General features: G+C 65.9%; 109 protein-coding genes and 4 pseudogenes (1 of these 113 running past the window's edge). 62 read left to right on the top strand and 51 right to left on the bottom strand.

What is annotated here, in order from left to right; genetic code table 11:
* The 6 genes and pseudogenes from AC1DIO_RS18000 to ubiA all read left to right on the top strand — a co-directional run.
* Window positions 1–426: the 3' portion of a MerR family transcriptional regulator gene (locus AC1DIO_RS18000; protein WP_476853780.1), read on the top strand. Its footprint begins 381 nt before the window's first position; only the last 426 of its 807 coding nucleotides appear in the window; its start codon lies off the left edge, out of view; the stop codon is at window positions 424–426.
* Window positions 427–437: 11 nt separating this feature from the next.
* Entirely contained in the window at window positions 438–1,367 is a 930-nt protein-coding gene (locus AC1DIO_RS17995; protein ID WP_441506744.1) for a hypothetical protein, read from the top strand.
* Window positions 1,368–1,557: 190 nt separating this feature from the next.
* Window positions 1,558–2,058: a sugar O-acetyltransferase gene (locus AC1DIO_RS17990; RefSeq protein WP_441491179.1), complete on the top strand. Its 501-nt coding sequence runs from the start codon at window positions 1,558–1,560 to the stop codon at window positions 2,056–2,058.
* A gap of 183 nt (window positions 2,059–2,241) precedes the next feature.
* Window positions 2,242–2,736 (top strand): hypothetical protein, encoded by a 495-nt coding sequence (locus AC1DIO_RS17985; RefSeq protein WP_476853779.1) that lies wholly within the window; start codon window positions 2,242–2,244, stop codon window positions 2,734–2,736.
* Window positions 2,737–2,847: 111 nt separating this feature from the next.
* A complete protein-coding gene (locus AC1DIO_RS17980; protein WP_441491364.1) occupies window positions 2,848–3,639 on the top strand; it encodes an endonuclease/exonuclease/phosphatase family protein in 792 nt (263 codons plus the stop codon).
* A gap of 182 nt (window positions 3,640–3,821) precedes the next feature.
* A pseudogene (gene ubiA / locus AC1DIO_RS17975) lies at window positions 3,822–4,735 on the top strand (4-hydroxybenzoate octaprenyltransferase).
* A gap of 153 nt (window positions 4,736–4,888) precedes the next feature.
* On the opposite strand, the gene AC1DIO_RS17970 reads toward ubiA, so the two are convergent.
* The 5 genes from AC1DIO_RS17970 to AC1DIO_RS17950 all read right to left on the bottom strand — a co-directional run bounded on the left by AC1DIO_RS17970 (window position 4,889) and on the right by AC1DIO_RS17950 (window position 9,879).
* Entirely contained in the window at window positions 4,889–5,605 is a 717-nt protein-coding gene (locus AC1DIO_RS17970) for an amino acid ABC transporter ATP-binding protein (protein ID WP_441506741.1), read from the bottom strand.
* A gap of 240 nt (window positions 5,606–5,845) precedes the next feature.
* Window positions 5,846–7,057, bottom strand: a complete 1,212-nt coding sequence (locus tag AC1DIO_RS17965) for an ABC transporter substrate-binding protein (RefSeq protein WP_441491175.1) — start codon at window positions 7,055–7,057, stop codon at window positions 5,846–5,848.
* A gap of 26 nt (window positions 7,058–7,083) precedes the next feature.
* Window positions 7,084–8,124, bottom strand: a complete 1,041-nt coding sequence (locus AC1DIO_RS17960) for an SMP-30/gluconolactonase/LRE family protein (RefSeq protein ID WP_441506740.1) — start codon at window positions 8,122–8,124, stop codon at window positions 7,084–7,086.
* Between the two features lie 8 nt (window positions 8,125–8,132).
* On the bottom strand, window positions 8,133–9,059 hold the full coding sequence (gene kce / locus AC1DIO_RS17955; protein WP_441491173.1) for a 3,5-dioxohexanoate:acetyl-CoA acetone transferase: 927 nt from the start codon (window positions 9,057–9,059) through the stop codon (window positions 8,133–8,135).
* A gap of 49 nt (window positions 9,060–9,108) precedes the next feature.
* Window positions 9,109–9,879: a cyclase family protein gene (locus AC1DIO_RS17950; RefSeq protein WP_476853778.1), complete on the bottom strand. Its 771-nt coding sequence runs from the start codon at window positions 9,877–9,879 to the stop codon at window positions 9,109–9,111.
* 103 nt (window positions 9,880–9,982) lie between these two features.
* Here AC1DIO_RS17950 and AC1DIO_RS17945 point away from each other — a divergent pair, with 103 nt between their 5' ends.
* Together AC1DIO_RS17945 and AC1DIO_RS17940 are read left to right on the top strand one after the other, a co-directional pair.
* A complete protein-coding gene (locus AC1DIO_RS17945; protein WP_441506739.1) occupies window positions 9,983–10,690 on the top strand; it encodes a TetR family transcriptional regulator in 708 nt (235 codons plus the stop codon).
* An 80-nt stretch (window positions 10,691–10,770) separates the two neighbouring features.
* Window positions 10,771–11,181, top strand: coding sequence for a YunG family protein (locus AC1DIO_RS17940; RefSeq protein WP_441506738.1), 411 nt, complete (start codon window positions 10,771–10,773; stop codon window positions 11,179–11,181).
* Window positions 11,182–11,362: 181 nt separating this feature from the next.
* Here the strand turns inward: AC1DIO_RS17940 and AC1DIO_RS17935 are convergent, their stop codons facing one another.
* Window positions 11,363–11,812, bottom strand: a complete 450-nt coding sequence (locus AC1DIO_RS17935; protein WP_441491170.1) for a hypothetical protein — start codon at window positions 11,810–11,812, stop codon at window positions 11,363–11,365.
* A 189-nt stretch (window positions 11,813–12,001) separates the two neighbouring features.
* On the opposite strand from AC1DIO_RS17935, the gene AC1DIO_RS17930 reads away from it, so the two are divergent.
* A complete protein-coding gene (locus AC1DIO_RS17930) occupies window positions 12,002–13,171 on the top strand; it encodes a cystathionine beta-lyase (protein ID WP_476853777.1) in 1,170 nt (389 codons plus the stop codon).
* A 173-nt stretch (window positions 13,172–13,344) separates the two neighbouring features.
* A complete protein-coding gene (gene msrA / locus AC1DIO_RS17925) occupies window positions 13,345–13,860 on the top strand; it encodes a peptide-methionine (S)-S-oxide reductase MsrA (protein ID WP_476853776.1) in 516 nt (171 codons plus the stop codon).
* 345 nt (window positions 13,861–14,205) lie between these two features.
* On the opposite strand, the gene AC1DIO_RS17920 is transcribed toward msrA, so the two are convergent.
* From AC1DIO_RS17920 to AC1DIO_RS17910, 3 genes are all read right to left on the bottom strand, one after another.
* Window positions 14,206–15,051 (bottom strand): class I SAM-dependent methyltransferase, encoded by an 846-nt coding sequence (locus tag AC1DIO_RS17920; protein ID WP_441491167.1) that lies wholly within the window; start codon window positions 15,049–15,051, stop codon window positions 14,206–14,208.
* A gap of 127 nt (window positions 15,052–15,178) precedes the next feature.
* The gene (locus tag AC1DIO_RS17915) at window positions 15,179–16,678 is read right to left on the bottom strand and encodes a pyridoxal phosphate-dependent decarboxylase family protein (protein WP_476853775.1); all 1,500 of its coding nucleotides are present in this window, start codon (window positions 16,676–16,678) and stop codon (window positions 15,179–15,181) included.
* Window positions 16,679–16,694: 16 nt separating this feature from the next.
* Window positions 16,695–17,783 carry a PLP-dependent cysteine synthase family protein gene (locus AC1DIO_RS17910; RefSeq protein WP_441491165.1) on the bottom strand — a complete coding sequence of 363 codons (1,089 nt, stop codon included), beginning with the start codon at window positions 17,781–17,783 and terminating at the stop codon, window positions 16,695–16,697.
* A gap of 131 nt (window positions 17,784–17,914) precedes the next feature.
* Between AC1DIO_RS17910 and AC1DIO_RS17905 the strand changes: the two genes are divergently transcribed.
* Window positions 17,915–19,915, top strand: coding sequence for a transcriptional regulator (locus AC1DIO_RS17905; RefSeq protein ID WP_476853774.1), 2,001 nt, complete (start codon window positions 17,915–17,917; stop codon window positions 19,913–19,915).
* 25 nt (window positions 19,916–19,940) lie between these two features.
* On the opposite strand, the gene AC1DIO_RS17900 is transcribed toward AC1DIO_RS17905, so the two are convergent.
* Window positions 19,941–20,699 (bottom strand): sulfite exporter TauE/SafE family protein, encoded by a 759-nt coding sequence (locus AC1DIO_RS17900; protein ID WP_441491163.1) that lies wholly within the window; start codon window positions 20,697–20,699, stop codon window positions 19,941–19,943.
* 70 nt (window positions 20,700–20,769) lie between these two features.
* A complete protein-coding gene (locus AC1DIO_RS17895; protein WP_441506733.1) occupies window positions 20,770–21,039 on the bottom strand; it encodes a DUF1127 domain-containing protein in 270 nt (89 codons plus the stop codon).
* Window positions 21,040–21,220: 181 nt separating this feature from the next.
* Here AC1DIO_RS17895 and AC1DIO_RS17890 point away from each other — a divergent pair, with 181 nt between their 5' ends.
* Window positions 21,221–22,564: an aminotransferase-like domain-containing protein gene (locus AC1DIO_RS17890; RefSeq protein ID WP_441506732.1), complete on the top strand. Its 1,344-nt coding sequence runs from the start codon at window positions 21,221–21,223 to the stop codon at window positions 22,562–22,564.
* 88 nt (window positions 22,565–22,652) lie between these two features.
* On the opposite strand, the gene AC1DIO_RS17885 is transcribed toward AC1DIO_RS17890, so the two are convergent.
* Window positions 22,653–23,300 carry a TetR/AcrR family transcriptional regulator gene (locus AC1DIO_RS17885; RefSeq protein WP_441506731.1) on the bottom strand — a complete coding sequence of 216 codons (648 nt, stop codon included), beginning with the start codon at window positions 23,298–23,300 and terminating at the stop codon, window positions 22,653–22,655.
* A gap of 112 nt (window positions 23,301–23,412) precedes the next feature.
* Between AC1DIO_RS17885 and AC1DIO_RS17880 the strand changes: the two genes are divergently transcribed.
* Window positions 23,413–24,597: an HlyD family secretion protein gene (locus AC1DIO_RS17880; RefSeq protein ID WP_476853773.1), complete on the top strand. Its 1,185-nt coding sequence runs from the start codon at window positions 23,413–23,415 to the stop codon at window positions 24,595–24,597.
* Window positions 24,598–24,683: 86 nt separating this feature from the next.
* Window positions 24,684–26,282 carry an MDR family MFS transporter gene (locus AC1DIO_RS17875; protein ID WP_476853772.1) on the top strand — a complete coding sequence of 533 codons (1,599 nt, stop codon included), beginning with the start codon at window positions 24,684–24,686 and terminating at the stop codon, window positions 26,280–26,282.
* 85 nt (window positions 26,283–26,367) lie between these two features.
* Here AC1DIO_RS17875 and AC1DIO_RS17870 read toward each other — a convergent pair whose 3' ends face one another.
* The 6 genes from AC1DIO_RS17870 to AC1DIO_RS17845 form a co-directional block, all read right to left on the bottom strand.
* Entirely contained in the window at window positions 26,368–27,444 is a 1,077-nt protein-coding gene (locus AC1DIO_RS17870) for an ABC transporter ATP-binding protein (RefSeq protein WP_476853771.1), read from the bottom strand.
* Between the two features lie 78 nt (window positions 27,445–27,522).
* Complete coding sequence (locus tag AC1DIO_RS17865) at window positions 27,523–28,599, bottom strand: Gfo/Idh/MocA family protein (RefSeq protein ID WP_476776164.1); 1,077 nt, start codon at window positions 28,597–28,599, stop codon at window positions 27,523–27,525.
* Window positions 28,599–29,639 carry a Gfo/Idh/MocA family protein gene (locus AC1DIO_RS17860; RefSeq protein WP_441491155.1) on the bottom strand — a complete coding sequence of 347 codons (1,041 nt, stop codon included), beginning with the start codon at window positions 29,637–29,639 and terminating at the stop codon, window positions 28,599–28,601. The genes AC1DIO_RS17865 and AC1DIO_RS17860 overlap by 1 nt, the downstream gene beginning before the upstream one ends.
* A gap of 11 nt (window positions 29,640–29,650) precedes the next feature.
* Window positions 29,651–30,529, bottom strand: coding sequence for a carbohydrate ABC transporter permease (locus tag AC1DIO_RS17855; RefSeq protein ID WP_476853770.1), 879 nt, complete (start codon window positions 30,527–30,529; stop codon window positions 29,651–29,653).
* Window positions 30,522–31,370: a carbohydrate ABC transporter permease gene (locus tag AC1DIO_RS17850; protein WP_244523698.1), complete on the bottom strand. Its 849-nt coding sequence runs from the start codon at window positions 31,368–31,370 to the stop codon at window positions 30,522–30,524. The genes AC1DIO_RS17855 and AC1DIO_RS17850 overlap by 8 nt, the downstream gene beginning before the upstream one ends.
* A gap of 100 nt (window positions 31,371–31,470) precedes the next feature.
* Entirely contained in the window at window positions 31,471–32,757 is a 1,287-nt protein-coding gene (locus tag AC1DIO_RS17845; RefSeq protein WP_441506727.1) for an ABC transporter substrate-binding protein, read from the bottom strand.
* Between the two features lie 415 nt (window positions 32,758–33,172).
* Between AC1DIO_RS17845 and AC1DIO_RS17840 the strand changes: the two genes are divergently transcribed.
* Together AC1DIO_RS17840 and AC1DIO_RS17835 are read left to right on the top strand one after the other, a co-directional pair.
* Window positions 33,173–33,913 (top strand): GntR family transcriptional regulator, encoded by a 741-nt coding sequence (locus AC1DIO_RS17840; protein ID WP_441506726.1) that lies wholly within the window; start codon window positions 33,173–33,175, stop codon window positions 33,911–33,913.
* A gap of 86 nt (window positions 33,914–33,999) precedes the next feature.
* Window positions 34,000–35,268: a Gfo/Idh/MocA family protein gene (locus AC1DIO_RS17835; RefSeq protein WP_441506725.1), complete on the top strand. Its 1,269-nt coding sequence runs from the start codon at window positions 34,000–34,002 to the stop codon at window positions 35,266–35,268.
* A 91-nt stretch (window positions 35,269–35,359) separates the two neighbouring features.
* Here AC1DIO_RS17835 and dhaK read toward each other — a convergent pair whose 3' ends face one another.
* The 12 genes from dhaK to AC1DIO_RS17775 form a co-directional block, all read right to left on the bottom strand.
* The gene (gene dhaK, locus AC1DIO_RS17830; RefSeq protein ID WP_476853769.1) at window positions 35,360–36,346 is read right to left on the bottom strand and encodes a dihydroxyacetone kinase subunit DhaK; all 987 of its coding nucleotides are present in this window, start codon (window positions 36,344–36,346) and stop codon (window positions 35,360–35,362) included.
* Window positions 36,343–36,801, bottom strand: coding sequence for a hypothetical protein (locus AC1DIO_RS17825; RefSeq protein ID WP_476853768.1), 459 nt, complete (start codon window positions 36,799–36,801; stop codon window positions 36,343–36,345). Before AC1DIO_RS17825 ends, dhaK begins: the two co-directional genes overlap by 4 nt.
* Complete coding sequence (locus tag AC1DIO_RS17820) at window positions 36,798–38,402, bottom strand: phosphoenolpyruvate--protein phosphotransferase (protein ID WP_476853767.1); 1,605 nt, start codon at window positions 38,400–38,402, stop codon at window positions 36,798–36,800. The genes AC1DIO_RS17825 and AC1DIO_RS17820 overlap by 4 nt, the downstream gene beginning before the upstream one ends.
* A gap of 6 nt (window positions 38,403–38,408) precedes the next feature.
* On the bottom strand, window positions 38,409–38,687 hold the full coding sequence (locus tag AC1DIO_RS17815; protein WP_441491362.1) for an HPr family phosphocarrier protein: 279 nt from the start codon (window positions 38,685–38,687) through the stop codon (window positions 38,409–38,411).
* A gap of 53 nt (window positions 38,688–38,740) precedes the next feature.
* Window positions 38,741–39,139, bottom strand: a complete 399-nt coding sequence (gene dhaM, locus AC1DIO_RS17810; RefSeq protein WP_441491147.1) for a dihydroxyacetone kinase phosphoryl donor subunit DhaM — start codon at window positions 39,137–39,139, stop codon at window positions 38,741–38,743.
* Window positions 39,140–39,143: 4 nt separating this feature from the next.
* Window positions 39,144–39,746, bottom strand: a complete 603-nt coding sequence (gene dhaL, locus AC1DIO_RS17805; protein WP_441491146.1) for a dihydroxyacetone kinase subunit DhaL — start codon at window positions 39,744–39,746, stop codon at window positions 39,144–39,146.
* A gap of 3 nt (window positions 39,747–39,749) precedes the next feature.
* Window positions 39,750–40,763 (bottom strand): ABC transporter ATP-binding protein, encoded by a 1,014-nt coding sequence (locus AC1DIO_RS17800; RefSeq protein ID WP_476853766.1) that lies wholly within the window; start codon window positions 40,761–40,763, stop codon window positions 39,750–39,752.
* The gene (locus tag AC1DIO_RS17795) at window positions 40,756–41,877 is read right to left on the bottom strand and encodes an ABC transporter ATP-binding protein (RefSeq protein ID WP_441491144.1); all 1,122 of its coding nucleotides are present in this window, start codon (window positions 41,875–41,877) and stop codon (window positions 40,756–40,758) included. Before AC1DIO_RS17795 ends, AC1DIO_RS17800 begins: the two co-directional genes overlap by 8 nt.
* 3 nt (window positions 41,878–41,880) lie before the next feature.
* Entirely contained in the window at window positions 41,881–42,105 is a 225-nt protein-coding gene (locus AC1DIO_RS17790) for a hypothetical protein (protein ID WP_441491143.1), read from the bottom strand.
* Between the two features lie 8 nt (window positions 42,106–42,113).
* Window positions 42,114–43,082, bottom strand: a complete 969-nt coding sequence (locus tag AC1DIO_RS17785) for a carbohydrate ABC transporter permease (RefSeq protein ID WP_441491142.1) — start codon at window positions 43,080–43,082, stop codon at window positions 42,114–42,116.
* Window positions 43,079–43,999: a carbohydrate ABC transporter permease gene (locus AC1DIO_RS17780; RefSeq protein ID WP_441491361.1), complete on the bottom strand. Its 921-nt coding sequence runs from the start codon at window positions 43,997–43,999 to the stop codon at window positions 43,079–43,081. Before AC1DIO_RS17780 ends, AC1DIO_RS17785 begins: the two co-directional genes overlap by 4 nt.
* A 136-nt stretch (window positions 44,000–44,135) precedes the next feature.
* Complete coding sequence (locus AC1DIO_RS17775) at window positions 44,136–45,443, bottom strand: ABC transporter substrate-binding protein (RefSeq protein ID WP_476853817.1); 1,308 nt, start codon at window positions 45,441–45,443, stop codon at window positions 44,136–44,138.
* Window positions 45,444–45,747: 304 nt separating this feature from the next.
* Between AC1DIO_RS17775 and AC1DIO_RS17770 the strand changes: the two are divergent.
* Window positions 45,748–45,987 (top strand): annotated as a pseudogene (locus AC1DIO_RS17770) (EmrB/QacA family drug resistance transporter); the annotation flags it as partial.
* Between the two features lie 45 nt (window positions 45,988–46,032).
* Here the strand turns inward: AC1DIO_RS17770 and AC1DIO_RS17765 are convergent.
* Window positions 46,033–47,802, bottom strand: a complete 1,770-nt coding sequence (locus tag AC1DIO_RS17765) for a hybrid sensor histidine kinase/response regulator (RefSeq protein WP_441506721.1) — start codon at window positions 47,800–47,802, stop codon at window positions 46,033–46,035.
* Between the two features lie 96 nt (window positions 47,803–47,898).
* Between AC1DIO_RS17765 and AC1DIO_RS17760 the strand changes: the two genes are divergently transcribed.
* From AC1DIO_RS17760 to AC1DIO_RS17720, 9 genes and pseudogenes are all read left to right on the top strand, one after another.
* On the top strand, window positions 47,899–48,600 hold the full coding sequence (locus AC1DIO_RS17760) for a response regulator (RefSeq protein WP_441506720.1): 702 nt from the start codon (window positions 47,899–47,901) through the stop codon (window positions 48,598–48,600).
* Window positions 48,601–49,198: 598 nt separating this feature from the next.
* Window positions 49,199–50,557, top strand: a pseudogene (locus tag AC1DIO_RS17755) (autotransporter-associated beta strand repeat-containing protein); the annotation flags it as partial.
* Window positions 50,558–50,817: 260 nt separating this feature from the next.
* Window positions 50,818–52,221 carry an autotransporter outer membrane beta-barrel domain-containing protein gene (locus AC1DIO_RS17750; protein WP_441506719.1) on the top strand — a complete coding sequence of 468 codons (1,404 nt, stop codon included), beginning with the start codon at window positions 50,818–50,820 and terminating at the stop codon, window positions 52,219–52,221.
* A gap of 221 nt (window positions 52,222–52,442) precedes the next feature.
* The gene (locus AC1DIO_RS17745; RefSeq protein ID WP_441506718.1) at window positions 52,443–52,841 is read left to right on the top strand and encodes a DUF1236 domain-containing protein; all 399 of its coding nucleotides are present in this window, start codon (window positions 52,443–52,445) and stop codon (window positions 52,839–52,841) included.
* A 198-nt stretch (window positions 52,842–53,039) separates the two neighbouring features.
* A complete protein-coding gene (locus AC1DIO_RS17740; RefSeq protein ID WP_476853765.1) occupies window positions 53,040–53,393 on the top strand; it encodes a response regulator in 354 nt (117 codons plus the stop codon).
* Between the two features lie 256 nt (window positions 53,394–53,649).
* A complete protein-coding gene (locus AC1DIO_RS17735) occupies window positions 53,650–57,084 on the top strand; it encodes a response regulator (RefSeq protein WP_441506716.1) in 3,435 nt (1,144 codons plus the stop codon).
* On the top strand, window positions 57,081–57,920 hold the full coding sequence (locus AC1DIO_RS17730) for a CheR family methyltransferase (RefSeq protein WP_476853764.1): 840 nt from the start codon (window positions 57,081–57,083) through the stop codon (window positions 57,918–57,920). Before AC1DIO_RS17735 ends, AC1DIO_RS17730 begins: the two co-directional genes overlap by 4 nt.
* Window positions 57,917–58,483 (top strand): chemotaxis protein CheB, encoded by a 567-nt coding sequence (locus AC1DIO_RS17725; protein ID WP_441506714.1) that lies wholly within the window; start codon window positions 57,917–57,919, stop codon window positions 58,481–58,483. The genes AC1DIO_RS17730 and AC1DIO_RS17725 overlap by 4 nt, the downstream gene beginning before the upstream one ends.
* Before the next feature lie 8 nt (window positions 58,484–58,491).
* Window positions 58,492–59,610, top strand: coding sequence for a response regulator (locus tag AC1DIO_RS17720; protein WP_441506713.1), 1,119 nt, complete (start codon window positions 58,492–58,494; stop codon window positions 59,608–59,610).
* Between the two features lie 47 nt (window positions 59,611–59,657).
* Here AC1DIO_RS17720 and AC1DIO_RS17715 read toward each other — a convergent pair whose 3' ends face one another.
* Window positions 59,658–59,993, bottom strand: coding sequence for a GIY-YIG nuclease family protein (locus tag AC1DIO_RS17715; protein WP_441506712.1), 336 nt, complete (start codon window positions 59,991–59,993; stop codon window positions 59,658–59,660).
* A gap of 126 nt (window positions 59,994–60,119) precedes the next feature.
* Between AC1DIO_RS17715 and AC1DIO_RS17710 the strand changes: the two are divergent.
* Window positions 60,120–60,781, top strand: a pseudogene (locus AC1DIO_RS17710) (DUF2239 family protein).
* A gap of 72 nt (window positions 60,782–60,853) precedes the next feature.
* Window positions 60,854–61,471, top strand: a complete 618-nt coding sequence (locus tag AC1DIO_RS17705) for an NUDIX domain-containing protein (protein WP_476853763.1) — start codon at window positions 60,854–60,856, stop codon at window positions 61,469–61,471.
* 88 nt (window positions 61,472–61,559) lie between these two features.
* Here the strand turns inward: AC1DIO_RS17705 and AC1DIO_RS17700 are convergent, their stop codons facing one another.
* From AC1DIO_RS17700 to AC1DIO_RS17670, 7 genes are all read right to left on the bottom strand, one after another.
* A complete protein-coding gene (locus AC1DIO_RS17700) occupies window positions 61,560–62,240 on the bottom strand; it encodes an antibiotic biosynthesis monooxygenase family protein (RefSeq protein ID WP_441506710.1) in 681 nt (226 codons plus the stop codon).
* Between the two features lie 43 nt (window positions 62,241–62,283).
* Complete coding sequence (locus tag AC1DIO_RS17695) at window positions 62,284–62,676, bottom strand: RidA family protein (protein ID WP_441506709.1); 393 nt, start codon at window positions 62,674–62,676, stop codon at window positions 62,284–62,286.
* A gap of 188 nt (window positions 62,677–62,864) precedes the next feature.
* On the bottom strand, window positions 62,865–63,050 hold the full coding sequence (locus tag AC1DIO_RS17690; RefSeq protein ID WP_162767949.1) for a hypothetical protein: 186 nt from the start codon (window positions 63,048–63,050) through the stop codon (window positions 62,865–62,867).
* 273 nt (window positions 63,051–63,323) lie between these two features.
* A complete protein-coding gene (locus AC1DIO_RS17685; RefSeq protein ID WP_476853762.1) occupies window positions 63,324–64,076 on the bottom strand; it encodes a siderophore-interacting protein in 753 nt (250 codons plus the stop codon).
* Window positions 64,077–64,298: 222 nt separating this feature from the next.
* Entirely contained in the window at window positions 64,299–64,955 is a 657-nt protein-coding gene (locus tag AC1DIO_RS17680) for a hypothetical protein (RefSeq protein ID WP_441506707.1), read from the bottom strand.
* A gap of 35 nt (window positions 64,956–64,990) precedes the next feature.
* Complete coding sequence (locus tag AC1DIO_RS17675) at window positions 64,991–65,461, bottom strand: chromate resistance protein ChrB domain-containing protein (protein WP_476853761.1); 471 nt, start codon at window positions 65,459–65,461, stop codon at window positions 64,991–64,993.
* A complete protein-coding gene (locus AC1DIO_RS17670) occupies window positions 65,458–66,429 on the bottom strand; it encodes a Fe-Mn family superoxide dismutase (RefSeq protein WP_441506705.1) in 972 nt (323 codons plus the stop codon). The genes AC1DIO_RS17675 and AC1DIO_RS17670 overlap by 4 nt, the downstream gene beginning before the upstream one ends.
* Window positions 66,430–66,702: 273 nt before the next feature.
* Between AC1DIO_RS17670 and AC1DIO_RS17665 the strand changes: the two genes are divergently transcribed.
* From AC1DIO_RS17665 to AC1DIO_RS17650, 4 genes are all read left to right on the top strand, one after another.
* Window positions 66,703–67,800, top strand: a complete 1,098-nt coding sequence (locus tag AC1DIO_RS17665; RefSeq protein WP_441506704.1) for a Cj0069 family protein — start codon at window positions 66,703–66,705, stop codon at window positions 67,798–67,800.
* The gene (locus AC1DIO_RS17660) at window positions 67,797–68,780 is read left to right on the top strand and encodes a chromate resistance protein ChrB domain-containing protein (protein WP_441506703.1); all 984 of its coding nucleotides are present in this window, start codon (window positions 67,797–67,799) and stop codon (window positions 68,778–68,780) included. Before AC1DIO_RS17665 ends, AC1DIO_RS17660 begins: the two co-directional genes overlap by 4 nt.
* Before the next feature lie 16 nt (window positions 68,781–68,796).
* Window positions 68,797–70,212 carry a chromate efflux transporter gene (gene chrA, locus AC1DIO_RS17655; RefSeq protein ID WP_476853760.1) on the top strand — a complete coding sequence of 472 codons (1,416 nt, stop codon included), beginning with the start codon at window positions 68,797–68,799 and terminating at the stop codon, window positions 70,210–70,212.
* Between the two features lie 101 nt (window positions 70,213–70,313).
* Entirely contained in the window at window positions 70,314–70,688 is a 375-nt protein-coding gene (locus AC1DIO_RS17650) for a hypothetical protein (RefSeq protein ID WP_441506701.1), read from the top strand.
* A gap of 35 nt (window positions 70,689–70,723) precedes the next feature.
* Here the strand turns inward: AC1DIO_RS17650 and AC1DIO_RS17645 are convergent, their stop codons facing one another.
* Both AC1DIO_RS17645 and AC1DIO_RS17640 read right to left on the bottom strand, forming a co-directional pair.
* A complete protein-coding gene (locus tag AC1DIO_RS17645) occupies window positions 70,724–71,656 on the bottom strand; it encodes a MurR/RpiR family transcriptional regulator (protein WP_441506700.1) in 933 nt (310 codons plus the stop codon).
* Window positions 71,653–72,411, bottom strand: coding sequence for an HAD-IIA family hydrolase (locus AC1DIO_RS17640; RefSeq protein WP_441506699.1), 759 nt, complete (start codon window positions 72,409–72,411; stop codon window positions 71,653–71,655). Before AC1DIO_RS17640 ends, AC1DIO_RS17645 begins: the two co-directional genes overlap by 4 nt.
* A gap of 192 nt (window positions 72,412–72,603) precedes the next feature.
* On the opposite strand from AC1DIO_RS17640, the gene AC1DIO_RS17635 reads away from it, so the two are divergent.
* From AC1DIO_RS17635 to AC1DIO_RS17540, 20 genes are all read left to right on the top strand, one after another.
* Window positions 72,604–73,527: an ABC transporter permease gene (locus AC1DIO_RS17635; protein WP_441506698.1), complete on the top strand. Its 924-nt coding sequence runs from the start codon at window positions 72,604–72,606 to the stop codon at window positions 73,525–73,527.
* Between the two features lie 6 nt (window positions 73,528–73,533).
* Window positions 73,534–74,436 carry an ABC transporter permease gene (locus AC1DIO_RS17630; protein ID WP_441506697.1) on the top strand — a complete coding sequence of 301 codons (903 nt, stop codon included), beginning with the start codon at window positions 73,534–73,536 and terminating at the stop codon, window positions 74,434–74,436.
* A gap of 59 nt (window positions 74,437–74,495) precedes the next feature.
* A complete protein-coding gene (locus AC1DIO_RS17625) occupies window positions 74,496–76,064 on the top strand; it encodes an ABC transporter substrate-binding protein (protein ID WP_441506696.1) in 1,569 nt (522 codons plus the stop codon).
* A gap of 72 nt (window positions 76,065–76,136) precedes the next feature.
* Window positions 76,137–77,030 carry a metallophosphoesterase family protein gene (locus AC1DIO_RS17620; RefSeq protein ID WP_476853759.1) on the top strand — a complete coding sequence of 298 codons (894 nt, stop codon included), beginning with the start codon at window positions 76,137–76,139 and terminating at the stop codon, window positions 77,028–77,030.
* Between the two features lie 76 nt (window positions 77,031–77,106).
* Window positions 77,107–77,745, top strand: a complete 639-nt coding sequence (locus AC1DIO_RS17615; protein WP_441506694.1) for a class I SAM-dependent methyltransferase — start codon at window positions 77,107–77,109, stop codon at window positions 77,743–77,745.
* Between the two features lie 381 nt (window positions 77,746–78,126).
* Complete coding sequence (locus tag AC1DIO_RS17610) at window positions 78,127–79,647, top strand: ABC transporter substrate-binding protein (protein WP_476853758.1); 1,521 nt, start codon at window positions 78,127–78,129, stop codon at window positions 79,645–79,647.
* On the top strand, window positions 79,644–80,561 hold the full coding sequence (locus AC1DIO_RS17605; RefSeq protein ID WP_441506692.1) for an ABC transporter permease: 918 nt from the start codon (window positions 79,644–79,646) through the stop codon (window positions 80,559–80,561). Before AC1DIO_RS17610 ends, AC1DIO_RS17605 begins: the two co-directional genes overlap by 4 nt.
* A gap of 19 nt (window positions 80,562–80,580) precedes the next feature.
* Window positions 80,581–81,462, top strand: coding sequence for an ABC transporter permease (locus AC1DIO_RS17600; protein WP_476853757.1), 882 nt, complete (start codon window positions 80,581–80,583; stop codon window positions 81,460–81,462).
* A gap of 35 nt (window positions 81,463–81,497) precedes the next feature.
* Entirely contained in the window at window positions 81,498–82,832 is a 1,335-nt protein-coding gene (locus AC1DIO_RS17595; RefSeq protein WP_441506690.1) for an LLM class flavin-dependent oxidoreductase, read from the top strand.
* A 203-nt stretch (window positions 82,833–83,035) separates the two neighbouring features.
* Window positions 83,036–83,677 (top strand): GNAT family N-acetyltransferase, encoded by a 642-nt coding sequence (locus AC1DIO_RS17590; RefSeq protein WP_441506689.1) that lies wholly within the window; start codon window positions 83,036–83,038, stop codon window positions 83,675–83,677.
* Between the two features lie 146 nt (window positions 83,678–83,823).
* Window positions 83,824–84,840 (top strand): PLP-dependent cysteine synthase family protein, encoded by a 1,017-nt coding sequence (locus AC1DIO_RS17585; protein WP_441491108.1) that lies wholly within the window; start codon window positions 83,824–83,826, stop codon window positions 84,838–84,840.
* Between the two features lie 411 nt (window positions 84,841–85,251).
* Window positions 85,252–85,929, top strand: coding sequence for an OsmC family protein (locus AC1DIO_RS17580; RefSeq protein ID WP_476853756.1), 678 nt, complete (start codon window positions 85,252–85,254; stop codon window positions 85,927–85,929).
* 53 nt (window positions 85,930–85,982) lie between these two features.
* On the top strand, window positions 85,983–87,005 hold the full coding sequence (locus AC1DIO_RS17575; protein WP_441506688.1) for an ABC transporter substrate-binding protein: 1,023 nt from the start codon (window positions 85,983–85,985) through the stop codon (window positions 87,003–87,005).
* Window positions 86,992–88,011, top strand: coding sequence for an ABC transporter permease (locus AC1DIO_RS17570; protein WP_476853755.1), 1,020 nt, complete (start codon window positions 86,992–86,994; stop codon window positions 88,009–88,011). Before AC1DIO_RS17575 ends, AC1DIO_RS17570 begins: the two co-directional genes overlap by 14 nt.
* Window positions 88,005–88,811 (top strand): ABC transporter ATP-binding protein, encoded by an 807-nt coding sequence (locus AC1DIO_RS17565; protein ID WP_441506686.1) that lies wholly within the window; start codon window positions 88,005–88,007, stop codon window positions 88,809–88,811. Before AC1DIO_RS17570 ends, AC1DIO_RS17565 begins: the two co-directional genes overlap by 7 nt.
* Window positions 88,812–88,852: 41 nt before the next feature.
* Window positions 88,853–89,221: a copper homeostasis periplasmic binding protein CopC gene (copC, locus tag AC1DIO_RS17560; protein ID WP_441506685.1), complete on the top strand. Its 369-nt coding sequence runs from the start codon at window positions 88,853–88,855 to the stop codon at window positions 89,219–89,221.
* Window position 89,222: 1 nt separating this feature from the next.
* Window positions 89,223–90,983: a CopD family protein gene (locus tag AC1DIO_RS17555; protein ID WP_441506684.1), complete on the top strand. Its 1,761-nt coding sequence runs from the start codon at window positions 89,223–89,225 to the stop codon at window positions 90,981–90,983.
* A 202-nt stretch (window positions 90,984–91,185) separates the two neighbouring features.
* The gene (locus tag AC1DIO_RS17550; protein WP_441491101.1) at window positions 91,186–91,380 is read left to right on the top strand and encodes a hypothetical protein; all 195 of its coding nucleotides are present in this window, start codon (window positions 91,186–91,188) and stop codon (window positions 91,378–91,380) included.
* Window positions 91,380–91,616, top strand: coding sequence for a hypothetical protein (locus AC1DIO_RS17545; RefSeq protein WP_476853754.1), 237 nt, complete (start codon window positions 91,380–91,382; stop codon window positions 91,614–91,616). Before AC1DIO_RS17550 ends, AC1DIO_RS17545 begins: the two co-directional genes overlap by 1 nt.
* A gap of 334 nt (window positions 91,617–91,950) precedes the next feature.
* Window positions 91,951–92,154: a cold-shock protein gene (locus AC1DIO_RS17540; RefSeq protein ID WP_069881900.1), complete on the top strand. Its 204-nt coding sequence runs from the start codon at window positions 91,951–91,953 to the stop codon at window positions 92,152–92,154.
* A 348-nt stretch (window positions 92,155–92,502) separates the two neighbouring features.
* On the opposite strand, the gene AC1DIO_RS17535 is transcribed toward AC1DIO_RS17540, so the two are convergent.
* A complete protein-coding gene (locus tag AC1DIO_RS17535) occupies window positions 92,503–93,021 on the bottom strand; it encodes a Crp/Fnr family transcriptional regulator (RefSeq protein WP_476824763.1) in 519 nt (172 codons plus the stop codon).
* A gap of 132 nt (window positions 93,022–93,153) precedes the next feature.
* Between AC1DIO_RS17535 and AC1DIO_RS17530 the strand changes: the two genes are divergently transcribed.
* The 4 genes from AC1DIO_RS17530 to AC1DIO_RS17515 all read left to right on the top strand — a co-directional run bounded on the left by AC1DIO_RS17530 (window position 93,154) and on the right by AC1DIO_RS17515 (window position 96,079).
* Complete coding sequence (locus AC1DIO_RS17530) at window positions 93,154–93,888, top strand: SDR family oxidoreductase (RefSeq protein WP_441491098.1); 735 nt, start codon at window positions 93,154–93,156, stop codon at window positions 93,886–93,888.
* The gene (locus AC1DIO_RS17525; protein ID WP_476776933.1) at window positions 93,885–94,538 is read left to right on the top strand and encodes a TVP38/TMEM64 family protein; all 654 of its coding nucleotides are present in this window, start codon (window positions 93,885–93,887) and stop codon (window positions 94,536–94,538) included. The genes AC1DIO_RS17530 and AC1DIO_RS17525 overlap by 4 nt, the downstream gene beginning before the upstream one ends.
* Window positions 94,539–94,635: 97 nt before the next feature.
* Entirely contained in the window at window positions 94,636–95,019 is a 384-nt protein-coding gene (locus AC1DIO_RS17520; RefSeq protein WP_476853753.1) for a nuclear transport factor 2 family protein, read from the top strand.
* Window positions 95,020–95,260: 241 nt separating this feature from the next.
* On the top strand, window positions 95,261–96,079 hold the full coding sequence (locus tag AC1DIO_RS17515; RefSeq protein ID WP_476853752.1) for an MBL fold metallo-hydrolase: 819 nt from the start codon (window positions 95,261–95,263) through the stop codon (window positions 96,077–96,079).
* Window positions 96,080–96,103: 24 nt separating this feature from the next.
* Here the strand turns inward: AC1DIO_RS17515 and AC1DIO_RS17510 are convergent, their stop codons facing one another.
* The 8 genes from AC1DIO_RS17510 to AC1DIO_RS17475 form a co-directional block, all read right to left on the bottom strand.
* Window positions 96,104–98,626, bottom strand: coding sequence for a rhomboid family intramembrane serine protease (locus AC1DIO_RS17510; RefSeq protein WP_476853751.1), 2,523 nt, complete (start codon window positions 98,624–98,626; stop codon window positions 96,104–96,106).
* A 155-nt stretch (window positions 98,627–98,781) separates the two neighbouring features.
* Window positions 98,782–99,597 (bottom strand): ABC transporter permease, encoded by an 816-nt coding sequence (locus tag AC1DIO_RS17505; RefSeq protein WP_441491091.1) that lies wholly within the window; start codon window positions 99,595–99,597, stop codon window positions 98,782–98,784.
* A gap of 1 nt (window position 99,598) precedes the next feature.
* Window positions 99,599–100,513 carry an ABC transporter permease gene (locus tag AC1DIO_RS17500; protein ID WP_476824761.1) on the bottom strand — a complete coding sequence of 305 codons (915 nt, stop codon included), beginning with the start codon at window positions 100,511–100,513 and terminating at the stop codon, window positions 99,599–99,601.
* Entirely contained in the window at window positions 100,510–101,658 is a 1,149-nt protein-coding gene (locus tag AC1DIO_RS17495) for an ABC transporter ATP-binding protein (RefSeq protein WP_441506677.1), read from the bottom strand. The genes AC1DIO_RS17500 and AC1DIO_RS17495 overlap by 4 nt, the downstream gene beginning before the upstream one ends.
* A complete protein-coding gene (locus AC1DIO_RS17490) occupies window positions 101,655–102,710 on the bottom strand; it encodes an ABC transporter substrate-binding protein (protein ID WP_476776927.1) in 1,056 nt (351 codons plus the stop codon). Before AC1DIO_RS17490 ends, AC1DIO_RS17495 begins: the two co-directional genes overlap by 4 nt.
* Window positions 102,711–102,878: 168 nt before the next feature.
* Complete coding sequence (locus AC1DIO_RS17485; protein ID WP_476853750.1) at window positions 102,879–104,177, bottom strand: NAD(P)/FAD-dependent oxidoreductase; 1,299 nt, start codon at window positions 104,175–104,177, stop codon at window positions 102,879–102,881.
* Window positions 104,178–104,201: 24 nt separating this feature from the next.
* Window positions 104,202–105,695 carry an aldehyde dehydrogenase family protein gene (locus AC1DIO_RS17480; RefSeq protein WP_476853749.1) on the bottom strand — a complete coding sequence of 498 codons (1,494 nt, stop codon included), beginning with the start codon at window positions 105,693–105,695 and terminating at the stop codon, window positions 104,202–104,204.
* On the bottom strand, window positions 105,692–106,798 hold the full coding sequence (locus AC1DIO_RS17475; RefSeq protein WP_476776926.1) for a mandelate racemase/muconate lactonizing enzyme family protein: 1,107 nt from the start codon (window positions 106,796–106,798) through the stop codon (window positions 105,692–105,694). The genes AC1DIO_RS17480 and AC1DIO_RS17475 overlap by 4 nt, the downstream gene beginning before the upstream one ends.
* A 166-nt stretch (window positions 106,799–106,964) precedes the next feature.
* On the opposite strand from AC1DIO_RS17475, the gene pdxR reads away from it, so the two are divergent.
* Complete coding sequence (gene pdxR, locus AC1DIO_RS17470; protein ID WP_476853748.1) at window positions 106,965–108,449, top strand: MocR-like pyridoxine biosynthesis transcription factor PdxR; 1,485 nt, start codon at window positions 106,965–106,967, stop codon at window positions 108,447–108,449.
* Between the two features lie 191 nt (window positions 108,450–108,640).
* The gene (locus AC1DIO_RS17465; RefSeq protein ID WP_441506671.1) at window positions 108,641–110,251 is read left to right on the top strand and encodes a GMC family oxidoreductase; all 1,611 of its coding nucleotides are present in this window, start codon (window positions 108,641–108,643) and stop codon (window positions 110,249–110,251) included.
* 165 nt (window positions 110,252–110,416) lie between these two features.
* Here AC1DIO_RS17465 and AC1DIO_RS17460 read toward each other — a convergent pair whose 3' ends face one another.
* Window positions 110,417–110,647 (bottom strand): twin-arginine translocation signal domain-containing protein, encoded by a 231-nt coding sequence (locus AC1DIO_RS17460; RefSeq protein ID WP_441491082.1) that lies wholly within the window; start codon window positions 110,645–110,647, stop codon window positions 110,417–110,419.
* Window positions 110,648–111,137: 490 nt separating this feature from the next.
* Here AC1DIO_RS17460 and AC1DIO_RS17455 point away from each other — a divergent pair, with 490 nt between their 5' ends.
* From AC1DIO_RS17455 to AC1DIO_RS17440, 4 genes are all read left to right on the top strand, one after another.
* A complete protein-coding gene (locus AC1DIO_RS17455; RefSeq protein ID WP_476770537.1) occupies window positions 111,138–111,872 on the top strand; it encodes an outer membrane protein in 735 nt (244 codons plus the stop codon).
* Window positions 111,873–112,214: 342 nt separating this feature from the next.
* Window positions 112,215–112,640, top strand: a complete 426-nt coding sequence (locus tag AC1DIO_RS17450) for a hypothetical protein (protein ID WP_476826872.1) — start codon at window positions 112,215–112,217, stop codon at window positions 112,638–112,640.
* A gap of 16 nt (window positions 112,641–112,656) precedes the next feature.
* On the top strand, window positions 112,657–113,235 hold the full coding sequence (locus AC1DIO_RS17445; protein ID WP_476776646.1) for an OmpA family protein: 579 nt from the start codon (window positions 112,657–112,659) through the stop codon (window positions 113,233–113,235).
* Between the two features lie 66 nt (window positions 113,236–113,301).
* Window positions 113,302–114,329 (top strand): DUF3300 domain-containing protein (locus AC1DIO_RS17440; protein ID WP_476853747.1); only part of this gene is annotated, 1,028 nt, incomplete at its 3' end.

The following is a 114,329-nucleotide window of genomic DNA, read 5'->3' as shown; positions in this document are numbered from 1 at the left end:
AGCAAGGTCGTGTCCCGCCAGCGCCACGTCGGCGTCGAGGCCCTCGACGATTTCGTCGCCAGCGCCGAGGCCGATATCCGCGCCCATCTGCGGGGCTCGGGCCTGCCGGGCGACGGGCCGATGAGCGTGCATTGCCACAGCCTCGTCAGCCGCGACAGCGAAGGTCTGGTCGAGGTCGCCATCGCCTATGAGGGCAGCCTGGAACCTGCCGGCGACCTGCGCCTATGGCTGCAGCCGGCGCGGCGCGAGGCCTATCTGCCGGTGCCCAGGGCTTATGAAGATTTCCCGCTCGTCCTGCGCGTCTATGACGCGATCGAGGCGTGGCTCGACGCACGAAGCGATCTGAGCTGCAGCGACAGCCCCTGCGAAACCTATCCCGGAACCGGCGGCGCACGTTTCGATGTCGCCTATCCGATCACCCTGTAAGCGAGCCCGCCATGACGCATTTTTCCTATACGGGCTCCGGCCCCTATTGCTACGCCAATTCCTTCGCGATGATGTTCGGGGCCGACGCGCCCTCCACCGCGGTGATCGAGATCGCCATCGGCAGTCCGTTCGGCATGCAGTTGATCGGCGGCACGCTGCCATTCTTCGATCCCTATGGCTGGGACCCGGAGAAGGGCTTTGAGGACGCGCTTTCGTCGCTCGGCTGGACATCGACGGTCACGCAGGGCGGCGAGGCCGAGGAGGCCCTCGCCCGGCTCAAGGCGGCGCTGGCTGGCGGACCGGTCTGGATCGGCCCGGTCGAGATGGGGCATCTGCGGCACCAGCCGGGCATGCGTGGACCGATCGAGGCCGACCACTACGTCGTCGTCCTTGAAGCGGATAATGAGCGCGTGGTGATGCATGATCCGCAAGGCTATCCCTATGCCACCCTGCCGGTCGCCGATTTCATGGCCGCCTGGAGCGCCAGCACGCTGATCTATGGCGCGCCCTACACCATGCGAACCGCCTTCAGGCGCGTCGCAGAGGTCAGCGAGGTGGAGACGATCCGTGCGTCCGTCCCGGCGGCGATCCGCTGGCTGTCGATGGACGGCGATCTCGGCATGCCGGCCGGAAGCCTCGGCAATGGCGAAGCAGCCGAAGCCCTGGCGGCACGGATCGAGGCGCGATGCGACGAGGCGCTGCGCGGCCATATGGTCCATTTCGCGGTCAGGGTCGGCGCCCGCCGCGCGGTCGATGCCGCAGCCTGCCTGGCGCGCGCCGGCTATGCCGAGGCCGCGCGGATTGCCGACAGGCAGGCGCGCCTGATCGGCGCGATGCAATATCCGCTGGTTGTCGGCAACGACGCCGTTGCGGCGACCGCCCTTCGTGACCTGGCGCCCACCTACGACATGCTGCGGACGGCCTTGGAAAACCAAAGCTGAATGCCTGCCTGGGAGTGGACGCGCCTGGACGTTTGGACGCTTATCCCGGCGATTTGCAGCTACCCTCAGCGAATCCCGGCGGCGCTGTCATGCACCGGGACCTCGCTTGACCGCGCCCGGAGGACAATACCGAATGGCGAATGATGATCGCACCAGGTTCATTCCCAGGAGAACGCCGGAATCGGCGGCGATGTCGGCAAACGTCAAGCGGGCGATGACGATCACCGCCACCCTCAACCGTTTGACCTATAACGATGCCGATGAAGTCCGGGCCTTGTTCAGCGATCTCATCGGCAAGAGGGTCGACGACAGTTTCGTGTTGATACCGCCGTTCTATACGGAAAATGGGGTCAATATCCGTGTCGGGCGCAATGTCTTCGTCAATCAGAACTGCACCTTCTATGATCTCGGCGGGCTCGATATTGCCGACGACGTGCTGATCGGGCCGAATGTGAGCATCATCACGACCGGCCGCCCCCTTGAGCCGTCCCAACGGCGCGCCCGCGTCACCGCAAAGCCCATCGCGATCGGGAGAAATGTCTGGATCGCAGCCGGTGCGACCATCATCGGTGGCGTGACGATCGGAGAGAATTCGGTCGTCGCGGCGGCTTCGGTCGTCACCAGGGACGTTCCTTCGAACACCCTTGTCGGTGGCAATCCGGCGCGGGTCATTCGTTCGATCGCCGACTGAAGAACCGCCCGTATAATGGGCAGTCAAATGCTCCTTCGCCTGCGATCCCCTGGCGAATGCCGGGCCGGTTAAAGTTTACGCGGCACGGCCGGTCCATCGGCATTGCGTCAGCGCCATTGGTGGCGCAGAGGAAACGAGCGGGCTGCAGGTCACATGTGTCACCTGGCTCTTGAGAACTCTCGCATGTCTATCGCCCGTCTCTGCCTTGCGGCTTTCGCCGCCGCGCTTCTGTGCGTCGTGCCTGCCGCCGCCAAGAATTTCGCGGTTCCCGACAAGAACCCGGCCATTACGCTGACCGTTCCKAACAACTGGAAGACGCAGGAGATCGAGTTCGGCTACTCCGCGCGCCCGCAGGACGAGGCGATCTTCTTCTMGGTCGAGTTCGCGCATGCCCGCGAGATCGACAAGATGATGGCCACGAACGAATCCTGGATGAAGGAAAACAAGATCAAGCAGGTGAAGCCGATCCAGGCAGAAGTCCCGATCAACGGGATTTCCTCGACCGTCTTCCAGTTCCGCACCACTGACGCGAACGGCCCGACGACAGTCGATTTCATCCTGATGCCGGCCGGCAGCGGCCGGATGATCATGATCACCGTCTGGGGCAATGACGAAGAGCGCGAGACGCACGCCAAGGCGCTCGACGATATCTTCGGCAGCATCAAGTCGATCAACTGAGAAGACCCGGCGCGTATCGGACCTTCCGATACGCGTCTCTCCGCAACGGCCGCACGACGGACGGTGCAGCACGTGTCGGCAATTGCCGCGCAGCGCGACAAGGCGCTAGTCATTGTCCGGGATTTCCGCGTGATCCGCGCTCTCTCCGCATCGGACGCCTATCTCCGCAGCGCTCTACCCGACATCCTCTGCCTGCAGGAAGTCGTGCATACGCCTTCGTCGTCAAAGGACTGGCTGACCTACCGCGACGGCGATCATGTTCTTCCCCAGCGTGCAAACTTTTTCCGCGATATTGGCGCGGCTCTGCCCGACCATACCGCGATGTTCTTCCCGGCGGCGCAGGGCGTTCTCTGGGACGACGGCAAACCCGTGCCCTCGCAATGGGGCCTGGCGACATTCGTGCGATCTGCCTATCCGATCATCGGGCAGGCACAAGGCTTCGTGCACAGGGCGTTCTCCTGGGATGGCTACGGAGACCATCCCAGGTCGCGCAATGCTCATGTCATCCGACTTTTCGATTTCGAACGGGGGTGGCCGATCACCATCGCGCATATGCACGGGCTTCGCGACCTCGCGGGCAAGCAGGACACACAAGAGCGCCTGGAGCAGGCGACGCGCTTCGCGCGCTTGATCGCGAATGTCGCGCCGCCCGGGGAGCGCCTGGTCGTCTGCGGCGATTTCAATGTCGAACCTGGCAGCCGGACGTTCGACATCCTGGCCGAGATCGGCCTGCACGACCTCGTCACGGCGACCGGATGCACCGACACCCGAACCTCGCACTACAAGAAGGCGGGTCGCTACGCCGACTATATGCTCGTGCGCAGCAGCATCGACGTGATCGAATTCACGGTGGTCGAGCATCCCGAGGTCTCGGACCATCGACCGCTTCTTCTCACGATATGACAGACGCCGCCGGAAATCCGCGACATGCTGCGGGAGCGCTTGTCGGAAGCGGATGGCGCGCCGCGTCGCCCCCATTGCCGGCTTCGATCCTTGGCGCACAAATTCCATTCTGCGATGGTGCTGGAATCGCGGACAAGACTGTCGCGTTCATCGGAAGTTCGCGACAGGACATAGATCTGGCCATGACAACTGCAAGCCGCCCGGACTTGAGCGACATCCATCAGGGCGATTGGGTCGATCGCCGGCTTCCGGCCCATGGCGGCCCTATACGCGGCTGGCGCGGCTCGATCGCCCCGTGGGCATATGGCTCACGCTGTTCCCCTGTTGGGCCGCCCTGATTCAGGCCTCCGATGGCGTTCCCGACCTCGGGCTCCTGGCCATCTTCTCTCTCGGTGCGTTGCTGATGCGAAGCGCCGGCTCCACCATCAACGATATCGCCGATCGGAACTTTGACGGCCATGTCGAGCGAACCCGCTTCAGGCCGTTGGCAAGCGGGCAGATCGGCACGCGACAAGCTTTCGTCTTTCTGGGCGTGCAGCTTGCGCTGGCGGCTGCGCTGCTGCTTGTCCTCGCCCCATACACAGCTCTGGTCGCGCTGTGCGTACTCCCACTCGTGTTCATCTACCCGCTTTGCAAGCGTTTCACCCATTGGCCGCAGGCCGTCCTGGGCGCGGCCTTCAATTGGGGGATGCTCATGGCATGGGCCGAGGTCGCGGGGCATATCCCGCCCGGCGCGGTGCTGATGTGGGCCGGGGCCATCGCCTGGCAGATCGGCTACGATACCGTCTATGCCTATGTCGACGTGAAGGATGATAGCCGCCTCGGCCTGAAATCGACGGCGATCCTGTTCGGGCGGCACGGCAAGGCGTGGATTGGGCTGTTCTATGCCCTGACGCTTTCAGCCTGGTCGCTCGGCGGTTGGCTGCTGGGCATGTCGCCGCCTTACGCCATCGGCATGCTGCTGATCGCCGCGCATCTGGCCTGGCAGACCTGGCGGATAGACCTTGCCCGCCCGGACGTGAATTTTGGCTTGTTCCTGGCGAACATCCTGACCGGGGCGCTGCTGGCAGCTGCAGCCTTGCTGGGGACGATGTGAGGCCAGGCGCGGTCTGTCGTGAAACTCGCTCGCTAAAGCCCGCGGTTCCCGACTGACGTGCATCCTCATGCCCCTCGATCTCCGCCCTCGCCAGCAGCTGCCCCCCTTAAGCGGACGTTCGACCCGCTTAATTTGCTCCTGCCGGCGGTGAGCTCAATGCAATAGGACAGCGCTTTGAAACGTCTCCAGCTCCGGCGTGCGAGGCCGGGCGAGCGTCGCGGCCGCGGGACCTTCCTCCCAGATCAGGCCCTGGTGCATGAACGCCACGCGGTTGGCGACCTTGCAGGCAAAGCCGATGTCGTGGGTCACCAGCATGATGGTCATGCCGTCGCGCACCATCTCCTCCAGCAGTTTCGGCACCTCGCCGACCAGCTCCGGATCGTCGAACAGGATGAGTTGCGGCGACATCGCCAGCGAACGCGCGATGGCCAGACATTGCTGCTGACCGCCGGAGAGCTGATCGGGATAGACGTCGATCTTCTCGGCCAGTCCCACCTTTCGCAGCACGGTTTCAGCCAGGTGCCGTGCCTCGGCCAGCGGCACCCCCTTCACCACATTGGGCGCGAGCGTGATGTTCTCCTCGGCGCTGAGATGCGGGAAGAGATTGAAGCTCTGGAACACGATGCCGACATGCTGGCGCAGCTTGCGCAGATCCGTGCCGGGATCGTTGACCACGGTGCCGTTGAAGGAGATGGTGCCGCCCTGGATAGGCTCCAGCCCGTTCACGCAGCGCAGCAAGGTGCTCTTGCCCGAGCCCGAGCGGCCGATGACGGCGACGATCTCCCCCTTCGCGACGGTGAGCGACACGCCATTCAAGACCGTGTGCTGGCCGTAGCGCTTGACCACGTCATTCAGATCAAGGAGCGACATGCAGCCTCCGCTCGAGCCGCCGGCTCCATTGCGTCAGGTCGAAGCAATGCGCGAAGTCAATGATAGTGATCATGACATAGATGGGGATGAGCCGGAAGGTGGTACAGGCGCCACCTCCAGTGTCTCCGAACACCCCGTCCCGGTCTCCACGAAACCGGCGGCGCGCGCGGGGCGGCGTCGCTGCTGGCCTGGAGGCCAGGGCGATGACGTCCCCAACCCCAGACCATCGGCGACGCCTMTCTATTTCTTGAGAGCCGGGCAGGCGCCGTCTGCGAGCGAGCGGAAGGCCTGGTCTCCGGGGATGGTCGCGACGAGGTTGTAGAAGTCCCAGTCGCCCTTCGACTCTTCCGGCTTCTTCACCTGGAAGACGTAGAAGTCATGGACCATGCGTCCGTCCTCGCGCAGCTTCGCGCTGCGCACGACATCGTCCTCGATCGGGATCTCGCGCATCTTGGCGATGACGGTCTTGGCGTCGTCGGATTTCGCGGCTGCGACCGCCTTGAGATAATGCCGGACCGCCGAATAGATTCCGGCATGGATGGCCGAGGGAACGGTGCCGTTCTTCGCCTTGAAGCGCTCGGAGAAGGCGCGCGTCCGATCATCCAGGTTCCAGTAGAAGCCTTCCGTCAGCACGGTGCCCTGCGCGCCCTGGAGGCCGACGCTCTTCACATCCATCACGGTCATGAAGAAGGCGACCAGCTTCTGGGCGCCCTGGCCGACGCCAAAGTCCCGAGCCGTCTTGATCCCGGCGATCGTGTCGCCACCGGCATTGGCCAGCGCGATGATGTCGGCGCCCGAGCCTTGCGCGGTCAGGAGCTGCGACGATAATTCGGTTGCGGGAAAGGCATGCCGGACCGAGCCGAGATAGTTCCCGCCCTTGGCCGTCACCAGGGTCTTGGTATCGGCTTCGAGCTGGTGTCCCAGCGCATAATTCGCCGTCACCAGATACCATTTCGAGCCGGGCTTCGTCAGCGCATTCGCGACCCCGGAGACCTGGACATAGGTGTCCCACATCCATTGCACGATATGATCGGGCTGGCAGGCGTCACCGGTCAGCCGCGCCGTGCCGCCCGGAAACAGGCCGACCCGGTTCTTCTCCTTCAGCAGCGGCGGCAAGGCGAGCTGGAGCGAGGCGTTCGACATGTCGGCGAGGACATCGACCTTCTGCTGGTCGATCCATTCGCGCGCGATCACGGAGGCGACATCGGCCTTGTTCTGATGATCGGCCGAGACGGTTTCGATCGTCATGCCGGCGCATTCGGCCGCAAGGCAATCATCGATCGCCATCCGGGTCGCCAGCACCGATCCCTTGCCGGTGATGTCGGAATAGACGCCGGACATGTCGGTGAGGACGCCGATCTTGACGACTCCGTCGGAGACCTCCGCCTTGGCCGCGAGACCCGGCCACCCGAGCGCCAGCGCGACCGTCGCTGCTACGAACTTGATCCGCATTCCAAATCCTCCCAATCCGTCGACCGTCAGGCGGGTCGATCGTTCCCGTGCCAATGAGCCAGCGGCAATCCGGCAACAGGTGACCGGAATGTCGGAATGCGCGTGCCCCTCAGGCTGCCGATATAGGCGGTGCGCAGATCGGGACCGCCAAAGGTGATGCTGGCGAACCAGGGGGCGATGCTGCCGCCACAGGCGAGCATCAGCTCGGGCGTCGCCTCGTCGCGGGCGAAGGCCGCCATCAGCGCCCTGCCCGCCGCGCTGCCGCGATCATCGTCGAGCAGGATGCGCAGGTCGCCGTCGGGCGTGATCGCAAAAATGCGGTCGGTCATGACATGGGTGCCCCAGAGATTGCCGTGGGCGTCGAAGGCGATGCCGTCGATGAAGGCGCCATGATCGCTGGGGCCGAATGTCTCTCGCTGCGAAAGGCTGCCATCCCCGCCGACACGCAGCCGCGTCACGCGGCGGCCGCAGGTCTCGACGACATAGAGCCACTCCTCGGCGGCATCGAGCCTGATCTCGTTGGTGAAATGGAAGCCGTCGGCGACGACGCGCAGGCGCCCGCCATCATAGAGCGCGACATAGCCGTCCCGGATCGCGGGGCTCATCGCCTTCATCCAGTTCTTCGTCCGGGTCGAGATCGTCAACCAGATCCGGTCCCGGCTGTCGCGCAGCACGAAATTGACCTTGCCGATCGGCTCGCCGTCGATGTTGTCGATCAGGACGCGCGTCTGCCCGTCCCGGGTCATGATCTCGAGCCGGTCGGTCCCGAAATTCGAGATCAGGATGTCGCCATTGCGGGCAAAGGCCAGCCCGTTCGGCAAGGTGCCGGCGACGAAGCGGTCCTCGTCGTTTCCGGCCTCGGCAAAGCCGCGGCTCGCCTGCTGCACGATCAGCCGCTGGCGCCCGTTCGGGACGATGCGCACGACACCGCCGCGCGCATCGGCTGACCAGAGCGTGCCGTCCGGCTCGGCCAGGATGCATTCCGGGCGCTGCAGGCACTCGCCGACATAGCTGATCGCCGCTGGATCGACCGTGAAGCCGTCGATCGGATTGGGTGTCCCCGCCATGGCGCGCCTCAGAAGTTCACCTGGTCGCCGCCCTTCAGCCCGAGCGTGGCGCGTGCTTCCGCCGGCGTCGCGATCTCCATTCCGAGTTCCTCGACAATGCGCCGGATCTTGGCGACCTGCTCGGCATTGCTGCGGGCGAGCTGCCCGCGGCCGATGAACAGGCTGTCCTCGAGGCCGACGCGGACATTGCCGCCCATCATCGCAGCCTGCGTGCAGAACGGCATCTGGTGGCGGCCCGCGGCCAGGACGGACCACTGATAGTCCTTGCCGAACAGCTTGTCGGCCGTGCGCTTCATGAACATCAGATTGTCCATGTCGGCGCCGATGCCGCCGAGAATCCCAAAGATCAGCTGCAGGAAGACCGGAGGCTTGAACCAGCCCTGATCGAGGCAATGGGCGAGGTTGTAGAGATGGCCCACATCGTAGCATTCATGCTCGAACTTGGTGCCGTGCCCCTCGCCGAGCAGCTTATAGATCCGCTCGATATCGGCAAAGGTGTTGCGGAAGATGAAATCCTTCGTGCCGGAGAGATAGGGCTCTTCCCAGCCATGCTTCCAGTTGCTGTAGCGCTTGGCGAGCGGATGCAGCGCGAAGTTCATCGAGCCCATGTTGAGCGAGCACATCTCGGGCGCGGCCTGAAGCGGCGCGGCAAGACGCTCCTCGACGGTCATGTTGAGACCGCCGCCCGTGGTGATGTTGATCACCGCATCGGTCGCCTGCTTGATCCGCGGCAGGAACTCCATGAACACGGCCGGATTGGGCGTCGGCCGCCCATCCCTGGGATCGCGCGCATGCAGATGCAGGATGGCGGCGCCGGCCTCCGCCGCCTCGATCGCCTGCTGGGCGATCTCGCCCGGCGTGATCGGCAGGTGCTCGGACATGGTCGGCGTATGAATGCCGCCCGTGACCGCACAGGTGATGATGACCTTGCCCATATGCCCCTCCCCGGGATCGGCCGTTGTGTTTCGACCTATGCCTGCGATGTCATGCGTTCAGAATGGCGACAGCCCGGGTCCAGCCGGCCGAGCCGCCCTTCACCTTCACCGGCAGGCAGGAGATGGTGAACCCCGTCGGCGGCAGCGCTTCCAGATTGTGCAGCTTCTCGATCTGGCAATAGCCCGCCTCCCGGCCGGCCTTGTGGCCTTCCCAGATCAGCGAGGCGTCCCCGGTCTCGGCGAAGCGGCGCGCGGTATGGCTGAACGGGGCATCCCAGCTCCAGCCATCGGTGCCGACGACGCGGATGCCCTGCCGGACGAGATGCAGCGTGGCCGCCCGCCCAAAACCGCAGCCGGAATGGATATAGTCGGACTCGCCATAGCGCTGGCCGGCGCGGGTGTTGGCGACGACGATCTCGAAGGGCTGCAGGCGATGGCCGATGCGCCGGAGCTCGGCGTCGATTTCGTCGGGTGTCACGACATGCCCGTCCGGCATATCGCGGAAATCGAGCTTCACGCMCGGCCTGATGAACCAGTCGAGCGGCAATTCATCGATCGTCGCGGCACGCACGCCGCCATCCATCGTGGGATGATAATGCCAGGGGGCATCGACATGGGTGCCGTTATGGGTCGAGATATTGACCTGCTCGACCGCCCAGCCCTGGCCGTCCGGAAGCTGTTCGGGGCGCAGACCCGGAAAGGCAGCGGCGATTTCCGTCGCCGTCTCACCGTGATGGCGGTAGTCGATCCTGACCTTCTGGAAGGGCGGATCGGCCGGGACGTCGTTTTCCAGGGGAATGGACAGATCGATCAGGTTCATCGCCGCCAGCCGCATGCCGGGCTTGCCGGCGTCGGGAATGGGATAGGATATCTTGGACGATCGTACAAGATCATCGACGAGGAGTGCTGATGGAGGGGGCGGCATGACCGGACCGGTCGAGGCAAAACGTTCGCGGAAGGCCGAGGCGGCGCAAGATCGGCGGCTCGCGATCCTCAGCGCGGCCGAGGCCCTGTTCGCCGAACGTGGCTATTCCGGCGTTTCGGTCCGCGACATCGCGGGCGCGGCCAAGGTGCCGCTTGCCCTTGTCGGCTATCACTTTGGGCGCAAGGAGGACCTGTTCTCCGCGGTCTTCGCGCATCGCAGCGGCTACGTCACCGAGCGCATCGACAGGATTGCCGCGGTCGATATCTCCGGCACCAATCCCCATGCGGTCGAGGATCTGGTCCGGGCCTGGGCCGAGCCGGTCATTCGCCTGCGGGAAGCCGGCGCAGACGCATTCTCGCTGCTCGTGGCCCGCACCGCCTGGGATCCGGGACCGGAGGCGAGCGCGATCATCGAACGCGTCTACGACCGCCTGGCCCATAGTCTGATCGATGCGATGATGCAGGCCCTGCCCGGCCGATCACGGGAGACGATGGTCTGGGGCTATGAATATGCGCTCGGAGCGCTCCTGATGCATGTCGCCGACCGCCGGGTCGAACGGCTCTCCGAGGGCCGTGCGCAATCGGGCGATCCGCGCATGTGCGATTTCTTCGTCCACATGATCGCGGCCCTGTTCCGCGCGCTTCCCGTTGCGAGTGACGAAGCCGCGTTGCGCGAGGGTAAGGCGCCATCGGGACTGAGAGCGTGACTGGTCGCGTGCGACGCAAGATCCATCGGAGCGAGCTTGAACCTCAGCAGGATCCGATGCCGGAACCCATGGGAGTCGCCATGCCGAACCAGACCAAGCTCCAGGACCGAATGTTGCGCCTTCGCGAGGCTTTGGAGGCGTCCTGGGACGGACGAACCTCGTACAAGGCGGCTGTGAAGCCCGGCAATCCCGCCCTTGGTCAGTGTTACCCAACCTCACGGGTCGTGCAGCACTATTACCCGCAAACGGAAATCATCAAGGGAATGGTGTGGACGGGCGAAAGTGACGAAACCCATTTCTGGAACGGCCTGCCGGTCGGCGAGGATTGGTATCACATTGACCTCAGCTGGCAGCAATTCCCGCCGGGATCGATGATCAGGGAGTTCGCGGTGCTCGACCGCGAGAACCTTGGAGACACGGAAGCAACGCTCCAACGCTGCGCGCTGTTGCTGAGCCGGGTCGAAGACTATCTTAAAACATCAGCCCGCTGACCGGCGCATGGCGCAGACACAAGGGGGAATGTCCGGGCGAGCCAGTCGGACGCGTCGTGAGCAGCCGAGATCAGATGGATTCCTGATCCCTCTTCTTTTGGACGGAAACTGCCTCCCTTGCTACGCAAGGGTCGGACCGGATGCGAGATCCGGTCCGGTGAACTGGTTGCCGGATGGTCTTCTACTGCTTGAAGCCGATCAGCACGCCATCTGCGCCGAGCGAAAGCTGAAGCCCTTGCCGGCGCGTCGCCAATCGCAGGGTCACGCCCTTGTCGTTGCGCAGATAGACATTGCCGCCGCCCTGCCTGCCAACCGCCCAGCCTTCCTTCAGCTGGACATAAGCGCCGGCGAAATCAGACACTTTGCGCAGCCCGTAGACCGTCCCGGTTGCGACCGTGCGCGATGCGCCGATGGAGCCGATGCCAAGGCCGCCGACCGAGATCGGATAGGAGCGGCCCTGAAAGCGCAAGGTGCCGCCGCCCGCCTCGCCCGAGGCGATGAAACCGGCGGAAACCTGCTCGATGCGAACAGTGCCGGTCGAAGGCCCGAGCGGCGGCGACTGCGCCAAGGCGGGTGATGCCAGCATCAGAAGGGCCGCGAAAGAAACGGCTGTCTGCCTCATCGTCGTCATCGTCTACTCCTCGCGCTCGCTTGGTGGCGCAGAGGTTTAACGCGCGAAGGGCGATTTCGATCCCGATGCAGCGATAAGTTGTGTCGGAGCCCCCTAGCGATCGCCCCGTCCCCTTTGACAGCGGCGGGGAGCGGCCTCCACCCTTGCTGGTTCAGGGGGCTGTCGGCCCCGGCGATTCGGTGAGACGCAATGACCGACGAACACCCCACCCGGCATTGGCGGACCAGGCTCGTGCACCCCCGGGTCGCCGCATCGCAGGATTTTCGCGCCCTCGTCCCCGCCATTCATCGCGGCTCGACCGTGCTGTTCGAGCGCGTCGCCGAGGCTCGCGACGACTGGCGGGGCGAAGGCTACTCCTACGGCCTCTACGGTACGCCGACGACGCGGGAACTCGCGCTGCGCATCGCCGACCTCGAAGGCGCGCGCGCGGGCTTCGTCGTGCCGGGCGGCCAGGCGGCGATCGCGCTGATCTATCTCGCCTTCTGCCGTGCGGGCGATCACGCCCTCCTGCCCGAGACCGCCTATGGGCCCAACCGCGAACTCGCCGATGAGCTGCTGGCCGGGCTCTGCATCACGGTCGAGACCTATGATCCGCTGATCGGCTCCGGCATCGCTGCGCTGATCCGGCGAAACACGCGGCTGATCTGGTGCGAGAGCCCCGGCACGATCACCATGGAGGTGCAGGACGTGCCGGCCATCGTCGCCACAGCGCATGCGGCGGGCGTACCTGTCGCGCTCGACAACACCTATGCGGCGGGCGTGTTGTTCGATGCCTTCGCGCATGGGGTCGATGTCAGCATGCAGGCGCTGACCAAATATGTCGGCGGCCATAGCGACATCCTGCTCGGCACCGTCTCGGTCGGGACGGCGGAGGCGCAGGAGCGGATCGGCGCGACACACCGCCTGCTCGGCATGGCGGTGTCGCCGGACGATTGCGCGCTTGCCCTGCGCGGGCTGGAGACGCTGGCTGTTCGCCTCGACCGCCTGGAAAAGACGACGCTGGAGGTCGCCCACTGGCTCAAGGCGCGCCCCGAGGTCGCGCTCGTGCTCCACCCGGCCCTGCCGGACTGTCCGGGGCACGAGATCTGGCGGCGCGATTTCACCGGCTCGGCGAGCGTGTTCTCGGTGGTGTTCGAGCCGGGCTGGGATACGCAGCGCGTCACAGATTTCGTCGAGGCGCTGCGCCTGTTCCGGCTGGGCTTCAGCTGGGGCGGCACGCATAGCCTGGCGATGGCCTACCCGCCGTTGCCGCGGACGCAGCGCGGCTATGATGGCCGGATCGTCCGGCTGAATGTCGGCCTGGAGGAGCCCGCCGACCTCATCGCCGACCTGGAGCAGGCCCTGAAGCAGGTCGCGTAGCGTGACGTGAATTTGTCTTACCTGGACGCGCACGGCCATCCACACGGCCTCCGTGCACGTCATCTCTGGCGACAAAGCCATGGCGATCCCCCTCTGGCGATCGCCCCTCTTGGCGATTACTTGCCAGACGAGGCACTGTTTCGCACGCGATCGGCTGAAGAAGGAGAAGAGCAATGACTGGCGCAACTGAACGGGCCGTGCTGGCCGGTGGCTGCTTTTGGGGCATGCAGGATCTGATCCGGCGTCGCCCGGGCGTCATCTCCACACKGGTCGGCTATTCCGGCGGCGACGTGCCGAATGCGACCTATCGCAATCATGGCACCCACGCCGAGGCGATCGAGATCGTCTTCGACCCGGAGAAGACGAGTTTCAGGGATATGCTCGAATTCTTCTTCCAGATTCACGACCCGACCACGAAGAACCGGCAGGGCAACGACATCGGCCTGAGCTATCGCTCGATGATCCTCTACGGGTCCGAAGAGCAAAGGAAAGTGGCGGAGGAGACGATCGCCGATGTCGATGCCTCGGGCCTGTGGCCGGGAAAAGTCGTCACCGAACTGGTGCCGGTCTCCGACTTCTGGGAGGCCGAGCCGGAACACCAGGATTATCTCGAGCGCCAGCCCGGGGGGTACACCTGCCATTTCGCCCGCCCGGACTGGAAGCTGCCGCGCCGCAGCCACGCCGCCTGACGATCGCAGGCAGGGGCATGGAGAAGGGCTCGGCGCGACGAGCCCTTCGGCGGGTTGGCGGATCAGTTCCAGAGCCTGGCACTGCCTGAGGCCGTGTCGATGACCATGCCGGGGCCGAGTGCAGGACCAGGCCGTCGGCTTTGGCCGGCCGCAGAGACGCCTTCGCGCCCGGCCTGATCACGATCCCTCTCCTCGGCAGCCCGGGAATGGCGTTCGCTTCGGGCCCGTTCCCGGCGTCCTGGTCCTGGTCGGGACGATAGCGACGGTCCGCACGCGCCCCGGCGCAGACCCGCCCCAATGACAGCCACGCGCCGATGCCTTGGTCGTGAACGCACGCGCCGGGTCCTAGCGCGAGCCGACGATCACCCTTGCAGTCGACATCAGGCCCAGTTTGCCGTCCCGGATGGACTGGCGCGCCAGGTCGAGGACTTCGCTGCGGATCCGCTCCGCCGTCTCAGCATCGGCCTTGGCGAGCCCGGCAACGACCGGGGCGGCGATGTCGTTCATGAACTGCCAGTATTGCTCCGGCGTCTCGTGAACCATCTCGGCCGACACCTCCTCTTCGGTGATGTCGTGCAAGCCCGCTGCGGCAAAGGCGGAACGCATCAGGCCCTCCGGCGCGCAGCGAAACAGGCCTGGCGAACCCGGTGGCGGCGGCGGCATCTCAACATGGCGCGCAATCGTGCCCATGATGGTCGTTGCCCAGGGATTCTTCTCCGGGGCGCCCCACACGGCGGCGCAAATGCGAGCGTTCGGCTTTGCCACGCGTGCGAACTCGCGCACTGCCGCATCGATGTCGGGGAAGAACATGAAGCCAAAGCGGCAGAGTACGGCGTCGAAGCTCGCATCGTCGAAGGGCAATGCACCGGCATCGCACGGTCTGGTGTCGAAATTCCGCAGGCCGCGACGCGCAGCGTTCTCTGCCGCCACCGCCAGCATGGCTTGCGAGAGGTCGGTCACGGTCACGCGACCACGCGGGACCAACGCCGCCGCCGTGAGCCCCGGCTCGCCGGTGCCGGCAGCCACATCCAGGACATGGGAATCGTCATGGAGATCGGCCTGTCTGATCATCGCCGCACCGAAGGGAGCAAGCCAACTCAGGACCAGGCGATCCCATGTCTTCCAGCCGGCGGAAAAACGATCCCAGGTGTCGCGCTGCTGGTCGCGGATCTGATCGAGGTTCGTGGACATGCACGTTTTCCTTCCGTGATGCACTTCCGACCCGAAAACTGAGACCAGCATGGACCGACTGCGGCAGGTTTCAACCCGTTTCGCCGTGCAACGGTGCTCGCGGGGGCGAGACGTTGACCTCAGCGCCTCAGGCTGCCTGCTCTGCCATGCCCGTTCGAAGGGCCAGCACGGCGGTGACKAGCTGGTCCAGATCCTCCAGCCTCGTCCTGTGATTGCAGATCGCCACGCGCAGGCAGTGCCGCCCCCGGAGCGTCGTGTCGGACAGGGCAGCAATGCCGGTCTCCTGGAGGCGAAGCATGATCTCGACATTGATCTGCTTGACGCGCTCCTCGTCACGGCCCTCCGGAGCGACACGAAAGCAGACGATATTGATCTCCGGCTGGGCAACCAGCTCCAGGGCCGGCTGCGACCGGATCAACTCGGCGAGATAGGCGGCCTGCGCGAGGTTCTGGTCGATCAGGCGGCCGAATTTCGCAACGCCGTGCTCCATCAGCGCCATCCAGACCTTGAGGGCGCTGAAACCGCGCGTCGTCTGCAGCCCGTATTCGTATAGCCAGTCCCCAGACGCGATGCCCCGCGCAGTGGTCTGCAGATATTCCGGGGAGACGGCAAAGCTGTTCCTGTGGCTTGCCCGGTCACGGATCAGGGCGCAGCCGACCTCGAACGGAGCGTGGAGCCATTTGTGCGGATCGAGCGCCACGGAATCGGCGCGCTCGATGCCCCTCACCCGCCAGGCGTTCTTCGGTGCGATCGTCAGCAGGGCGCCGATGCAGCCGTCGACATGGAACCAGATGTTTTCATCGGCCGCGATGTCGGCGAGCGCCGCCAGATCGTCGACAGCCCCGGAATTGACGGTGCCGGCCGTGCCGATGATGCAGGCGGGATGAAAGCCCTCGGCCCGGTCCTGCGCGATCGCGGCCTGCAGCGCATCCAGGTTGATCCGGCAGCTGGGGCCGGTCGGAATCCGGCGTAAGGCCTTGTTGCCGAGCCCCAGCGCCTCGACGGCCTTGCGGTGGCAGGAATGGACCTGATCGGAGGCATAATAGCGCAACGGCAGATCCAGCGCGGCGACCCCGTGCTCGCGCAGATCGATCCCCGCCGCCGTGTTGYGCGCGACGGTCAGCCCGATCAGGTTCGCCACCGAGCCGCCGCTGACAAGAGTGCCGCTGGCCGAAGACGGCAGGCCGACCATATCGCGCAGCCAGCCGACGACCTGCTGGTCGAGCCGGGCAGCGGCATGGCTCCCGCCGCCCAGATTCGAGCCCTGAACGGCGGCGATGAAGTCGCCGAGCGCACCGGAGAAATTGCCCGCCCCCATGAACCACGACCAGAAGCGGGGATGGATATTGCCCATCGGATAGGCCAGCACGCTGGCGTGCACCAGGCCGTAGACCTGCTCGATCGGCATGGGCTGATCGGGCACGGGGGCGCGGAACAGCGCCTCGACATCCCCCGGCATCGGCCGCCAGACCGGCCGTTCGCGCAGATCCCTGAGATGGCGGACCGCGTCGTCGACGACGCGATGCGACAGTTCGGCAACCGCGTCCCAATCCTGCGGATCGAGCGTTTCCTCCCCGCCATATCCGTCGGGATCCGTCTGCATCGATGGGAACACGCGCGCGTCCATGGCTGTCTCCTCAGCGCTATTCGGCCGCGATCTGGAAACCGGGCGTCGATTGCGACAATGCCAGCTCCTCCGCATCCATCCCGGGCTGGATCGCGTCGAACATCGGGGTCGAGAGGTAGCGCTCGCCGGTGTCGGGCAGCATGCACAGGATGACGGAGCCCGCCGGCGCCGTAGCAGCGACCTCCCGGGCGACGCCAAAACTCGCTCCCCCCGAGATCCCGGTGAAGATCCCTTCCTTCTGCGCCAGCAGCCGGGCCCACTCGATCGCCTGCGGTCCGGCAATCGGAACCACGTCGTCATAGTAATGCTCGTCGATCGCCTCCTGCAGCACGTCGGGGATGAAATCCGGCGTCCAGCCTTGGATCGGATGCGGCTCGAAGGCGGGATGGCTGACCGATGGCGCGCCTCCCGCACCACGCTGCTGGCTCTGGCCGCTGCCGATCAGCTGCGCATTCGCCGGCTCGCTCAGTATGATCTTCGTCTCCGGACGCTCCCGCCTGAGCACGCGCGAGACGCCGACCACCGTACCGCCGGTGCCATAGCCGGTGACGAAATAGTCGAGGCGCGAGCCGGCGAAATCGCCGACGATCTCGCGGCCCGTGGTGGCCTCGTGGATGGCGGCATTGGCCTTGGTCTCGAACTGCCGGGCAAGGAACCAGCCATTCTTCTCGGCCAGTTCGACGGCCTTCAGATACATGCCGAACCCCTTTTGCGCCCGCGGCGTCAGCACGACCTTCGCGCCGAGCATCCGCATCAGCAGCCGACGTTCGACCGAAAAACTATCCGCCATGGTGACGACGAGCGGATAGCCCTTCTGCGCACAGACCATGGCGAGGCCGATGCCGGTATTGCCGCTGGTCGCCTCGACGACCGTCTGCCCGGGCCGCAAGGCGCCGCTGCGCTCGGCCTCCTCGATGACGGCCACCGCCAGCCTGTCCTTGACCGAGGCGGCCGGATTGAAGAATTCGGCCTTCACATAGATCGTGGCGTGATCGACGCCGAGATTGTTGATGCGGATGGCCGGGGTGTCGCCAATCGTGTCGAGCACGGTTTCGAACAGGCGGCCCCGACCTTGCGTCGTCCTCGAAATGTCCATCGAAGGCATGGTTTCCCTCCTTCATGACTGACTTCCGGCGGTGGCCATCCCGGCCGCCGCAGCTTCCGGCTGTGCGGATAGTCAGGGGATGCTAGGATGGCGGTGGGGTACTCCGCGTGGGAGCCACCGTTGGAGTGCGCATGGAATCGCAGGGTTCCGATGCCGATTTTTCAAGGCCCGGGCTCGAGCTCCGGCTCCTCGGTCCGCTGAAGCTCCTGCGCGCCGGTGCGGCCGAGACGCTTCCGCCCTCGCGCAAGGTGCGGGCGCTGCTTGCCTATCTCGCGCTGGCTTCGCGTCCGGTTCCCCGCGAGCGCCTCTGCAGCCTGTTATGGCAGGTCCCCGACGATCCGCGCGGCGAGCTGAGATGGTGCCTCAGCAAGCTGCGAGCGCTGCTCGACGACCCMGCTCATCGTCGCGTCTTAGCCTGCGATGACGGCATCGCGCTCGATCTCGCGGGCTGCGATGTCGATGTCCTGCGCCTGCTTGCGGCTGCCGAAGCCGGCTTCGGGCGGCTTGGCGACACGGAGCTGCAGTCGCTCACTGCCGCGGCGGAGCAAGAATTCCTGGAAGGCACCGAGCTCGCCCAGAGCATCGAGTTCGAACACTGGGTGGCGAGCCGCCGGAGCGAGTTCCGCTCGTTCGAAATCGCATTGGTGGCCGAGACGGCGCGCAGGGCAGCGAGGGGAACGCCAGCAGGCTGGGCCGCGGCCCGCAGATGGATCGAGCTTTCGCCGTTCGATATCGGCGCGCACGCCCGGTTCCTGGCCGAACTCTACGATCGGCGCCTGATCGACGACTGCACCCGGCACCTCGAGAGGACCGCCAGGAGTTTCGCGGCCGACGGCATCGATTTCGCCCCCATCGCAGCCGCCTGGAGGGAGTTGAGGACGACGCCCGCGTCCGCCGCCGCCGCCGAGGCCGCCGGCCATGAGACGACAGAGCCTTCGGCGCAGCACCGGATTTCCGTTGCGATCATGCCGCTTCAGGAAGTGAGCCCGGACGGCATCGGCCCCAGCGATCTCGGCAACGCTCTGACACATGACGTGATCAGTCGCCTGGCGCGTCTGCGTGGGCTCTTCGTCATCGCGCGCGGCTCGGTCTTCGCGATTGCGCCGGAGCAGCTGGGATATCGCGAGATCGGCGAGCGGCTGGGCGTCCGCTATGTCGTCACCGGGCTGCTGGAGCGGCACGAGAGCGCCACCACCGCCGTCATCGAAGTCGTCGAGGCGGCGAGTGCGCATATCGTCTGGACGGACCGGTTCGAGGCCTCTTCGCTCGATCGGCTCGCCGTGCTCGACGAGATCGGCAACGGCATCGTTTCGGCGATCGCTTCCGAAATCGAGACCGCGGAGCGCAATCGCGCGATCCTGAGACCTCCGGAGTCGCTCGACGCGTGGGAAGCCTATCATCGCGGGCTCTGGCACATGTACCGCTTCACCGCCGCGGAAAATGAGCAGGCCGCGGCGTTCTTCCGCCGCTCGGCGCAGCTCGACCCGACCTTTTCGCGCGCCCAGGCCGGCCTGTCCTTCACGCATTGGCAAAGGGCCTTCCAGCGCTGGGGCGAACGGAATGACGAAGTCCGACGGGCCATCGAAACCGCCGAACAGAGCCTGTTGATCGACGAGCAGAATCCCGCCGCCCATTGGTCGATGGGACGAGCCATGTGGCTCGTCGGCGATCAAGCCGAAGCCATCGGCGCGCTGGAACGGTCCGTGGCGCTCAGCCCGAATTTCGCGCTCGGGCATTACGCTCTCGCCTTCGTCCACTGCCAGGCGGGGGATCCCGAGACCGCGATCGCGGCGTCCGACCACTCCCGTCTGCTGAGCCCGCATGATCCCTTGCTGTTTGGCATTCTGGGCACGCGTGCGATGGCGCTGGTCAGGCTGGGCGCCTTCGCGGAGGCGGCGCATTGGGGCGTGAAGGCGGCCGCGCGCCCCAATGCGCATGTGCACATCCTGGCCATCGCCGCGCATTGCCTCGCGCTTGCCGGCCGTATCGAGGAGGCGCGCACCCACGTCGCACGCATCCATGCCCTCAACCCGGGTTACCGGCTCGACGATTTCCTGACTACGTTCAGGTTCGAAGCGGATACCCAGATGCGCTACCGCAAGGCTGCGGCAGCCATCGGCCTGGCCCCGTGAAAGCGCGAGGTGCAGACAGTCGCGCTCAGCCCCAAAATCCGGAAATGCCGTCCCACAGCAATTTCAGCGCCGTCACGACAAGAAGCGCGTAGCAGGCGCGATAGATCTGGCGCTGGTCGAGCGCGCCGTGCAGCCGCCAGCCCAGCCCGACGCCCATGGGAATGGCGAGCAGGCAAAGCGCCATCAAGGTCCAGACATGGGCGCTCGGCTTCACCAGCAGCAGCCACGGCACCAGCTTGGTCGCGTTGCCGACCGTGAAGAACAGGCTCGTGGTGCCCGCATAGATCTCCTTGCCGAGGCCGAGCGGCAGCAGATACATCGCCAGCGGCGGCCCGCCGGAATGGGCGACCATGGTCGTGACACCCGAGGCGAGACCAGCCGTGATCGCCTTCGGCGTCGAACGCGGCCGGATCGTCACCTCAGCGCCTCCGACAAGCCAGAGGCCGACGAAGATCAGGGTGATCACCCCCATCGCGAGCGTGACAGTCCGGTGGTCGAGAGAGCGGAACAGCAGAAAGCCCGCCCCGATGCCGATCACGAGCCCCGGCAGKAGCAGCACGAGATCCGGCTTCGACCAGGTCGAGGGCTTGAAGTAGCGCAGCGCATAGAGATCCATCGCGATGAACAGGGGCGCGAGCAGCCCGCCGGCAGTGACCGGGTCCATCACGAGGGACAACAGCGGAATGCCGATGATGGCGAAGCCGCCGCCAAAAGCTCCCCGCATGAAGCCAATCAGAAAGACGCCGGCAAAGGCGACCAGGATCGTGGCCCAGGTCAGGTCCATGTGGCGGCCTCCATGGAGGACGCGTGCCGGTCTCCGCCTGCGCAAGGGCCCATCGCGGCCGAGGAGGCCATCATCCCCTCCTCGCTCCACCGGAAGGGCTGACGAGGCCGCGGACCGCGCCTTCGATCTCGCTCCGCGCCAGGCCGATATCCCGCAATGCCGCGTCATCACATTCGCGAAGCCATGCAATCGCGTCGCGGCGGACGAAATAGCCCGCGATCCAGCGGTAACAGGCGCCGAGCAGCCGGAACGGTGCGCCGGGCGTCCCTGCGACCGCAGGCCGGGCGAAGGTTGCAGGAATGGGCGTCACGGAAGGTGAGATTGAAGGAATTGCAGACATGTCCTGTCTCCCAATGCTCGATCCGGGCAAGGCGACACCACAGCCGCAAGCGCTCGCCGAGCGGGCCACCTGCTGCTTTGAGTCCCGAAGACGTCGCGGCTCCCGGTTCAATCACGTTGATGCGGACAAAATGATCCGACATAATGCTCCGAGCAATCGAAACATTGACCTCGGTGCAATAATGTCGAAATCCGATTATCTGAAGCTCGCCGACGCGATCGCCGCGGAGATCGCCGACGGCACGCTCAAGCCGGGCGACCGCCTGCCGCCGCAGCGCAGCTTCGCCTATGACCGCGCGATCGCCGTCTCGACGGCGAGCCGCGTCTATGCCGAGCTGTTGCGCCGCGGCCTCGTCGTCGGCGAAGTCGGCAGGGGCACCTTCATCTCAGGCGATGCCAGGCGTGGCGTGGCGGCGCCAGGCGAGCCGCATGGCAGCCGGATCGACCTCGAGTTCAATTACCCGATCCTTCCCGACCAGACCGTGATGATCGCCAAGAGCCTGGGCGGCCTGGACAATCCTGCCGCGCTGGATGCCGCGTTGCGACAGGCGACCAGCATCGGGACGCCGGCCGTGAGAGGCGTCGCGGCCGCGTATCTGTCGCAGGGCGCATGGTCCCCCTCGCCCGAACAGCTCGTGTTCACCGGCAATGGCCGCCAGAGCCTTGCCGCAGCGCTCGCTGCGGTCGTTCCAGCGGGCGGTCGCTGCGGCGTGGAGGCCTTGACCTACCCTTTCATCAAGAGCATCGCCGCCCGGCTCGGGATTTCGCTGGTGCCGCTGGCGATGGACGAAGACGGCCTGCGGCCCGACGCGGTGCAAAGGGCGCATCGCGAGGCTCAGCTCTCGGCCATCTATGTTCAGCCAGCGGTCCAGAATCCGCTGGGCGTGACGATGAATGCGGCGCGCAGAGCCGATCTCCTGCGCGTTGTCGAGGAACTCGCGCTTCCGGTMATCGAGGACAATGTCTACGGCTTCCTCGACGATCAGCCACCGCTTGCCGCGTTGGCGCCCGCGTCCTGCATCGTCATCGACAGCCTCTCCAAGAAGGTCGCGCCCGGCCTGACGCTTGGCTTCATCGCGTCGCCCCCGCGCCTGCGGGAAAGCGTGGCGGCCTCGGTGCGCGCGGGCGGCTGGACCGCCTCGGGATTTGCGTTTGCGGCGGCGCAGCGGATGCTGGGCGACGGCACCGTTGCCGCGCTTGCGAGACTGAAGCGCCTMGACGCGCGGGCGCGCCAGAGATTGGCGGCCGACCGTCTCTCCGGCTTCGACATCCGGACCAACGGAAAATGCTATCATCTCTGGCTGACCTTGCCGGCGCATTGGCGCTCGCAGGCCTTCGTCGCGGCGGCAGCCAGGCGCGACATCGCGTTGACGCCGTCCTCGACCTTCGCCGTCAGCCCCGGCCATGCGCCCAACGCCGTCAGGCTGGCGCTGGCCTCCCCGACGATGGATCAGCTCGATACCGGCCTGCGCACACTGGCCGCGATGCTGAATGGCGGGGAGGACGACTTCGACTCGACGGAATGAGCGACGCGCGGCCGCTCATACGCACTCCGTGTCCAGGGACCGGCGGGCAGGCCCGGCCAAGCCCCCCTCTCCGTCAGATCTCGGCGCCTCACATCCTGCAGCCGTTATAGAACACCTCGGCGCATTGCCGGGCGCGAAGTGCGATCTCGTCGCGATGCGGTGCGGCGCGCTGCCCCATCATCGCGGTGCGCTGCGGCTCCATGATCATCATGCCGCGCAGCATGCCCGACGCGATATGGACATCGTCGATGCGAAGCGTGCCCTTGTCCTTCTGCTGCGTCAGCCAGGCCTCGATGACGCCGTTCACCGGCACGATCGCCAGTTGGTAGAACGCGCGCGCGACCTCGGGGAAGCGCCCGCATTCGCCGATGACGAGCCGGTTGATGGCGATCGTCTCGGCGCTCAGCGTCAGCACGCCGAAGGCGAACAGGATGCGTTCCAGCGCCTCGCGCGGGTCGAGCTCCTCGCCGACCTCGTCGTCCAGATCGAGCAGGAAGCGGCTGATGCGAAGACGGATCGTCGCCTCGAAGAGCCCGGCCTTGGTCGGCACGAGCTTGTAGAGCGTCTTGGTCGAGACGCCGGCCCGGTCGGCCACCGCCTTGATATTCGTGCCGGCATAGCCGTTCGACTGGAACTCACGGTCCGCAGCCTCGACGATCAGGCGCATCGTCTCGTCGTCGGGCCGGGTCTGTGGCCGTCCGCGGCAGCGTTTCACTGTTTCGTGAATTTGTACCATGACGGTTTTCCAAATTATCGTTGACACAGGAAAGATAGATACTATTTTAGAAAACATCAAGTTTCCATATTGCAGGAACGGCTGATCGCCCAGCCCTGCAGGAGATGAAGCGATGAGCACCCATCAGGATCGGATTTCCGCCGAACGCGCCATCCCCGCCAACGAGGCAGTGCCGGGGATCGTCGCGGAGAAGCTGGCCGAAGCGGCTGCCTCCCCCGCAGCCCCCGTTCAGCCGAAGCGCAGGCTGCGCCAGGCGGCGCTTGCTGGCGTCGCGCTGGCCGCACTGCTTGGCGCCGGTTTCTGGGGCCATGATTACTGGACAACCGGCCGTTTCGAGGTCTCGACCGACGACGCCTATGTCAAGGCGGACAGCACCACGATCGCCCCCAAGATCTCGGGCTATATCGGAGCGGTGCTGGTGCGCGACAACGAGCCGGTGAAGGCCGGCCAGGTCCTCGCCCGGATCGACGACCGCGACCTCCGCGTCGCGCTGGACCAGGCCAAGGCCGAGGTCGCGGCTGCCCACGCCGCCGTCGCCAGCAAGCAGGCCCAGCTCGACGCCCAGCAATCGCTGATCGACACCGCCCGGGCGACCGTCGAGGTCGACAAGGCCAACCAGACCTTCGCCGAGCAGGACAATGACCGCTACACGAACCTGGCCAGGACCGGCTACGGCTCGGTGCAGAACGCGCAGGCCGCCGTTGCCAAGATCGCGGCTGCCCGCGCCGCAACCGACCGCGACACGGCAGCGCTCGCCGCAGCGCAGAAGCAGGTAGACCTGATCAAGGCCGATCTCGCCCAGGCACGGGCGACCGTCGCGCGTGACGAGGCCGTGCAGCGCCAGGCCGAACTCAACCTGTCCTATGCCGAGATCACCGCCCCGGTCGACGGCGTCGTCGGCAACCGCACGCTGCGCATCGGCCAGTACGTGCAGGCCGGCACGCAGCTCATGGCGGTCGTGCCGCTCGCCGGCACCTATATCGTCGCGAACTTCAAGGAGACGCAGCTCACCGGGGTGAAGCCCGGCCAGGCGGTCGAGGTCGAGGTCGACATGTTCCCGGGCGTCAAGGTCGAGGGCCATGTCGACAGCATCGCGCCGGCCAGCGGCCAGGAATTCGCCCTGCTGCCCCCGGACAACGCGACCGGCAACTTCACCAAGGTCGTCCAGCGCGTTCCGGTTAAGATCGTGCTCGACGCCGGCCATGGCCTGGCGGGTGATCTGCGCTCGGGCATGTCGGTCGTGCCGACGATCAACACCAAGGTCTCGAACGCCGATGTCGTGGCAGACGCGCGCTAGCCGATCCTGAGCATGTCGCAAGGCCGCGCCCCGGTCTTGCGGAGCATGCTTCCGGGACGCGCGCCTGGCTTGCAAGGAGCTGGGTMATGCCGAACCAAACGCYGACTGCCGCCCTCCCCCCGCAGGCTCTTCCCGCGCAGGACAAGGCCAGCCTCTCCACCTGGATCGCGATCATCGCCGGCGCGATCGGCGCCTTCATGGCGATCCTCAACATACAGATCACCAATGCCTCGCTGCTCGACATCGAGGGCGGCATCGGGACCGGCGTCGACAACGGCGCCTGGATCTCGACCTCCTATCTGATCGGCGAGATCATCGTCATCCCGCTGACGAGCTTTCTCAGCCGGGTGTTCTCGTTCAAGCGCTACATGATCTGGAGCACGGTCGCCTTCGCGCTGTTCTCCATGGCCTGCGCCTTCGCCACCACACTTGGCCAGATGATCGCGCTGCGCGGACTGCAGGGTTTTGCCGGCGGCGTCCTGATCCCCATGGCCTTCACCATGGTGGTGACGCGCCTGCCGAAGTCGCAGCAGCCGATGGGCCTGGCGATGTTCGCGCTGGCCGTGACCTTCGCGCCCGCCATCGGCCCGACCATCGGCGGCTACCTGACCGAGAATTACGGCTGGCAGACCATCTTCTTCATCAACACCATCCCGAGCATCGCGATGGTGTTCGCCCTCGCCTTCACGCTGGAAAACCAGCCCATGCAGCTCGGGCTATTGCGCGAAGGCGACTGGGCGGGCATCGCCACGATGGCGATCGGCCTGTCGGCGCTGCAGACCCTGCTCGAGGAAGGCAACAAGGAGGACTGGTTCCAGTCGAGTTTCATCATCCGCCTCACCGCGATCGCGGTCGTGTTCCTGGCGGCCTTCATCTGGATCGAGCTCCGGGTGAAGAAGCCCCTCGTCGACCTCTCCTTGCTGAAGAACCGCAATTTCACCGTCGGCACGATCGCCAATGTCCTCGTCGGCTTCGGCCTGTTCGGCTCGGTCTATGTGCTGCCGCAATATCTCGGCCAGGTGCAGGGCTATAATGCCGAGCAGATCGGCAAGGTGCTGGCCTGGACCGGCCTGCCGCAGCTCCTGCTGATCCCGCTCGTCCCGATGCTGATGAAGCGTTTCGACGTGCGCTACATCACCTTCGTCGGCATCTCGCTGTTTGCGGCCTCCTGCTTCATGAACATCCACATGTCGCTCGACTATTCCGGCGACCAGCTGTTCTGGCCCAATGTCGTGCGCGCCGTCGGCCAGTCCATGGTGATCACGCCGCTGACGGCGATCGCGATGATGAGCATCCAGCCGAAGGACGCCGCCAATGCGTCGGGCTTGTTCAACATGCTGCGCAATCTCGGTGGCGCGGTCGGCACCGCGGTGCTCGGCACGATCATCACCAAACGCGAGCAGTTCCACTCCAACATTATCGGCCAGGCGGTCACGCCCTTCCGCGAGGAGGTCCGCACCCGCCTCGACCAGATGACGAACTACTTCATGGCGCATGGCATCTCCGACCATGCGGCGGCGCAGCAGCAGGCGATCATCGCGCTCGGCAAGACGGTCAAGCGCCAGGCCCTGGTGCTCGGCTTCAGCGACACCTTCGCCGTCATCGGCATCATCCTGGTCCTCGCCGCGATCGTGGTCCTGTTCGCCAGGAAGGGCCAAGGCGGCGGTGCAGCGGCCGCGCATTGAAACGCCCTGCCCCGAAGCAGTGGATGCCGACGCCCATCTCCCTCTCGTCCTCGGCGCGTGTGAAGCTCGGGCTCGGCCGCCTCGCTCAGCTGCGCAGTGCCATGCCCTGGCTGTCGAAGACGTGGCAGATCGACGGGTCGATGCGCAGCGGCACGTTCTCGCCGTGCCGGACCCGCAATTGCCCGGCGGCCGAGATCGTCAGATTCTCGCCTCCCGCCGTGGTGGCGTAAAGCACGGTCCCGCCGCCGAGATGCTCGACGAGCTGGACCTTGACCTCTCCGAGCACTTCGCCCGCCTCGCCGCCGACCGCGATATGCTCGGGGCGGACGCCGAAGGTCAGCGGCTCGTCCTGGCGCACGGCCAAAGCCGCATCGAGGGAGACATTGCGGCCGGCGACCTCGATCATGTTGGCCGCAGCGCTGGCGCGCGCCGCCAGGAAGTTCATCTTCGGCGAGCCGATGAAACCGGCGACGAACTGGTTGGCCGGCCGGTTATAGAGTTCGAGCGGCGCGCCGGCCTGCATCACGATGCCGTCGCGCAGCACCACGATCTTGTCGGCCATGGTCATGGCCTCGACCTGGTCATGGGTGACGTAGATCATCGTGTTGCCGAGGTCCTGGTGCAGCTTGGCGATCTCGACACGCATCTGCACGCGCAGCTCGGCGTCGAGATTGGAAAGCGGCTCGTCGAACAGGAAGATCTTGGGCTCGCGCACGATCGCCCGGCCGATGGCGACGCGCTGGCGCTGGCCGCCGGACAGGGCGCGGGGACGGCGCTGCAGATAGCTCTCGATCTTCAGGATCCTGGCGACACGCTGCACGCGCTCGTCGATCTCGGCCTTCCTGTAGCCGGCCGTCTCCAGGCCAAAGGCCAGGTTCTTGTAGACGGTCATGTGCGGGTAGAGCGCATAGGACTGGAACACCATGGAGATGCCGCGCTGCGAGGCCGGGACATCGTTCATGCGCTCACCGTCGATCAGGAGGTCGCCGCCGGTGATCTTCTCCAGCCCGGCGATCATCCGCAGCAAGGTCGACTTGCCGCATCCCGAGGGACCGACGAAGACGACGAACTCGCCCGGATCGATCGCAAGGTCGATGCCGTGGATGACCTCGACTGCGCCGTAGCGCTTCACCACCTTGTTGAGCTTGATGCTCGTCGCCATCTCGTCCTCCCCATCTTGCCGATCGCCCCGCCGTTCCGGCCGTGTGACAGCGATCGGTCCTGGTGTTCTTGTCCCGGTTCAGTGCCCGTTCGGGCGCCAGCTCGTGTATTTCGGGTGATCCGGCCCGATCGGCAGTGAGACATCCGCGCCGGTCTGCGCCGACTGGTAGAAGGCCGTCGCCAGTTCCAGCGCCCGGCGCGCATCGGCGATCGTCACCGGAACCGGCGCCCGCCCGTTCAAGGCCTCGTGGAACGCATCCATCTGGCCGAGGAAGCGCCGTCCGACCGGCTGGTAGTCGGCCAGCAGCCCCTCGATCCGGGCCGCCACGGCGTCATTCGCCGGCAGGACCGTCCAGGGATCGTCGCCGGGCGAATAGCAGCCGCCGCCGCTCTCGAAGGTCACGTTCTCGAAGCAGAGCCGGAAGCGGCTGATCTCGTTTTGCGCGCCCAGCGTCGCGCTGGCCGCGACCAGGGCGCCGCTCTGCATCTCCAGCGAGGCGGCGACGCAATCCTCGACCTCGATCGCGTTGACCCGCGTCACGGCGCGGGCGAACAGCTTCGCCACCGGCCCCATAAGATAGGTCAGCATGTCGTGGATATGGATGGCGTGGGTCATCAGCACGCCGCCGAGCTCGGTCTCCCATTTACCGCGCCATGGCACGTCGTAATAGGCGGCCGTGCGCTTCCAATGGGTCTCGACCGTGCCGAGATAGGGTGTGCCGGCGATGCCGGAATCGATGATGCGCTTGGCCTTCTGCACCCCGTCGCCATAGCGGTACTGGAAGACCGGCATCAGGATGCGCCCGCTCTGCGCCTCCGCCGTAAGCAGGCGGTCGGCGTCGAAGAGCGAACCGACCAGCGGCTTTTCGCAGACGACATGCTTGCCGGCGGCGAGCGCCCTCGTAACGAGCTCGAGATGGGTCGCCGGCGGGGTCGCGATATCGATGACGTCGATATCGTCGCGGCCGAGCAGCTCGTCGAAATGCTGCGTACGGCTTTCGACTGAGAACTCGTCGGCGACCTTGTCGAGCCGCTCCTGATTGAGGTCGCAGACCGCGGCAAGGCGCCAGCGCTCGGGCCGTGGCGCATAGCCTTCGAGGATATGCGAGCGGCCGATATTGCAGCCGACCACCGCGACGGATTTCACTTCACTCATCAGGCAGCCTCTTGGGACGATGCGCTCGGCAGCCTGCCGGTCTCGGCAAGGTGCTGAGCCTTGAGGGCGATCTCCATCGCCTTGAAGCAGCGCGCCTGCGGCATCGCCGTCTCGGTCCGGTCCAAGACGTCGGCTACGAGCTGGCGGCCATAGGGCAGCTCCACAGCCGAGCAGTCGATATGCTGCATGCCGCTGCGGTCGACGAGGAAAAGATGGTCCTTGCCCGGACGGCCGGCGATGTCGACATACTTGCGCAGCTCGATCGTGCCCTGCGTGCCGATGATGGTCAGCCTGCCATCGCCCCAGGTCGGCAGCCCGTCGGGCGTGAACCAGTCGACGCGGATATAGCCGGTGACGCCATTTTGCGTGCGCAGGTGCATGTCGCCGACATCCTGCAGGCCAGGCCGGTCGGCATTGGCGCGGTTGCCGACCGAGGCGGAGAGGATCTCGGCGTCGTCGGCTGCGGCGAAGAACAGGAACTGCTCGCATTGATGCGAGGCGATGTCGGTCAGGATGCCGCCATAGCGCTCGCGCTCGAAGAACCAGCCCGGGCGCTCGGGCTTGCGCAGCCGGTGCGGGCCCATGCCGATCAGGTTGACGACCTCGCCGATCGCGCCTGCCGCCACCAGCTCGCCGGCCCTCACCGTCGCCGCCACCTCGAAATGCTCAGAATACATGATCGAGACGATCCGCCTGGTCTCGGCCTGCACCGCCTTGACCTCATGCAGCTGGGCCAGACTGGTCACCCCCGGCTTGTCCAGCATCACGTCCTTGCCGTGGCGCATCGCGGTGATCGCGATCGCGGCGCGGTCGGCGGGAACAGCAGCGCTCACGACCAGGTCGATCGCCCGGTCCTCATAGAGCCGGGCCGCCTCAGTGACACGCGGGATCTCCGGGTACCTGGCCATGAACGCGGCCGCGAGATCGTCCTCGGCCGCGTAGAAGCCGGCGCAGGTGGCACCGGTGCGCCGGAGCGCGCCGATCTGACCATGGATGTGGTCGTGGTTGATGCCGATCACGGCGAAGTTCAGCACTCTCATCGCAGGCATCCTCAGCGCTTCATGCCGGTGGTGGCGATGCCTTCGATCAGCAACCGCTGGAAGAACAGGAAGATCAGGAAGATCGGGATCAGCGACAGCACCGACATCGCAAACAGCGCTCCCCAGTCCGAGGTGCCGCTCGTGTCGATCAGCGAGCGCAGGCCGATCTGCACGGTGTAGCTGTGAATGTCGCCGAGATAGATCAGCGGCCCGAAGAAATCCTCCCAGGTCCAGATGAAGGAGAAGATCGCGGCGGTTGCCAGAACCGGCAGCGAGAGCGGCAGCACGATCTTCCAGTAGATCCGCCAGGCGCTGCAGCCATCCATCATCGCCGCCTCGTCAAGTTCACGCGGCAGGCCACGGAAGAACTGGACCATCAGAAAGATGAAGAAGGCGTCGACCGCGAAATATTTCGGAACGACCAGAGGCAGCCAGGTGTTCACCCAGTCCATCTTCAGGAAGAGGACATATTGCGGGATCAGGGTCACGTGATAGGGCAGCATCAGCGTGCCCAGCATCAACGCGAACCAGAAGTTCTTGCCGAAGAACTCGAGCCGCGAGAAGGCAAAGGCCGTGACCGAGGCGGCCATGACGTTGCCGATCGTCGCCAGCACCGAAATGGCCAGCGAGTTCAGGAAAAACGTGCCGAAGCTGACCTGCAGGCCGAACCAGCCGGTCTTGTAGGCCTGCAGCGTCACCTGCGACGGGATCAGCGAGGTCTGCCCGCCGAACATGTMGTCGGCCGGACGCACCGAGCCCGATACCATCCAGAGCAGCGGATAGAGCATCAGGAACGAGACGCCGATCAGCAGCGAGTGGATCAGCACGGATTGGAGGATGGACCGCTCCGGCGTATCGCCGGGCGGGGCGGCATGCGCGGCGTCATTCATCATAGTGCACCCAGTAGCGCGCCGACAGGAACGAGAAGGTCGTGAAGACGGCGATGATCAGCACCAGCACCCAGGCGAGCGCCGAGGCATAGCCCATGCGGAAGAAGCCGAAGGCCTCCTGATAGAGGTAGAGCGTGTAGAACAGCGTCGAGTTGATCGGCCCACCCGTGCCGGCCGAGATGATGAATGACGGCGTGAAGGCCTTGAACGCGTCGATCGTCTGGATGACGAAGTTGAAGAAGATCACCGGCGTCAGCAGCGGCAAGGTGATCCTGAAGAACTGCCGCGCCTTCGAGGCGCCGTCCATATTCGCCGCCTCGTACATGTCCTGCGGAATCTGGCGCAGGCCGGCGAGGAAGATGATCATCGGCGAGCCGAACTGCCAGACCGAGAGCACGACCAGCGTGTAGAGCGAGTAGTTCGGGTTGGAGATCCAGCTCGGACCGTCGATGCCGAAGACCGAGAGCACCGAGTTCACCAGGCCGTCGGCAGCGAAAAGCTGGCGCCAGAGCACCGCGATCGCGACCGAACCGCCCAGCAGCGACGGCAGATAGAACACCGCGCGGTAGAATGGCAGGCCCTTGATGCCGCGGTTGAATGCCATGGCCAGCGCCAGAGCGAAGATCAGCTTCAGCGGCACGGAAAGGATGACATAGATGAAGGTCACCTTCATCGCCGCCGCGAATTTCGCGTCCCCCGTGGCCATGCGGACATAGTTGTCCATGCCGACGAATTTGGGCGACTGCAGCAGGTCGTAGTCGGTGAAGGACAAGTAGAGCGAGGCCAGCGCCGGGCCGAGGGTCAGGCCGAGGAAGCCGATCAGCCAGGGCGCGAGGAACATGTAGCCCGCGCCGTTGCCGGCGAAAAAGAAGCGGCTGAGACGCCCGGGCTTCGCCGGGCGCCTTTCTACCGCGTCACCTGCGGTAAAGGACACCATCGCGTCACCCGCGCTTGAGGATCGATGCGGCCTCGGTGACGAACTTCTTGCCGCCCTCTTCCGGTGAGACACCGAAGGCGACTTCCTGGCTGACCCGCTCCAGGACGAAGGCGACTTCGCCGGCACCCTTGGGTGGAGATGGCGGCAGCTTGGCCGTGTAGGGGCCGAGCTTGCCGATATAATCGACGACCTTCTTGCTGACCTCGTCCAGGTCCGGTCCGAGGAGTTCGCGCATTCCGGAGGATGCCGGCACGCCGCGCTCGACGCCCAGGATCTTTGCGCCGCCCGCCTCCGCCACGGTGAAGTTCGCCAGTTTGACCGCGATCTCGGGGTTCTTCGAATCCGAGGCGATCGACCACATCTGCGACGGCTTCAGATACTGCCCCGGCTTGCCGCCCGCCGTGACCGGGAAGGCGGTGATGTCGAGCTTGGCCTTGTTGAGCTGCTGGAGGCCGACGAATTGGTTGGAATGCGGGAACGCGGTCGCGGCATAGCCGAGCGTCAGGGTCGAGGTGTCGAGCGTCGACTTGTCGAGGGCCTGGACATCCGGCGGTACGCAGCCGCCCGATTTGCGCAGTTCGGCCCAGAGCTTGAACCAGTTGCCCGCGTCCTTTTCGTCGAAGGCGAGCTTTCCATCCTCGCCATAGAGCGCCTTGCCGTTCTGCACGAGCCAGAGCTCGAAGCCCGGCTCATGGCCGCTGGCATCCATGGTGGCGTAGAATTTCTTGCGCTTGTTGCCCTTTGCGAAGGCCGCGCATTTGCTGACGAACTCGTCCCAGCTGTTGCCGAACGCCAGTGGCGCGACGCCAGCCGCCTCCCAGGCAGCCGGATCGAACACGGCGCAGGACGAGTTCACGCCGAGATTGATGCCGAAGAGCTTGCCGTCGACACTGCAGGATTCGAGATTGGCCTTGCCGAAATCCTCGATCTTCAGCGCGTTGCCCATGTACTGGTCCAGCGGCACGATCGCGCCGCGGCGGGCGTATTCGAACATGTACCGGTAGTCCATCTGGAGCAGATCCGGCGCATTGCGCCCGGCGACCCGTGTGGCGAGGCGCGGCCAGTAATCGCTCCAGCCGGCGAACTCGGTCTTGGCTTCGATGCCGGCATTCGCCTTCTTGTAGGCATCGACGGCCCGGTTGGTACGGTCGGCACGCTCCTGCGAGCCCCACCAGAACACCCTGATGTCCTTTTGCTGCGCAGCTGCGGGCTTGAGGCCCAGCAGCGAAGCAGCAGCGATACCGGCGCCGGCGCCAAGCAACCCTCGACGGCTAACAGAATAGGCGCTCATCGACTTTCTCCCTCGATTGGTGCGTTTCCAGATTTTGTTTTTGTTTGAACTTATTGTTCTTGGCGCGCCGGTGCGCGCGGAAGTCTTCGGACGTCAAACCTACTTCGGGCGTCAAAGATACTTCAGGCATCAAAGCGTCTGCAGTCGTCGGAGCTGGTGTCAGGCGGCGAGCTGTATCCGCCCATGCTTGCACGAGCGCGGCCCCGATCCCAGCCCGCAAGTGCAGCGAACCCTGCCCCGTCATGCCCAACAGACGGATGAGCGCGGACGGGCATGCGCTTCGAGCGGTAGCGAGCTGGTTTTGTGGCGTTCCAACCAAGCGCCTTCCTTTGAGCCTTGATAAACTGATACACTAAGATACTAGTATGTCAAAACCGCCTTGAGCGGTGCTGCACAGGCCGAACAGGCGAGAGCGATGGAACGCCAGGGCGAGCATGAAACGGCGGAGGGGCCCGTCCCGCGGGGGCGGTCGGCGAAGTCCGGCCTTCGTCCGCCGCAGCGACGCGTCACCACGGCGACGGTGATCTACGACGAGCTCTACGAGGCCATCGTCAACATGCACCTGGCCCCCGGGACCCCCCTGCAGGAGAAGGCGCTGACCCAGCAATTCGGGGTCAGCAAGACGCCGGTGCGCGAGGCGCTGATCCGCCTCTCGGAGGACGGACTCGTCGACATCTTCCCGCAATCGGGCACCTTCGTCTCGCATGTGCCGCTCAGCGCAATCCCCGAGGCGCAGGTCATCCGGCTGGCCCTTGAAGACACGGCGATCAAGCGCACGGCCGAGATCGCGACCGTCGCCGACATCGCCCAGCTCGACGCCAAGCTGGCGAACCAGCGGATGCTGGCCGAGATCGGCGACATGGACGCCTTCCACGCGGCGGACGAAGCCTTCCACGAGGCGATCGCGCTGATCGCCGGCTATCCCAGCATCTGGAAGCTGCTGCGCCAGGTGAAGGTCCAGATCAACCGGGCGCGCCGGCTGACCCTGCCGGTCCCCGGCCGCATGCACCAGGTCATCGGCGAGCACGAGGTCATCCGCGACGCCATCGCGCGGCATGACGTCGAGGCCGCGCGGGAGGCCATGCAGACCCATCTCAACGTGGTCATCCCCGACCTGGCCCGGCTGCGCGTCGCCCATCCCGACTATTTCGTCTGACGGCCGGTCATTGCAGCCGGCGATCAAGCCCGGCGCGGTGATCCGGAGGGTTTCAAAAAACAAGAGACTGACGAGGAAATGCAGACATGACGGATGCGGCGATGACCTTGAGTGACGAACGCCATCGCGTGGCCCTGGTCGGCACCGGCCACCGCGGCGCCGGCATGTGGGGGCGCGAGCTCCTCGCCGGCTGGCGCGATTGCACCGAGTTCGTCGCGATCTGCGATATCAACGAACGACGCGCCAGCCATGCCCGCCAGGAGATCGGCACCAATGCGCCGATCTATACCGATGTCGACACGATGCTCGCCGTGGCAAAGCCCGAGATCGTCATCGTCTGCAGCCGCGACGACACCCATGACGACATCATCATCAAGGCGCTGGAGGCCGGTTGCCGGGTCATCACGGAAAAGCCGATGACCACGACGCCGGAGAAATGCCGCCGCATCCTCGAGGCCGAGATCCGCACCGGACGGCAGATCGACGTGACCTTCAACTATCGCTTCGCGCCGACTGCCGCCCGGATCAAGCAGCTGCTGCTCGAGAACGCCATCGGCACCGTCACCTCGGTCGATTTCCACTGGTATCTCGATACCAAGCACGGCGCCGACTACTTCCGGCGCTGGCACGCCTATGAGAAGAATTCCGGCAGCCTGTTCGTGCACAAGTCGACCCATCATTTCGACCTGCTGAACTGGTACCTGGACTCGACGGCGCTCGAGGTTTCCGCCTTCGGCACGCAGCGCCATTACGGCCGCAATGGCCCGTTCCGCGGCGAGCGCTGCCAGACTTGCGCGCATGCTGGCGCATGCGACTTCTATCTCGACATCCGCAAGGACCCCTGGCTGACGGCGCTCTATGACGAGCCCGCCGAGGTCGATGGCTATTTCCGCGATGGCTGCGTCTATCGCGAGGATATCGACATCCCCGACACGATGACGGCGATGCTGCGCTACGAGAACGGCGTGATCGCCTCCTACTCGCTCAACACCTTCATGCCGATCGAGGGGCACCACCTCGCCTTCAACGGCACCAAGGGCCGCATCGAGATCCGCCAGTACGAGCGCCAGGCCTTCGAGGTGCCCGACCACGACGAGATCATGCTGATGCGGAATTTCGGCAAGGCCGAGCGCATCCGCGTGCCGCATGCCAGCGGCGGCCATTTCGGTGGCGACGACCGCCTGCGCGACATGCTGTTGCGCCCCGGCCTCAAGGACCCGCTCGGGCAGCGCGCCGGGGCACTGGCCGGCGCCATGTCGATGCTGTGCGGCGCGGCCGCGATGGCCAGCGTCAAGCAGGGCCGGCCGATCACGCTCAAGGAACTGGGCGGATTGCCGGACGGCATCCAGATCTGATCCGCGCGAGGTTGGGCAGACTGCCGGGCCGTGCGCCGCAACCGGACATCGGGCCTCCCAGCGATGGCCGGCATGCGGAGCGGTGMGGCGCCTACCCCCAGCGGAGCGCGGCCGTATGGACGGGCGCGTCCCAGAGCTGGATCAGGCTGTCGTCCAACGCCGTCACCGTCAGCGAACAGCCCGCCATGTCCAATGAGGTGACGTAAGAGCCTACCAACCCGCGCGCGATCGAGAGACCCCGCCCCGCCATGACGCGCCTTGCAGCATTGGCCATCAGATAGAGCTCCATGGCAGGAGTCCCGCCGAAGCCGTTGACGAGCAGCAGGCAGGGCGTGCCGCTCTTCAGGGAGAGATCGTCGAGGATCGCGCCCATCATCTCGTCGGCAATGGCATCCGCGGTTGCCAGCTTCACGCGCCGCCGGCCCGGTTCGCCGTGGATGCCGACGCCCATCTCCATCTCGTCCTCGGCGAGTGTGAAGGTCGGCTTGCCGGCTGCGGGCACGGTGCAGGAGGTCAGCGCCACGCCCATCGAGCGGGTGCGCCGGTTGACCTCGTCGCCGAGCGACTTCAGCGCGTTCAGATCACGGCCCTGCTCGGCGGCCGCGCCGACCATCTTCTCGACGATCAGCGTGCCGGCGACGCCACGCCGGCCGGTGGAATAGGTCGAGGCCGGGACCGCAACGTCGTCATCGGTGATGACCGTCGCAACCGGGGTCTCGGCCATCTCGGCGGCCATCTCGAAATTCATCACGTCGCCTTCATAGTTCTTGACGATGAAGAKCGAGCCCGCCGAGGTGGCGACGGCGTTGACGGCCGCAAGCATCTGGTCTGGCGTCGGAGAGGTGAAGACCTGGCCCGGGCAGGCGGCATCGAGCATGCCGGTGCCGACGAAGCCGGCATGCAGGGGTTCATGGCCCGAGCCCCCGCCCGAGATCAGCGCGACCTTGCCCGGCATCAGTGCCTTGCGCMGAACGAACTTCTCCTCTTCGCCAAGCATGAGGATATCGCCGTGGATGGCGGCAAGTCCCTGGAGGCTCTCCGACAGGATGCTGTCGACCGCGTTGATCAGCTTCTTCATGGGCTCTCCCCCCGCATCTCGGCTTCGTCGTCATCGGCCCCGAYCGGAATCAGCGAGACCAGGCCGCGCGCGACCCCCAGCACGATATGGTCGGCCCGGGCATTCAGGTCGGCGCTGCCGAAATCCGGCAATTCGACCACGAGCCGGCGCATCGGCCGGGCGGTGTCGACCACCTCGAGACGCCCGGGATGGGCGGCCCGGTAAGCATTCAGGAAGGCCTCGCGTTCCGGGGGCGCGAAATGGCAGACATGGAAGATCGTCTCCAGATGCTGGACCGGCACGGGCGTGACATAGGCCGGGTTGACGATCTGCGAGATGAAGCTGCGGTTCTTGCCGAGGGCTTCCGCCAGTCGCTGCCGTGTGCCGGAAGGACGGTTCTCGATGACCGCGCGCAGGATCGCCTTGTACTCGGCCAAGGGCGAAGGCACGCTGGCAAGGGTTTCCAAGCCTGTCATGCGTCCGCCCCTGGCTGCGAGAGATCGACCGCGCGGATCGCTTCCTTTGCCAGCGCCAGCTGCCCGGGAGAGACCGATACAGCCCGGACGCCGGCCCGCAGCAAGGCGGCGATGGCGCGCGGATCGCCTCCCGCGTCGCCGCAGAGGCTGACCTCCCGACCCTGCTCCACACCATGGCGCGCGACATGCGCGATCATCGCGAGCACGCCGGGATGCAGAACATCGGCATAGGCCGCGACCTMCGCCCCATCGCGCGCGGCAGCAGTCGCGTATTGCGTCAGATCGTTCGAGCCGATCGAGAAAAACGCGGCGTCGAAGCTCGCGACCGCCACGGCGGCCGCGGGAATCTCGACCATGATGCCGAGTGCGGGCGCGCCATGCGGCACGCCGTCGGCCGCAAGTTCCGAGAGAACGCCGTCCAGCAGCCCCCTCGCCTCCTCCAGTTCCCGCGCTGCCGTCACCATGGGCAGCATGATCTTGAGCGGGCCGAGGCTCGCCGCCCGGGCCAATGCGCGCAACTGGACGCGAAAAATTCCGGGATGGCGCAGCGACAGCCTGATGCCGCGCAGGCCGAGAAAGGGATTGGTCTCGCCATCGAGCGTGTAGCCGGCGATGGGCTTGTCGCCGCCGGCATCGAGCGTGCGGATCGTCACCGGCCGGCCGGCCGCCCAGTGCAGCAACCCGGCATAGGCCTCGAACTGGCGCGCCTCATCCTGCAACGCCTGCTCGACCAGAAACTCCGTGCGGGTCAGGCCGATGCCGTCGCAGGCGTCGGCCGGGAAGCCGGCGACATCGGCCATCCCCGCGACATTGACCATCACGGTAATCGGGGTCCCGTCGCGGGTCAGCGCAGGCTCGCGCTTGCGGGTTTCCGCCTGGGTCCGCACTTGGCCGAGTTCGTCTGCCCGCTGCCGCGCCGCGTCGATGCTCGCACGCGACGGTCCGGTCAGGACGAGGCCCGCCATGCCGTCGACGACGACCGTGCCGGAGACCGCCTCCCAGTCGGAGCCGATGCCGACCACCATCGGCACGCCACGCCCGCGCGCCAGCATGGCGACATGGCTGGTCGGGCTGCCGGCCCCGAGCACGATGCCGCCACCTTGCGACCAATCGATGCCGAGGAAGGCGGAGGGCGGCAGGTCCTGAGCCAGGATGACGGCGCCGGGCGGCGCATCCGTCAGCTCGGGCAAGCCGAAAAGCTGGCGCAGAACCCGGTCCCGGATATCTGCCAGATCTGCGGCGCGGGCGCGGAAATAGGCGTCGTCGGCCGCCTCATAGCCTGCGATCTCGTCCGCCAGCGCCTGGCGCCAGGCCGCGTCGGCCGGCACACCACTCTCGATTGCGGCAAAGGCCCCCTCGGTCAGGGCATCGTCCTCAAGCAGCGCCACCTGGAAGCCCACGATATCGGCGGCCTCGCCGTGAAGGCTGGCAGCCAAACCCGTGACCGCCTGGAGGGAGGCGGCAACCGCATCCGCCAGGGCCTGTCGCTCGCTTGCGACCGGCCCCGTCTTGCGCTGCATCTCGCCGACGGCGCGAAAGACCACCGCCGGGCCGAAGGCGATCCCGGTCGATGCGGCGAGGCCGGAAAGGCGGCGTTCCATCACGCCTCACTCCTCGTCGAACTTGCGTGCGACGATATCGACGAGCGCGGCCAGCGCCGCGGACGCATCGTCGCCGCTGGCCTTGAAATGCAGCACTTCACCCTTGGCCGCCTTGACGCGCATGATCTTCACCGGGCTCTTGGCATCGGTCCACGGGCCGGCCGCGCTGGTGGCCACCTCGATACGGGAGCCGAAGCGCTTGGCGGTCTGGGTAAGCTTCACCGAGGGCCGGGCATGAAGCCCGATCTTGTTGGTGAGCAGGGCGCTGGCCGTCACCTCCTGCATCCCTTCATTCCTCTCGCTACCTTGCCTCTGGCTGGCATTGGCCGACATCTCGTTCATGCCGACATCAATTCCTCGGCGGTCGCCTGCACGACTGCCAGCGTCGAGCCGCCGGACGCTTCGGTCGCGGCCATCACGGCGCCTTCCACAATGGGTGCATTACAGATGACGATGCGCTCGCGCCGCTCCTCCGGCATCATTTCCACCGCCATCTCGCTATTGGTCTCGGCCCCGCCAAGATCGACCAGGATGGCGACGCCCGCCTCCGACCATGCCTTGTCGATCGCTGCCATGATGGCGGCGACATCGGTGCCGAGGCCGCCTTCGGCATTGCCCCCGGCCGCGGCGAGCGGGACATTGTCGCCGACCATCTGGCGGACCATGTCGGCGGCGCCTTCGGCGACCTTGGCCGAGTGCGACACGATGACGATGCCGACATTCTTGCTGGCTGGCATGGTTTCAGGCTCCGATGGTATTGCAGATTGCGGTGGCGAGCAGCGCCGATGAGCGTGCCCCGGGGTCCATATGGCCGACCGAACGCTCGCCCAGAAACGAGGCGCGTCCGCGAATGGCCCTGAGCGGAACCGTCGCCTCGGCCGCGTCCTTCACGACCTCGGGAAGGCGCTTCGTGAGATCGGCGCCGCCCTGAGCGAGGGCGACCTGGAGCGGCGCCAGCACGTCGAGCATGGTCTTCTGGCCGAAATCGGACTTGCCGCGTGCCTTCACGGCCTCGATCGCCGCGGCCAGCGCTCGCGCCAGATCCGCAACCGTCGGCTCTGACGGCAGCTCCTTGCCCAGCGCCATGAACAATGTGCCGTAGAGAGGCCCCGAGGCGCCGCCGACCTTCATCACCAATGTCGTGCCGATAGCCTTCAGGGCGTCGGGCAAGGGCTTTGCCGCGATCGGATCCATGTCCGCCAGCACGGCCTCGAAACCGCGCTTCATGTTCAGGCCGTGGTCACCGTCGCCAATAGCCTGATCGAGCGCCGTCAATTCATCGGCATGGCCGACGATCGCCCCGGTCATGGCCTCGATCAGCCTCTTCTTCAGCGCGCCATCCATGGTTCACCTCACCCTCTGGCCGTCGGCATCGAAGAACAGCGGCCTGAGCAGGCTCACGCTGACCTMGTCGCTGACATCCAGTCCTTCATCGGGATCGACCAGGCTGACGATCTGCTGCTGGTTCACCGCGATATGCAGGTGGTTCTGGTCGCCGAGCCGCTCGATCCAGTTGACCTTGCCCGTCACCGCGCCGTTGCCCGCCTTGGCGATGGCGAGATGCTCGGTGCGCACGCCGATCGTGGTCGTGCTCGCCGGCGCCTCCAGATTGGGAAAGAGTGCGCGCGGCAGCAGGTTGATGCCGGGGCTGCCGAGCCGGGTGGCGACATAGATGTCGGCCGGGTCCTCATAGATGCTGCGCGGCGTGCCGATCTGCACGAGGCGGCCCTGGTTGATCACGCCGATCCGCGAAGCCAGCGTCATCGCTTCGGTCTGGTCATGCGTGACGTAGAGGATGGTCGCGCCCAGGTCCTGCTGGATATGCTTCAGCTCGATGCGCAATTCCGCGCGCAGCTTGGCATCGAGCGAGGAGAGCGGCTCGTCCATCAGGTAGATGGACGGGCTGCGCACCAGGGCGCGGCCGATCGCGACGCGCTGCATCTGGCCGCCGGAGAGTTGTGTCGCGCGGTTCTGCAGCTTGTCCTCGATCCTGAGCAGCTTTGCGACATGGCCGACCGCGCGCCGGATCTCGTCCTCCGGCGTGCGCCGTGTCGGCGAACGCAAGGGGAAGGCGAGATTGTCGAAGACGCTCAGATGCGGATAGAGCGAATATTGCTGGAACACGAAAGTGACGTCGCGCGCCGCCGGCGGCAGCGCGGTGACGTCGACGCCGCCGATGAAGATCCGGCCGTCATCCGGGGTTTCCAGCCCGGCGACGAGGCGCAAGACTGTCGTCTTGCCAGCGCCTGTCGGCCCCAGCAGCACCACGAACTCGCCATCGGCGATGGTAAGCGACAGGTCGCTCGCGGCCTGCACCGCGCCGAACCGCTTCGAGACCTGCGTCAGCGTGACTTCAGCCATGGGTGCGCCTCGTCGTGCCGGCCTCATGCAAGGCGGAGCGGATCGCCTTCCCCGTCGCCGCATCGAACAGCGACAGCCGCTCCGGCCTGAACGAGAGGCTGACGCGCTCGCCGGCGACAACCGGCATATGGGCGGGCAAGCGCGCCTTGAGCTTGCCGCGCGGGGTCGCGACCGTCACGATCTGGGTCGTGCCGAGATATTCGGTGCCGAAGATCTCGCCCGGAAGGGCGCTGCCTTGCCGGCCGGGATCGCCGATGACGATCTGCTCCGGCCGCACCCCCAGCGCCAGCGGCCCGGGCGCGTGGCTCTCGCGCAGTTCCGGCAAGGTCACGGAGGCGGCATCGATGCTGACCGAGGTCGAGCCCGCAATCGCTGCGCCGTCGAAACGAACGAAGTTCATCGCTGGCGAGCCGATGAAATCCCCGACGAACATCGAGTTCGGCCGGTCATAGATCTCCTGCGGCGAGCCGAGCTGCTCGATCACGCCATCATTCATCACCGCGATCTTGTCGGCCATCGACATGGCCTCGAGCTGGTCGTGGGTGACGTAAACCGTCGTCGCCTTCAGCCGGTCGTGTAGGGCGCGCAGCTCGCCGCACATCAGATGGCGGAACTCGGCGTCGAGCGCGCCCAATGGCTCGTCCATCATGAAGGCCTTCGGCTCGCGCACGATGGCGCGGCCGAGCGCGACCCGCTGCCGGTCGCCGCCGGAAAGGCCGGATATCGATTTGTCGAGCAGATGCTCGATGCGCAGCACGCGCGCCGCTTCCTCGACGCGCCGTCTCGTCTCGTCCCTGGGCACGCCCATCGAGACCAGCGGAAAACTGATGTTCTTGCGCACGTTCATATGCGGGTAGAGCGCAAAGAGCTGGAACACCATGGCGATGTCGCGTTCGCGCGCCCGCTTGAAGGTGACGTCCTCGCCGTCGAGCTGGATGCTGCCGGAGGATGGCAGTTCCAACCCCGCAACCATCCGCAATGTCGTGGTCTTGCCACAGCCCGACGGACCCAGCAGGCAGAAGAAATCGCCATCCTCGACCGTGAAGCTGGTATCGCGCACCGCCATGAAGGCGCCGAACCGTTTCACCAGATTGTCGACCCGGATCTCGGCCATGGCTCACTCCGGGAACTTGGTGACGAAGGTGAACATGACGACGCCGATCAGGGTCGTGACGAAGGAATAGCCGTAGAGCGCAAGCGAGAAGGGCTGCAGCAGCATCAGCACGCCGGCCGAGATCAGCACCGTTGCCAGTGTTTCCATCGGTCCGCGTCGCAGCGCCTTCGGCCAGCGCGACGCGGCCGCGCCTTCGCGCTCCCGGGGATGGCTCAGATGCCGGTTCATTTGCAGGTTCATTTGCGCACCGCCCCGAAGGTGATGCCGCGCAGGAGGTGCTTGCGCAGCAGCACGGTGAAAACCAGGATCGGTATCAGGAACAGCGTCGTTCCGGCCGCCACGGCCGGCCAATCCTGCCCGCCCTCCCCGATGATGATCGGGATAAAGGGCGGCGCGGTCTGCGCCGTGCCCGAGGTAAGCAGAACGGCGAAGGCATATTCGTTCCAGGCGAAGATCAGGCAGAAGATCGCGGTCGCGACGATGCCGGTCGTGGCCTGAGGCAGCACGACCTTGCGGAAGGCCTGCAGCCGCGTATAGCCGTCGATCATCGCCGCTTCCTCGTATTCGCGCGGGATCTCGTCGATGAAGCCCTTGAGCAGCCAGACGGCCAGCGAGACATTGACCGAGGTGTAGAGCAGGATCATTCCCAGCCGCGTGTCGGAAAGGCCGAGTTCGCGATACATCAGGAAGATCGGGATCGCGACGGCGATCGGCGGCATCATCCGTGTCGACAGGATGAAGAACAGCAGGTCGTCCTTCAGCGGCACCTTGAAACGCGAGAAGGCATAGGCCGCGCAGGTACCCAGGCCGACCGAGAGCAGCGTCGAGCCGAAGGCGATGATCAGCGAATTGACGAAGCGCGGCACGTAGTTCGACGGGCCGACGACCACCATGCTGCGCGAACGGGTGATCTCCTCGCAGGCGGAATTCGCAGGCGGGAGCGAGGCAAGGTAGTCCGCCGTCTGGCGCGAGCGCGTGTTGAACAGGTTGCAATAGCCTTCGATCGAAGGCTCGAAATGCAGGAAGGGCACGACCTTGGGTGGGTAGGAGATCGAATCGGGCGGCGTCTTGATGCTGGTCAGACCGATCCAGAGCAGCGGCACGATCGCCACCAGCGCGTAGAGGGCGACGATGGTGCCGGCCAGCAGCTTGACGCGACCGCTCGGCGCGACGACGGAATGGGCCGTGGAGAGAGCGCCGCTCATCGTGCCTTCACCTTGTTCAGCGCCTTCACATAGATGTTCGCCAGCCCGAACACGGCGACGAACAGGATAATTGCGAAGGCGGAGGAATAGCCGGTGCGCCAGGCCTCGAAGGCGGCGCGCTTCAGCGTGATCGAGGCGAGTTCAGTGGTCGAGCCCGGTCCGCCGGAGGTCAGAAGATTGACCATGTCGAACATCTTGAAGTTCTCGATACCGCGGAAGAGTACGGCCAGCATGATGAAGGGCAGGCACATCGGCAGCGTGATCGAGATGAATTGCCGCCAGTTGCTGGCCCGGTCGACCTCCGCTGCCTCGTAGATGTAGTCCGGGATAGAGCGCAGGCCTGCGAGGCAGATCAGCATCACGTAGGGCGTCCACATCCAGGTATCGACGATGATGATCGCCCAGGGACTCAGGGTCACATCGCCGAGCATCTGGAAGGAGGACGGCGGAATGCCGGAGAAGAACGAGACCACGTAATTGAACAGGCCGATCTGCGGCTGGTACAGGAAGGTCCAGAAATTGCCGACCACCGCCGGCGAGAGCATCATCGGGATCAGGATCAGCGTGGTCCAGAAGCCATGGCCGCGGAACTTGCGGTCGATCAGATAGGCCAGCGCGAAGCCGATGACCATCTGCAGCAGGATCGTCCAGAACACGAAATGCGCCGTCGCCTGCATGCGCTGCCAGATTTCGGGATCCGACAGGATCGTCTGGTAGTGCTCGATCCCGACATTGCGCAGCGGCGCATTGGGGCGATTGGCGCGGTAATTGGTGAAGGAGAGCTGGATCGTCCAGATCAGCGGAAACAGGTTGATCACGAGCAGGAGGATCATCGTCGGCGCGATGAAGATCCAGGCGATCGCCCTGTCGCTGAGGCCCCGGACCCGGTGGGCGATCGGGGGATAGGCTGCGCGCATCGCTGCCGCGCTCCTGATGCCGGTGACGTCGCTCGCATTCATGACTCAGCACCGTTCAAAGGCAAGGTCGGGAACTGGCTGCGCCGCCTGTGAGAGGCGCAGCCCCGGTTCGGCTGGGGGGAAAGCCCCGCTTGCGTCAGAACTTGCCGTCTTCCTTGAAGACCTTGGTCCAATCCTGGATCAGCAGGTCGAGCGCCTGTTTGGCTGTGCCCTTCTCCGCCACGACATAGTCGTGGATGYGCGCCTGCTCCGCCTGCATCAGCTGCGCGTAGGAGGGCTCGGCCCAGAAATCGACGACCTGGCCCATGGCGACGAGGAAATCGGCCGCGAAGGGCGCAGATTTGGCGAAGCCGGGATCGTTCAGCACGCCCTTGTGGCAGGTATAGCCGCCGAGCTCCCACCACTTCTTCTGCACATCGAGCGAGGCGAACCATTTGACATAGGACAGCGCCTCGGCCTGGTTCGGCGAGTAGGCGACGACCGAGAGGCCCTGCCCGCCGAGCTGCGAGCCCTTCTCCTTCTCCGGCGGATTGACGAAGAAGCCGATCTTGTCGCCGCCGACATTCGGATCCTTGTACAGGCCGGGGAAGAAGGCGAACCAGTTCATCTGCAAGGCCGCCTGCCCGGATTTGAAAGCGTCCAGACCCTCCTGCATATAGGCGTTGGAGTAGCCCGGCGGGGTGCAGCACTTGTACAGGGACTTGTAGAACTCCAGGCCCTTCACGGCGTCCTCGGAGTTGACGAAGCCGGCCATGGCGTAGGGCTTCTTCGGGTCCTCATATTTGAAGCCGAACGGATAGAGCGCGTTGGCGACGCCCATCGTGATGCCTTCCGAGCCACGCTCGGTGAAGATGGCCGCGCCATAGACCTTCTTGCCGTCGATGTCGCGGCCCTGGAAGAACTCGGCGATCTGCTTCAGCTCGGTCTGGGACTTCGGCGCCGCGAGCTCGCGGTTGTACTTCGCCTTGAATTCGGCCTGCAGCTCGGGCCTGGAGAACCAGTCCTTGCGGTAGGTCCAGCCGAGCGCATCGCCCATGGCCGGCAACGCCCAGTAGTTTGGCGTGTTCTTCGGCCATTCGGCATAGCCGGTGACTGTCGCCGGCATGAAGTCGTCGATCTTGATGCCTTCCTTGGCGAAGAAATCGTTCAGCTTCACATAGTGCTTGTTCTCGGCGGAGCCGCCGATCCACTGCGAGTCACCGATGATCAGGTCACAGAGCTTGCCCTTTGAATTGAGCTCGTTGAGCATGCGGTCGGCGAAATTCGGCCAGGGCACGAACTCGAACTTCATCGCGATATTGGTCTTGGCGGTGAAGTCCTTGGAGAGTTCGACCAGCGCATTGGCCGGATCCCAGGCCGCCCAGCAGAGCGTCAGCGACTTGCCCTGTGCCTGGGCCCCGGGGGCAGCAAGTGCCGCGCTCCCGGCAATGGTCGCGGCCAGCATCCATGTCCTGAATTGTGTCATGTGCTTCCCTCCCTTGGCGTGCCGTCACCAGCCGTCATTGGGGTGACGGGCGAACCTGCGCGACCGCGAAGGGCACAGCCGCAAGATAGGGCACAGCCGACGCGGGATGTTTCCTCACGCCGCCCCGGAACGAGCCGTCCAAGTTCAGCGATTTGTTTAGTGAACTCTCAATCACTAAACATGTCAAGCAACGACGACCCCGGACAACATATTGCAATGCAACCGTTTTTATTGCGATGCACAAGTTCAGTGAACTGTTGGGCATGGCCGATTCGAGGCCGCGCTGGACAATCTCGGCGGCGCGGTCGGTGCCGCCGTGCTTGGCACGATCATCATCAGGCGCGAGCAGTTCCACTCCAACATCATCGGCCAGGCGGTCATCGCGCGCGGCAAGACCGCGAAGCGCCAGGCCCTGGTGCTCGGCGACAGCCTCGCCATCATCGGCATCATGCTGGTCCTCGCCGCGATCGTGGTCCTGTTCGCCAGGAAGGGCCCAGGCGGCGGCGCAGCGGCCGCGCATTGAAAGGCTCGGCCCTGCCGGTTGCGATTGCGGCCAGGGTGAGAGCCTTCAGTCGGCCGCGTGGCCGGAGCCGGATTGCCGGATCGCCGCCTGCAGGGCGTCCGGCGCGACGGGCTTGTGCAGCACGCGGTATCCGGTCGCGTTCAGCTCCCGCAGCCGCTCCGGCATGGTGTCGCCGGTGACGATCAGCGCCCGGGCACGATATCCCAGTTTTTCCGCCAGGCGTTCGACGGCCTCGCTGCCGGTCAGCCCGGCCTTGAGCCGATAATCCGCGATGATCAGGTCCACCCTGCCTGCGCCCACCTTGGCATGGCGCCGGCAAAGCTCCTCGACGTCCGTCCCGGCGATGGCCTCGTGGCCCCAGGCCGTCAACAGGCTGACATTGGCGTCAAGCACCTGAGGATCATCGTCCAGGACCATGATGCGAAGACCGGGCGGGAAGGCCTGCGCCCGCGCCGGCGCCAGCCCCGAGGCCGGCGGATCGATCCGCGGAATCCGCACGGAGAATGTCGAGCCCTTGCCGGCTGTGGAGCGCAACCCGATGGGATGCTCGAGCAATGCCCCCAGGCGCCGAACGATGGCGAGACCGAGGCCAAGTCCCTGCTCGCGGTCGCGTTCCGGATTGCCGAGCTGGGTGAACTCCTCGAACACGGCCTGATGCTGCTCCTGGGGAATGCCCGGCCCGGTATCGACCACGAGAATCTCGATCGCCTCCCCGCGACGGCGACTGCCGATCAGCACGCGGCTGTCGGGGGCGTGGCGGAGCGCGTTCGACAGGAGATTGTCGAGGATGCGCCTGAGCAGTTCCGGATCGCTATCGCCCCAGGCATCGCCCGGCACCGCGCGCAGATCGATGCCGCGCTGGCGCGCCTGGGGTGCGAAGACCTCCTGCAGGTCCGCCAGCATCCTGCCGAGATGAACCGGCTGCCGTCGCACCGGAACGAGGCCGGCATCGAGTTGCGAAACGTCGATGAGGCCGTTCAGCAGCCCGCCGAGCGAGCCAATGGCCGCGTCCAGCTTGTCGGCGATCCCACTGGCTTCATGGCTTCCGACAGCGCCGCGCCGGGCGAGCGTTCCGAGCGTCGCCGCAAACAAGGCGAGCGCGTGGACCGGCTGCCGCAGGTCGTGGCTCGCCGCCGCGAGGAAACGCGTCTTGGCCTTGTCGGCAGCCGTGGCGCGGTCCCGCTCGCGCTCGAGCCCGCGCACCAGCGCCAGATTCTCGAAGCGCAGGGCGACGGTCTCCTTCAGGGTGCGGTAGGTGACCCGGCAGCAAAAGAGATAGGCCCCGATCAGGAAGAGCTGGAACAGGGCATAGACCGAATAGATCGACCCTTCCTGCATGAGACAGCGCAGGGCGAAAGGCAGGTGCATGGCGATCAGCAGGCCGATATAGGCCGGCGGATAGGCCGAGAGGGACGGCACCGCTCCGCCCGACAAGCCGGTCAGCACGATGCAGACGAAGGCGATCAGATGCGGCTGGGTCGGTTCGAAGCCGAACCAGCCGAGCGCTCCCCAGAGCAGGCTCGACAGGATCGACAGGACCGTGAAACGTCGGGCCCAGTTCGTCGCCTCGGCCTCGCCGTCAGCCCGGGCGAAATAGCGCCGCGACAGCAGCAGGCGGGCTCCGGTGAGGAGATAGGTCGCGCCGATCCAGCCGATCAGCAGGCCGACCGGCACCACCTCGCGCATCACATAGGCGACGGGCCAGGGGATCACGAGATTGGCGAGCAGGATCGAGCCGGACTGGCGATAGAGGAGTTCGACCAGAGCCGCACGCAGATGGGTGCTGGTGTCAGGCGTCAGCGCCGGGGCCCGCATGATTGCTCCTTCCTGCGCCGGCAAGCGCTCACCGCGCAGGGGTGATGCCGCAGGGCCCGTAGCCAGTGACGCGCGCCCAAGGAATAGTCACGCATCATGATTCCTCGCCACACGTCCAGGACGCCGGCCGCTCCAGCCGAAGAAACCGCCTGCCGCATCATTCTGGCCGACGACCATGCCCTGATCCGCGAAGGGCTGAAGCTTCTGATCGCGACGCAGCAGGACCGTACCGTCGTGGGCGAGGCCGCGGACGGCGCAAGTCTTGCCGCATTGCTGAAGGACAGGCCGGCCGAGCTTCTCGTGCTCGACCTGGGCATGCCCGGGCTGACGGGCCTGCGCTCCATCGGCGAGCTGCGCCAGGCCTATCCGCGCCTGAAGATCCTGATCCTGACGGCGAACACCGATCCGCAGATGGCCCAGGCGGCGCTGGCGGCGGGGGCCGACGGTTATGTCGTGAAGGGCAGCGATCTCGACGAGCTGTTCGACGCCCTCGCCGCCCTGCAACGGGGCCATCCCTATGTCAGCCTCCCGCTGCGTGACGCCAAGCTCCAACAAGGGGTGGGCACGCCGGGCGGCATCCCGTTCGATGCGACCACATCTGTTGCGCTGACGCGGAGGGAAAGTGAATTGCTGGTCCTGATCGCCGGTGGCGCCACGACCCGCGCCGTCGCCGCACGTCTTGGCATCAGCCCCCACACTGCCCGCAAGCACCGGGAGAACCTCATGCGCAAGCTCGATCTGCACAGCGCTACGGAACTTGCAGCCTATGCGGTGCGCGTCGGCCTGCCTGTCGGTTGACGCGGCACCGGACCGCCGCCAACGCTGCCGCGGTCCCCAAGCTCCCTGCCCGCCTGCCCTAGCGGGCATAGCCCGGCCGTCGCCGCGCGGGCTGTGACGGCTGCGTAGCCGGGGCCTCGTCAGCAGCAAGGCGGCAACAGAACGGCTTGAACGGACAAGGGCGACCTCGGGCGGGACCAGAAACCCTCCTGGCGAAGGATCGGGCCCCGCACTGTCACGACTCCGCAGGCGGCGTTCAATACGGCAGATGCCGTATTTCATCTCTTCGGCGCTGCTGCCGCGACCTGGAAGGCGGCCGATGCGCCGCCTCGACCGGCTTCGTCAGCGCAAGCCTCGCGCATGGTCGGCAAACGATCGCCCTCGCGCGGCGCCGAAATACGGCATCCGCCGTATTTCTCCGAGGCCTCGCCATCCATACAGTCCCGGCTTTCGGCGACGGCATTGGCGGCAAGCCGCAGGCTTCCGGGATCGCACGAGAACCTCATGATTGGCGGACAGAGTGATCGACCATTTGCAGCGTGCCTTGTCCCGGACCACGGCCCTTGTCGGACCGCAGTTCGCAATTGCCGTGGCGTTTTCGGCCGCCCTGTCGATCCCAATGGCCCGGGCCGACGGGGGCCAGGGCGGAGGTATGAACAGAAGCCCAGGCGGCGGGGACAGCTATAGCGGACCAGGCGGGAACGGAGGCGATTCCGGCGCCGGCGCAGGTGGCGGCGGGGCAGGCTGGAGCGGCGGCAACGGTGGAGCGGGMGACGGTGTGCCAGGGTCCGGCGGAGCCGGCGGCGTGGGCGCAGGAGCATCGGGACAAGCGGGACGCAACGGGGCCAATGGCGGCGGCGGCGGTGGCGGTGCGCACGGTTTTCTCGATGCGGGGGCGAGCTTGCCCGGCAATGCGGTTTCCGGTGGCGACGGCGGCGCTGGTGGTGCTGGCTATTCCCCCAACGGTGGGAACGATGGCGGCGGCTTCGGTGCAGTGCTTGGCGCCGCGACCGGCGCGATCAATGCCGCGACGACGGGCGGTACTGGCGGCGCAGGAGGATCGGGCCACAATGATTGGACCTACTTTTACGGCCATGGCGGCAATGGTGGCTCCGGCGGCATCGGCCTGGTGTTCCTGAGCAGCGGAAGCTTCGTCCTCAATGCCGCAGCGACCGGTGGCATGGGTGGAGTCGGTGGTACGGCTACCGGGTTGAACGGTCCTATTGGTGGGCACGGCGGCGCAGGCGGGGTGGGGCTGCAGTTCCTGACCGGCGGCCATGCCGAGATCAATGCGTCGGTCGTTGGCGGCAATGGCGGAGCCGGCGGTACGGGGAGCAGCGGCGCCGGCGGCATCGGCATTGTCGGTTCCAGTCTCGACCTGATCCTCGGCAGCGGCGCGACGGTGGCGGGCGGTCTCTCTGGCGACGKAGCGAGGCGCGCCGATGCGATCCATCTGACGGGTCCCAATAACCGGGTCGAGCTGCAGGCTGGCGCGACCGTGACGGGCAATGTCGTGGCCGGCGGCATCGCCGGCAATGTGTTCGCGTTGGGTGGCTCGGGCAATGGCGGCTTCGACGTCTCCTCGATCGGCGCGAGCGCGCAGTTTCGCGGCTTTACCGCTTTCGAAAAGCTCGGCACGAGCATCTGGACACTCACCGGATCCGGCAACCAATCCTGGTCAATCCAGGCCGGCACTTTGCGGGCTGGCGCATCGGGCGTTTTCGGTGCGTCCTCGCAGATCACGGTGGCGTCGGCTGCGACACTCGATCTCGGTGGCTTCAACCAATCGATCGACACGCTTGCGGGCGCGGGGATGGTGACGCTGGGCGCAGGAACCTTGAACGCGGGCTCCGGCAACGGCGGTTCGACCTTTGACGGCGTCATCTCGGGGACCGGTGGTCTGATCAAGGCCGGAACGGGAACGCTGACCCTTTCGGATGCCAATACCTATACGGGCGCGACCTCGGTCACCTCAGGTTCCCTGATCGTCAACGGCTCGATCACGGCATCGTCGGGGGTGACGGTCGCAGCAGGCGCGACCCTCGGCGGCTCCGGCACGCTGCCGACGACGGTGATCAACGGCGGCACGCTGTCGCCGGGCAATTCGCCTGGCACGCTGACGGTCAACGGCAATCTGACGCTGAACCCCGGCTCGACCTATATCGCCGAGGTGCAGGGCGCGTCGCCGATCGGGTCAACGTCACCGGCACGGCCGCGCTGGCCGGCGCGCTGCGGATCGTGCCGCTCGGCGGCGCCTATCGGCTCAACAGCCCCTACACGCTCCTTTCGGCGACGGGCGGTCGAGCCGGCAGCTTCAGTCCGGTCGACACGACCGGCAGCTTCGGCGACGGCGTCACCACGGGGGTGAGCTACACCAGCACCGATGTGCTGCTGACGCTCACCCCGAAGCCGCTGGCTCCGATCGTGAACCCTATCGACCCTGTCGCGCCCACACCTGCACGCCCGCGCCTTGCCCTCGGTCGTCCGGCCAATGCCCTTGCAATCGCCTCGGCCATCGATGGCGCGGTGGCCGCTGGTGGCGACCCATCCTCGCTGTTCGGGATCTACAACCAGCCGGCGGTTGCGATCCCGGCCGCGGTGAACAGCCTGTCCGGCGAGATCCATACGGCCGCAGCGGCAACGGCGGAGGTTGCCGCCGACCAGTTCCTGCGGGCGATGCTCGATCCCTCGGCAGCAGGGCGGCTCGGCGCTGTCCTACCCGGCCCCGGCGCAGCCGCCTTCTCCGGCACGGTGCGCAAGGGCGCCGACCAGCCTGCTGGACCCTCACGGCTCGAGGCGCCGACCTATTCGGTCTGGGGCTCGGCCTTCGGCTCCTATGGTCGCACCGATGGCAACGCGGCGGTGGGCTCGAGCCGCCGCAAGATCGACGATGCCCATCTCGCGACGGGTGTCGATCTCCGGCTGATGCCCGGCACGGTCGCAGGCTTCGCCGTCTCTGCCGGCAGCGCGCGGGCCTCGCTGCCCGGTCTGCTCGGGAAGATCGATGCCGATGTCTTCCAGGCCGGTCTCTATGGCGTCACCCAGCTCGGCCCGGTCAGGCTCGGCGCGGCGGCGAGCTATGCCCGGCTCGACAATGAGGTCAGCCGCGGCATCCCGGCGCTCGGCAGCAGCCTGTCCTCGTCTTACGACACGACGGCCTGGAGCGGGCGCCTGCAGGCGAGCGCCACTCTGCTGAACTGGAACGGCTTTGGTCTCTCGCCGCTGGCCGCGCTCCAGGCGACGCGGGCGCAAAGCCCGGCCGTGCGCGAGAGCAACTGGGCCGGCGCCACTGCCGGCGCGCTGGCTTTGGCCAGGCGCAACGACGTCACGAGCCGCAGCGAACTCGGCCTGCAGCTCGACGCCGACACGATCCTCAATGGGGTTCCCGTCACCGGCTATGTCCGGGCGGTCTGGGCGCATTCCTTTCAGCGCGATGCCGACCTGACCGCGAGCCTGGCGGGTTTTCCGGGCGCGGCCTTCAGCGCGACGGGCGCGCAAGCCGATCGCAACAGCGCGCTCGTCGCCGCCGGCCTCAACGCCAGGCTCAGCGAGCGCATCACGCTCGGCCTCAACCTCGACAGCGAACTTTCCGCGGGCAGCAGCCGCCTCGGTGGTTCCGCGCAGCTCAGGGTCGGCTTCTGAGGCCAGGCTGCGCCGTACGGCGCTCCGTCCGCTTCGGACCCGGCGTCGATTCCATGTGAGTGGAGCAGATGCAGCGGATGTTGCGCCATGAGTGCCGCTCGGGCCGCGGCCGGCATGGCCCAGCCGCGACCTGCAGCCCAAGGATCGGCCCGATTTTGCCGGAACCTCAGCGCCGCAGCCTCGTTGGTTCAGCAAGCCCCCACTGTCAGGGAGACCAACAGATGATGAAGACACTTGCATTCGCTGCGGCGCTCGCCGTACTGCCCGCCTCCGTTTTCGCCCAGAGCAGCGGGCCGGTCATTCCCGACCCGGCCGGCGGCACGACCCGCGATCCGGCGCTCGGCGTCGGGACGGTCGAGGTTCCGCTGAGGCGCGATCCTGCCGGCGGCACGATGATCGACGACTCGCCGCGCTTCCGGACCTATGTGATCGAGCAGCGCCTGCCGTCCTATAGCTATGGCCGCCCGGTCGTGGTGGGAACGATCCTGCCGGATGAGGGCATCGTCTATCGCGAGGTTCCGGCCGAATATGGCGCGCCGGGCTATCGCTACACCGTGGTGAACGAGCGCGCCGTCGTGGTCGAGCCGCGCACGCGCCGCATCATTCAGGTGATCGACTGACCCTCCGCGGAGTCGCGAAGCCTGACACCCCAGACTCCGCTGAACCGAGGCCCGCTCCGGCAAGGGGCGGGGCCGATCCATGAGCCCCTCCCGCGAGACGATCTCAAAGTCACGCAGAGAGGCTGAACAAAAATCGCAAGGCGCGGCGAACAAAGCCGCGCCCGATGCGTTGTGGCTGGGAACAGCCGGAGCCCAGTCGTGAGAAAATGCGTTCTCGTCGTCGAAGATGACACTTTCATTCGTATGGATACCGTCGATACCGTCGAGGATGCCGGCTTCGAAGCGATCGAGGCCGCAAATGCCGACGAGGCCATCAGCCAGATCGAAGCCAATCCGGCGATCGAGATCATGATCACCGATATCGAGATGCCCGGCTCGATGAATGGCGTCCGGCTTGCACATGCGGTCAGGGACCGCTGGCCGCCGGTCGAGATCATCGTGGTGTCCGGACAAGTGATGCCGGGTCGAGGCGCATTGCCCGAGCGCGCGCGCTTCATCGCTAAGCCATTCCGGCCAAGCCAGATCKAGGCAGCGTTGCGCGCTGCTGCGTAGATCACCGGACCGGGTTCGTATCCGGTCGGATGATGCGACGTCTGGGTTAGGGCCGGCTTTGCACCGAAAACCGCAATCCAGTTTTGAGGCCAACTTTCCAGGGGGCGGGATAGCCAACCGCATGGAGATGGAAGACGACAACGCGCACAGGCAGCGACCGCATATGTCGCGGCCACCGAAATCGTGTCGGGATGGAGACAACCGGGCGGCTCCGCTATGGCGGTCAGCCAGGTCTTGCTGGCTGATGAGAGCATAAATGAAACGAAGCCACCTGCCCGGGGCCTCCAGGCGAACTTTGGGCCTCGAGCCTGTCGTCGCGCTCGGCCTTGCCGGCGCGATCGCATTTTTCCTGATCAGCGGAATCGTAGCCTTTCTCAATCTGCAGGCCCTGCGCAACGGGAGCGAACGGGTCATTCAGACCCATCAGGTCATCGTCGCGCTCGAGCGATTGATGTCCCAGGCGCAAGACGCCGAAACAGGCCAGCGCGGCTTCCTCCTGACAGGCGATGAACGCTATCTCGCCCCCTACAATGCCGCCGTATCGGCGATTCCAGCCCAGCTCGACGAGATCTCGGAGCGAACCCGCGAAAATCCGTCACAGGGCCCGCGGATCGCTGCGCTGAGACGACAGGTCGGCAGCAAACTCGCAGAACTCAAGGAAACGATCGAGCTGCGGCGAGTCCAAGGGATCGACGCCGCGATGGCCGTCGTCAGCTCGGACCGCGGAAAACTGGCCATGGACGCCATCCGCTCGCAGATTGCCGCGATCTCCCAGGAAGAGGGAGAAACGCGCGCGAAGCGCCTCGTTGAAATGGCCGACGCCCAGAAGACCGCGCTGGTGAGCGGCCTCCTTTCAGGGCTGCTCGGGTTACTCCTGACGCTGACCATCGGCTTTCTGGTCCGCAGGGCAACGCTCGCCCGCAGGCAGGAGGAGTGGCTTCAATCAGGCCAGGTCGGCCTGGCCGCCGCCATGATGGGCGATCCGCAGGCCGAGCAGCTCGGAAACAGCATTCTCGCATTTCTGGCGCAGTATCTCGGCGCAGTCGCAGGAGCGCTCTTCGTCGTCGATCGCACGGTTTTCCGGCGCGCAGCGACCTATGGCATTCCCGAGGACGCCCCGATTGTCACGCAGTTCAAGCTGAGGGAAGGCTTGCTGGGCCAGGCGGCGAGCGAGAAGCGGCCCATGCTGATCGGCGAGGTTCCCGACGGCTACCTCGCCTTCGGCTCCGCCCTGGGACAGGACAAGCCGAAACATCTCGTCATCCTGCCCGCCACCGTCGACGGAACCGTCAATGCCGTGATCGAGCTTGGGTTCCTGCGCCCGGTCGACGACGGAGTCATGAAGCTGCTGCAGTTCGCCTCCAACGCGGTGGCGATCGCAGTCCGTTCGGCCAAGTATCGCGGCGAGCTCCAGGACCTGCTCGAGGAGACGCAGCGCCAATCGGAGGAATTGCAGACCCAGAGCGAGGAATTGCGCGTCTCGAACGAGGAACTGGAGGAGCAAGGCCGGGCGCTCAAGGAGTCGCAGATGCGGCTTGAGCAGCAGCAGGCCGAGCTCGAACAGACCAATTCGCAGCTGGAGGAGCAGACCCAGCAGCTGGAGACGCAGCGCGACGATCTGGAACAGGTCAATGCGGCCATGCAGGTCAAGGCGCGGGAGGTGGAGCAGGCGAGCCGCTACAAGTCGGACTTTCTTGCCAACATGTCGCACGAGCTGCGCACGCCGCTCAATTCATCGCTGATCCTGGCCAAGCTCCTGGCGGATAATCCCGACGAGAACCTGAGCGAGGAGCAGGTCAAATATGCCCAGACGATCCAGTCCTCCGGCAATGACCTGCTGAACCTGATCAACGACATCCTCGATCTTTCGAAGATCGAGGCCGGCCATGTGGAGATCAGGCCCGAAACCGTTTCCCTGGAGCGGTTGACCGGCAATCTTCGGCAGCTGTTTCAGCCCGTCGCCCAGGGCAAGACGCTGGATTTTCTGGTCGACGTGGCGGCGGACTGCCCCGCGAGCATCGAAACCGATCCGCAACGGCTGGAACAGGTTCTGAAAAATCTCCTGTCCAACGCCTTCAAGTTCACGGAACGCGGACAGGTCCGCGTCTCGATCCAGCGGGCCGGCGAAGGGCAGATCGCCCTCTCCGTATCGGACACCGGCATCGGCATCGCCGAGGAGCAGCAGCGCAGCGTCTTCGAAGCGTTTCATCAGGCCGATGGCACCATCAGCCGCAAATATGGGGGCACCGGCCTCGGCCTTTCGATCTCGCGACAGCTCGCCCACCTGCTCGGCGGCTCGATMACGCTCAAGAGCCGCGAAAGACAGGGAAGCACCTTCACCATCACCATTCCCGAAATCTATGACCCGGCGAAGGTCGGCCCCCGGGTGGCGCGCGAAACCATTCGCGCCGTGCCCACGCTCGTGAATGCGGAGGCGCCCCGGGCCGCGGTGCAGCCACGCAGGCACAAGGTGGAGGACGACCGCGACGCGCCATCCGATGCCAAGCGCGTCCTGCTCGTGATCGAGGACGACGATTCCTTCGCCGCCATCCTGCGCGATCTCACGCGCGAAATGGGATTCCGTTCGCTGGTCGCGGGAACCGCCGCGGAGGCCCTGGGGCTGGCCCGGGAGTTCATGCCGAGCGCAATCATCCTCGATGTCGGCCTGCCCGACCAGTCCGGCCTTTCCGTGCTGGACCGGCTCAAGAGCGACGTCCAGACCCGCCATATTCCGATTCACATCGTCTCGGCTGGAGATCACGCCGAAACCGCGCTCGCGCTGGGCGCGGTCGGATATGTGCTCAAGCCGGTCAAGCGCGAGCAGCTGGTCGAGGTTTTCGAGAAGCTAGAGAACAAGCTGTCCCCGCGGGTGCATCGCGTCCTCATCGTCGAGGACGACCTGGTGCAACGCGAGGCGGTCGCAAAGCTGCTGACCTCCCATGATGTCGAGACCGTGACCGCAGGGACCGCAGCCGAATGCCTCAAGCTCCTCAAGGAAGAGACATTCGATTGCATGGTGCTMGACCTGTCGCTGCCCGATGCGTCCGGCTATTCGCTGCTGGAGACGCTGAGCCAGGAGAGCGCCTACGCCTTTCCACCGGTCATCGTCTATACCGGCCGGGACCTCTCGGCGGATGACGAGCAGCGGCTCCGCCGCTACTCGAAATCGATCATCATCAAGGGTGCGAAATCGCCCGAGCGCCTGCTCGACGAGGTCAGCCTCTTCCTTCACCAGGTGGTCTCCCAACTGCCGGCCGAGCAGCAGAAGATGATCCGCAAGGCGCGAAGCAGGGATGCCCTGCTCGAGGGGCGGCGCATCCTTGTCGTCGAGGACGACGTGCGCAACGTCTATGCGCTGACCAACATCCTCGAACCCCGGGGGGCGATCGTCGAGATCGCCCGCAACGGCCGCGAGGCCCTGGAGGCGCTCGAACGATCCGAGAAGCAATCCGGCCCCAGGATCGAGCTCGTCCTCATGGACGTGATGATGCCGGTCATGGACGGGCTCACCGCCACGCGCGAGATCCGCAGGAACCCGGACCTGGTCAAGCTGCCGGTCATCGCGCTGACGGCAAAGGCCATGCCCGACGATCAGCAGCGCTGCATCGAGGCAGGGGCCAATGACTACATGGCCAAGCCCCTGGATGTCGAAAAGCTCCTGTCGCTCGTGCGGGTCTGGATGCCGCGATGAAGGAGGCGCTCGCATCCGAGGCGATCGAAGCGATTGAGATACGACTTCTCCTCGAGGCGCTATACTMGCGGTATCATTATGATTTCCGCAATTACGCGATGGCTTCGATCAAGCGCCGCCTCAAGCAGGCGCGGGACCAGCTCGGCTTCGCCAGTTTTTCGGCGTTGCAGGAGAGCCTGCTGCATGACGCGGCCGTTCTGCCGCGGCTTCTCGGATACCTGACGGTTCAGGTCAGCGAGATGTTCCGCGATCCGACCTATTTTCGCGCGATCCGGGAAAAGGTCGTGCCGCATCTGCGGACCTATCCCTCGCTCAAGGTCTGGATCGCCGGCTGCAGCGGCGGCGAGGAGCTCTATTCCCTGGTCATCCTGTTCCGGGAAGAAGGCCTGGAGGACCGCACGCTGTTCTATGCCACCGACATCAACCAGGAGGCGCTCCGTTCGGCCGAGGCTGGCGTCTTCGCCATGGAGCGGGTGCCGCTGTTCACTGAAAATCATCGCCAGTCCGGGGGAAAATCATCCCTGTCCGACTATTATCATGCCGCCTATGGCAGGGTTTCGTTCGACAAGAGTCTGCGCCGCAATGTCGTGTTTTCCGACCATAGCCTGGTGACGGACGCGGTCTTCGCCGAGATGCAGCTGATCTCGTGCCGTAACGTCCTGATCTATTTCGATCGCACCTTCCAGGACCGGGCGCTGGGCCTGTTCAAGGACTCGCTCGCACGAAAGGGCTTCCTCGGGCTCGGCGCCAAGGAGAGCCTGCGCTTCTCCGAGCATGCGGGGGCCTTCACGGATTTCGTACGCGAGGACAAGATCTATCAGAGGCGCGGCGAATGAGCGCGGACCGAGCCGAGGCCGTGGTGATCGGCGCCTCCGCAGGGGCGCTGGAGGCGCTGTCCGTGATCCTTCCCGCACTGCCTGCCGGATTTCGATTGCCGGTGATCGTGGTCGTCCATGTGCCGCCGAACCGGCGCAGCATGCTGGCCGAGCTGTTCGACGCCAAGTGCCGGATTCCTGTTCGCGAGGCCGAAGACAAGGAACCGATCGCGGCCGGCACGATCTATTTCGCCCCGCCCGACTACCATCTCCTGGTCGAGATGGATCGGTGCCTGTCGCTGTCCAGCGACGAACCCGTGCTGTTTTCGCGCCCCTCGATCGATGTCCTGTTCGAAAGCGCGGCCGATGCCTACGGCCCTGCCCTGATCGCCATCGTACTGACTGGCGCCAATCAGGATGGTGCGAACGGGATGCAGGCCATTGTCAAAGCGGGCGGCACCGCGCTCGTTCAAAACCCGACCGGCGCCTTTGCAGCTGCGATGCCCGAAGCGGCCATCGCAGCCTGCCCCAGCGCACACATCATGACACTCGACGCCATCGCGGCGCATTTACAGGAGATTTGAGTTCGATCATGGGTCCTGTCTCATTCCTGCTGGTCGACGACCTCGAGGACAACCTCGTCTCCCTGGAAGGCCTTTTGCGGCGCGAAGGCCTCGTGCTGCTGAAGGCGCGGTCGGGCGACGAGGCGCTTGAACTGCTGCTCGAGAACGACGTCGCGTTGGCACTCGTGGACGTCCAGATGCCGGGCCTGAATGGTTTCGAACTGGCCGAACTGATGCGCGGCAACGAGCGAACCCGACGCATCCCGATCATCTTCGTCACCGCCGGCACCGCCGATGGTCGCCGCCGCTTTCGCGGCTACGAGGCCGGCGCGGTCGATTTCATCCAAAAACCGATCGAGCCCGACATCCTGCGCAGCAAGGCCGAGGTCTTCTTCGAACTGTACCGGCAGCGGCAACAGATCGCGGTACAGCGAGACGAACTGGCGGCGCAGGCCAAGGCCCTAGAAGAGGCCGGGCATCGCAAGGACGCGTTCCTGCTCACCCTGACGCAGGATATCAGCCTGCATGAGCATGCGCGGGCGCAGCAGGACGTGCTTCTGCGCGAGGTCAATCACCGCATCAAGAATCTCTTCAGCCTGACGGCAGGACTGATCTCCCTCAGTGCGAGATCGTCCAGGAACGTCCAGGAACTCGCCGCCGATCTGACATCGCGACTGCAGGCGCTCGGTCGTGCCCACGACCTCACCCTGCCCGACCTGAGCCAGAATGGCGTCTGCGAAGCCGGGACGACGGTTCTCGCCCTGACGCGGGCGATCCTGGCGCCTCACGAGCACAGTCAGGACTCGCGCATCACGGTGACCGGTGCCGACGTGGAGCTCTCCGGTAATGTATTGTCGTCGCTGGCCCTATTGCTGCACGAGTTGACGACGAACGCCGCGAAATATGGCGCCCTGTCCACCCCTGGGGGGCGATTGACCATCGATATCAGCGCCACCGACGGCCTTCTCCATGTGAAATGGGACGAGTGCGGAGCCTCTCCCCAGGCCAGATCCGGGTTGCACGAGGGCTTCGGAGCAACGCTTGAAAAGGCACTGCTGAGGGGCATGAGCGGGGTGATTTCGCGAGAGTGGAAAGACGATGGGCTTTCCCTTTCCCTGCGAATTCCGCTGGCCAAGCTCGCGAGCTGAGGCCCCAGACGCCGAACCGATCGTCCGGGGCGCAGCGCGGATCGCTTTCAGATTGGCTCGGCCTGAAGCGTCTCGGACCAGTGGCCCAGCCGATCCTTCAGAACACGATCCAGGCCGGAGACAAGTTTCTCGATATCCACCCGCTCTACGATCTCGAAGGTGAAGCTGTCGGCGCCGTGCTCCCGCCATGCCGCCTGGAGGGAGCGATGCGTGTTGGCTCCCTGGCGAAGCGTGAACGACAGGCGGTTCCAGATCGTGGCGAGATCTGGCGCGCTGCCCGCCCATTGCTGGCCGGTTGTCGCGCAGGCCACGACATAGATGCCGGGAACCGCCTTGCGCAGCTTATAGGCCGCGACGGCTGCTTTCCGCTCCTCAGATTTCACGACCCACTCTCCCCGTTGCGCCAGCTCTCCGGCTATCGCCTGGCCATCGGCACAATTTATATCCGGATTATATTTTCATCAAGATATTTATCCGGGTAATATAAACTCATCATCAGAGAGCCCGTCATCAGTGATTTTCTGTCCAAGTCCTGCACCGCCTTCCAGGGAACGAGCCGCATCGCCGCTGGCCCGCTGATCGATGTCGCGCTGGCCGTGAAGGCGGCGATGGAAGCCGATCCCGCTTCGGCCTTTCTCACCTTCGACGATGCGACCGGCGCCGTGGTCGACCTCAATCTGCGCGGCGAAACCGCGGAGATCGTGGCGCGCCTGGCTGAGCGCGCCGAGGCGGCGGATCGCGCCGCGCGAGCGGTCCCCCGGTCCGAGGCGAGCGACGGGACGCCGGCGCGGGGCCGCGGCCGGCCGAAACTCGGCGTCGTCGCCCGGGAGGTGACATTACTGCCCCCGGCACTGGGACTGGCTGGCGATGCAGCCCGGCGGCGCGTCGCAGGCCTTGCGCAGGCTTGTGGACGACGCGAGACGCGGCGATGGCGGCCGAAGCGAAGCCCGCGCCGCGCAGACGGCGACCTACAGCTTCATCGCGGCAATGGCCGGCGACCTTCCGGGTTTCGAGGAGGCGACGCGCGCCCTGTTCGCCGGGGGATCACGCGCGCTTTGCCGAGCAGAACCGGGCCTGGCCACCGGATATCCGCTCCTATGCGGAAAGCCTGATGAAGACCGGAACTGCGAGGCCGCAACAAGAGGCGCCTGGCGATGCAACCCCATCTTGAACCCAGCCAGGAGGCGGGGCGTGCCTGATCAGGCGATTTCGCGACTGGCTGTCGCGGCAGGGATATAGGGAGATGGCGTCGCTGAGGCTGGCGCGTGGGGATGAGGCAGTGGCGGGTATGTCGGAGGAGATCGAAATGGAGAGCCCGGTTTGCGAGATCACGGCGCTTTCAACCCGCGTCGTCTACCAGAACCGGTGGATGACCGTCAGGGAAGACCAGATCCAACGCAGCGACGGCTCCACGGGCATCTATGGCGTCGTCGAGAAGAGCGACTTCGCACTGGTCATCCCCGTCAATGCCGATGGCTCGCTCTGCCTTGTCGAACAGTACCGATACCCGGTGAAGGGCCGGTTCTGGGAGTTCCCGCAAGGCTCCTGGGAGGGCGTCGCCACGGCCGATCCTCTCGATCTGGCGCGCGGCGAACTCGAGGAGGAGACCGGCCTCCTGGCCAGGGAGATGCACTATGTCGGGCATCTCTTCGAGTGTTACGGCTATTCGACGCAAGGCTGCCATATCTTCATCGCGCGCGATCTGCAGGCGACGGAAACGAAGCTCGATCCCGAGGAGCAGGGGCTGATCAGCCAGGCCTTTGCCCTTGAAGCCGTCATCGCCATGGTGGGAGATGGCCGGATCAAGGACGCGATGAGCATCGCAGCCCTTGGCCTCTGCCGCCTGAAGGGGCTGCTCTGACCCCGGGGCGCCGAGGCGCCATCCGCCGGAGACGCAGCCTGCCGGGCCGCGGCTGCGAGCAGCCGAAGTCGCGACATGGCGCGGCGTCCTATCCGCCACGCTGCCGAGCATCGACCTCGGGATAGTATTGCGGGGCCTCGCGCCGGTCGAACATGCCGTAGTCGCGCACGACACGCACATGGCGCAGCCTCTGTGCTCCGAGCGAGGCCTTGTCCTCAAAGCGCTTCGCCGCCATCTCGTCGCGCCAGGACAGCAGCAGGATCAGGTCTCCCGGCGTCAGCACCGCGTCGAACACATCCCATGACAGCAGGCCATCGGCTTGCGGGAGCAGGCCGAGAGACGCCGCGCACTCGGCCGCGCCGGCCCCCTCGCCGCAATTCCCCGGCCTGGGGCCCGTCACCAGCGTAACGGTCGTCCCCTCGCCGACTTGCGTCTCGTCGAGGCGCTGCTGCCKAAGCGTCTGGCCTTCCGGGATCTGCGTGTCCCGCGTGATCTCGCCGACACGCAGGTGGTAGTCGAGGAAGATGCCGGACCGACCCTTCTCCTGCGCGAAGTGGTGGCGCATCGTCGTGCGCCAGCGCACCACTGCCTTCTCGTCACGCCAGCCCGAGAGCGAGAGCAGCCAGCCCTCGCGGGTCATGCTGCGATAGCGGATATTGTCGACGAACCCGTCCACCGCCTCCAGTTCGGGCCGCAGCGATCTGGCCACGCCGAGATAGGCATCCCATTGCTCCGGCGTAGGATGCACTTCGAAGATCACAGAGAACATCGGCTTCTCCTGGGACCCCGCTCCTGGGACCGCGCTCCTCGCATCACACGGCGGCGATGCAATCCATCTCGATATCGAAGCCGCCATTCCAGGCCGGGACGTTGATGAAGATGCGGGCTGGCGGATCCTTGGGGAAGAAGCGGCGATAGACCTCGTTGACCGCCGGGAACATCTCGACCGAGGTGACGTAGACATTGACCTTCAGGACGTCGTCGAGGGAGGAGCCCGCCGTCTCGACGCAGAGCTTCATCTGCTCCAGGACAAGCTCCGTCTGGCGCTCGATCCCGCCCGTATAGATCTCGCCTGTCTCCGGATCGAATGGCGGCGCGCCGGATACATAGATCGTATCGCCGTGCCTGGTKACCGTCGATGTCGGCGCCTTGTACCTTTCAAGATAGCTCGCGAGGGGCTCGACACGGATGATCTGTCTCTTCACGGCCGCCACTCCCGTTGCGCTATCCGATCGAAAGCGCCGCGGCGGGCATAGGAGGCGCCGGGCACCCCCTATCTCTACTCCCAGGCGACTGCGGCCGTCATTCAGCAGCGCTACGGCCGCGGCCGAAGCGTTGCGGCTTCCTCGCGCGTCGCATCGGAGTGGCATGCGACACAGAAGAAGGAGCGCATCTATTCGGCGCCGCCAATGGCAGTCTTCTCGCCCGGCTTCGGATCCGGTTTGTCGGCAGACCCCGTATCCCTGACCTCTGGATTGATCGAGACCTTGTTCAGGGACTCCTTGTCCGGCGCGCCCTGGATCGACTTCACTTTCTGTTGTTCTTCCGGCGACAGCTTGTTTCCGCGTCCATCACGCATGACGACCTCCTGTTGCTTCTCGCCGGAGAACCGCCGGGAGAGCTGGAGGTTCCTCGTAAACGGACTCCTCGCGGCAAAGAGATTGGCCGGTCGAGCGCGTCATCGGGCCGGCGTCACCTCCCAAACGACCCGATACTCATCCGACAGGGCTGGCGTCCGCCCACCGCTCACGAGATCATCGCGAGCGCTCGATCGTCCCGGCACCGCAAGGCCCGCTTCAATGCTGGATCATCGGCCCTCCCGAAAACCGCAATCCACTGCTCTGGCCGCTGCTCAGCGCGCCCAATAGGCCACCATCTTCTGGCGCTCGGCGCCCGATTGTTTCAGCTCCTCGGACTGGGCGCGCAATGTCCTGACGACGGTTTTCTCGGCCGCAGCCCAGAGATAGGTCCGTCCGTCGTCGAGCGGCTCCGAGGCCAGCAGGTCGGTGAGGCGGCTGCGATCCGTGTCACCATGGGGACAATGGAACCAGGTCGTTGTCGCCAGGGGATGGTCCGGCAAGGGCTGCTCGTGGGTTTCATCCGCCACCTCGATGAAGACCCGGCTCGCGACATGCTCCGGCGTCTGTTCGAGAATCCGMGCGACCGCCGGCAGGCCGGTGGCATCCGAGATCAGGATCTGCCGGTCCAGCGCGTCCGGCCGGGCATAGAGCCCGCGCGGATTGTTGATCACGATCCGCTCGCCGATCTCGGCATCGCGAGCCCAGTCGCTGGCCTTGCCGCCATCATGAACCACGAGGTCGATCTCGAGTTCGCAGCGCGCGCTATCGAAGCTCCGGACCGTATAGGTGGAATAGCGGACGCGCTGGCGCTCTTCCGGGAAGACCCAGCGCCCCTCGGCATCGATCGTCGGCAGGACGAGTTCGCCGGTGCCGGGATCGGGAAAGAACAGGCGGATATATTCGTCCGGGATCCCGGTCGAGCGAAAGCGCGTCAGGCCGCCGCCGGAAAAGGTCAGCCTGATCATGCCAGGCGTCAGGTAGCGGCGCGCGACCAGCGTCGCCTCGTGKAACGGATTTTCCGTCATGGACTCAACTCACCCCGGCGCATCGGACAACCAGCACCGGCGCTTCTTCCACGGAGCGACGCAGCTCGCAAGTGGCTTAGTCTTTGATTTATTTAGACTATCTCTAAACCAGCATGGTTATGGAGCCAGGGTCCGGCAGCCCTGCCGCTATGCCTGGCGGCGCCTGCGGACCCCGCATTGCCATGACCTATGCCGTCGCCGACAGTCGGGGAGCCACGACGCTCATGGCTTGGCTCCAGGCAAGATGGGCTTGATCTCGAGCCAATCGAAATGCGTCACGCTGTCGGCCTTTGTCCAAAGCGCAACGCGCCCCGGCGCACTGATCGAACCGTCGCGAACGTCGATCAGTTGCTTTCCATCGAACGAAACCTGGAAGCGGTTGCCCTCGGCATGCAGGGTCAGGGTGTGCCAGTTCGAAGACGAGACCTTGACCATTGCACCGCGCAACTCCTCGCGCCGGCCATTCAAGACCCGGTAGAAGCGCACATTGTGCTCCAGGGCGTTCGCACGGGCGACATAGTAGTTATCGGCATCGCGGAGCCGGACTGCGATGCCGGCCGCCCGATCGACCGCACCGGATACAGCCCGGAAACGGATCGCGACTTCGACATCCCCAAGGACAACGGGCATGTAGATGGCGAGTGGGAAACGATAGTCCGTCTTGTCCTGGCTGAGTTGCGCCAGAGCTCGGTCGCCCTCGGCGGAAGCATCCATCACGACCGCCCAAGTGCCGGTCGCTCCTCCCCCCGTCCGGGCCGATGTGAACTGCGCAGGCAAGGGTCCCGGCGGCAGGGATCCGAAAGTGATCGTTTCCGCCGAGCCTTGAGCCGATGCCATCGCGAGCGGAATGGCGAGTACCAGACTGCGATAGGACCTCATGGGAGGGCTCCTTCCCAATACCCCCCTTGCGCGCGCTATGCTGCCGTCGGCTTCATCGCCGGCGGCCAACTATGCGTTTCCGCCTTCCGACGCGAAGCCCAGGCATAGAGCGCGTCATAGATGACGAAGCCGTGCTTGAGCACTTCGTGGTCGTCGGGCGTCACGTCCCGTAATCCCATGGAGATCGCCAGCACCCCCGCGGATTGAGGAGTGAGATGGTGCCGATCGGTATCCGCGCCGCGCACGATCGCGGCTATCGTCACGATGGCCGGATCGCGATCGAGGCCGTGCTTAGAGACGAAGGTGTCGAAGCTGCACCCGTCGCCGACATGCGTGTATTCCACACCCGGCACATCATAGGGCGTTGCGCCCGTCTGGGCGGCCACGCTCTTCACTTGATCGGGAGCCACGAACAAGAATTCTGGCTCCTTGTCGATGAAGCGGGCGATCAGCCAGGGGCAGGCAATCCGGTCGATAACCGGGCGTTCGCGAGTGACCCATTTCATGACCTCATCTCCTTCTGGTTCAGCGTGAGAGCAACGGTGGGCGCGCCAATGGCGTGCCATGCGGCGATGCCACCGGAGAGAGTGCTGGCGTCGATGCCGCGCCGTCGCAGTTCGGCGACGGCGTCGCCACTGACCTGGAACCCGTAGACGCAATAGACGACCACCGGCTTGTCCTTCGGCAGCTCCTCGGCCCAGTCGGCAATCGCCTCTGGTGCCCGGATCAGAGCGCCCGGCACCATGTCGCTGCGCTTCGCCAGATCCTCGGCGAGGCAGACGTCGAGCACGACAAGATCGTCGCCGCGGGCGATGCGGCCCCGCAGATCTTCCGGAGCGACGGCATGAGCTTTGGTTGAGACCGGCCTCGCCCAGCCCGCCTGTTGGGCGACGATGCGCCCATGACGGGCAGCAACCCGCTCCCAATGGATGTTCTTCATGAATGCGTCGACATAGGCGCCGGCCCTCGCGCCGAAATCGAGGTGATAGGCGTGCTCGTACATGTCGAGCGCCAGGATGGGCACGCCGCCGGCAAGACAGTTCGTGTGGTCAGCCGCCCATTGGATCGTCAGCCGATCATGGCGTTCCGACCAGGTGAGCAGAGTCCAGCCCGAGCCGCCGGCCTGTGCCTTGGCGCAGGCCGTGAACTGGGCCCGCCACGCGCTGACGCTTCCGAAGTCGCGTTCCAGCGCAGCGGCAAGACCGCCGCCGGCATCGCCCGAACCTCCGAGTCCGTCGAAATAGATCTCGTGCAGGATCGCCGAGTTGGCGGCGACCAACTCCTCCCGCTTCAACCCATTGATGTCGAAGACCGGCGCTGCGCCCCAATCGAGCGCATCAAGCCGGCTCTCGATCGCATTCAGGCGGCGAACCGCGCCGCCGTAGTTGTTCTCATAGTGGCTCGCGAGCAGGCGCTCCGACAGGCCTTCGAGCCGGGGCGGTTTGAATGGCAGCGGCATGATGTGATGCGGCATGGCGTCCTCGTTCGGCAGCACGGCGCGTCCGTGAGAGGCCGAAGGCTACGCTTGAATGAAAATTGATACAACTGTTGCATTTAATAATTCCGATGATACGGTACGCTCATGAATGATGGGGAGTCTGGGGCAGAGCATTGCTGGTTGGCCTGATTCATCTGCCGGCGGCCGTTTCCCGAGGAAACCCGGCGTCAGCAGAAGGCATCGGAGCGGTCGCGGACAAGCTTGAAGCGTCCCCAGAGGACGTGTGCCCCGGAGGAAACGAGAGGGAAAATGGCGATGCCTGGAGTGGCAGTGGTCTGGCGCGGTGACCGCGAGGGGCGACGCGCGGCGACATCCCAGAACAACCGCTTTCATCGCGTGTTCGAGGAACTCGCCGCGATTGGCATTCACGCGGAACCGGCGGTCTTCGATGAGGAATTCGCGGACGAGGTCCGCGATCAACTCCTGAGGGTGGACGGCGTGCTCGTTTGGGTCGATCCGATCCATGACGGGAGGACACGCGCAGTGCTCGACCCGATACTGCGCGACGTCGCAACACGCGGCCCCTGGGTGAGTGCGCATCCCGACGTCATTCTCAAAATGGGTGTGAAGCAGGTCCTGCATCGCACGAAGCATCTCGGATGGGGCACCGACACCCATCTCTACGGATCCTACGCGGCGTTTCGCGAGGCATTCCCTGAGCAGCTGCGAACGGCCGGTCCGCGGGTGCTGAAGCAGAATCGCGGCAACGGGGGCCAGGGTGTGTGGAAGGTCGAACGGATCGATCCGCTTCCCGGTGCAGCGGCGGCGGTTCGGGTGTTGCATGCGCGACGCGGCAGCGTGCCGGAAGAGCTCCCGTTGGAGGACTTCATGGCGCGTTGCGAGGCGTATTTCGCGCCCGGTGGCTGCATCGTGGATCAGCCGTTCCAACCCCGGCTGCCGGACGGCATGATCCGTTGCTACATGGGTGGCGACAAGGTCGTGGGCTTCGGCCACCAGTTCATCAAGGCGCTGATCCCACCCCCGCCCGAAGGACCGGACTCAGAAGCGGCACAGCCAGGTCCCCGGATCATGCATCCCGCCTCGGCAGAGCCGTTTCAGACCCTGAGGATCAGGATGGAGGCTGACTGGACGCCGCAGATGATGGCGGTGCTCGGTATCGAGCCCGGTTCCTTGCCGATCATCTGGGATGCCGACTTCCTCTATGGACCGCGCACGGCGTCGGGAGAAGACAGCTATGTGCTCTGCGAGATCAATGTGAGCTCCGTCTTCGCCATCCCGGACCAGGCACCGGCTGAAATTGCCCGCCTCGTTGCTGCGCGATTATCGATCAGCTCCAACCCGAGCGTCCGGCAGAGCCCAGGAGCTGCGCTGACGGTGAATTCATGAGCGACGATGAAACCGGGACAGAGCAGCGCTGGCTGCTTCTGATCCATCAACTGCCGACCAAGCCAGCCTATTTTCGGGTGAAAATCTGGCGGCGGCTGCAAGGTATCGGTGCGGTCGCGGTCAAGAGCACAGTCTATGCGCTGCCGGCCAATGCCGAGACGCAGGAGGATTTCGAGTGGCTCTTGAAGGAGATCATCGACGGCGGCGGCGAAGCGATGGTGTGCGAGGCGCGCCTCATCGATGGCCTGTCGGACGCACAGGTCAGAGCCTTGTTCGATGCTGCGCGTGACAGCGACTACGCGGACATCGCCAAGGACGCCCGCGATCTCAGCGCTGGCCTCGACGCCGAAGCGAGTGCGGAGAAGCGCGCGGACGCTCGCACGCAGCTCGGTCGCATGCGCAAGCGCCTCGCCGAACTCGTATCGATCGACTTCTTCGGTGCCACCGGCCGCCTTGCCGTCGAAGGATTGCTCGCCGAGCTCGAAGCCCGGGTCACGGAGGAGAAGGTCATGAGCAAGCACCCACCAAAGGGGGCAGACCCCATTGCCGAGCTCAAGGGGCGAACCTGGGTGACGCGCCGCGACGTGTATGTCGATCGCATCGCCTGCAGTTGGCTGATCCGTCGCTTCATCGACCCCGATGCCGTCATCCGCTTCGTGGCGGGCAAGGGCTATGTCCCAAAACCGGGCGAGCTGCGCTTTGACATGTTCGAAGGCGAGATCACTCATGAGGGCGATCGCTGCAGCTTCGAAGTGCTGCTGACCCGTGCCGGCATAGCCGATCCGGCACTGCAGGCCATCGCCGAGATCGTCCACGATATCGATCTCAAGGACAGCAAGTTCGGCCGCGAGGAAACGACAGGCATATCCAGCCTGATCGCCGGCGTCGCCATGGCGAACGCGGGCGATGAGGAGCGGATCGCGCAGGGCGCTGCCGTCTTCGACAACCTCTACCAGTATTTCCGCTCCAAACGCGGATGATCGGAAGGACCGGGCCATGGCCAATCTGGACAGCTATGTCGCGACGCCGGCCTCGAAGAGCGACAGGCCGGATCATGGCATTTCCTTCGGGGAAGCGGTGCGGGTCTGGGTGCGTGTGGCCGCCTTGAGTTTTGGCGGCCCGGCCGGGCAGATCGCGGTGATGCACCGGATCCTTGTCGAGGAGAAGCGCTGGATCGGCGAGACCCGGTTCCTGCATGCGCTCAACTATTGCACGCTGCTGCCCGGCCCCGAGGCGCAGCAATTGGCGATCTATATCGGCTGGCTCCTGCACAAGACCAAGGGCGGGCTGGTCGCCGGAATCCTGTTCGTGTTGCCGGGTGCGATCGCCATCATGGCGCTGAGCTGGATCTACGCGATCTTCGGCAATGTCGGAGCGGTCCAGGCGCTTTTCTTCGGCCTGAAGGCGGCGGTCCTCGCCATCGTGCTCGAGGCGGTCTCCCGGATCGGGCGACGCGCGCTCAAGAACAACGTCCTGATCGGGCTCGCCGCCGCGGCCTTTGTCGCGCTCTTCTTCTTTCAAGCGCCGTTTCCACTGGTCATTCTGGCCGCAGGGCTGATTGGCTATATCGGCGGACGCGCAGGCTTCATAGCGTTCCTGACGGGCAACKGGCACGGCAAGCTCGGCGGCACGCAGGTCGCGGATGCCGATACGGCGCTCGGCGACGAGGTTCCGGCTCACGCTCGCCCGCCACTCAGCTGGTCGCTGAAGGTCGCCGGGGTTGGTCTGCTTCTGTGGATTCTGCCGGTTCTCGGACTGCTGGCCCTATTGGGGCCAGGCAATGTCTTCGCTGACATTGCGGTCTTCTTTTCCAAGATGGCGATGGTGACATTCGGCGGCGCCTACGCAGTGCTCGCCTATGTCGCGCAGCAGGCAGTCGAGCACTTTGGCTGGCTGAAGCCAGGCGAAATGTTGGACGGGCTCGGCATGGCCGAGACGACACCCGGTCCGCTGATCATGGTCACCCAGTTTGTGGGCTTCATGGGGGCCTATCGGGCACCGGGTTCGCTTCATCCCCTCCTTGCCGGCACGCTCGGGGGCCTGCTCACCACCTGGGTGACCTTCGTCCCCTGCTTTCTCTGGATCTTCCTCGGCGCGCCCTTCATGGAGACGATGCGCAGCAACAAAGCCCTGTCCGCCGCCTTGTCGGCGATCACCGCGGCTGTCGTGGGCGTCATTCTCAATCTCGCGATCTGGTTTGCGCTCCACGTGCTGTTTTCAGAGCTGCGCGAGGTTCATGGGCTTGGCGTGACACTCGACGTGCCTGTGCTCAGCTCCGTCAACATCCCGTCTCTGATTCTGACAATTGGCGCGCTGTTGGCGGTGTTTCGCTTCAAGGTCGGCATGATCGGGGTGCTGGCGGCATGCTCCGTCCTTGGGGTCCTCTTTGGATTCGTCACGGGATCGATCTAGCGGGCGGCCACGCACCTGTTCGCGGCCGACGCGGTCCTGGCGTTTGGAGCCTAGGCTGCAGGCGGCCGGCAGCTCACGCGCCACCGGAGATCTTGAAGCGCATGAGAAGATGGGCCCTCCCCCTGTTCGCACTGGCAGCCGCCGGACAGATCTCGACGACATGGGCGCAGCATCGCCCCGAGCTGAAAGGCTTCAGGCGCATTCACGGCACAGCGATCGAGCGCTTGATGTCGGGGAAGGAATTCAGTGACGGCGTGCACTGGCGTTACAGCTTCCAGCCCGGCGGCAACCTCACGGAATACGCGATGAGCCGCCGGCAGGATCTCCGCTGGTTCGTCAAGGGCGACGCGCTCTGCTGGCAATCAGCGCGGGGCGAGGACTGCTTCGAAGCCTGGACATCGAGCACAACATTGCAGCTTCAACCGCAAGGGCTGGGTGTGCCCTATGAGGGCAGGCTGTCGCGGCAAACGCGATAGGTCCGCTACTGGGATGAGGTTCCCCTGCCMCCGGCTCAGAAGCGCTTGCTCGACAGGACGTCGAAGGTCTTGCCGATCGTCGCCAGGGCCTTGTCGTAATCGGCGAGCGACACACAGGCGATCAGCGCGTCGATGATGGCAAGCTGTGCGATCCGGCTCGTCATCGCCTCGGTGCGGAACTGCGTTTCGCGCGCCATCGTGTGCAGCACGATATCGGCATGGGCGAGCAGCGGCGACTTGCCGAAATTGGTGATGCAGATCGTCGTCGCGCCGGCTTCCTTGGCAAGTTTCGTGGCTGCAACCGTCTCGAGCGTGCTGCCGGAATGGGAGATGGTGATCACCGCCACGTCAGGCCCGGTCAACGAGGCGCTGATGGCCTGGACATGGGAATCGACCACGACCTTCGCCTCGATGCCGATGCGCAGCAGGCGGTAATTGGCATCCTCGGCGATCGGGGCCGCGCTGCCGATGCCGTAGAGCTCGACGCGGCGCGCCTTCAGGATCGCGGCGACCGCGGCCTCCATCGCCGTGGTGTCGAGCACCTTCATGGTGTCGTGCAGGGCCTGGAGATCGCTGCGGAAGATCTTTTCGATCACCGCACCGGTGTCGTCGGAACGGGCCAGATCCTCGTGGATGAACTGAACCGGTTGCACCAGATCGCGCGCCAGCGCGATCTTGACCTGCTGGAAGCCCCGCGCGCCGAGCTGCTGGCAGAGCGAGATGACGCTGCCTTCGCTCGCGCCGGTGCGCTCGGCCACTTCGGTGACCGACATATGCACCACCTCGGCGGCATGGGTCATGAAGAAATCGGCGATGCGGGCAGCTTTGGGCGGCAGGTTGGCGCGCAGCGCCTGCAGGCGTTCGAGCGCCCCCTCGAGACCGGGCGTGCCGGTGCCCTTGCGCCTTTCGGTGCCTGGTTCGCCGGGGGCGGCCTCGGCCGATCCGGGATTGCGATTCGACGCCGTCATGCCGGGAAGGCCAGCATGTCGGCCGAGACACGACAAGGCGCATTCGCCGCGATGGCGGGGAAGACCCCGTCGCGAAGCTCGAAATAGCGCAGGCCGAGGCGCCGTGCGCCCTCACCATCGGTCGCCGGGTTGTCGCCAACCATCAGCACCGCATTCCTGGACAGCCCGAGCAGCGCCAGGCCGGCCTCGAACAAGGCGGGTTCCGGCTTGCCGATGATGCGGTACGGCACGGGGCCAGTGCAGGCGAGCAGCGCCGCCAGCAATGCACCGGTCTCCGGCACCACCGCGCCATCCGGGCCGGGATGGACGAGATCGGGATTGGCAGCGACGAGCTCGGCGCCGCCGCGTACCGCATTGGCTGCAAGCATCAGGCGTTCATAGGAAAAATGCCGGTCGCGTCCGAGAAAGACGATGTCCGGCCGCTCCTGCACCGGGACAAGGCCGCGGTCGCGGGCATGGATCATCAGGCTCTTGCTGGCCATCATGGAGATGCGGGCCCGGGGCTGCCGGCGCGCGATTTCGTCAAGCGCGGTCGAGCCGGCGAGAACGATCCGGCGCGGCGCGATGGTCAGGCCGAGACGCTTCAGGGCACGCGACAATTCGAGCGGCGTATGCTCGGCATCGTTGGAGACGATGACGAAACGGCCGTCCAGGCTTTCGAGAAAGGCATTTGCGCCGGGAAGCATCTGCCGGCCGCGCACCAGGGTGCCGTCGAGATCGACGAGACACCCCTGAATGCCGTGAAACGACCCCATCGCGCGAATCCAAACCCTGTCAGCAAGTGAGGCTCGTCCATGAACTGAGATAAACTCAGTGTCAAATTCAATATCGAATGAGATTATTTCATCATCCTGTCATGAAGCACAGCCTAGAACGAGCCCGTCGCAGCACGGGCCACGACTGAGCCGGCATGCAGGGCGACGTCCGGCGGCTCCAGGGGGGAAGACATGCTTGAATTCCTCGCAGGCCGGCTGCTGCGCATGGGCATCACGCTTTGGGTGATCACCTCGGTCGTCTTCCTCGCCACGCGCCTGACGGGCAACCCGATCGACTTCCTGATGCCGGAAGGGCTGGATGCCGCCTCGCGCCGCGAGATGATTGCCTATTGGGGGCTCGATCGTTCCGTCGCCGAGCAGTACTGGCTGTTCTGGCGCTCGCTTCTTTCAGGCGATTTCGGCCTCGGACTGATGGAGCGCCGGCCGGTCGCGACGATCTTCACCGAACGGCTCTGGCAGAGCGCCTCGCTCCTGGTCGCGACCCTGGCGCTGACGATCTGCATCGGCGTGCCGGCCGGTATCCTGGCTGCCGTCTGGCGCGGCCAGGGGCGCGGCAGCGCCGTGCTCTTCACGGCCTTTTTCGGCTACGCCATCCCGAATTTCGTGCTCGCCATCCTGCTGCTGCTGGTCTTCTCCTACACGCTGCACTGGCTGCCCAGCGCCGGCTCGGCCACACTCGCGCATTACGTCATGCCGACGGTCGCGCTCTCGGCCTATTTCGTCGCGGCGCTGGTCCGCTACACCCGCAACGCCATGCTCGACGTCCTCTCGCAGGACTATATGCGCACGGCCCGGGCCAAGGGGCTCGCCGAGAGCAGCATCATTCTCCATCACGGCCTGCGCAACGCGTTGATCCCGGTCATCACGGTGCTCGGCCTGCAGATCACCACGCTCGTCTCGGGAGCGGTGGTGGTCGAGACCGTCTTCGCCTGGAACGGCGTCGGCGACCTGCTGGTCGGCGCGACGCTGCGCCGCGACTATCCCGTCCTGCAATTCGGCGTCCTCGTCGTCGCCTCCGCCGTCATCGTCGTCAACCTGCTGGTCGATCTCGCCTATGCGCTGGTCGATCCGCGCGTGCGCCTGGCTGGAGCCTGAGCGGTCATGACCGATACCCTCGACGTCAAGATCGTGCTTGCCCCGCAGCACAAGCCGCGCCGGCGCTTCGCGCGTCCGGCCGGCATGAACGCCCTGGTCGTCGCGGCCGCGCTTCTGGCGCTCGTGCTCGTCCTCCTGGCGGTGCTCGCGCCCGTGCTTGCGCCCTTCGACCCCGACCAGCAGAAACTGCTGGCGCGGCTGCGGCCCCCGCTCGGTTTCGAGCGCGCCAATCCGGCGCATTGGCTCGGCACCGATCAACTCGGCCGCGATCTGCTCTCGCGCTGTCTGTACGGCCTCAGGCTGACGCTGGCGCTCGCGCTGTTTGGAACGCTGATCGGGCTCGTCATCGGCGTCGCGCTCGGGCTCGTCGCCGGGCAACTCGGAGGCCGGGTCGATGCGCTGGTCATGGGGCTCGTCGACATCAAGCTGTCACTGCCCTTCACGCTCGTCGCGCTGCTCGTGGTTGCGCTGGCGGGAACCGATGTCGCGGTGCTGATCGGCGTGCTCGGCATCGCCTATTGGGCCCATTTCACCAGGCTTGTGCGCGCCCAGGTCCTCGGCCTGCGGGAAATGCCCTTCATCGAGGCGGCCCGAGCCGCCGGAGCGACCCGCTGGCACATCGCGACCGTCCACATGATCCCCAATATCGTCTCGCCGGTCGTGGTGATGGCGAGCCTGAACTTCTCGAACCTGATCCTGCTGGAATCCGCCCTCTCCTTCCTCGGGCTCGGCGTCCAGCCCCCCACTGCCACGCTCGGCTCCATGGTCGGCCAGGGGCGCGACTACATGGCCTCCGCACCCTGGATCGTGGTGGTGCCGGCTGCGGCGATCGTGCTCGTGAGCCTCGCCGCCATGCTGCTCGGCGATTTCCTGCGCGACCATTTCGACGTGCGCCTGCGCGAACGCTGACGCGCCGCCTCCACCTTGCCTGCCGAACCACCTTCGCTCGAACCGAAAGGGCTGAACTGATGCTCAAGACCTTGCTGAAGACCGCGCTCGCCGCCGCGCTCGCGACAACCGCCCTGACCGGGCTTGCTCGCGCCCAGGAGCTCAAGGTCGGCGTGCAGAACATGGCGCCCTGGCTCGATCCCGGCCGCGATTTCTCCAATGTCGGCTCGCAGTTCTATTTCAACGCCTTCGACCCGCTGATCGGCAAGGACGCCACCCGCGCCGAGAGCGTCTGGCAGCCGGGCATCGCCACGAGTTGGAAGCAGGTTTCTCCGACCGAAATCGAACTCAAGATCCGCCAGGGCGTGACCTTCCACAACGGCGCTCCGATGACGGTCGAGGATGTGGTCTTCTCCTTCGACCGCATCATCAACGCGAGTTTTGCGCCCTATAGCGTGCGCAAGCGCGACACGCTGCCCAACATGGCCAAGGTCGAGGCGGTCGATGCCGAGACCGTGCGGATCACCGCGACGAAGCCCGAACCGCTGTTCGAGACCCTGCTCAATGTGCAGCAGGGCATGATCGTACCTAAGAAATACATCATGGCCCTGACGGGCGATCCGAACGTCGCCGAGCCGGCCGATTTCGAGGCCTTCGCGCTGAAGCCCGTCGGCACCGGCCCCTACAAGATCACCGAATTCGTGCCGAACCAGCGCCTCGTCTATGAGCGCTTCGAAGGTTTCTGGGGCGAGAAGGCGCCGTTCCAGAAGGTCACGGTGCAACGCATCCCGGAACTCTCGGGCCGGCTGACGGCCTTGAAGAATTCCGAGGTCGACCTGATCACCAATGTCCCGCCGGACCAGCTCGAGCCGATCGACTCGGACGCGAAGCTCAAGGTCGAGGGCATGCAGACGCCGCTCTTCCACGTCGTCATCTTCAATACGCAGAACCCGAAGATGGCCCATCCGAAGCTGCGCCAGGCGCTCTCCTACGCCATCGACCGCAAGACGCTGAACGAGGCGCTCTGGTTCGGCAAGGCGAAGGTKCCGACGAGCCATAGCTTCCAGCAGTTCGGCCAGCTCTACATGCCCGAGCTCGCCACCTTCGAGTACGATCCCGCCAAGGCCAAGGCCCTGCTCAAGGAAGCCGGCTATGACGGCACCCCGATCCGCTACGACGTTCAGGCCGCCTACTACACCAATGGCCTGCTCGCCGCGCAGGCGATCCAGGAGATGTGGGCCGCCGTCGGCGTCAAGACCCAGCTCAACGTCACCGAGCAATGGACCGGCTCCGATCCGACCATGATGGCGCGCGCCTGGTCGAACCCGATGTATTTCCCGGATCCCGCGGGCGCTTTCGGCATCATGTGGGCTCCGACCGGCAATTCCGCCTCGGAAGGTCGCTTCAAGGCCGACGACGCTTATGTCGCGCTGTGGGAGCGGTTCCGCTTCTCGACCGACCTCGGCGAGCGCAAGAAGGCCTATGCCGATCTGATGCAGGCGATCAAGAACGACCCGCCGGTGCTGCCGCTCTATCAGCCCTACGAGTCATACGGCATGAAGCGCTCGCTCGCCTGGCGGCCCCTGCCCGGGCACATCCCCTATGTCCTCGACTTCCGTGCCGGCCGCGTGACGCTCGCCGCCCGCTGAACCAACCGGGAGGGGTCGGCCCGCGCCGGCCCCTCCGTTTTCGCCCTCGTCCTTCGCATCGTGAGCCCAGCCATGGCCAAGCCCCTTCGCCCAGCCCCCCTTCGCCTCGCAATCGTCGCCGATATCCATCACGGTGAGAACAGCTTCACCAAGATGGGCAGCCAGGCCCTGCCGCTCATGGCCGAATTCCGCCGCTTCGTTGAGGACGCGAAACCCGATGCCGTCATCGATCTCGGCGACCGCATCTCGGACCGCGACCATGCGACCGACCTGCKACTGGAGCAGGAGGTAGCGGATGCATTTTCTGCCATCGCCGCGCCGCGCTTCCATCTCTGCGGCAATCATGACCGCGATCATCTGAGCGTCGCCGAGAACGAGGCCATCCTGCGCCAGCCGCTCGGCCATCGGACCATCGATCTGGGCGATTGGCGCCTCGTGCTCTGGGCGGCGGATTCACGGATCCACCGCCCGGGCGGCTTCATCCTGACCGAGGCCGACCTGCTCTGGCTCGCCGCCACCGTCAACGCCGCCGATCGCCCGCTCGCGATCATGAGCCATGTCCCGCTTTCCGGCCACGCCCAGACCGGCAACTACTATTTCGAGCGTAATCCCGAATTCTCGACCTATCCCGGTGCCGAGCGCGCACGCGCCGTGCTGCGTCAGGCCCGGGTTCCGGTCGTCTGCCTCGCCGGACATGTCCACTGGAACACGCTGACGATCGTCGACGGCATCCCGCATCTGACGCTGCAATCGCTGACCGAAAGCTTCACCACCCTGCCGCAGCCAGCGGGCGCCTGGGGGCTGCTGGAGCTCAGCGCGACGATCGCCTGGACGGTCCATGGCAATGACCCCTTCGTCGCGAAACTCGATGCCGCCGACACGCTTCGGCGCTGGATGACGCCGTTGCAGCCCTTTTCGGAGCATCCGGAACTGCGCCGCCGCCATCCTTCGCTGGCGGCGGAGTGACCGACGATACGATCGTGCCGACAAGCGACAGGCCAGACTGACTGCGCCTGTGCTAGAGAGCGGCATGGGAGCGGCCATGGCACAGATTGCGAATGATACGCGCTTTTGGAACCGGGCCGCGCGGAAGTACGCCGCCGGTCCGATCGCGGACATGGCAGGCTACGAGCGCACGCTGGAGCGCACGCGGCATTATCTTGGGGGCAGCGATACGGTCCTCGAATTCGGCTGCGGCACGGGCACCACGGCGCTGAGGCTCGCGCCTCATGTCGGGCGCATCGTGGCGACGGATATCTCCGGCGAGATGATCGCGATCGCCCGGGGCAAGGCCGAGGCCGCAGCTTGCGGCAATGTCGCGTTCGAGGTCGCGACGCCGGCTGCGATCTCGGAGCCTGACGCGACATTCGACGTCGCGCTGGGGTTCAATGTCCTGCATCTGATCACGGCGCGGGAGGCTGCCCTGGCCGGCGTCCATCGGCTGCTGAAGCCGGGCGGGATCTTCATCTCCAAGACGCCATGCCTGTCTGAGATGAACCTGCTCCTGCGCCTCGTCGTGCCCCTGATGCAGCGCCTCGGCAAGGCGCCCTCAGTCAGCTTTCTCAGCACGGACGAGCTCGAACGCGAGATCGCGGCCGCGGGGTTCGAGATGATCGGGCGCGAGCACCACGCCTCGCGCGGCCGGGATGCCCGGCCGTTCCTCGTGGCACGGAAGCGCTGACGCCCCGCGGAACGAAGGCCGGTCGGAACCCGGCCGCTTTCACATCTGCGGAGTTCGAGCGCCTGCCCCAGCGCGACCATCCGCAGCGGCCGACGAGCATGAGCTTCAGGTGCAGATTATAGCCGGGTCCCCCTCCCGGCCGAGCGCATCCGCGCCGCTTCAAACCTGTCGACCGCAGCCTCGCTTGCCTGGATTCGGTCGTTGGATTCTCCGGGCGTCCCGGCAGCGCGCAGGACACCGTGCCGACAACAAAACTTCTGCGCCATCCGATAATCGGAGAGGATCTCTGTCGATATCGCCGTGCATTTGAAGACCTTTTCCGGATAGCGCACGCTAATTTGGCGCCATCCCAATGTTCTCGAAGGCAAAGGCGTTGCTTCCATGAGTCTGTTCGCTTTGATCCGCTGGCCGGTCTTGGCCATGTCGGCAGCGTTGATCTTTGCAGGTCCTCAGAAATCAGCCGCAGCCGAAACGCTGACCATCGCGCAAGGAAACGACATCCTTTCGCTCGACCCGGCCAATCACGGCAATAACAGCACCGAGTCGGCGCTGGTGAACATCTACGATTACCTGGTCAACAAGGATTTCAGCCAGGGACAACTGCGCTTCACCCCGCGTCTCGCCATCTCCTGGAGCAGCGATGACAATATCCATTGGACGGTGAAGCTGCGCGACGACGTCTACTGGCACAACGGCGACAAATTCACCGCGCAGGACGTCAAGTTCACAATCGAGCGGTCGCAGCAGGACAAGAAGCTGATCAGTTCCGGCAAGTTCCGCCGGATCAAAGCGGTCGAAGCCCCCGACGACACGACCCTGCGGATCGAAACCGACGGGCCCGATACGCTGCTGCTGCACGCCTTCGTCGGCAACGGCGCCGGCATCCTGCCCAAGGCGGCGTTCGAGAAGGCGGGCAAGGACGAGTTCTTCAAGCAGCCGGTCGGCACCGGGCCCTATGTCTTCAAGCAATGGGTCAAATCCGACCGCGTCGTCCTGGCGAAGAACCCGCGCTGGTGGGGCGGCACGCCGAAATGGGATGGCGTCGTCATCCGCTCGATTCCCGAAACCACGACGCGCGTGGCCGAGCTCCTGACCGGCGGCGTCGATATCGCCGTGAACGTTCCGCCGGAAGACATCGCGCGCCTGAACGACAACAAGGGCACGCGCGCCATCACCTTCGACATCGCGCGCAACCTCGCTTTGCATGTCCGCACCGGCAAGGACCGCGTCACGGGCGATCCGCGCGTCCGCGAGGCGATCGACCTCGCCATCGACCGCAATGCCATCGTGCAGCAGGTGCTGGAAGGGCATGGCGGGGCGACGCGCGGCTTCTTCCCGCCGGCGATCCCGGGCTTCGCCCCGGAGCTGAGCCGCGACATCCGCTTCGATCCGGAACGCGCGAAGGCGCTGCTGCGCGAGGCGGGCTACAGCGACCGCAAGCGTCCCGCCATCAAGATCAGCACGCCGAGCGGCCGCTATGTGAAGGATCGCGAGATCGTCGAGGCGGTCGCCGGCTATCTCGAGGATGCCGGCTTCCGGGCGCAGGTCGAGGTGCTCGACTGGACCGTCTACAACAACAAGGTCGTCGGCGACGGTTTTGGCGAGCTCTATCTCTGGGGCATGGGCTCCTACACCGATGCCTCGACCCTCTTCGTCGACAATTTCAAGCGTCACTACGACTGGTMGGACGAGAGTTTCGAGAAGCTCGCCGCCTCCGTTCGCCAGGCGAAGAGCGAGGCCGACCGCATCGCCATCTCGCAGCAGGGCCAGCAGATCGTCGCCGAACAGCGCGTCCGCATCGGCCTGCTCTTCCCGCAATCGATCTACGGCGTCAGCGATCGCATCATCTATACCGGGCGCTTCGACGAAATGATCGCGGCCGAGGACGTCTCGCGCCCATGAGCGGACGCTCTCCCCTCAAGGCGCTGCTGCAATTCGTGCCGGTGCTCTACATCGTCTCGCTGATCGTCTTCGTGCTGGTCTATCTGACGGGCGATCCTTCGGCCCTGCTGATCCCGGAGGATGCAAGCGAAGACGATCGCCTCACGCTGGTCGCGGCGTGGGGGCTCGATCGGCCCTGGTATGTCCAATATCTCCGCTACATGGGCAATATCCTGACCGGGGATTTCGGCGTCTCCTATCGCTACGGCACCGATGCCCTGCCGGTCGTGCTCGAACGCATTCCCGCAACCCTGACGCTGACGGCGGGCGGCCTCGTCGTCGCGATCCTCATCGCCCTGCCGACCGGCATCTTCGCTGCGCTCAAGCGCAACAGCATGCCGGATTTCGCGATCTCCGCCGTGACGATCCTCGGCAAGGCGATGCCGAATTTCTGGGTCGGCATCATGCTGATCCTCGTCTTCGGCGTCTGGCTCCGGCTGGTTCCGGTCTCCGGCAGCGGCAGCTTCGCGCATCTGATCCTGCCGGCGCTGACGCTGGGCACCGGCTTTGCCGCCGAGCTGACGAAACTGATCCGGTCCAGCCTGCTGGAAGTCATGGGCCAGGACTATATCCGGACCGCCCGGGCCAAGGGCGTGCCGGAGTTCCTCGTCATCCTCCGCCATGGCCTGCGCAATGCGCTGATCCCGGCCCTGACCATGACCTCGCTCCATGCCATCGCGCTGCTTGGCGGGGCTCTGGTCACGGAAACGGTGTTCTCCTGGCCGGGTCTCGGCCAGCTCGTCGTGCAGGCGGTCTACACCAAGGACATGGCGGTCATCCAGATCGCGGTGTTCGTCATCACCATCATGGCTCTGACGATCAACCTGACGACGGACGCCCTCTACCGACTGATCGATCCCCGCCTGCGGCATTGATCGGCCCGAGATGAAAACGATGCAGATATCCCTCCCGCTTCCCCGTATCCCGCGCCTGCCGCGCGTGCTGCGCTCGCTCCTGTCGAACAAGGCGGGCCTCGCCGGCCTTGCCATCGTCGCCGCCATCGCCGTCACCGCGCTGCTGGCCGACCATCTCGCGCCGCTCGACCCGCTGCGGCGGAATCTTTCGCTGAAGTTGCTCCCGCCGGCCTGGCTCGAGGGCGGCAATCCGCGACATCTGCTGGGAACCGACAGCCAAGGGCGGGACCTGCTCAGCMGCATCATCTTCGGGGCGCGCACCTCGCTGACGGTCGGCGTCGCCGCCGTCGCCCTCTCCAGCCTGATCGGCCTTTCGCTCGGCCTGCTCGCGGGCATGGCGGGCGGCAGGGTCGATGCGCTGGTCATGCGCGTGATCGACGCGATGCTGGCGATCCCGACGATGCTGTTCATGCTTGTCGTCGCCCTCGTCGCGGGAACCGGGCTGGTGCCACTTATCGTCGTCATCGCTGCGACCAACTGGGTCGGCTGCGCCCGGATCGTCAGGGCCGACGTCCTCAGCGTGAAGGAAATGGACTATATCGCGGCGGCGCGGTCGATCGGCGCGCGCCCGCTCGGCCTCATCCTGCGGCACATCCTGCCCAATATCCTGTCCTCCTTCGTGGTCGTCTCGACCATGAATGTCGGCACCGTCATCCTGGCGGAATCCTCCCTCAGCTTCCTCGGCTTCGGCATCCAGCCGCCCGAGATCTCCTGGGGGCAGATGCTGAGCGAGGGACGCCAGTACCTGGCGACCAGCTGGTGGGTTGCGACCTTCCCCGGCATCGCGATCACGCTGACCGTGCTCGGAGTCATACTGCTCGGCGACTGGCTGCGCGACCATCTCGATCCGCGCCTCGATTGAGCGCGGCCCCCTCCGTTCACTTGCCTGAGAACTCCATGACCATCGTCGACCAGAACGCACGCAAGCCCCGCAGGCTCCATCTCGGCCTGTTCCACCAGCCGATCGGCCGGCATCCGGCGGCGTGGCGGCAAGACACCGCGCAGGGCCATCCCGAGGATATCGACTGGGCGATCCGGATCGCCCGCAAGGCCGAGGAAGGACTGTTCGACATGTTCTTCGTGGCGGACAACCTGGCTGGCCCGGAGCCCGGCGCGCAGGGCAAGGCCGGTGGGCTCGAGCCCCTGACCCTTCTCTCGGCGCTGGCGGTTGCGACCTCGAAGATCGGCCTCGTCGGCACGATCTCGACCAGCTTCGCCGAGCCTTACAACGTGGCGCGGCAGCTCGCATCGCTCGACCATATCAGCCATGGCCGCGCCGGCTGGAACGTCGTCACCACCCAATCGGACCGGGCGGCCGAGAATTTCAGCCTCACTGCCCTGCCCGATCACGCCGCCCGCTATGAGCGCGCAGGGGAGTTCGTGCAGGTCGTACGCGGCCTCTGGGACAGCTGGGCCAATGATGCCCTCATCATGGACCGGAAATCCGGCACGTTCCTCGATACGCAGCGGGTGCGCCTGCTTGCGCATAAGGGCGCGCATTTTTCCGTCCGCGGGCCGCTCAACATCTCGCGGCCGCCACAGGGCCACCCCGTCATCATCCAGGCCGGCTCCTCGCGCGACGGCATCGGGCTCGCGGCCGCCGAGGCGGATCTCGCCTTCACGGCACAGGACACGATCGCCGACTCCCACGTCTATCGCGAGGCGCTGAGCGAGGCAGCGAAAGCCGCCGGACGCAAGGCACCCAGCCTCCCGATCCTACCCGGAATCATGCCGATCGTCGGGCGGACCGATGCCGAGGCGCGCGAGAAATTCGCGGCGATGCAGGAGCATACCGACATCGCCGCCGGCATCCGCCAGCTGTCAGGGCGCTGGGGTTATGACCTGTCCGGCCATCCGCTCGCCGAGCCCGTGCCGGAGCCGGGCGAACGCATCCATGGCGAGAGCCGGGTGCGCCTGCTCCTGAACAAGGCGCGCGCCGAGAATTACACGCTGCGCGAACTCGCAGCGCTCGCCATCGCCTCCCATGGCCATCGCATCATCATCGGCTCGCCCCAGACGATCGCCGACGACCTGCAATCATGGTTCGAGCAGGGCGCTGCAGACGGCTTCAACCTGATCCCAGCTTCGATGCCCGACGGGCTCGACGATTTCGTCGATCTGGTGATCCCGGTCCTGCAGGAACGGGGATTGTTCCGCCGACATTACGAGGAAACCAGCCTGCGCGAGCGCTTTGGCCTCGACCTCCCCCGGCTCGCCGCATTCACGAACTGAGCGGCCGGCGCCGAGGCGCGCTGATCGCGAGGCGGATAAATTCCTTCCGTCTCGCCCGCTCATTGGGGAACCATAGATTTCCAAATCACCCTCAGTATAGCCAAATATACTTATTGTACTGACAGCATTGATTGCACAAACGGTTCAGATACGAATGCCGTGGGCGCTTATTCCCGCTCAACGCCAAATTCCGGAACCGTGCCATGACTGACTTGATCGTGCGTTCGTCTCCCTTCGATGGGAAAGCAGAGGTTTTGATCGAAGGGCTTGTTGCCGAGTACGACGGCCGATACGGGGCCAATAGCAGGCCAGGCGGCGCGCGCACCGAGATCCTGCGCTACCCTCCAGAGGCCTTCGCCCCGCCTTTGGGAGATTTCCTGCTCCTGCGGCGCGGCGACGAGACCATCGCGGGCGGCGCCTTCATGAGCCATGACGACGAGACAGCCGAGCTCAAGCGCATCTGGACGCGGGACGATCTGCGGCGGCAGGGGCTGGCACGGCAGATCGTGCTCGCGCTCGAAGAGGCGGCGGCCGAGCTCGGCTACACCCGGGCCTATCTCACCACCGGGTTCCGGCAGCCGGAAGCGACGGGCCTGTATCTGTCGCTCGGCTATCGGCCGCTCTTCGACACGACAGTCGACCCGACGCTCTATCGCTCCCTGCCCTTTGAAAAACATATCGGGGCGAAGGCCGGCACCGCCGGCAGCACAGCGATCTATCCCCCGGCCGCATCGCTCGACGAAGCGACGGCCCGCGTCGCCATCGTCAAGGCCGAGCAGGAGGCGAAGATTGCGGCCAGGCTGGCGGCTCATCGCGCGGCGACGACACAGGTAGCAGCGGCTTGAGCGGCGCAGACGCAGTCTCGCCGGCAGCATGACGCTGCACGCCGCAGCGCCCGCCAATCAGGGGCAAGCGGCTGCCGAACATTTGCGACCGGCCATCGCGCCGGTCTTCGGTGGCATGCGCCACCTCTCCTGGGAGTGAGAGCATCATGGGAACGCAGAACGACCACTTTGCAGCGCTGGTCGGCAACACGCCGCTGCTGGAGCTGCGGCGCTTTGCGGAAAGGCTGGAGATCGCCTCCCGCGTCTTCGCGAAGATCGAGTATCTGAACCCGGCCGGCAGCATCAAGGACCGCACGGCCTGGGGCATCATTCGCGAGGCCGAGGAGAAGGGGGCGCTGAAGCCCGGACAGCTCATCGTCGATCTCACCAGCGGCAATACCGGCATCGGCCTCGCCGCCTTGGCAGCGGCCCGCGGCTACCGCTCGAAATTCTACCTCCGCAACACGATCAGCGAAGACAAGATCAGGCTGCTTCACCAATACGGCGCCGAAACCGTCCTGATCGACAACAGCGTATTCCTCGAAACCGGCGCCATCCACGCGATCATCGACCGCGTCCGCCGCGAGAATCCCGATGCGTATTACACCAATCAGCGGGGAAACCCGGCAAACCCTCGCGTTCACTACGAAACGACCGGGCCGGAGATCTGGCGCGAGACCAAGGGCGAGGTCGACATCTTCGTGGCCGCGGTCGGTACCGGCGGCACGATCTCCGGTACCGGCCGCTTCCTGAAGGCGCAGAAGCCCGGCGTGAAGGTCGTCGTCGTCGAGCCCGGCGCGGCCTCGATCCCCTCGGCCGAGACGCCCTACCCCGACAGCATCGAGGGCGTCCATAAGGTGACCGATGTCGAGGTCGCGTACCTGCCCGAGAATTTTGACGCTGCCGTCGTCGACGAGGTCATCGTGACCGACACGGCGCAGGCCCGCGAGTTCGCCCGGGCGCTGGCACAGGAGGAAGGCATCCTGGCGGGCACGTCGTCGGGAGCGGTGCTGTTTGCCGCCGCCACACTCGGCCGGCGCCCCGAAAACGCCGGCAAGACGATCGTCGCCATCGTTGCCGATAGCGGCGAACGCTATCTCAGCCCGCCCAAGCTCGGCCCCACCGTCGCGCAGACGGAAACGGCGAGCCCGCCCTCGCTCCCGGTCGCCGCTGCAGCCTACTAGGATTCGGGGCGGCGGGATTTGAGGAACCTGATTTTCGTCACCACAGCCCCGAACAGGAACAAATCATCGCCTTTCCGCAATCAAAACGCACAGTTTGTTTCATTGATACAAATAATCATCTGAGCAATAATCTTGAACGTGAAGAGTAATCCTAACGTCTTCACCGCGGGATTTGCTGGAGTAGCTTGCGCCGCGTCAACAACGCTAAAAGCACCACGATCGCTCGTGGGCTCCTCTCTTGCTTTGGAGACGCGAATGCCCTTCCCGCTTGAACTGACAACGATCGGCCGGCAGCCCCCTTGCCGTCGAAGGCTATGATTTCGGAATTTTAGGCGGGCGCTCGTCGCTGCCGCGGACAGAACCGCGACAGCGGTCTCCCGGATGCATCGGCCCTTGAAGCGGGACGCGGTCTTGCCGCTGCCCGAACGACCTCCCCCTGGATTTCGTGATGTCTCCGATGCGCCGTTCTCCAGCGGCGCAGCGGCCGGGCGAACGCGCGAAATCGAGGCAAGCCCCTCTCCCCAGCCCTTTCCCATCCGTGAGCCGCCAACCATGTCCGACCTCACCGAATACCTCGCCCAGAAGCGCGACGCCCTGTTGCGCCGCAAGGCTCATGCCCGCACGCCGGAGGCCCGGCCGCAGCGGCTGCAAGCCCGGGCCACGGCCGAAGGGCGCAGCGGCGTCCGGCGCATCCGGATCCGCGACTTCCAGGTCGTCAGCGACAGCCCGCCGGATTTCGCCGGCTACGATCTCGGCCCGAGCTCGCCGGAACTGCTGCTCGGCGCGCTGTCCAGCTGCCTGACTCACACCTACCTGATCCAGGCCGCCGACCAGCAGATCGATCTGCGGGATGTTTCCGTCGAGGTGCAGGGCCAGCTCGATCCCCGCGCCGGCACGCCCGGTTTCGAGACGGTGCCAGTTTACCCGCACGACCTCTCCTACACGGTGCGGCTGACCACCGATGCAACCGATCTGGACGCCCTCAACGCCGCAGTCGAGCGCTTCTGCCCGATCCTGAACCTGCTCCGGCGCGGCACGGATGTGCATGGAACCGTCGAACGCGTCCCGGCCAGCCGCGCCGCCGCCTGATCTTCTCGCCCCCCCGGCACGTAGCCGCTCACCGCAGCGGCAAAGGAGCGAATATGAGCCTTGTCACCAGCCAGCCCACCCGCCGCGCGCTCCTGCGCGGAGCCGCCGCACTCGCCGCCGCACCGCTTGCCGGTCTCGCCGGGCATCACGCCTTCGCCCAGGCCGCACCGCTGGCGCAGCGCCAGACGATCAAGCTCGCCTGGGGCCAGACGGCCGTCTGCCAGTCGCCGATCTCGGTCGCGCTGAAGCAGGGCCTGTTCGAGAAATACAACATCGCGGTCGAACCGGTGAATTTCAGCGGGCCGACAGATGCCCTGCTCCAGGCGATCGCCACCGGCCATGCCGATGGCGGCATCGGCATGGCGCTGCGCTGGCTGAAGCCCCTCGAACAAGGCTTCGATGTCGGCCTGACCGTCGGCACCCATGGCGGCTGCATGCGACTGCTCGTCGCCGAGAATGCCGGCATCGGCAGCCTGAAGGACCTGAAGGGCAAATCCGTCGCCGTCACCGACCCGGCAAGCCCGGTGCGCAACTTCTTCGCCATCCGCCTCGCCGAGATCGGCCTCGATCCGGAGAAGGATGTCAGCTGGGTGCAGTACCCGCAGGACCTGTTCGGCGAAGCGCTGAAAAAGGGCGAGGTCCAGGCGCTGGCCGGCGACGACCCGCATCTCTATCTCATCCGCGAGCGCGACAAGCTCGTCGAACTCGCCACCAATCTCGAGGGCCAATACGCCAAGTCGACCTGCTGCGTGCTCGGCCTGCGCGGCGCCCTGATCCGCGACCAGCCCCAGGTCGCAGCTGCGGTCTCCCGCGCCATCGTCGAGGCCCAGGCCTGGACCGCGGCCAATCCCGACAAGACGGCCGAGATCTTCGCCCCCTTCGTCCCGGCAAAGGTGACGCCCGAGACGGTGGCCGCGATCCTGCGCAGCCACACGCATGACCACCACTCCACCGGAGCGGCGCTGCGCGACGATGTCGCGCTGTTCACCGAACAGTTGAAGCTCGTCAACGTGATCCGCAAGAGCACCGACGCCAAGGCCTTCGCGCAGAAGATCGTGCCCAATGTCGCCGTTTGAACAGACAGGCTCCGCGGCAACCTTCGACCGGCCGCCCCTGCAGGTCGATGGCTGGGTGCTGGCGCGGGGCGCCCTTGCCGCACTGGCCTGGACCGCTGTCGCCGCGTCCGTCACCCTGCTCGCGAACAGGAAGGTCGGCTTCGCCGAACCGCTCTATGTCGACCAGACCAATCTCGGCCTCGTCGCATGGGCGGTCCTGCTGGCGATCGCCACGACGATCGGCGCCGTCTGGCCGCCGCTCGGCTCGCGGCTCGGCCGGGCTGCGCCCTGGCTCGTCGTGCTCGCGCTCTTCGTCGGAATCTGGGACCTGCTGACGGCCAAGCTCGGCCTGCTTCCGGTGCCCTTCTTCGCGCCGCCCTCCGCGCTGGTCGAGGTCTATGCCGAGGACTGGCCGCGTCTGGGCGAAAGCGTGCTGCATTCGCTGCGGCTGCTCGCGCTCGGCTTCGCGTTCGGCACGCTCTCCGGCTTCGTCACCGGCGTCGCGATCGGCTGGTCGCGCGGGCTCGGCTATTGGGTCCACCCGGTGCTGCGCTTCCTCGGGCCGATCCMGTCGACCGCGCTGCTGCCGATGTCCTTCTTCTTCTTTCCCTCGAGCTTTTCGGCGGCGATCTTCCTGATCGCGCTCGCCACCTGGTTCCCGGTCACGGTGCTGACCTGGTCCGGCGTCGCCAGCGTCGACAAGGCCTATTACGACGTCGCCCGCACGCTCGGCGCCCGCCGCTMGTTCCTGATCTTCAAGGTCGCGATCCCGGCCGCCCTGCCGCATGTCTTCGTCGGCCTGTTCATGGGGCTGGGCGCCTCCTTCTCGGTGCTGGTGGCGGCCGAGATGATGGGCGTCAAATCGGGCCTCGGCTACTACCTGCAATGGGCCCAGGGCTGGGCCGCCTATGCCAACATGTATGGCGCGCTGATCGTCATGGCGCTGATCTTCTCGAGCCTGATCACGCTGCTCTTCGCCGCGCGTGACCGGCTGCTCGGCTGGCAGAAGGACGTGGTGAAATGGTAGCCGCTCCACTCACATTCGCTGCCGATCGCACCGCGCCGACCGCGCGGGGAGCCGATCTCGCGATCGCCGGTGTCTCGCATGCCTTCGATCTCGAAGGCCGGCCGCTGCCGGTGCTCGACGATATCGACCTCGACGTTCGGGCCGGCGAATTCGTCGCCCTGCTCGGCCCGAGCGGTTGCGGGAAGTCGACGCTGCTGCGGCTGGTCGCCGGGCTCGAACAGCCCTCGCGGGGCCGGATCTCAGCCGCGGGAGAGTTGATCACGGCGCCCGACCCGTCCCGCGTCGTCGTCTTCCAGGACCCGACGCTCTATCCATGGCGCACCGTCTGGAGGAATGTCGCCCTCGGGCTGGAGGCGCGCGGCCTGCTCGCCGCACAGAAGAGCCGCGTCGACGATGCGCTGCGGACGGTCGGTCTCGCCGGGTTCGAACGGGCCTTTCCGCGCCAGCTCTCCGGCGGCATGGCGCAGCGCGCAGCTCTGGCGCGGGCGCTCGTCAATGATCCCAGCGTGCTGATCCTCGACGAGCCGCTGGGGAAGCTCGACTCTCTGACGCGGATCGCGATGCAGACCGAGATCGCAGAGCTCTGGCGCCAGCGCGGCTTCACCACGCTGCTCGTCACGCATGACGTGGAAGAGGCGCTGTTCCTGGCCCAGCGCGTCATCGTGCTGAGCGAGCGCCCCGCCCGGATCAAGGCCGAGATCGTCAACGACCTCCCCTATCCCCGCCATCGCGGCGACCCGCGCCTTGCAGAACTGCGCGGCCAGGCTCTCGCCCATCTCGGGCTCGACGCCAGCTGGTGATCGCCAGGCGAAAGCCCTCTCTCCATCACAGGACCCTGTTCATGTCTCGCGTCACCGGGCTCACGCTCGCCCTCTCTCTTGCGGCCTCGACCTTCGCCGCCTCGCCAGCCTTCGCCCATGCCCATCTCAGGACCGCCTCGCCGGCCGAGGGCGCGACGGTCGCCGCCCCGGCCGAGATCGTGCTCGGCTTCACCGAGGCCCTCGAGATCAAGCTCAGCAGCATCACCGTGCGCGACGCGCAGGGCCACGAGGTCCAGCTCGCGCCGGCGGAAGCCGTGGCGGGCGACGGCAAGGCGCTGAAAATCCGCCTGAAGGCGACGGCGCCGGGCCCGTACACGGTCGAATGGGCGGCGACCTCCGTCGATACCCATCGCGTCGCCGGGCAGTACCGGTTCACCGTCAGGCCCTGATGTGACTGCCTTCATCGAGGCGGCACTGCCGGCGATCCGCTGGCTCCATCTCGCCGCCTTGCTGTCCAGCCTCGGCACCGAAGCCTTTCGCCTGCTGGCGTGGGGACGACTGGGCGCCGCGCCCGAGGCTACCTCGTTGCTGCGAAGGCTGGCCCGGTTCAGCCGGGCCGGCGTCGTGCTGTCCCTTGTCAGCGGCGGCGCCTGGCTCTGGTTCCAGGGCAGCGCCATGCTGGGGAACGCCGTCGCGAGCCGGGAGGCGGCGCTCGCCATCCTCCAGACCCTCTTCGGCGGGACCTTGCTGCTGCGCCTCGCCCTGCTGGTCGTCTCGCTGTGGATGCTGCACAGCGAGGGACGCGGCCGCTGGCTCGCCCTGCCCCTTCTCGCTGCCGCCGCCTTCCTGCAAGGCGGGCTCGGCCATGGCGCAGCGACTGAGGGCTGGGTCACGATCGCCCTTGGCCTGCATGTCGTGGCTGCCGGGCTCTGGCTCGGCGCGCTGCTGCCGCTGCTCGCGACGTGTTTTCTCCTGCCCTCGCAGGCGGCTGCCATCGCACGCCGCTTCACGCCACTCGGCCTCGCCTGCGTGCTGACGCTCGCCCTCACCTCGCTGATGCAGGTGCAGGCGCTTCTCGGCACGCTGGCGGCGACGCTCGGCACGAACTACGGGCGGCTCGCCTTGCTCAAGCTCGTCCTGTTCGCGGTTCTGCTCGGGATCGCGAGCGCCAACCGCTTCCGTTTCGTACCGCAGGCGGAGGCCGGCGGGTCGATACGCGGGTTGCGTCGCTCTCTCGCCCTTGAGGCGGGGGTCGGGCTTGCCATGGTCGCGGCTGCCGCCGCGCTCGCAAGCCAGCCGCCGGGTATCCACGAACAGCCGGATTGGCCCTTGCCGCTGCGACCTATTCCGGGCCTGTGGGACGATGCCTATCTGCGCGACGGGCTCCTGCGCCTGCTCGGCCCGATCGCCATCACGGCCGCGCTCTTCATCCTAGCCGTCGTGCTGCGCAAGCTGCGCTGGCCGGCGCTCGCGGCTGGAGCCGCAGCACTGGTCTATATCCAGGTGCCGCCATGGCGCCCCTATGTCGTCGCCGCGGTGCCGACGAGCTTTCAGCTCTCACCGACCGGCTATTCCGCGCGCTCGATAGCGGCCGGTCGCGCGCTGTTCCAGCGCGACTGCACGAGCTGCCATGGCCTCGACGCGCGCGGCCGCGGGCCGGTCGCGGTCGCGCAGGCGGTCTGGCCTCCGGACCTCTCGGCGCCGCTGATCGCGGGCCGCCCGGGCGGGGAGCTGTTCTGGTCGATCCGCCACGGCGCCGGGCCGATGCCGGCGGCAACCGGGCTCGGCGATGCCGAGATCTGGGCCTTGATCGATTTCATCCGGCTGCGCGCCGGCGCACGCATCTATGACCGCTCCGAGATGCGCTTTGCCGGGGCCGCCCGCATGCCAGGTTTCGTCGCCGGCTGCCAAGAGGGCGTCATCCTGGCTCCGGGCGATGGTCGGGTCCTGCGCCTGTGGATCGAGGGCACGACCGCGCAGGTCCAGGCTGACGGCGCGGCGGCCCGCTGTCCGGTCGAGGACCCGGAGCCGCTGGCCACTGCGCTCGCGGAACTGACCGGCGGCGGAGAGCCGCCCGCGCAGGTTCTGATCGACGCCAATGGCTGGCTGCGGCGGGCCTTCGGGACCGATGCCAACGCGTCACCCGATATCCTCGCCACCGAACTGAAGCTCATTCGGGAGCAGCCCTACGATGGCTCCAGCCATCACTAGCGCGTGGGCGTGGGCGCCACGCGAATGCGCGGAATGCTGGCGCACCAGCCAGGGAGCGCAGCAGAACGCAACGGATCCACCAAGAGCGCCCGTACGCGACAAGCCCGACTTTCTCCGGGCAGAAGCCGCCGGTACACGGCCGGGTTGCTTGACTCCCCAATCGCAGAATGTTCCATCTTTGTTCTCATTGAGAGAATGAAATATGCCAGACGATCAGGGGACCATCACGGTCATCACCGATCAGGATATCGACGCGGTGCTCTGCGAGGCCAAGGGCGACGCGCGCGAGGCGATCCGCATGCTCCTGCATGATCTCGCAGTCCTGGCCGCCGACGCCGAGCGGCTGGTCTCGAAGGGTTTTGTGCGCCGTCGCGCGCCGTGGAAGAGGATCGGATGATGGTGACGCGCACACAGAGGCATTTCTCGCCCTATGACGCGGAGAAACTCCTCGCCCTGGTCGAGAGCGCCCGGCGCGAGATAGGGCAGTATCAGGCGACGGTACCGCTCAACTCAGCGATACACACGGCAATGAAGGCTTTCAGGGATGCCGCGACCTTGCTCGCGGATACGGCACGCGGTGATGTCGGGACGGGGCGCTCCTTGCCGTCGCACGCGAGATCAGAGCAATCGTGAGCGATACCGGCGGGCGATAGACGTCCGCCTCCCTCGGAACCTGCTCTTCGGCAGGTCATGACGCAGGTTGCGCGTGGCGCAAAGATCATCGTCCTTGGAAGGATCGCGCGTCGGCGCTGGGTATGATCGATCCAGCACTACCGGAGGTGTATATTGATGCATCAGCGCCATTCGATGGCAACTCACAGTTGTGATGATAAACCGGTTGTAATCGTCGGCCAGTGACGCTTCACGTTTGGTCTCGACAACCTTGTCTTTTCGGTCAATTCTTTCGCCGGGTCGTCGGATCGAGCATCCGCCTGCCCGCAAGACGCAATCTTCAGAGGATGCGGCTATGGCGACGGGAAACGTGAAATGGTTCAATACTGAGAAGGGTTTCGGGTTCATTCAGCCTTCAGACGGCGGCAAGGATGTGTTTGTACACATCACAGCCGTGAAAGAGGCCGGCATGATGACTCTGACCGAAGGACAGAAGGTCGCTTTCGACTTGAAAACCGAACGCGGCAAGACAGCGGCAGGCTCCCTCCAGCTTCTCTGATCACCACCTGACGTCTTTTGCGTCGAAACGGCTTGCCACCTGACGGCATGTCCTGACATCGCATTAGCAGCGCGGTCAGGCAGCGCTTGGAAGGCCAGGACATCCATCGATCAGGCGCGCCGGGCGGATTTTACGCCCCCGGGCAGGCTAGCCCACGTGGGTGAGACGCTGTGGAACCGGGAACCCGGCCCTGCGAACCTTCGGTCAGCATAGCGCGATCGCTGTCGATGGAACTACGCTTGGCGCCGGAGCCGGCAGGACGGCCCGGGATGCCGAATTCGAACCGCCGCTGCCGCAGATTGCTTGCGAGGCTATGGCTGAACGTCACAGTTCCGGCGTGCAATGCCGTCACTCAGCTGCGCTCAGGCGCCGTTTGATCCTGCTGAAGGCGATGGGCGTGATGCCGAGATAGCGCGCGATATCTCCCTGGGAGAGACGGCTCAACAAGCCCGGCTCCAGCCTTAGCATGGCCCGAAATCGCTCTGCGGCGGAATCGCAGAGCAAGGCCTGCTCGCGCCGCGATTTGCGCTGCCTCACCCAATCCGCGAACTGGCCGTAAGCGCGCTGCAGATCCGGGTTCTCGGCGATCCGCTGCTGCAACCATGGCAGGGGAACCCGGATGATTGTCGATGGTTCGAGCGTTCGTGCGCCGAAGGCCGGCCCGTTGCCCTCTGCCGCGAACAGGCCCTGATCGGCGATGAAGCTCTTGATCCGTTCATCGCCCTCGGGCGTGACGTAGACCAGCTTGATGAGCCCTTCCGTGAGAATGAACAGATCGGCCGGCGCATTGTCCGGATCGAACAGGACATGGCCCTTGGGACAAGCCCTGGCGGTCCAGAGCCTGTCGCCCCAAACTTTGTCCTGCAAAGCAAGTTCCCGGAGCTGACTCAGGAGTCGGCCGGCCGGAGAACCTCGCTCATCTAAACCCGGGTTCATCAGGAACGCTCGAAAGCATGGCAGGAGGATCGACGACAGACACAAAGGAGACAAGACATCGGAATGCGTACCCCGCTTTCTCGATCCTCGAAAGTCGTTCTGACGGGCGGCACCTCGGGCATCGGAGCCGAGATGCTGGAAAAGCTCCTGTCCGCCGGGCACTCCGTCATTGTGCTGGCACGAAGCGCAAGCCGGCTCGAGCCGCGCAACGGACTGGAGGCGATCGATATCGACCTGGCCGATCCTGCGGCCGTCAGGGCGGTGGCAGCCGATATCGCGGCGCGCCATGCCGATCTGAGCGTGCTCATCAACAATGCGGCGCTCCAATATCCCGTCGCCTTGACCGATCCCGATTTCGATCCCCTGCAGATGGACGCCGAAATTGCGGTCAACCTGCTGGCCCCGGCCTTGCTGACCCACGCATTTCTGCCGGGTCTGAGACGGCAGGGCATGGGCACCGCGATCGTCAATATCTCCTCGGGACTGGCTCTCCTCCCGAAGCAGCGGACGGCGCTCTATTGCGCGACCAAGGCGGCGCTGCACAGCTTTTCCCAGAGCCTGCGGTACCAGCTCGAAACGGACGGGGTGGCGGTGATCGAGGCGATCCTTCCCCTGGTCGAGACCCCGATGACGGCGGGGCGCGGCAGCGGAAAGATATCGGCTCGCGATGCCGCGGAGGCGATCCTGGCGGGCGTCAGGTGTGCGCGGCCGGAAATCCATGTCGGAAAGGCGAGGCTCTTGCCGCTGACATCCAGGCTGGCGCCCGGGCTCAGTCGCAGGATGATGCGCGGCTCATGAAGGGGCTTCTGAAAGTCGCGCTTGTCCTTGCGCTCGCGTTCGCTTCAACCGCGCTCATCGTCAAATCGACAGGTCTGGTCTCCGAGCGCAGTGCGCTGGCCTTCATCGAGGCCGCGAAGGAGATCAATCCGCTCTATCTGGGGGCGGGTGTCGTCCTCCTGCTGGCGATCGACCTCTTGATTGCAGTGCCCACGATGACGACGATCCTGATCGCGGGATATGCGATGGGCCCGCTCCTGGGCGGAGCCTCCGCCACCACCGGGCTGATGCTGCTGGGGCTCGGCGGATATGGGATGGGGCGCCGCTTTGGTAGACCCGTCCTCGCCAGGCTTTTCAAGGATGGCGAAAAGCTCGCGGAGATCGAGCGAGCCTTTGCGAAGAACGATCTGCTCACGCTGTTTGCGTGTCAGGCGCTGCCGATCCTGCCCGAGCTCAGCTGCACCATTGCCGGAATGACCCGGATGCGGTTTCGACGTTTCCTGTTCGGCTACTGCGTCGGCGTCATACCCTTTGCCTTCATCGTCGCCTGGGCAGGTTCGAAGAGCACGTTCAGCAATCCCGCACCGGCGATCTATGCTGCGATCACCATCAGTGTCGGACTTCTGCTCGCCTGGACGCTCATCCGCAGGCGATCTGCGCAGGGCCTGTGAGCCATGACGATGCAACGGTGGGCGGGCGGCGGGCGGCGGCGCCCTTCCCGGAACCTGCTCCACCGATGCTCGTTCTCTTCGTCAAAGGAGAACAGCCATGTCCGGAGACAAGCAAACCATCATCGATCTCGAGACGCGCTTCTGGCAGTCCATGGTCGACAAGGATGCCAAGCTCGCGAAATCGATGATCGCCAGCGAATGTCTGATCACCGGCCCGATGGGGGCGATGAAGATCGACCCCGACCGGTATGAAACCATGACGGAAKAAGGCCGGTGGACGCTGCGGAGCTTCAAGCTCAGCGATGTCGACGTGATCATGCCGACCGACGAAGTCGCCGTCATCGCCTACAAGGTGCATCAGAAGGGCGACATGAAGGGCAAACCCATGGACATGAAATGCGCGGATAGCACGACATGGGTCAGGGATGGCCAATCCTGGAAATGCGCCCTCCACACCGAGACGATGCTGCAGGATGCCTGAGCGCGCTGGTTTGACTGCCTGGTGGCGAGCCGGTTTGTCCGATCACCGGATCGCCATGGGCGAATGCCGCATGCTGGAAGCTGCGGTCATCCGCGCTCCCGACGAGGAGCATGGCATCCGAGACGATCACCGAGAGGCAGAACCCCGCTATACCTTGCGCGCAATTTCTCCTGCCTTCGACATCGCGTAAGAGCGAGCAGGACGGGGCTCGGTCTGCATCGCCCCAGCGAAGGATAGGATATTGGCCTTTCTGACTGAACCGGAGCCGCCGCGTGGCCGGCCGATGGAGGTTGTCCCCGGCATCTCCCGTATCGTCGCCAATAATCCGAGCCTGATKACCTATCGTGGCACCAATACCTATCTGATCGAGGATGGCGACGGCTTCGTGGTTCTCGATCCCGGCCCCGACGATGCCGGGCATCTCGACGACATCCTGCGCGCCACGGGCGGTGCGGTTTCTGCGATCGTGCTGAGTCACACCCATTCCGACCATCTCGGCGCGACCGCCGGCCTGAAGGCCCGCACCGGCGCGAAGACATACGCCTACCATCTCAGCGCCGATGACGCCTTTATCCCCGATATCCTGCTGAAGGACGGCGACACCGCATTGGGGATGACGGCGATCCACACGCCCGGACACGCCTCCGACCATCTCTGCTTTGCCTTCCKGGACGGGATCCTGTTCAGCGCCGACCACGTCATGTCCTGGTCGAGCAGCATCGTCGCGCCGCCGGGCGGTGACATGGCCGATTACGTTGCAAGCCTACGGCTGATGCTGGCGCGCGACGACAGCCTGTATCTGCCCGGGCATGGGCCGCCGCTGCCCAATCCGCAGCCCTATGTCGCCGAGCTGCTGGAGCATCGCCTCAGGCGCGAGAACGCCATTGCCGATGCGCTAAAAGCCGGACCGATGGGAACCTGGGATCTCGTCGATCGGCTCTATTCGCAAACCGATCCCTGGCTGCGCCGCGCCGCCGAGCGCAATGTGGCGGCGCATCTGCTCAAGCTCAGGGATGAGGGGCGCGCAGCAGTGCTGGATGAGAAGTGGATCTCGGTCTGACGAGGTCGGGGCGTCCCGCGCCCCTCACCGCTCGATCAGGCGGCGCTCGGTGCGGGCGGCCGCCCATTCCACGAAGGTCTTCGGGCAACTCGTGGCCGCATAGAAGATGAACGGGTCGGCCTCGGCCTTGGCATTCTCCAGAAGGTGCCATTCGCCGAGATAGAAATTCGCCTCGCAGGTCTGTTCGCCATGCGTGATCGGGTCTCGGCTCTGCGTTGCCGCGCGCAAGACGTTGCGGTCGATCTCGCCGCGATAGAACTGGATGATCGGGGCTGGCCAGACAGTCATGTCGACCCCCTTGGCCGCCGAGGCGAGCCGCCCCCCTCGCCCCGAACGTGCGGAGACGATGTGCAGCCACAGGGCGGCATAGGCGTCTTCGGGCTTCAGCGTGAGAGCCCGTTCCAGGTCCTGAATGGCCTTCTTGGGCCGGCCGTCGAAGAAGGCAAGCCAGCCGCGATAGCGCAGTATGCCGGCATTGTCCGGCTCCATGGCGAGCGCCTGATCGAGCCTAGTGATCGCGTCGCGCTGCCGGCCCATGGCGTCGAAGATACCAGCCAGATCGACCAGCGCCTGGGTGCTGGATGGTTGCAGGCGAACCTGGACTTCTGCGTCTTCAAGCGCCGCGTCAAGCAAGCCGAGCGCGAGTTCAGTCTGTGCGCGCCAGCCATAGATCGCGGGCATAGGCGGCGCCGTTGTGGCGCTCGCGCGTGTGAAGAGGTCGCGCGCGGCTTCCCAGTCTCGCGCCTTGCGCCGCGCTTCGCCCACGACAAGGAAGGCGTTCTGCTCGACCTCGGGAAGACTGGCCGGGGACAGGGCCGCCTGGGTCCTGCTGACCAGCGTCAAGGCCCTCTCGCGCGCAGCCTTGTCGTTGCCGACCGCGACGGCATGGGCGAGATGGCTGCGCGGATCGCGCGGATACTGGCGAACGAGCTCGGCGGAGCGTGCGAACCATTCGGCATCGGTCTTTGGCACTTGCTCCGGCGGGATGGTCAACCGCGCCAGGGCGACGTCACCAAAGCCCGCGCGCGGAATCGAGAGGAATGTCAAGGCTGTCAGGCCGAGTGCGACTGCAAGCGCGGGGCGGGCCCAGCGCGGACGCCGCGTCCCGGCATCCCAGGACCGCAGGATCAGGGCGCCGAGCATGGCCCCGGTAAGAGCACCGCCGCCATGGCTGGCATGGTCGAGCTCTCCAGCCGCGAGCCTGCCGCCGGCGAGGAAGGTTGCGAGCAGGATCGCGACGCAGAATGCCTGCAGCCAGAGCCGGCGGGCATCGTCGGCAAGCCGGAGGCTCACCACGAGGCCCGCAGCGATCACGGCCATGATGGCGCCGGAAGCCCCTGCACCAATCAGGGTTGCCGGGTTCACCAGGATAGAACCGAGAGCCCCCGCAAGCCCGCCGAGCAGGAAGATGGCGAGAAGCCAGCCCATCCCGAGGACCGGCTGCAGGAACCAGCCGGCGATCGCCAGGATGACGACGTTGCCGATCAGATGCGCCAGGCTCCAGTGCAGGAACATGGCGAGGGCGAGGCGGTACCATTGCCCGGCCTGGATCGCGAGTTCACTGGAGACGCCGCCGAACAGCACGATGGTCATCCCGGTGACACCGAGGCTCTGCGACCGGACATAGGTTTCAACCAATTCGCCGATGAAGACGAGGATGAGAAGAGCTGCCAGCGCCAGCGTCGCCCAGGGGACGGGCTGGAGACCGGCGGACAGCGCGGCTTTCCGCGGAGCGCCGCCGGGAATGCCAGGTTCTGCACCAGGGGGCTGCTCAGATGCGACCTCCCTGGCCCCGTTCACGAGGCGGAGCACGGTGGTTCCCGCGGCTTCGTCGTAGAAGGCATCGCGCCCCCGCGCGATCGCGTACAAGGCGGCGATCACCGCCATGGCGAGCGGCAGGTTGCCGAGGAAGCCCAGGATGGATGCCAGATCGTTCGGAAGCGGCACCCCTGAGCGAAGGGCAGCGAACAGCAGGACCGCCATTGCCAGAGGCGCCACGCCGGGCAGCGCGAACAGACTATAGCGCCGGGCGAGCGCGGCGCGGATCTCTGCTGCGGTGACCGGCTCGTCCCACCGCGGCAGGACGCGCAGGGACAAGAGATGGCGCCCGAGGCTCGGCACGCCGCGGATCTCCAGCAGCCACCGCATCAGCGCCAGCAGCGGCCATTGCAGGATCGACAGATCGAAGGCCAGCGTCATCTGGTTCTCAGCGTTCAGTGCATAGCTGAGCGAGGTCGTGACGCTTGAATCGGCCCCCTGCCGCGACAGCGTGTAGAACCGGGCAGTCGGCTGCCCMAACAGCGATTTCGTGCAGATGCTTACTGAAGTCGGCCGGAAGCCGGCCGGGATCTCGATCGTCGCGGGGCGGCCTTGCGCGGGCCGGCAGTCCGTCATGAAGCTGGAGCCGTCGATCAACGCCCCATTCGACAGCGGGAACAGGACGGCCGCCAGTGCCTGGGTGACGATCATCACGACGACAAGATCGATCAGGAAGGCCAGGCCGCGGCGCAGAACGCCGCCCTTCACCCAATCCGGTGCGTCCCCCATACCCCCATCCCGATCATGGCCGGCAGCGTTGCGCTGCTTTGGTCGGCCGCAAGCTCAGGTTGCCATGAATAGGGCGCGCCGCTCAGCTTGTCACGGTCTCGCCAGGTCGGCCGGCATGTGCCAAATCTACCGGCAAAGGATTGACTCCATTGCCTTTATTTCTCCGCCTTGCCCAGCAGTTGCGAGGCCGCCAGAAGCAGCGAGGTGATCACGATCATGATGGTCGAGATCGCCGCGATGGTCGGGTCGATCTGGTCGCGCAGCGCCATGAACATCGCGCGCGTCAGCGTCGAGTTGTCGCCGCCGGAGACGAAGAGCGAGACCACCACCTCGTCGAAGGAGGTCAGGAAGGAGAGCAGGGCCGAGGTGACGATGGCGAAGCCGATCTGGGGCATCGTCACCTGGAGGAAGGCCTGCGCCCGCGTCGCGCCCAGGCTGCGGGCAACGCGCTCCTGGTCGAGATCGAAGCTCTTCAGGGCCGAGCCGACGATCATCATCACGATCGGCACGGCAAGCATCGTGTGCGCGAGCACGATGCCGAGGAAGGAATTGACCATCTTGAGCTGCACGAAGGCATAGAACAGCGCGACGCCGACGAGGATGACCGGAACGATCGTCGGCGTCAGCAGCGCCAGGATCACGACCCCGCCGAAGCGCAGCCGCGAGACATGCAGCCCATAGGCCGCAAGCGTGCCGACCGGCGTCGCCACGAGCGCCGTGCAGATGCCGGCCTTGAGCGAGGTCCCCGTCGCCGCCATCCAGCTCTGCGAGGAGAAGAACGCCTCGTACCAGCGCAACGACCATTGCCGCGGCGGAAACTCCAGATACTGCGACTGAGAGAACGACATCGGGATCACGATCAGCGTCGGCAGGGCCAGGAAGGCGAGCACCAGCACCCCGAGCCCGTAGAGCCAGAGCCGCGACCGGTGCGTGATCTGCGTGTCGCTGGCGGGACGATCGAACCAGCTCATATCAATGCCCCGCGCCGAAGAGGCCCGCGCCGCGCGAGAGCCGGGCAGCCAGGACGAGCACGACGAGCGTGATCACTAGCAGCACGACACCGAGCGCACTCGCCGCCCCCCAGTTGAAGAACAGCTCGATATCGTTGGCGATGCGGTTCGAGACCATCGTCACCTTGCCGCCGCCGAGCATCGCCGGCGTCACGTAGAAGCCGAGGCAGAGCACGAAGACGAGCGCGGAGCCCGCGGCAAGACCGGGCAGCGACAGCGGAAAGAACACGGTCCAGAAGCCGTGAGCCGGGGTCGAGCCGAGGCTGGAGGCCGCCCGCAGCAGGTCGCGGTCGATCGCCCGCATCGTTCCGTAGAGCGGCAGGACGAGGAAGGGCAGCATGATATGGACCATGCCGATCAGCGTTCCCGCGACATTGTGGACGAGCTGCAGCGGCTCGCTCCAGATGCCGAGCTCCATGCCCCAGGTGTTGATCAGCCCGCGGCGCTGCAGCAGCACCAGCCAGGCATAGGTGCGCACCAGGAGCGAGGTCCAGAACGGCAGCAGCACCGCGATCATGCAGAGATTGGCGGCGCGCCGCGGCAGCTGCGACAGGAAATAGGCGAGCGGATAGCCGAGCAGGATGCAGATCGCCGTGGTCAGCAGGCTGATCTCGAAGGTCGTGCGGAAGGTCCGGCCATAGGAAGGCTCGGCCAGCATGCGCCGGTAATGCTCCAGGCTCGGTGCGCCGGCATCGTCGAGGAAAGACAGGCCGAAGAGCCAGCCGACCGGCAGCAGCACCGTGATCGTGACGAGCAGGAGCGCAGGCGCGGCCAGCGCCGCCAGCCCGAACCGCTCGCGCCAATGGTCGCGGTGCAGCGCCGCGGCATGGAAATCGTCGCCGGCCCCGCCGGCAATGCTGAGCCCGGGCGCGCTCACTTGCGCGCCCTCCCCTCGTCGCCCAGCAGGACGGTGTCGCTGACGGCGATGCCGACCGCGATCGGCGTGCCGCGTGCCGGCGGCGCGGCATCGTCGCCCCGTGTCGCCATGCGCAGGCTGACCAGGCTGCCATCGCCCAGCACGAGCTGCAGCAGCAGCGTGTCGCCCTGGTATATCGCGCTCTGGACCGTGCCCTCGAAGCGGTTCATCGCCTCGGTTTCGCTGCCGTCGAGGATGCGTAGCCGTTCCGGGCGCAGCATCATCACGCAGTTCCGCTGCCCGGCCGGGACCTTGGGCGCCTGGATGACGGCGCCGGCAGCCCGGCAGATGCCATCGGTGACCGCGACATCGAGAAACGAGGATTCGCCGATGAACTCGGCGACGAAACGGCTGCCGGGCTGGTCGTAGATCGCACGCGGCGTGTCGATCCGCGCGATCCGACCGCGATCGAGCACCGCGATGCGGTCCGACATGGTCAGGGCCTCGCGCTGGTCATGCGTGACATAGACGGTGGTGGTGCCGAGCCGGTCATGGAGCTGGCGCAGCTCGATCTGCATGCGCTCGCGCAGCTGCTTGTCGAGCGCCGAGAGCGGCTCGTCCATCAGGATGATGCGCGGCTCGAAGACGATGGCCCGGGCAAGCGCGACGCGCTGGCGCTGGCCGCCGGAGAGCTGGTTGATGCTGCGCCCGCCATAGCCGCCAAGCTGGAACATCTCCAGCGCGGCCTCGACGCGCCGGGCGATCTCGCTCGCCGGGACGCGCCTCAGCCTGAGCGGGAACCCGACATTGCGGGCGACGTCCATATGCGGAAACAAGGCGTAGTTCTGGAAGACCATGCCGATCTCGCGCTTGTGCGGCGCAAGCCGGACGACCTCGCGCTCGCCGAAGCGGATGCTGCCCTTGTCGGGCCGCAGGAAGCCGGCGATCGCCATCAGCAGGGTCGTCTTGCCCGACCCCGATGGGCCGAGCAGAGTCAGGAACTCGCCGGGCCTGACGTCGAGATCGACATCGTCGAGCACCGAGACGGCGCCATAGGCCTTGCTCAAGCGCCGCACTGCGATCGGCAGCGCCCTGCCTGCGGGTGAGACGAGCGGGGCTGCCGCGATGGCAGCCTCCCGCTCGCCGGGATCAGCCGCCAGTCTCATTCGGTCAGCATGTTCTGGTAGGCGGCCGAGGCCTGGGTCTCGAACTTGGTGTACCAGTCGAGGTCGATCGGCACCTGCTTGGCGGCATTGTCGGGATGCGACGGCAGTGATTTGGCATAGGCCGCCTCGATCGTGCCGAGGTCGTAGGCTTTCTTGTTGGTCGGCCCGTAGGTGATGTATTTGGTGAATTCGGCCTGGTATTGCGGCTTGCTGATCTCGGCCAGGAACTTCATCGCCAGGTCCTTGTTCGGCGCCCCCTTGGCGATGGCGAAGCAGTCATAGTCGAGCAGCGCCTGGTTGAAGGTGTAGGCGACCTTGGCACCGTCCTTGGCGGCGACGTCGAAGCGCCCGTTCCAGCCGGTGATCATGTCGACCTCGCCATCCTTCATCAGCTGGGCGTGCTGGGCGCCAGAACTCCACCAGACCGCGATATGCGGCTTCAGCTCGCGGATCTTCTTGATCGCGCGCTCGATGCCGCCGGGCTGCGACAGGACCTCGTAGACCTTTTCCGGCGGCACGCCGTCGGCCATCAGGGCGGGCTCGAGCGCACCCGCCACGCCCTTGCGATAGGAGCGCTTGCCCGGGAATGTCTTGACGTCCCAGAAATCGGCCCAGCTCTGCGGGCCCTTCTCGCCGTAGGTCTTGGTGTTCCAGGCCAGAACCGTGGAAAAGACGTCGCCGCCGACGCAGTAATCCTGCGCGGTGCCAGGCACGAAGCTCGAGGTGTCGATGACCTTGTAGTCGAGCTTTTCGAGAATGCCCTCGGAGCCCGCGCGCGCCGCGCTGCCGGAGCCGCTGGCGACGACATCCCAGGTCACGGCGCCAGCCTTCACCTTGAGGCGCAGGTCGGCGATGCTGCTATAGGTCTCTTCCTTGAGCTTGATGCCCAGCGCCTTGGCGGCAGGCACGAACAGCGCCTTGCTCTGCGCCTCCTGATAGGAGCCGCCGAAGGACACAACGGTGAGCTCCTGCGCCAGGGCCGGCATCGCTCCGGCCAGGCTCAGGAGAAGGACGAGGGTCGATCGCGACGGCAGGATCGGCGGGCACTGCATGTCATATCTCCTGAGCTGAGGGGCACATGTCCAGCGGCAGTCGCGCAGTCGCTGTAGCGACCCAGCTTCCCACCATTGAGAGCGTGCAGAGTTTGTTGAAATTGGTCTGGCCAGAAGGTCCATTCTGAGAATTGGGGAAGGCCAATCCGCAGAGACGATCCTGCTGGCTCATCGGGCCAGGCGATCGCGCCAGCGGTAATAGAAGACCGATGGTGCGAGGAACCAGGGATTGCCGCTGTAGAAGGGCCGCGTCGGGAACGGCAGGTCGTCGAGCGCCGTCTTGCCCTCGGCCAGGCCAAGCACCTGCTGGCCGAGCCGCATGCCGAAATAGCTCGCCGTGCCGACGCCCGCCCMGCAATAGCCCATGGCGTAGTAGAGCCCGTCATGGCGGCCGACATGCATCAGCTCGTCGAAGGTATAGGCGACGAAGCCGCACCAGGAATGGCTGATCCGTGTCTGCGCCAGCTCGGGGAAGATCGCGCTCATGTCGGCATGGAGTTTGGGCCCGCTGCGCCGCGGATCCGTCTCGCTCAGGGAGACGCGGCCGCCGAACAGGATGCGCCGCCGATCGGGCGACGCGCGGTAGTAATAGACGACCTTGCGGGTATCGCTGACGATGCGGTTGCGCGGGATCAACTTGTCCATCAGCGCCGGCTCCAGCGGCTCGGTCGCGATGATGTAGCTGCCGATCGGGATGACGCGGCGGCGCAGCCAGCCGGTCGCCGGCCCGGTATAGCCGTTGGTGGCGACGATGACGTCGCGCGCCCGGATCGTGCCGCGCGGCGTCTCGACCAGGAAGTCCTTGCCCTGGCGGGTGATCGCGGTCGCCGGACAGAACGGCACCAGCTCGGCGCCGGCCGCGAGGACGCGTTCCAGCAGGCCCTGGTGATAGCGCGCCGGATTGACCGAGGCATGGCCGGCATAGACCACGCCGCCATGATAGAGATCCGAGCCGATCTCGTCGCGCTGCTCGGTGCGCGGCACGACATGGCAGGGCACTTCGAGGCCCTTGGTCTGGTTGTCGACGCGCTGCGCCAGCATCTCGTACTGGCCCGGCGAATGGGCGGCGTGAAAGCGCCCCACCACGCCGAAATCGCAGTCGATCGCCTCTTCGCGCACGAACTCGGCGATCCAGCGCAGCGAGCGATGGCCTTCCTGCAGAATGGCAAAGGCCCGCTTCTCGCCGTGACGGCGCGCCAGGGCCGCGAGGCCGGGCTTGATGCTGGTCGAGATCTGGCCGCCATTGCGGGTGCTGCAGCCGAAGCCGGCCGCCTCCGCATCGAGCACCACCGTGCTGCGCCCGCCCCTGGCGGTCTGGAGCGCGGCATGCAGGCCGGTATAGCCGGAGCCGACAACCACGACATCGGCCTGTTTCGGCGGCTCCGAGCGGGGCAATTCCGGCCGCGGGACTCCGTCCCACCAATAGGGTGCCGCCTTGAAATCGGCGGTAAACAGCTCAGTCGACATTCCGTCGTTTCCCCCCGGGCCCGTTCAGAGCCGCGCCACAACACTCTTGAGCTTGCAGTAGCTGCGCAAGCCCGCCATGCCCTTGGCCCGGCCAAAGCCGGATTTACGGTTACCGCCGAAGGGCATGGCGATGCCGCCGGCGAAGAACTCGTTGATGTAGACCTGGCCGGCATCGACGGCGCGCGCGAAGCGCCAGGCGTTGGAATGGTCACGGGTGTAGATGCCGGCGACCAGCGCATAGGAGGTCGCGTTGGCCGCCGCGATGGCCTCCTCCAGATCCGCGACGATCTGCACTGTCAGGACCGGGCCGAAGATCTCCTCCTGCACCAGCGGGTCGTCCGGGCCGCGGGCGAGAATGATGGTCGGACGATAGAACCAGCCACTGCCGCACTCGGCTGCGGGAACGATGCCGCCGCCGATCAGGATGCGGTTGCCGGCCGCGCGCGCCCGCTCGACATGGGCCTCGATACGCGCGAGCTGCTGCACCGAATTGATCGGCCCTATGCCGGCTTCGCCCAGGCCATGGCCGAGCTGCATCGCTGAAACGCGTGCGACGAGCCGGTCGAGAACCTCGTCCGCGATAGGTGCCTCCAGGATCAGCCGCGAGCCGGCCGAGCAGATCTGGCCGGCATTCTCGTAGATCGCGCCGAGCACGCCCTCGATCGCCAGCCCGATCTCGCAATCAGCCATCAGCGCGACGGGGGATTTGCCGCCGAGTTCGAGCGCCAGCCGCGTTACATGCTCGGCCGCCGCCCGCATCACGCGCTGGCCGGTCGCGACCGAACCGGTGAAGGTGATGTGGTCGATGCCGGGATGGGCGACGAGTGCTGCGCCCGCCTCCGCTCCCGTGCCGGCGACGACATTGAGCACGCCGTCGGGCAGGCCGGCCTCATGCAGCAGTTCCGCCAGCATCAGCGTGGTGAACGGCGTCTGCTCTGCCGGCTTGACGACGAGGGTGCAGCCGGCGGCGAGCGCCGGCGCGACGCCGCGCGCGGCCGTCGAGAGCGGATAGTTCCACGGCACGATCTGCGCGACGACGCCGACCGGTTCCTCGATCGTCACCCCGAGATAGTCCGGGCCAAGCGGCACGCTGTCGCCATGCAGCTTGTCGGCGGCCCCCGCATAATAGGCGAAGGCACGGATGACGCCGCCGACATCGCCCTCGGATTCGGCGAGCAGCTTGCCGGAATCGAGCGTCTCGACCACGGCGAAACGCGCCGCCCGCTCGCGCAGCAGATGGCTCGCCCGCATCAGGATCTCGCCGCGAGCCGCCGGCGTCATCTGCGACCAGGGGCCAGACAGCGCCGCTCGTGCCGCCGCGACCGCCGCCGCCACCTCCTCGGCTGAGCCCGCTGCGACGCTGGCGAACGGGACGCCGCGGCCGGGGTCGAAACTCTCCATCTCCCGCCCCGAGACGGAGGCAACGAGCCGGCCGCCGATGAAATGCCCGCGCGGCAGTCCCGCCAGTGTGCCGGTGCGTCGCGCTTCCTCGACCAGCTTCTCCCGGTCGAGGGTCACGCCGACACCTCGGTCACGTGATAGGCGGCCCGGTCCAGCCAGCTGGGCTCGATCTCGACGCCCCAACCGGGCTCGGAGGGGATTGCGACCATGCCGTCGCGGGCCTTGGGCGGGTTGCGCAGCAGCCCCTGCTCCCAAGGGTAATAATCCGGCCCCTCGATCGAGAACTCGACATAGGGACCGGCATTGGCGAGCGCGCCCATGACATGCAGGGTGAACACCGTCACCAGCGACTGGTTGGCGGAATGCGGCGTCACCGGCAGGCCCGCCTCGGCCGCCCAGCGCGCCACCGTCAGCATCCGCCCGACCCCGCCGAGATAGCAGATATCCGGCTGCACCACGTCGACGACGCGCCCGTCGATCATCGCCCGCCAGATCGCGAGGTCGCAATCCTGCTCGCCGCCGGTGACGTCGAGATCGAGCGCCTCGCGGACCTCACGCGTCCAGGCATGTTCCCAATAGGGACAGGGCTCCTCGAAATGGACGATGCCATGGTCCTGCAGCATACGGCCGACCGCGATCGCGCTTGCCGGCGTATAGCCGCTATTGGCATCGACCAGCAGCGTCGCCGCGTCGCCGAGCGCGGCGCGGACCTGCGGCACGATCGCCTCGGTACGGCCGGGCCATTCATCGAGGTCGCGGCCGCATTCGCGCCCGACCCGGAACTTGAAGGCGCGGTAGCCATGGGCGTCGCGCAGCCGGGCGAGGCGCTCGGCTTCAGCCTCGGGAGTGATCTCGCCGCGCTTCATGCTGGAGGCGTAGACCGTGAACGGGCGCGGCGTGCCGCCGAGCAATTCGCAGACGCTCTTCCGCTCCTTGCGACCCCGCAGGTCCCAGAGCGCCGTGTCGAGTCCGGTCAGAGCCCGGCAGAGATAGGAGCCCGGGAACTTGTGCTCGCGCTCGCCGATCGTCGCGACGAGGTCGTCGACCGCAAAGGCGTCCCAGCCGATCGCCCAGCGGGCGACCTGGCGGTGGAAGACCGTCGCGGTGATGTCGGCATTATAGGGCGAGAACTGCCCCCAGCCCTGGCTGCCATCCTCGCAGGTGGCACGGACGAAGCCGACATCCGGCGTCGTGAAGCTTTCGAGACGGGTGATCTTCATTATTGCCGCCGCCAATCCATCGCCATGGCCCAGCGCGATTGCCAGGCGGCGTGGGCTCAGAAAGGGACTTGAATTGGTCTGAACCCAAGGTCCATTCTGGCGAAAGCAGCAGTCCAATCGCAGAGATCGCGACCGGTGCTGGCTTGGGCAGGATCACTGGAGCGATATGGTCAAACGCGAAGAAGGTGTCCTGCTGCAATCGATCGTGCTGGATCGACAGGGGCAGCATGGGCTCAGCGTCCAGGTCTGCGTGGGCTTGCGCGAACTCATCCTGAGCGGCGCGCTCAAGGTCGGCGAGCGCCTGCCGGCGACGCGCACGCTGGCGCAGGAATTCGGCGTGGCCCGCACCACCATCGTCGAGAGTTTCGACCGGCTCGCCGCCGAGGGGCTGGTCGAGACCCGCGTCGGTGCCGGCACCTATGTCAGCCAGGCGCTGGCGAGCGAGCGGCCGGCCCCAGTGACCGCGGCGGTAGCCGTGCCGACCGCAAAACTCCGGCTGGCGCAGGCGATGGATTCCGCCTCAAAACTGTTCGGCACGCGCCTGCCGCACCAGCCGCGCGCCTTCACTACGGCGATGCCGGCTTTTGACGCCTTCCCGATGGCGCAATGGGCCAAGCTTTCCGGCCGGCACTGGCGCAAGGCCCGCCAGCAGGTTTTGGGCTATCCCGATCCCCATGGCGAGGCGGTGCTGCGCCAGGCGATCGCCGCGCATCTGCGGCTCAACCGCGGCATTGCCTGCGAATGGCAGCAGATCTTCATCGTCGCCGGCGCCCAGCAGGCCTTCCAGCTGCTCGCCGCGACGCTGATCAATCCCGGCGACAAGGTCTGGTTCGAGAATCCGGGCGCGATCGGCGCCCGCAACAGCCTGATCCTGTCGGGTGCCGATATCGTGCCGGTGCCGGTCGACGAGGCCGGCCTGATCGTCGAGGCAGGCCTGCGCCGCGCGCCGGATTTCAAGCTCGCCTTCGTCACCCCCTCGCACCAGCAGCCGCTCGGCGCCAAGATGAGCCTGGAACGGCGGCTGGCCCTGCTGGAGGCGGCGCAGGCGAGTTCCGCCTGGATCATCGAGGATGACTGGGACGGCGAGTTCTGCTTCCAGGGCGCGCCGATGGCGACGCTGACCAGCATCGACCTGACCGGCCGCGTGATCTATGTCGGCACCTTCTCGAAGACGCTGTTCCCCTCGCTGCGCCTCGGCTTCCTCGTCGCCCCGCCGCAGCTCGCCGAGCAGATCGGCATCTGCCTCGACGCCTATTCGCCGGGCGTGCCGACGGCGCTGCAGGGCATCGTCGCCGACTTCATCGTCGAGGGCCATTTCGCCACCCATGTCCGGCGCATGCGCAAGCTCTACCAGGAGCGCCACCAGGCGCTGATCGCCGCGGCGGATGCGCATCTGGCGGGCGCTCTCACCGTCGTGCCCACCCATACCGGCATGCACACGATCGGCTTCCTGCGCGAGGGGCTCGATGCCGTTGCGGTGACGCAGGCCGCCGCCCGGCGCGGCATCACGGTGGCGCCGATCAGCCGCTTCAGCCTGGAGCCGGTGGAGCGCGACGGGCTCGTGCTCGGCTTCAGCGGCTTCACGCCGGCGCAGACCCAGGCCGGCGTGCTTGGCCTGCGCCAGGCGATCGACGATCTCAATTCGACCTGATCCTGGGCCTGATCGCCGGCCTGATCCCCACCGATTGGACTGGCGCTTCGAACAGAATGGTCCTTAGCGACAAGCCCAATCCAACCTAAGACATCGGCCCGAAACGTGGATCGCGGTTTTCGGGGAAAGCCGATGCAAACACATCGCGAGCCTGATGTTCAGGCAGCGCCGGAAGCGGCAGGGAGTCCATCTTGGAGGAATGGGATGTCATCGTCATCGGCGCGGGCTCGGCCGGTTGCGCGCTGGCCGGGCGCCTCGCATTGGCCGGGCGCGGCCGCATCCTCGTGCTGGAAGCCGGGCCGCGCGACCTGAGCCCCTGGCTGCATCTGCCGATCGGCTACGGCAAAACCTTCTACCACCCGCGCCTGAACTGGATGTACCGGACGGAAAGCCAGCCCGCCCTCGCCGGCCGCCAGATCTACCAGCCGCGCGGCAAGGTCGTCGGGGGGTCGAGCGCGATCAATGCGATGGTCTATATGCGCGGCCAGCGCGAGGATTTCGACGGCTGGGAGGCGATGGGCAATCCCGGCTGGGGCTGGCGCGAGGTGCTCGCCGCCTATCGCCGCATGGAGGACCATGCGCTCGGCGCGTCAGAGTGGCATGGCGCGGGCGGCCCCGTGCATGTCGAGGACATCGCCTCGGTCGTCCACCCGCTGACCCCGATCTTCGTCAAGGCGGCGCAAGAGGCCGGCCTGCCCTTCAACCCCGATCTCAACGGCGAAAGCTGCGAGGGCGCCGGCATCTACCAGATCACGACGCGCGGCGGCCTGCGTGAATCGGCGGCACGCGCCTATCTGCATCCGGCCCGCAAGACCGGGCGCGTCAAGGTCGAGACGGGCGTGCTCGCCTCGCGCATCCTGTTCGAGGGGCGCCGCGCCGTCGGCGTCGAAGGGCAACGCGACGGCGCGCCCGTCAGCTTCCGCACCGCCGGCGAGATCATCGTCGCGGCGGGCGCAATCAATTCGCCCCAGCTCCTGCAGCTCTCCGGCATCGGCGCGCCCGCGCTTCTGGCGCAGCATGGCATCACGCCCTTGCACGCCCTGCCGGCGGTCGGCGCCCATCTCCAGGACCATCTCTGCTACGACCATGTCTACCGGTCCAGGCGGCCCAGCCTGAACGAGGCCTTGCTCTCCTGGCCCGGCCGCATCGGCATGGCGCTGCACTATGCGCTTCACCGCAGCGGCCCGCTCTCGCTCAGCGTCAATCAGGGCGGCGGCTTCTTCAAGACGCGGCCGGGGCTCGAGCGTCCGGACATGCAGCTCTATTTCTCGCCGCTGAGCTATGAGCGCGCCCTGCCCGGCGTGCGCGCCCTGATGAAGCCCGATCCGTTCTCCGGCTTCAGCACCAGCGTCTCGCCCTGCCGGCCGCGCAGCCGCGGGCATGTCGCGATCCGCTCGGCCGATCCCCATGTCGCCCCGGTGATCGAGCCGAACTATCTCTCCGATCCGGAGGATATCCGCGACATCCTGGCCGGTGCACGCTTCCTGCGCCGCCTGGCATCGGCGCCGAGCTTCGCCGCCCTGATCGAGCGCGAGATCCGTCCGGGGCCGGACTGCGCCGATGACGAGGCGCAGATCGACGCCATCCGGCAGCAGGCCTATTCGGTCTTCCACCCCTGCGGCACCTGCCGGATGGGGCCCGATCCTGCGGATTCAGTTGTCGATGCGAGCCTGCGGGTGCATGGCCTCAGCGGCCTGCGCATCGCCGATGCCTCGATCTTCCCGACGATCCCCTCCGGCAACACCAACGCTCCGGCGATGATGGTCGGCGAGCGTGCGGCCGAGATCATGCTGGCAGAGTGACGCGCACTGCGGAGGACCTTCCGTCGCTGGCGTGAGCGGCGTCGCCGTACCGGGCTTGAGATTCAAATGGCGCGCGAGACGGTGGCGACCACATCCCTACGCAGGGATGGTGCGCAGAGGGGCCGCCATCGTATCCCGCTCTTCCGCTGTACCTTCAGCAGCCACTCACTGACGGCGCTCCTCACGCCGATCGGTGCGTCCGGTGCGGCGAACGTCGCGTCGCTCCCCGCGCCCGGTGCGCCTGTCGCCGCGTCGATCCATGCCCGCGGTCTCGGCCTCGGAAGGTGAACTTGTCAGGACTGTGGCAGCCCCTGCGAGGCCCAGTGCAGCCGCCGACCACAAGAAGGAAAGGGCATGTCGACGAGAGATCACGTCCGGATTGAAGACTTCGCTCATGGCAAAACTCCTTTGGATCGATGAACCGTCTTTGCTGCCCCCTTGGCCACCCCTGGCCGCCCCCCTGCCGCTCCAGAACACCATGTTTGACGCCGGGCCAGCCGCGGCCGCAGCCTGAGGCAAGACAACCGTCCGCGTCATTGCTGGCAGGCTGGTTATGGGCTCGGCCGGCCTCGCGCACAAGATTATTCGCACGCGCCCGATGACCCAACCCCATTTCGGCCAATCATCGCCGCTCCGAATACGCATTGCGCGACCGCCGAGATCAAACACACTCCGGTATCCCCGTCCTGACAACCTTCAAGGCGCACCCATGGATTGATTGACCTCACGTCATCGAGAATTCGCATTCATAATTGGCTAAGTGATCAAATTGTCGCTATCGGGAATATTTGACATCCATCAGTAAATTAGGCCGATTATTCGGGTTCACCGCCGCAATTTGATGTGCAACAGATAGGCTGGCCTATTCCTGACTTCGGAGGACACCATGCGACTAGGACTTGTATCCACCGCCGTCCTTGCAACCTGCCTGGCGACGTCGGCCCTCTCGGCCGATCTTCCCAGCCGCCAAGCGCCGCCTCCCCCGATCGTCTACGCTCCCGTCTTCACCTGGGCCGGATTTTACATCGGCCTCAACGCCGGCATGGGCTGGGCCGACTCGGGTAACATCACCATTACCGGGCCGACAGCTGGCTCTTCCGGAATTCTGGGCGGCAATAGCGGCGACGGCACGTTCGTCGGCGGCGGCCAGATCGGCTATAACTGGCAATCCGGCGCGTGGGTCTACGGTCTCGAGACCGATATCCAGTATGTCGGATCGAACGGCAATATGTCCTGGGGGCAATACACCTGGTGGGCAAATAATGGCGGTGGTGACGGCGGGTATTTCGGCACCGTGCGCGCCCGCATCGGTTACGCCTTCGATCGGACCCTGGTCTACATCACGGGCGGTCTGGCCTATGGCGGCCTGAACAGCAACCCGCTGACCGGCAACACGACAAGCAATGCCGGCTGGACCATCGGTGGCGGCGTCGAATACGCCTTCACCAATAACTGGACGGTCAAGCTCGAAGGTCTCTACGTCGATACCGGCGAGGGCCGACAGACCCGGGTCTTCCAAAACCCCGCGGGCGGCGTGCTCCCGGCCGGAATCTATACCGCCACCACCAGTGGCGGCGGCGGCGGCGGGATCGTTCGCGTCGGCGTGAACTACAAGTTCTGAGCCGGACACTCTGGATCTGCAAACAGCCCGGCCCATGCGCCGGGCTGTTTCTCCCTTCATCCGACCGCGCCACAAGCGCGGCCTCTGTTCGCCCCCTGTCACGACGAAACTCGGAAGCTGCCGACATTCTCTAATGCCGGCGCTCGAGATGTCTTCGCGCTCGCCCTGATCGATCAACTCATCCCCCTGGCGTTTTCCGGCGCCAAGAACGCCGGTCTCGCTGAAATCGCCTGACCGCTTGATTGGCTGGAACCTTCGGATACGCTCTCTTTTCTGACCTCCCCCTAGGGCGGGCAGAAAAGAGAGCGCAAGGGATTACCGACCGAACACAGGGAGACGATCGTGAGTCTACGCAGAGCCCTCGCCGCAACCTGCCTGCTAACTAGCCTGGTCATCCCACTGGCCGGTTCCGCCCAGACGCTCACCTTCGCCGAAGCCTATGATCGGCTGGCGAAGTCCTGCGGTTCGGACATCGACAAGCTTTGCTCGAAGGTTTCGCTTGGCGGCGGCGCCGTCAAAACGTGCCTTGATCGGAACCAGGCGCGGCTATCGGTGGGCTGCAAGGCCGCTTCGGCCGAAGTCTTCCAGTCGCTCGCGAAGCGGGCCAATGCCCAGGCTGCCGCAGTCAAGGTCTGCGAGCGCGACCTTGGTCAATATTGCAGCGGCGTGCAGCCCCATGACGGCTACAGGCTGCAGTGCCTGCTGACCGCGTCCAAGGTCGTCAGCAGCGGCTGCAAGCAGGCCATCGTCGATGCCGGCTGGAACTGAAGGGACAATGCACCCGATGAAGCCCATCGCCCTCGTCTTTTGCGCGGCAATCGCCCTCGCCCCCGCAACCGTGCACGCCCAGGAGCGGCTCAACGACACGCAACTGATCGAGACGCTGAACGTCCTCGACCAGTCGAAATCCATCGACGTCGCCGCGCTCCGGCGCCGGGCCGTCGACAGTGTCGCCGCCAACCGCGGGCCGGATGCCTCGCTGCGCGAGCCTCTCTCGCAGGAACTGGACAATCTCTCGCAGTTTACGGTCGAGATCCAGTTCCGGACCGGCTCGGCGGTGATCCGCCCTGCATCATTCCGCACGGTCGGCGTGATCGCCGACTCCCTGCTTCACCCGACCTTGCGGGAATACAAGTTCCTCATCGTCGGCCACACCGATGCGGTCGGCGACCGCAAGTCCAACCTGACGCTGAGCCAGAAGCGGGCCGATGCTGTTCGCGACGCGCTGGTCACCACATTCGGCATCGCCCCCGCCAGGATTGTCTCGGTCGGCCTCGGCGAAGAGCAGTTGCAGAACCGGAAGAACCCGGACGCAGCAGCCAATCGGCGCGTCCAGATCGTGAATGTGGGTCGTTTCAGATAGGGGCCGGACGGCAATGGACCGGCTTGGTGGCAGACATTTGAGCGCGAGGACGGCATGCGACACGGAATGATCGCCCTATCCGCAATGGCGCTGGCGCTGGCTCCGGCCAGCGTCCTTCTCCCGGGCCTCGGCGCCGCATTCGCCCAGCAGGCCGCACCAGCGCCACAGGCTGCACCGGCGCAGGCAGCGGACACGGTCTTCACCCGTGCGGAGATCGAGCCGCTGGTGAAGCCGATCGCGCTCTACCCCGACCCGCTGCTCGCCCAGTTGCTGCCGGCCTCGGCCTATCCGCTCGACATCGTGCAGGCGGCGCGCTGGATCGAGCGCAACAAGGCGGCTGTCGAGAAAGCCGACTTCACGGCAGCCGACGCCATGAACTGGGATGCCAGCGTGAAGGCGCTGATCCGGTTTCCCGACCTGATCAAGCAGATGAATGAGAACCTCGACTGGACGAGCGATCTCGGCGACGCCTTCGTCTACCAGCCGACGGATGTCGCCGCTGTCATCCAGGATCTCCGAGCCCAGGCGGCAAAGGGCGGAGCCCTGAAATCGACGCCGCAGCAGACCGTCGTCCAGAAGACCGAGGGATCCAGCAACGTCATCTATATCGAGCCGGCGGAACCGGAGGTGATCTATGTTCCGAGTTACGACCCCGGCGTCGTCTACGAGCCGGTCGCCTCCGCCGTMCCGGGCGCGCTCCTGACCTTCGGGACGGCCATCGCCGTSGGCGCCGTGATGTACAACAACCCGTGGAACTGGGGCACCGGCGCGGTCTATCCGCCGCGCTGGCCGGGTTATCCCGGCTACCGGCCCGGCTATCCCGGCGCACCCGGGCGCGGAAACATCAATATCGGCAACGAGATCAATATCGGCGGCGGCAACACCATCGGCAGCGGGAACAACATCGGCAACACCAAGCCGTGGCGGCCCGACCCTGACCGGTATCGGCCCGGGCAGGGCTCCAAGCCCGGCCTCGCCCGCCCCGGCGGYCCAGGCCGCCCAGGCGGTGTTGGCGGACCGGGAGGCCCAGGCGGCGTTGKCCGGCCAGGCGCCCCGGGTGGCGTTGGCGGCATTGGCGGCCCCGGGCCGGCTGG

The organism is Allobosea sp. 05T439, assembly GCF_056396005.1.
The sequence above is the reverse complement of the archived record's forward strand: the minus strand, read 5'-3'. Positions and strand labels throughout refer to the sequence as shown.

What these genes read in the sequence shown, in the direction of transcription:
- AC1DIO_RS17995 (WP_441506744.1), top strand. Translation starts at nt 438, where the DNA reads ATGACGCATTTTTCCTATACGGGCTCCGGCCCCTATTGCTACGCCAAT.
- AC1DIO_RS17990 (WP_441491179.1), top strand. Translation starts at nt 1,558, where the DNA reads ATGTCGGCAAACGTCAAGCGGGCGATGACGATCACCGCCACCCTCAAC.
- AC1DIO_RS17970 (WP_441506741.1), bottom strand. Translation starts at nt 5,605, where the DNA reads ATGTCGCTCCTTGATCTGAATGACGTGGTCAAGCGCTACGGCCAGCAC.
- AC1DIO_RS17965 (WP_441491175.1), bottom strand. Translation starts at nt 7,057, where the DNA reads ATGCGGATCAAGTTCGTAGCAGCGACGGTCGCGCTGGCGCTCGGGTGG.
- AC1DIO_RS17960 (WP_441506740.1), bottom strand. Translation starts at nt 8,124, where the DNA reads ATGGCGGGGACACCCAATCCGATCGACGGCTTCACGGTCGATCCAGCG.
- kce (WP_441491173.1), bottom strand. Translation starts at nt 9,059, where the DNA reads ATGGGCAAGGTCATCATCACCTGTGCGGTCACGGGCGGCATTCATACG.
- AC1DIO_RS17945 (WP_441506739.1), top strand. Translation starts at nt 9,983, where the DNA reads ATGACCGGACCGGTCGAGGCAAAACGTTCGCGGAAGGCCGAGGCGGCG.
- AC1DIO_RS17940 (WP_441506738.1), top strand. Translation starts at nt 10,771, where the DNA reads ATGCCGAACCAGACCAAGCTCCAGGACCGAATGTTGCGCCTTCGCGAG.
- AC1DIO_RS17935 (WP_441491170.1), bottom strand. Translation starts at nt 11,812, where the DNA reads ATGACGACGATGAGGCAGACAGCCGTTTCTTTCGCGGCCCTTCTGATG.
- AC1DIO_RS17930 (WP_476853777.1), top strand. Translation starts at nt 12,002, where the DNA reads ATGACCGACGAACACCCCACCCGGCATTGGCGGACCAGGCTCGTGCAC.
- AC1DIO_RS17920 (WP_441491167.1), bottom strand. Translation starts at nt 15,051, where the DNA reads ATGTCCACGAACCTCGATCAGATCCGCGACCAGCAGCGCGACACCTGG.
- AC1DIO_RS17910 (WP_441491165.1), bottom strand. Translation starts at nt 17,783, where the DNA reads ATGCCTTCGATGGACATTTCGAGGACGACGCAAGGTCGGGGCCGCCTG.
- AC1DIO_RS17895 (WP_441506733.1), bottom strand. Translation starts at nt 21,039, where the DNA reads ATGTCTGCAATTCCTTCAATCTCACCTTCCGTGACGCCCATTCCTGCA.
- AC1DIO_RS17885 (WP_441506731.1), bottom strand. Translation starts at nt 23,300, where the DNA reads ATGGTACAAATTCACGAAACAGTGAAACGCTGCCGCGGACGGCCACAG.
- AC1DIO_RS17880 (WP_476853773.1), top strand. Translation starts at nt 23,413, where the DNA reads ATGAGCACCCATCAGGATCGGATTTCCGCCGAACGCGCCATCCCCGCC.
- AC1DIO_RS17870 (WP_476853771.1), bottom strand. Translation starts at nt 27,444, where the DNA reads ATGGCGACGAGCATCAAGCTCAACAAGGTGGTGAAGCGCTACGGCGCA.
- AC1DIO_RS17865 (WP_476776164.1), bottom strand. Translation starts at nt 28,599, where the DNA reads ATGAGTGAAGTGAAATCCGTCGCGGTGGTCGGCTGCAATATCGGCCGC.
- AC1DIO_RS17860 (WP_441491155.1), bottom strand. Translation starts at nt 29,639, where the DNA reads ATGAGAGTGCTGAACTTCGCCGTGATCGGCATCAACCACGACCACATC.
- AC1DIO_RS17850 (WP_244523698.1), bottom strand. Translation starts at nt 31,370, where the DNA reads ATGTTCCTCGCGCCCTGGCTGATCGGCTTCCTCGGCCTGACCCTCGGC.
- AC1DIO_RS17845 (WP_441506727.1), bottom strand. Translation starts at nt 32,757, where the DNA reads ATGAGCGCCTATTCTGTTAGCCGTCGAGGGTTGCTTGGCGCCGGCGCC.
- AC1DIO_RS17840 (WP_441506726.1), top strand. Translation starts at nt 33,173, where the DNA reads ATGGAACGCCAGGGCGAGCATGAAACGGCGGAGGGGCCCGTCCCGCGG.
- AC1DIO_RS17835 (WP_441506725.1), top strand. Translation starts at nt 34,000, where the DNA reads ATGACGGATGCGGCGATGACCTTGAGTGACGAACGCCATCGCGTGGCC.
- AC1DIO_RS17815 (WP_441491362.1), bottom strand. Translation starts at nt 38,687, where the DNA reads ATGCAGGAGGTGACGGCCAGCGCCCTGCTCACCAACAAGATCGGGCTT.
- dhaM (WP_441491147.1), bottom strand. Translation starts at nt 39,139, where the DNA reads ATGCCAGCCAGCAAGAATGTCGGCATCGTCATCGTGTCGCACTCGGCC.
- dhaL (WP_441491146.1), bottom strand. Translation starts at nt 39,746, where the DNA reads ATGGATGGCGCGCTGAAGAAGAGGCTGATCGAGGCCATGACCGGGGCG.
- AC1DIO_RS17795 (WP_441491144.1), bottom strand. Translation starts at nt 41,877, where the DNA reads ATGGCCGAGATCCGGGTCGACAATCTGGTGAAACGGTTCGGCGCCTTC.
- AC1DIO_RS17790 (WP_441491143.1), bottom strand. Translation starts at nt 42,105, where the DNA reads ATGAACCGGCATCTGAGCCATCCCCGGGAGCGCGAAGGCGCGGCCGCG.
- AC1DIO_RS17785 (WP_441491142.1), bottom strand. Translation starts at nt 43,082, where the DNA reads ATGAGCGGCGCTCTCTCCACGGCCCATTCCGTCGTCGCGCCGAGCGGT.
- AC1DIO_RS17780 (WP_441491361.1), bottom strand. Translation starts at nt 43,999, where the DNA reads ATGCGCGCAGCCTATCCCCCGATCGCCCACCGGGTCCGGGGCCTCAGC.
- AC1DIO_RS17765 (WP_441506721.1), bottom strand. Translation starts at nt 47,802, where the DNA reads ATGCGGGCCCCGGCGCTGACGCCTGACACCAGCACCCATCTGCGTGCG.
- AC1DIO_RS17760 (WP_441506720.1), top strand. Translation starts at nt 47,899, where the DNA reads ATGATTCCTCGCCACACGTCCAGGACGCCGGCCGCTCCAGCCGAAGAA.
- AC1DIO_RS17745 (WP_441506718.1), top strand. Translation starts at nt 52,443, where the DNA reads ATGATGAAGACACTTGCATTCGCTGCGGCGCTCGCCGTACTGCCCGCC.
- AC1DIO_RS17725 (WP_441506714.1), top strand. Translation starts at nt 57,917, where the DNA reads ATGAGCGCGGACCGAGCCGAGGCCGTGGTGATCGGCGCCTCCGCAGGG.
- AC1DIO_RS17720 (WP_441506713.1), top strand. Translation starts at nt 58,492, where the DNA reads ATGGGTCCTGTCTCATTCCTGCTGGTCGACGACCTCGAGGACAACCTC.
- AC1DIO_RS17705 (WP_476853763.1), top strand. Translation starts at nt 60,854, where the DNA reads ATGGCGTCGCTGAGGCTGGCGCGTGGGGATGAGGCAGTGGCGGGTATG.
- AC1DIO_RS17690 (WP_162767949.1), bottom strand. Translation starts at nt 63,050, where the DNA reads ATGCGTGATGGACGCGGAAACAAGCTGTCGCCGGAAGAACAACAGAAA.
- AC1DIO_RS17680 (WP_441506707.1), bottom strand. Translation starts at nt 64,955, where the DNA reads ATGAGGTCCTATCGCAGTCTGGTACTCGCCATTCCGCTCGCGATGGCA.
- AC1DIO_RS17675 (WP_476853761.1), bottom strand. Translation starts at nt 65,461, where the DNA reads ATGAAATGGGTCACTCGCGAACGCCCGGTTATCGACCGGATTGCCTGC.
- AC1DIO_RS17670 (WP_441506705.1), bottom strand. Translation starts at nt 66,429, where the DNA reads ATGCCGCATCACATCATGCCGCTGCCATTCAAACCGCCCCGGCTCGAA.
- AC1DIO_RS17665 (WP_441506704.1), top strand. Translation starts at nt 66,703, where the DNA reads ATGGCGATGCCTGGAGTGGCAGTGGTCTGGCGCGGTGACCGCGAGGGG.
- AC1DIO_RS17660 (WP_441506703.1), top strand. Translation starts at nt 67,797, where the DNA reads ATGAGCGACGATGAAACCGGGACAGAGCAGCGCTGGCTGCTTCTGATC.
- AC1DIO_RS17650 (WP_441506701.1), top strand. Translation starts at nt 70,314, where the DNA reads ATGAGAAGATGGGCCCTCCCCCTGTTCGCACTGGCAGCCGCCGGACAG.
- AC1DIO_RS17645 (WP_441506700.1), bottom strand. Translation starts at nt 71,656, where the DNA reads ATGACGGCGTCGAATCGCAATCCCGGATCGGCCGAGGCCGCCCCCGGC.
- AC1DIO_RS17640 (WP_441506699.1), bottom strand. Translation starts at nt 72,411, where the DNA reads ATGGGGTCGTTTCACGGCATTCAGGGGTGTCTCGTCGATCTCGACGGC.
- AC1DIO_RS17635 (WP_441506698.1), top strand. Translation starts at nt 72,604, where the DNA reads ATGCTTGAATTCCTCGCAGGCCGGCTGCTGCGCATGGGCATCACGCTT.
- AC1DIO_RS17630 (WP_441506697.1), top strand. Translation starts at nt 73,534, where the DNA reads ATGACCGATACCCTCGACGTCAAGATCGTGCTTGCCCCGCAGCACAAG.
- AC1DIO_RS17615 (WP_441506694.1), top strand. Translation starts at nt 77,107, where the DNA reads ATGGCACAGATTGCGAATGATACGCGCTTTTGGAACCGGGCCGCGCGG.
- AC1DIO_RS17605 (WP_441506692.1), top strand. Translation starts at nt 79,644, where the DNA reads ATGAGCGGACGCTCTCCCCTCAAGGCGCTGCTGCAATTCGTGCCGGTG.
- AC1DIO_RS17595 (WP_441506690.1), top strand. Translation starts at nt 81,498, where the DNA reads ATGACCATCGTCGACCAGAACGCACGCAAGCCCCGCAGGCTCCATCTC.
- AC1DIO_RS17590 (WP_441506689.1), top strand. Translation starts at nt 83,036, where the DNA reads ATGACTGACTTGATCGTGCGTTCGTCTCCCTTCGATGGGAAAGCAGAG.
- AC1DIO_RS17585 (WP_441491108.1), top strand. Translation starts at nt 83,824, where the DNA reads ATGGGAACGCAGAACGACCACTTTGCAGCGCTGGTCGGCAACACGCCG.
- AC1DIO_RS17575 (WP_441506688.1), top strand. Translation starts at nt 85,983, where the DNA reads ATGAGCCTTGTCACCAGCCAGCCCACCCGCCGCGCGCTCCTGCGCGGA.
- AC1DIO_RS17565 (WP_441506686.1), top strand. Translation starts at nt 88,005, where the DNA reads ATGGTAGCCGCTCCACTCACATTCGCTGCCGATCGCACCGCGCCGACC.
- copC (WP_441506685.1), top strand. Translation starts at nt 88,853, where the DNA reads ATGTCTCGCGTCACCGGGCTCACGCTCGCCCTCTCTCTTGCGGCCTCG.
- AC1DIO_RS17550 (WP_441491101.1), top strand. Translation starts at nt 91,186, where the DNA reads ATGCCAGACGATCAGGGGACCATCACGGTCATCACCGATCAGGATATC.
- AC1DIO_RS17545 (WP_476853754.1), top strand. Translation starts at nt 91,380, where the DNA reads ATGGTGACGCGCACACAGAGGCATTTCTCGCCCTATGACGCGGAGAAA.
- AC1DIO_RS17540 (WP_069881900.1), top strand. Translation starts at nt 91,951, where the DNA reads ATGGCGACGGGAAACGTGAAATGGTTCAATACTGAGAAGGGTTTCGGG.
- AC1DIO_RS17530 (WP_441491098.1), top strand. Translation starts at nt 93,154, where the DNA reads ATGCGTACCCCGCTTTCTCGATCCTCGAAAGTCGTTCTGACGGGCGGC.
- AC1DIO_RS17525 (WP_476776933.1), top strand. Translation starts at nt 93,885, where the DNA reads ATGAAGGGGCTTCTGAAAGTCGCGCTTGTCCTTGCGCTCGCGTTCGCT.
- AC1DIO_RS17505 (WP_441491091.1), bottom strand. Translation starts at nt 99,597, where the DNA reads ATGAGCTGGTTCGATCGTCCCGCCAGCGACACGCAGATCACGCACCGG.
- AC1DIO_RS17495 (WP_441506677.1), bottom strand. Translation starts at nt 101,658, where the DNA reads ATGAGACTGGCGGCTGATCCCGGCGAGCGGGAGGCTGCCATCGCGGCA.
- AC1DIO_RS17490 (WP_476776927.1), bottom strand. Translation starts at nt 102,710, where the DNA reads ATGCAGTGCCCGCCGATCCTGCCGTCGCGATCGACCCTCGTCCTTCTC.
- AC1DIO_RS17475 (WP_476776926.1), bottom strand. Translation starts at nt 106,798, where the DNA reads ATGAAGATCACCCGTCTCGAAAGCTTCACGACGCCGGATGTCGGCTTC.
- pdxR (WP_476853748.1), top strand. Translation starts at nt 106,965, where the DNA reads ATGGTCAAACGCGAAGAAGGTGTCCTGCTGCAATCGATCGTGCTGGAT.
- AC1DIO_RS17460 (WP_441491082.1), bottom strand. Translation starts at nt 110,647, where the DNA reads ATGAGCGAAGTCTTCAATCCGGACGTGATCTCTCGTCGACATGCCCTT.
- AC1DIO_RS17455 (WP_476770537.1), top strand. Translation starts at nt 111,138, where the DNA reads ATGCGACTAGGACTTGTATCCACCGCCGTCCTTGCAACCTGCCTGGCG.
- AC1DIO_RS17445 (WP_476776646.1), top strand. Translation starts at nt 112,657, where the DNA reads ATGAAGCCCATCGCCCTCGTCTTTTGCGCGGCAATCGCCCTCGCCCCC.